The following is a 113535-nucleotide window of genomic DNA, read 5'->3' on the forward strand; positions in this document are numbered from 1 at the left end:
CTCCAAGCTCAAGCAGTTCCGCCGCGTCGCAACACGCTTCGAGAAGACCGCCCGCAACTACCTCGCCGTCGTCACACTCGCCGCCACCATCCTATGGCTCAGGTAACTGTCCACACGACCTAGGGTGGCGCCGGGGCGCTGTTCTTCGAACGGCACGGGCATCAGGCAGCAACGGTACACGCCTGAACGGGCTGTGGTGCCTTGCGAGGCGAGCCAGGGCCCAGCAGGCTTCCTGAGGCAATATTTCGAATGGGGGGCAGGGAAGGCGAGGCGCCCGGCACACGGCCGCGCGGACCGCCGAAGTGTCTGCGACACCGCGAATGCGTGGTTGTGCGCCCAGTCTCCGGCGAACCGGTCTCGACCATCCGGAGGCCCTGATTTCCCTGATCCGCCGGGAAAGAACAGGGAATTTGCGGGTCCAGCGACCATCCTGGGGCGAACAGCCATGCCGAACCCAGCAGAAAGCCTCACCTTCCCGGTCGAATTCCCTGAGTGGGATAACAGGGAAAATTGAATACGCTTCAGGAAAGCGCAGAGAGGCGGCGCGCGAGGAAGTACGATAGTGCGTGTCGTCGATTCGGGACTGCCGGGTAGCCACGTCCCGCCTGTGCATCGCCGATACTCGTCGCCCGTCCCGGGGGCTGCGTTCGTGGAGTTGCCCCCATCAAACCGGACATGCGGCTTGGGTTGCTGACTGCGCAGGGATGAACTCACGGGGCGAGCGCATGCGCGGAGATGGCGTCCTCTTTGGGTTCTGATGCCCTGACACACAAAGACAATCATCTTACGGTTGACCGCGTTTTGTGCTGTTGTACGGAGACGCTATTTGGGGTGGCTTTGCCGTTCATCATTCGAACGAAGCAGCCAACCTGACGTCAGCAGAACAGCTGCCTTTATTGGAAACACCATGTCCTCGAAGAAATCAGCTCTCGATCTCGCTCAGTTGCGAGCCCTTCTCGAACGGGACGAGGCAGAGATGAGTGTCGTGTTCTCGGATCCCTCGTTGCCAGACAACCCCATGATCTTTGTCAGCGATGAGTTCGAGAGACAAACGGGATACGCCTCTGCCGAGGCCGTCGGGAAAAACTGTCGCTTCCTGCAGGGACCCGACACAAGCCCGCATGCCATCGAGGCGATCCGCCACGCCCTGCGCGCACAAACCCGCTTCACGATCGACATCCTCAACTATCGCAAGGATGGGTCCGCGTTTGTGAACCGGCTTCGAATTAGACCGATTTACGATCCGCAGGGCCATTTGATGTTTTTCGCCGGAGCGCAGAACCCCGTCTAATCCGATAGCATGATCAGGGCAGGCCCAAATGGAGCTTGGCCGCCGCGCCTTGCCCACCGAGAAGGACGCAACCCGATGATTCGTCTCGCCAGCTTGGCGCCTGCCGGAATGCTCGCTTCGATGCCCGCGATGGCGCAGCCGGTCACCCTGATCAACGTCTTCGAAGTGCCAGAAGGCAAGCTGCCCGAGGCGATTACGTATTGGGAGGCTTCGCGCGCCTTTCTCGCGACCCAGCCGGGCTTCATCCGCACACGCCTGCACCAACCCATCGCGCCGAATGCGCGCTTCCAGTTGATCAACGTGGCTGAATGGGAGAGTCCCCAGGCCTTCCAGCCCGCGAGTGCGCGCATGCAGCAGGAAGTTTCGGGTAGCGCCACCTGAGAGCTTGCGGTTCGTGCCAGGGCTGTACCGCATCATCCGCGAGTAGCACGCCCTCAAACGTCGCCGGAGGGTTATTTCCGCGTCCGCCGCGCCCATCTCCGACACGTCTCGGGATAGGCGCTCGCCATGCAGCATTCGGCCATTGCCACCAAGCGACCCTTGGCACGCCTGGGGGACGCGACCCGCTTTGCCGCCTGGGCCTTCACGCCCTTCCAACGCTTGGCCGCGCGCGAACTCTACGGCTTGCTTGCGACACGCGCCTTCACCGAGAACGGTCTCTACCTCAACCTCGGCTATTGGAAGTCTGCACGGACCATCGACGAAGCCCGCGCCGCCCTCGCAATGCTGGTCGCCGAGGCGGCGGGAATGGGACCCGATGACGATGTGGTGGACGTCGGCTTCGGCTTTGCCGACCAGGACATGCTGTGGATGGAGCACTTCGCGCCACGCCACATCACCGGCCTGAACGTGACACCGATGCAGGTGCGCCTGGCCCGCCAGCGTGTGCAGCGTCGGGGCATGGCGGATCGCATCACGCTCACCGAAGGCTCCGCCACCGCGATGTCGCTGCCGGATGCATGCTGTGACATTGTGACCGCCGTGGAATGCGCCTTCCATTTCCACACCCGCGCCGATTTCCTCGCCGAGGCCTTACGCGTGCTGCGGCCGGGTGGGCGGCTGGTACTGGCCGACGTGATTCGTGCGGCGCCCGAACCCGCGGCGCTGCGCCGGCGGGTGCAGGATTTTACGTGGTCCCAGTTCGCGCAGAAGTTCGATGTGCCCGCGGCCAATGCCGACCAGCGAGCGCCTTATGCCGCGAAGCTACGCGTTGCCGGCTTCGCGGCGGTGGATGTGACGCCAATTGGAGAGCATGTCTTCCCCGGTTGGCACCGCGCGCTGGCTGAGGACCCTGCACTGTTCGCCAGACTACCGATGGCCGGCCGGTTGCCTTATCGGCTGCTGCTAAACCTCGATGCACGGACGGTCTACAGCGCCTTCGACTACGTGTTGGCAACCGCGCGCAAACCGACAGGAAAGGGCGTGCGCGATGGCGCTTTATGACCATACCGCCACGCTAGTCACGGGCGAGGAGCAGAGCCTCGCGGTGTATCGCGGCCAGGCGCTGCTAATCGTCAATGTGGCGTCGAAATGCGGCTTCACGTCCCAGTACAAAGGGCTCCAGGCGCTGCACGAGCAATATGCGCCACGCGGCTTCGCGGTGCTGGCTTTCCCCTGCGACCAGTTCGGCCATCAGGAGCCTGGGTCCGACCAGGAGATCGCCGCCTTCTGCGACCGCAACTATGGCGTGACCTTCCCGGTCTTCTCCAAGATCGAGGTCAATGGGCCGCGCGCGCATCCTTTGTATGTCTGGTTGAAGCAGCAACAGGGCGGGCTACTGGGTAGCGGCATCAAGTGGAACTTCATAAAATCCCTTGTCGACAAGGCAGGTGTTGTTCGCGCCCGCTTCGCGCCCACGACCACGCCGGAAGGGCTCTCGCGTGATGTTGCGGCGTTGGTGTGACGGCGAGGACATCGCCCCAACACCCCCCGACAGTGTCGGCCGAGGCGCCTGCCGATTTCGCCATCAGCGTTGAGCTGACGATTTAGCAGATCGGTGCATGGTTCATGAACCATCGCGCTAAAGACGCATGGCTGGCCTGCGATTGCATCCGCCAGCGCTGGTCACAGATGTACCGCGGTGACAGACGCCGGACATCATCAAGCCTCGACAGCGGCGCGGTGCAACAAGAAGGACACTCCCTATGACCACCCTGTTTGCGAGCTTTGCCGGCGCGCTACTCACGCTGCTGGTGTTATCCGGCCACGTCCTGGCACAGCGCATGCGCGGCGATTTAGCGGTTGATGCCAGCAGGCGGCGCATGCCTCCAGGCGGCGCTTCGGACGTTGCTTGACCAGCGTTCCCCTATTTCCGTCTTAGCTGACCTCCCGCGCGGCGATGATTGGCCAAGGTTTGGCGGTGATCATCGGCGCCAGTGGTGCCATCCGTGCTGCCCTGGTCGCAGCTCTCAGGGCTGGCGGCGGCTACAGCGACGTGTTGGCGTTTAGCGGCGCCAGCGCGCGCCGGGTCTCCTGCCCGCGCCCCGACCATCGCATTCATCCCCCCGACGGTCTGCGGATCATCGAGATCGACCTCCTGCGCCGCCCGTAGCATGTCGAGCCAGCGTTCGGGGGCGCGTCTCGATCGATCTCCCGGTCCGCAGAAAGCAACAAGATGATCGCGACCTTCGCTTGCTGGACGAGGGGAACTACGCGTCGATCACCGAGATGGCGGCGGCGGAGAAGATCGAGCGCGGCTATCTGGGCAGCCTGCTGAGGTTGACGCTGCTTGCGCCGGAAACTGTTGAGGGCGTCTTGGACGGTCGCGGATCGGCGAACCTTACCTTGCCGCGACTGCTTGAACCCTTTCCGGCACCGTGGCGCCAGCAGCGCGAGGCGCTTACGACATAGTCGGGGCGCATTCCTTTTGGCTCGGCTGACTTAAATGGGCGGGAAGCGGTCGCTGCGGGTGAAAAAGTCAAGGGCGCTCCCCCGCGCAGAGCAGGAGTTCGTTCGGTCCCGCCCACCCGAGAGGCGTCGTGAACTGATCAAGCTCGCGCGCCATCTCGTCCCAAGCCCGCTCCTGGATTTTGGGCGAAAGCGGCCGTAACAGGTTCATGATCGGCGAGCCTGCACAGCGAACGAAGTCGAGGTACTCCCCGCAGCTTGGCACGCGGAAAGGTGCCGTCAGCGATCGGACCGACACGCCCTGGAAGCCGGCTCTGGCGAGCAGGTCCGACACGAGCCCGTGCTCGCCGAGGCTCAGCAGCGATCCCGGCGGTGGCTGGTGGTCCGAAGGCAGGCCGGCATAGGTCCGGGCGATGCGGCTTGTGATGGCGATGCACGGATTGGCTTCGGCATGCGAAAATACCAATGCCGCGAAGCGTTTCCCCGGTGCCAACGCACGGAGGATGCCCTGCAATGCGAGGAGTGGCCGCTGGGAGAGCATGAGGCCGAGGCGGCAGATCGCCGCATCGAAGCCAGCGCCGTCCATATCCAGCGCTTCGGCGTCGGCAATCCGCGCCTCCGTCCAGTGTAGGCCCGCACGACGCAGGTTGTTCTCAGCCAGCGCCACCATGGCCGGCGCGACATCGGTGGCCAGCACCGCACCCGTGGGCCCGACGCGCCCGGCGATGTCGATGGTCTGGTCGCCGGCGCCGGCCGCGACGTCCAGCACACGCATCCCGGGTCCGATCCGCGCGGCGTCGAGCATCGCCTCGTTCGCCTCCGCCAGCCAAGCACGGATCAGGGTCGTGTTGCGGTCCCAGCCGGCGGCAGCCCGGTCCCAGGCCTTGGCGGCGTCCTGCACAACGGCGGCCATCAGTCGGCGCGGATGCCGCTGGCGGCGAGGAAGGCCTGCCAGGCCGGCCTCTCCTGCGCGATCCGCGCCGTCATCGCTGCGGGTGTGCCGGCGGCCGGCACCATCGCCATGGTGGCGAAGGCAGCGCGCAGCGCCGGCTTTGCCTCAGCCTCGCGGATCGCCTCCGCCGTGCTCTCCGCCAGGGCGGGCGACGCACCGCCCGGCAGAAAAAACCCGAACCATTCGCCCATGACGAGGCCAGGAAAGCCTTGCTCGGCCGCGCTCGGCACCTCCGGCAGGAAGGCGCTGCGCCCGGGACCGGACGTCGCAAGCACGCGCACGCGGCCGGCGGCGTGGTGCTCGCGCAGAAGCCCCTCGGGCAAGGCGAGCACGGCGATTCGCCCGGCCAGCAGGTCCGCCACCGCCGGCGGGCCACCGGGATAGGGCACGTGCGTTGCCTCCACGCCCGCCTCGGCGAAGAGCTTTGCGGGCAGCAGATGCGGCAGGCTTCCGACGCCCGGCGAGCCGAAGTTGGCGGCCGATGCATTGGCGCGCCCCCAGTCGCACAGGCCGATCAGGTCGCGCACCGTGCCCGGAACCGCCGGCCCGACCGCGAGGCCGAGGGTCGCCTCGGCGGCGATCGAGACAGGCCTGAGATCGGCGTCGGGCTCGTAGCCAAGCTCCCGGAACAGAAAGGGGTAGATGCTGGCGACCGCGCCGGCAGCGAGCAGCAGGGTCGAGCCATCGGCTGGCGCCTGCCTGAGCGCGCCGACGGCGACCCTGCCCGCTGCGCCGGCGCGATTCTCGACCACGACCGGTCGGCCGAGTTGGGCCGCGATCTGCTCCGCGTAACGGCGCGCAATGACGTCCGGGATGCTGCCCGGGGAGGCGCCCGTGAGGACTCTCGCCGGCGCGCCCTGGGCCAGGCCGCCGCGCGGCAGCCCGACCAACGTCAGCGAAGCCGCGCCTGTCGCGCGCATCCATTCGCGTCGCGACAGCCTTGTGATCGACATCCTGCGACTCCTTCCCGGCAGGCGGCATGGAGGCCGCCAACTCGACCAGCCTGTGCGCACCAGTCTTAGCGATGGGGTAGCGATTGGCCTCCCCAAGGTCAGAAGGCCGCCGCCTGGGCGATTCCGTTGGCGGCCCCGGCCAGGGTGGAGGCTGCCGCAGCGGCCAGCAGCACTGCGGTGCCGAGGCGGAACTGCGTCTGGCGCGTGGCCACCGCGCGCTGCACCGCCGGTCGCCCGAGCAGGAGCGCCCAGCCAAGGCAAACGCAGAGGGACAGCGCCGCGGCCCCCGCGGCGACCACCCAGCCGGCGCCCAATCCGGTACCGACGAGCGGGCCAGTGAAGGCTGTCGCGAAATAAGCGATCGTCACAGGATTGAGGACGGCCGTGCGAAAGCTTGTCAGAAAGCTGGCGCCGAGACCGCCTTGGCGCTGCCCAGGCCGGGACCGCGCGATCCTGAGCGCCGCGAGGAGCAGCAGGACACCGCTCGCCAGCGCGAAGACGTCGAGTGCCGGGCCGGAGCGCGGCAGGGCTCCCGAGGCCAGTTGCGCCACGCCGGCGATCAGGCCAACCGCGAGCGCATTCGCCCCGCACCGCGGCAGCGCCGCCCGCATGCCATGCCGCGCGGCCGCGTCCGCCACCAGGAGCACGTTCGGCCCTGGTGTCATCACGACCAGCGCGTAGCCTGCCAGGACCTGCCCCGCCATGCCTGCCCAGATCTCCATGACCGATCTCCCTCGTCGCTCCTGGCCGGGCGGGAGGGCCCGCCGCGGCGCGGGCAGAGAGATGGCAGGGGCGGTCTTAGAGACCGGGTAGCGGTTCGCGCAGCCGCGCCGCGGCTTCGCCGAGGCCGGCCCGGGTGAGCCGGTCGGCGGCAAGGCCGAGCCCGCGCTGGACGCGCCGAAGCAGCATCGCCCGGCGCTCCATGACGAGCGGCACGGCCTCGTCGGGCAGCAGCGGGGCCCGGTAGAGCGCCCGGATCGCGTCACCATGTCCGGCGATCTCTCCAGTCGGGCAGGTCTCGAGCCGAACGAGTAACCCCTCCAGCGCCCCGACATCGGTCCAGCAGCGCTGCGGGTTGAGCTGCAGCGCCCCCTGGCGCAGCAGGACGCGATCGTCGCCGCCGAGCATCTTCCGGAGCCGGTGCAGCGCGTTGTCAAGCGCGTTGCGCGCCGCGTCGCCATCCGAATCGGGCCAGAGCGCATCCGCCACGCGTTCCTGCGCTAGTGGGGCCGAGCCATGTGCCGCAAGAAGTCTTAGCAGCTCGAGCAGTCGCCGGCTTTCCTTGCGGGAGGAGGGCAGCGGGGCATCCGTACGCTCGATCTCAAACGGACCGAGAGCGCGGATGCGCAGCGCCCAGGGCCAGGCTGCGCCGGCCTCTGGCGGCGCCATCAGGTCGTTGCGCAGCACCACCTCGCGCGCCACCTCAGGCTCCACGCCGTGCTCGAGCGCCAGTGCCGCGAGCCGGGCCATCATGTCGCCGCAACAGAACAGCATTGGCCCGTGGCGGAACCCGCACTCGCGCGCGACGCTGTAGGTGGGGCAAAGATGATCGAGCGCTTCCGGCACGTCACCGCGACGCAGCGCCGCATAGGCCGCGACGCAGCCGGCCACCCAATGGTGCCATCGACAGATCGCGTGGAACGGATGAGCGAAGACCTCGGCCAGGCGCTCGCGCGCCTCGTCATGCGCATCGGCATGCGCCGCGGCGAGGGCATTGGCGATCAGGGCGATGTGCTCGCGCATGCGGAAGCCGCTGCTGCGGGCCGTCGCCACAGCGGCCCGCATCAGACGCAGCGCGGTGGGCCGGTCGTCCTCCAGCAGCGCCAGCATGCCGCGATGATGCTCGAACGCGGTGCGGTCGGGCGCATTGTCGGGGCTCAGCGCGGCGGCGGCGAGGTCCTGATGCCGCCGTGCCCGCGTGGCATCGACCGCGCCGAGGGCGGCGATGACCGCCATGTTCTCCGCCGCCGCGCGCTGGCCCGCGAGCGAAGGCTCTGCCTCGACCAGCGCCAGGGCCTGCCCGGCATCGGCGAGCGCCTCGGCGTTGCGGCCGAGCAGCGCCTTGACCCAGACACTGACGCCGAGCCAGCGCATCGCCGTCACCGGCGCGTTTCGGCCCTGCGCGGCAAGCGTGTCGATGCGCCGCAGCACGCGGTCGAGCCGGTCCACATGGCCGCGCCAGAGCAGGTGGAAGGCGAGCGAGCCGACCAGCAGGCGCTGGCCGAGCGCCGCGTCGAGGTGCAGCAGCCGCTCGGCGCGGTCCGCGAGGGGCTCGGCCAGTTCGTGCCAGGGCGCGTGGTAGACGACCGCGGCGAGCAGGCCGGGGACCAGGCGCATCTCCGCCGCGTCGTCACCTGGCGTCGCCGCCAGCGCGGCGTGGCGAGTTAGCGACGCTATCCATCGGTCGAGCTCCGGCAGCCGCCCCAGAGAAATGAGCGCATTTGCCGCCCCTGCGGCGGCGGCCAGCGCCGCCGCGCCATCGCCCGCCGCCTCTGCGGCATCATGGGCGAGAACGAGGCGAGGCAGTGCGTCCGTGGGGGCCAGGTCCAGAAGGCAGAGCCCATGCCAATAGGCGAGCCGTTCGCGCGATTCCGGCGGCAGCGCCTCGATCAGGCGCAGCAGCGCGCCGGTACGCCCCTCCGAGACGTAGCGCGGCGCGGCGTCGCGTAGCGCCGCCTCGGCCTCGGCCCAGGCGCCGGCCTCGGCGAGGAGACCGAGCGCGGCATCCGCCGCGCCGGTCTCGAGCAGCATGGAGGCCGCATGCCGGCGCAACGCCGCCACTTCCTCCGGCGCGGCCGTCTCCTCGAAGCGGCGGCGCAGCACCTCACTGAACAGGGCGTGGAAGGTGTAGCTAGGCTCAGGGCCATCGCGCCGGTCGGTGAACAGGCTCGATGCTGCGAGGCGCTCCAGCAGTGCCGGAGCGTCGGCATGGCCGCTGACCCGGCGCGCGAGGTCGGCTGTCGCACTCGGCAGGTAGGCGATGGCCGCAAGTGCGCGCTGTTCCTCATCGCTCATGCGGCGCAGCACCTCGCCCGCGAGGAAGTCGAAGAGACGCTGGCGCGCCCCGGGCGCTGGCAGTGCTGCGTCAGCGGGCGAGCCGAGCAGCATCAGCGTCAGCCCGGCGGCCCAGCCCTCGGCGGCCGCGAGCGCCGGGGCCATGGCCTCCGACCGGCCGTGCAGACGTACTAGCTCATGCGTCTCCGCCTCATCGAAACGGAGCGCGTCGGCGTCGACGATGGCGAGGTGCTGGCGCGCGAGCGCCAGCGCATAATCCGGCGGCGGCGGCTCGCGGCTAACGAAGATCCACTGGACGCTGGGCGGTAGCTCGCCGAGGGCGCGTGCAATCGCCTGGTGCAGAGGGTGGTCGCCCGGCAACTCCTGGTGGTTGTCGAGGACGAGTGTCCATTCGGAGGGCAGGCTGTCGAGCAGCAGGCGCAGTCGGCGGCTCAGGCTGCCGGACAGATCGGAGAGGTCGTCCGTGCCAAAGGCGGGAAGGTCGAGAGGCAAGGCCGCCGCCATGCCCGCCAGCCGATCGAGCGAGGCCACAAAGGTTGGCGGATCGGCATCTGCCGCGTCCACCTGGAACCACAGCGTTCGCCGACCGCGCGCCCTTAGCCAAGTCGCGACCAGCGTTGTCTTGCCCGCTCCGGGCTGAGCAGCGATCCAGACGCCGGGATAGTCCAACAAGGCATCGAGCGCGTCAAAGAGGCGCCCCCGGTCGAAGGCGCGCCCCAGACGCGGCGGCGATAGCTTCCCGAGCGCGGCCGAGGCGCGGCGTTCCGGAGACCCGCTACCGCCAAATTCCATCGGCCCGTTCCGTCTCCCAGCAGCTCCTTCGTATGAATGGTAGCAAAGAACAGGGCCGTTGCTGAAACCCTCGACGCAGAAGCCGATCGATAATGCCGACCCGGCTCAACGCTTCATCGCTGGGGCTCCCCGGTGCATCTCGCTGGCATGGGCCGACTGGTCCGCGCCAAGGCCGCTCGCGGGACGCTGGGAACCGGCTCTCGCTGTGATCAAGGCGAGTGATCGGCCAAGGCGTTGGGCCTATCGGCGCTCGCACGCGGCGGATGCGCCGGCAAGATCGACGGCGGTCGGTCAGGATGCGGGGGCCGGGGAGGCGGTGCGCCGCGCCGCGATGCGCGGGACGCGCGGCCTGTCTTCCTCGATCGGGGCTGAGGCGGCTGCCACCCGGCGCCCGGTGGCTCAGCGGGTCCGCAGCAGGATGATGCCCGTGGTCCTGTCGGAGGATGTGCGCCTCAATTGCCAACGGTGTTTAGGAGACCGAATCTCGCAGATCTTTCTTCGTCGATTGATACGCTTTCTGCTGCGCGGCCATGCGACGGCGATCGGCCTCCTGCAGCATTCGGTCTTTCGTCAGCCCCGACGTCGCCATTTCCCGACTCAGCTTCTGGAAATGCGTCCAGCGGTCGGCATCGAGGAGGCCCGCCTCCAGCGCGCTGCGCACGGCGCAGCCCGGTTCTGTATCGTGCCCGCAGTCGCGAAACCGGCAATTCTGGGCCAGCTGCTCTATGTCGTCGAAGACTGTGCTAAGACCCTCATCCGCATCGACCAGGCCCACTTCGCGTATGCCAGGCGTGTCCAGGAGCAGCCCTCCGCCAGGCAGCAGCACGAGTTGACGATGGCTGGTCGTGTGACGTCCCCGGGCATCTGCCGCGCGGATGTCCCGGGTCGCCATCCGCTCCTCGCCCAGCAGGGCATTCACCAGGGTCGACTTGCCGACGCCCGATGAGCCGATCAGCACACAGGTCTCGCCCTGCTTGACGTGATCCATCAGGCCGCCCAGGCCGAGGCCCTGGCGCACGGAAACGATCAGCACCGGGCATCCAGCTGCCAGGGTGGCGATCTCCGCGGCCTGGGCCTCGGGTTGCTCGCACAGGTCGGCCTTGGTCAGTATCACGACGGGCCGCGCACCGCTCTGCCAGGCAGCCGCGAGAAAGCGCTCAAGCCGCCGCGGATTGAGGTCGGCGTTCATCGAGGTGACCACCAAAACGACGTCGATGTTGGCGGCGATGACCTGCAGTGTCTGCACGCTGTCGGCTGCCCGACGCACGAAGGCCGTGCGGCGAGGCAGGACGGCGTGGATGGTGGCTGTCCCCTCGCCGTCATTCGCCGACAGAGCCACCCAGTCGCCGGCAGCCGGGTGGCCCGCCTCCCGAGCCTCGTGACGCATGCGTCCGGAGAGCTTGGCGCTCAACGTGCCGACATCCGTGGCCACCAGGTTCGCCAGCCGCTGCTGGACGATGATACGCCCAGGGATGTAGCCAGCTCGCGCATGCGGCTCGAATGCCAGCCGCAGCGCATCGGACCAGCCATATTGTTCGATCAAACGCGGCACTTTCACGTGGGATGGGCAGTCTAGCACCGACCGGGCGGTGAGCCGCGCCCTGGGTCGACCCCGATCAGACAAACGCGGGAGTGCCCGCCCGATCTACCCGCACTCTGAGCAAGTCAGCAGTCCGCGCTTTTCGCGCGTCGGTTCGATCGCATAGCCGCAGCGCATGCAGTTCGCGCCGTCGTCGGAGGGGTTAAACGGATCAGCCACGTGCCTTGCGGGCGGGGTCGCACGGACCTCCTTGCGCGGCCGCCCTCGGCCGCGGCGCGCGGTGGCATCGGGCGCTACTGCCGCCTTTTCCGACGCAGGAGCCGAGGATGCCTCCTTGGCCGCCGCAGGTTCCCAGGCAGGCATCACATGCGTCTTGGGCCTTGTTGCTGGGGCGGCGGGAGGCGCAGATGGCGCGGGCGTCGCAACCGGCCGCTGTGCCGAAAAGCCTTCGTCCCAGGATGCGGCGCGGAGCTGTGGGTCCATGCGTTGCGGGCGATCTCTGCTCGCCGTGCCGGATCGCACGTGCACGACTTCCACTGTCCGGCTGCCGCCGGCCCCGTTGCGACGTGGGATGTTCAGCGTTTCGCGGCGGTTCGTCGGCTCTGGCTTGTCGTCTTTGAAGCGGGCGAAGACGCGGTCGATGTCGTCCATGGACGTCCAGTATGGCGAGGTAAAGCGGCACTTCGGCGCCGCAGAGAAGCTTGGTGGTCGATCGACATTTCGCAAAACAGCGCGATTGCAGGAGCGATCGACTTACTAACTTTTGGCACCAGGGCTCGACAAACAATAGCGCAATTCAACGGCTTAAGCTTGAGGGAAAAGTCGCCCTACCCTCAAGGTTCGGAGACTCTCTGTTCTCTCCGGCCGAAATTCGGCGCTTGTTGCGCATTCGAACCATCAAGGTCCGCGCGCAAGCCCCGGCCAAACCTGCGCCTCAGCGCGGTCATCTGACCAGAAGAGACCGGTTGTGAGAGAGACGAATGGAGCAGGGGAGGGGATTCGAACTGTAGCCCCCAAGCCGCGATGGCCGGCCGAGAGCCGGCATCAGATGGTCACTGTCATGCATTGGCATCGTCGGTTGCGTGTCCCCGATTTGAACTTGTGGCGGGGGGGTACGGGGTTAAACGCGGCGTCCTGCCGTCGACGAGAATGGTCCACGCTGCCCCCGCCAGCGCGTCGGAGGTGCACCTGCACATTCCGCTCGACTTCCCGGCGACGGGAAGCATTGGTGCTGACGCGCCGCGGGAGAGGGAGCCCGCGAGGGCAAACCCGGCAAGTCCCGGGCTTCGGGTGGTGCGAGCGCCGCATGCGGCGGCGTCTCGGCAAGGAGCCATCCGATGTCCACCACCAAGACCCTCACCGTCGCCCAGCTTCTGATCCTCACCACCGCCGCGCAGCGGCCCGACCATATGGTCCTCCCCCTGCCGCCAATGGTCCGCGCCCGCGGGAGCGCCCAGCGCAACCTGCTCGGCGCCCTACTCAAGTTGCAGCTCGTCGCAGAGGTGCCCGTCGACGATGCGAGCATCGCCTGGCGAACCGATGCCGCCGGCCACCACCATGGCCTCCGCATGACCGCCGCCGGCCTCGCCGCTGCAGGTGCCCCTGCTGAGGCGGCGGCGGAGCCGGCGGATACTGATGCCGATAGCAACGAGGCCGTGAGTTCGGCGGGCAGCGACGCTGCCGCGGTCGACGAGTCCAACTCTGAGCAGGGTGGCCAGGATGCTCCGCCTCGGCGTCCGACCGGCAAACTGGGCGAGGTGCTGCAGGTGATCTCCGCCGAGGCGGGTGCAACGCTCGCCGAGATCACCACGCTGACCGGCTGGCTGCCGCACACCGCCCGCGCCGCGGTTACCGGCCTGCGCAAGCGCGGCTACGACGTGGCGCTCATCGAGCAAGACGGCCGCAAGGCCTATCGCCTCAACTCGGCGGGCTGACGAGGGGCGAATGCCCAGGCCACGCAAGGCGGGTTCCGGCCTGCCCGAGGGTGAATCGCCTGCCGCAGCGCTGCGGCAGGCATGGGAGCGCCTGCACGGCAGGCCGGCGCCGGCCGCGCTGAGCTTGGACTTCCTGCAGCGGGATATCGCCTATCGCCAGCAGGCAGACCAACACAGCGGCCTCAGCGCCGAGGCCCGACGCCGCCTGGCCGACTTGGCCTGCGGCGCCTCTTCCAGGGCACCGCAGGCGCGGACATCAACGCCGCGCCTCAAGCCCGGCTCGACCCTGCTGCGGGAGTGGCACGGCAGGACTTACACCGTGCTGGCCCTCGAGGAGGGCTTCGAGATGGCGGGGCAGCGGTTTGCCTCCCTCTCGCAGGTCGCCCGCCACATCACCGGCGTCCACTGGTCCGGGCCGAGGTTCTTCGGCCTCCGGCGGGGCGGGGCGACCGCTGGGGCGAGGCCTTCCGGCCGGCAGGCTGACGATGCGCGCGATGCGTAGCCGCCGGGGCTCGGGCCAGCCCGCCGCCAAGGCCGGCCTGCGCTGCGCCATCTACACGCGGAAGTCCTCCGAGGAGGGGCTGGAGCAGGAGTTCAACTCCCTCGATGCCCAACGGGAGGCCTGCGAGGCCTACATCCGCAGCCAGCGGCACGAAGGCTGGTCCCTGCTCCCCACCCGCTACGACGATGGCGGCCTGTCCGGTGGCAGCATGAACCGCCCGGCGCTGCAGCGCCTGCTCGCCGATGTCGCCTCAGGCCGGCTCGACCTGGTGGTCGTCTACAAGGTCGACCGCCTGACTCGCTCGCTTTCGGACTTCGCCAAGATCGTCGAGGTGCTCGATGGCCATGGCGCGTCCTTCGTCTCGGTCACCCAGCAGTTCAACACGACCACCAGCATGGGCCGGCTGACGTTGAACATGCTGCTGTCCTTTGCGCAGTTCGAGAGGGAGGTCACCGGCGAGCGGATCCGCGACAAGATCGCCGCGTCCAAGCGCAAGGGGATGTGGATGGGGGGATCTGTCCCCCTCGGCTACGAGGTGAAGGACCGCAAGCTGATGATCCACCTGGCCGAGGCGGAGCGCGTCCGGTCGATCTACCGGGCCTACCTCGACCTGGGCACGGTGCGGCTCGTCCAGCAGCACCTCGTCGAGAAGGGCATCACGGGCAAGGGCGGCCGTCCCCTCGCCCGTGGCGCCGTGTTCCATCTGCTGCAGAACCGGGTCTACCGGGGCGAGGTCGCCCATCGCGGCAACGTCTATCCCGGCGAGCACGAGGCGATCGTCGATGCCGAACTGTGGGACGCGGTGCAGCGTGGCTTAGCCGAGAGCCGGGCTGATCGGCGCCTGGGTGGCAATGCGAGCCACCCGAGCCTGTTGGCGGGGATGGTCACGGACGCCACTGGTGAGCCGATGATCCCGACCCATGCGAACAAGGGTGGGCGGCGCTATCGCTACTATGTCTCGAACGGCTTGGTGACCGGCACGCGAGAAGATCATGCCGAGGCGCTGCGGGTGCCGGCGGCGGCGCTGGAGCGGGTGGTTGTCGGGCGGATCGCCCGCCTCCTCTCCGATGGGTCGGAGGTGCTGAGCGTGATGCGATCCGTTGGGGCGCTGCCACAGGAAGCGGCGCGGCAGCGCAGTATCCTCGAGGCTGCAGACACGATAGCGCGACGTTGGCAGCAGCAGGACCACGCGGCGCAGCGGGCGATCCTGTTGGCCCTCGGCGCCGAAATCACCGTGCAGCGGCATGAGATCGCCATCGACCTCGTGCCGCACGGACTGCTCGCCGTTCTCACCAGCAAGAGCCAAACCCCTGCCCGTGTCGCGGTCAGCGGCAGCGGCAGCCAACATGGTCACGCGCACAGAGATGATCGGCGTCTCCCGTGCATAACCCTGACGGAGCCGGTGGCCCTCCGGCGCGCCGGCCGTGAGATGGCGCTGCTGGTGGGATCGACAGTTGCCGCGGATCGGTCAGACCCGTCGCTGGTCCGTTTGATCGCCAAGGCCTTGGCGCTGCGAGAGGCGTTGGTGTCGAGTACCGCGCCGAGCCTGACGGCGGTCGCGGCGGAGCAGGGCATCTCGCAATCCTATGCGACGCGGCTGGTTCGTCTGGCCTGGCTGGCGCCTGACATCGTCGAAGCGATCCTCGGTGGCTGCCAGCCCGCGAACCTGACGGCATCGCGGCTGATGCAGGACACCCGGATACCCACCGACTGGCAAGACCAGCGCAAGGCGCTCGGGTTCGTCTAAGCGGGGGTCGTGCAGGGGCTGCCGCGGCTCGGGAAGCATCTCACCTGCGTTCACTGCCCGCCAAGCACCTCCAAAACGCCCAGAGCCAGCGAGGGTCCGTGGCCTTACGCAGCTTCGCGGACCGGGGCGTCCGACCCCATCCGTACATGCCGAAATGGCCAGGAGAGACAGAACCGGCATTCGGCCCGGTGAACCCGCCGGGCCCGCGTCTCTCAGGTACGATTCGCCGGAGGCCCTTGCGTGTCTGGCCGGAAAGGCGGGGCATTCGCGGGCCAGGGTCGCGGACCCGGAAATCGTCTGCGACATGCCGACTGCATGGTTGGGGCGCCAGGATTCGAACCTGGGAATGGCGGTACCAAAAACCGCTGCCTTACCGCTTGGCGACGCCCCATCCGCGCGCCTCATAGCCCTCAGCCGGGTGGCGCGTGAAGCCCCCCACCCCAGCGCCACCACGCGGCGGGCAGGCGCCCCGCCGCCTCCGCGGCGCCGGCGGCCTGCGCGAACAGGCCGAAGCAGGTCGCGCCGGACCCGCTCATGCGCGCCAGCAGGCAGCCCGGCAGGGCGCGAAGCGCGTCCAGCACCTCGGCCACCGGCGGGCACAGCCCGATCGCCGGCGCCTCCAGGTCGTTGCGCAGCGCGCCCAGGTCCCGCGCCAACGCCGCGGCATCGGCCCAGCCGGCCGGCAGCGCGGCGGGTGCGGAGAAATCGCCGTCGCGCGCGCGGAATACCGCGGGCGTCGCCAGCGCGACGCGCGGATTGACCAGCACCAGGCCGAAGGCCGGCAGGCGCGGGGCCGGCGCCAATGCCTCCCCGATGCCGCCCATCCGGCAGGGGCGGCTCGCGACGCAGGCCGGCACATCGGCGCCGAGCGGCAGGGCGAGCGCGGCCAGCCTTTCCTCCGGCCAGCCCAGCCCCCACAGGCGATTCAGCAGCCGCAGCGCCGCGGCGGCATCCGCGCTGCCGCCGCCGATCCCGGATGCGACCGGCAGGTGCTTGTCGAGCGCAAGGCCGACCGGCGCGGACACGCCCGCGGCCTGAGCCAGCGCGCGGGCGGCGCGCAGGACAAGGTTGTCGCCCTCGGCCGCCAGCGCGCCCGCCTCTGGCCCCGCCACGGCGAATCCCTCCCCCGCGCGGGCCCGCACCACGTCGCCCACCCCGGCGAAGACCACCAGGCTGTCGAGCAGATGGTATCCGTCCGGCCGCCGGCCGGTGACGTGCAGGTGAAGGTTGACCTTGGCCGGGGCGGCCTCGGCAGCCCAGGCGCTCAGCGGCGGTTCTCCGCGACCGGGTTCTGCGGCAGGCCGTCGCGCAGCTTCGCTTCGATCTTCGGCCCCTCGTCGCCCTCGGGCCCGAGGGCGAGCGCGCGGCGCCACTGGAACTGCGCTTCGCGCCGCCGGCCCGCCGCCCAATAGGCGTCGCCCAGGTGGTCGTTGATGACGCTGCTGCGCGGTTCGAGTTCGACCGCGCGTTCCAGCCAGCGGATCGCGCCCGGCAGGTCGTTCAGCTTGAACAGCGCCCATCCCAGGCTGTCGGCGATGTTGCCGTCCTGCGGGCGGAGCGCCACGGCGCGCTCCAGCATCCGTCGCGCCTCGACGAGGTTCTCGCCGCGCTCGACCCAGGTGTAGCCCAGGTAGTTGAGCACATAGGGCTGCTCGGGGCTCAGCTCGAGCGCGCGGCGGAAATCCGCCTCGGCCTGCGGCCAGCGGCCGGCGCGCTCCAGCGCGATGCCGCGGCTGTAGAACAGCGGCCATTGCGCCGGGGCGGGGGTCGCGATGCGGCGCAGGGCCTCGTCATAGGCGGCGACCGCTTCTTCCCAGCGGCTGCGGGCACGGTACAGGTCGCCCAGGCGCATATGCGGCTGCGGGGCGGCCGGGCGGGCCTCGGCGATGCGGCGCAGCTGGGCCGCCGCCTCCTCCACCCGGTCCATCCGGTCGAGCACGGTGGCGCGCCGCAGCCCGGCCGTGGCGGCAAGGGGATCGTCGGCCGGCACCTGGTCCAGCATCGCGAGCGCCGCGGCGTATTGCCGTTCATCGAGCAGCGCGTCGGCGGCCAGGAGGATGGCGGGCGCGAAGCCCGGCCGCAGCCGCAGCGACAGGCGCGTGAGCGCCAGCGAGAATTCCGCCGCCCCCTGCCCGCGCAGCGCGCCTGCCAGGGCGAGATGCGCCTCGGCCATGCCCTCGACCGGGGAGGCGACGGGCCGCGTCGCGAAGAAGTCCCGCCGCGCGGCGGCGCCGGCGGGCAGCATCAGCTCGTCCTGCCCGCGGCCGAGCATCTCGAGCAGGCGCTGCGCCTCCTCCTCCTTGCCGCCGCGGGCAAGGATGCCGCCGGAGATCTGCACCAGCCGCAGCGTCGGCGGCGTGCCGTCGCCGATGGCGATGCGAACAAAGCGCTCGGCTTCGCGCGACCGGCCGGCGAGGTCGGCGATCAGCGCCGCGTGCATGGCATAGAGCGCCCGCAGCCGGCCGCTTTCGGCGAGCGGCCGCAGCAGGGCGAGCGCCGGATCGGTCTGCCCCTTGCCGTGCAGCGTCCAGGCAAGCAGCAGCGGCTGCAGCAACTGGGCGGCACCCTGGCGCGGGAGGGCGCGGATGCGCGTCTCGGCCCGGTCCCAGCGCCCGGCCTGCGCATCCGTGCCGGCGATCAGCATCGCGGCCAGCGGATTGTCGGGCAGCCGCCGCGCCAGCCGCACGGCTTCCGGCCGGCCGTCGAGCAGCGTCGCGATGAAGGCGCGCTGGATCACCTCCGGCTGGTCGGGGTCGGCGCGCAGCACGGCGAGCATGGCATCGGCGGCCACGCGCGTGTCGGTTTCGGATGTCGCGAAGCGTCCGGCCAGGTAGGCGCCGAAGGCATTGCTGGGCGAAGGGGCGAAGCCCGCATGGTCGGGCGTTCCCTCGGCCGCGGCGCAGGCGCCGAGCAGGGCAACGGCAAGGAAGGCAAGTCGGCGCGGCGCGAAGGGTCGGCTCATGAAGTCATCCTAGCCGCCGCCGCTGCGCCGCACCACGCCGGATCGTGAAGCCTGGTCAGGGCGGATCCGCGACGACCGCCCGCGGCACCTGCCCGATCGCCATGGGCGACGGCTTGCGGCCGAAGATCCGGTCCATCACGTCCCGCGCCAGGGCGCGCGGGGCGTCGGCCGGCAGGCGCGCCTCGACCACCGCGAGATGCAGGTCGGCGACCCCGCTCGGTTCGGAAACAATGCGCTGGCCGGACAGGCCGAGGCGCCGCGGGCCCGCCTCCATGGCCGCGAGGCGCGCGAGCATGGCCTCCGCGCCCGCCGCCGCGGCCTCCGGCGCCTCGAACAGCAGCACGAAGCGGGTGTGCACGACCGCACCCTCCCGCCGGTCGGCCAGCATGGCGAAGCTCCAGGCCGGCATGGGCGGCAGGTCGGCGGCGGTCAGCGCCGCCAGCCTCTCCCGCATCGCCGCCATCTCCCGCGCCGGATCATCCGCCGGGCGCGGCGGGTCGAAGCCGAGGACCGTCGAGCCGTCGGGCAGATACAGTTCGGGCGTCAGCATGATGGCCTGGCTGAGCCCGCGACCATCCTCCCCGCCACCGGCGCCGCGCAGCAGGGCCAAGACCTCGCGCGTGTCGGCCAGCGTCTGCTGCGTGGCGGCGGCGGCCAGGGCCTCGTCCATCTCCGCCCAGTCGCGGGTGGCCAGCAGCAGGCCCGGCGCCGGCGCGGCGATGCGGAGCGAAAGGCCCATGCCGCCGCCGAGCGCCTCCGGGTTCCGGCGCCGGGCGAAGTCCAGGGCGAGGTCCTCGCCGCGCGCCAGCATCGGCACGCCATCGCGAACGGCCTCGGCGAAGCCCATCGGCGCGATCGGCCGGCCGAGGGCCGGCAGCGCGGGAAGCCGCGCGCCCGCCAGCAGGCGGAAGGCGTTGGGCACCTCGCCCTCCACCAGCAGCACCGCCTCCACGGCGTCGAAGTCGAAGCCGCTCGCCTGCGGCCAATCCGCGGCGACCATGGCGTTGAGACCCGCGAGGTAGGCGTAGCCGCGGCCGGTCGTCAGGGCCGCGAGCCGGTCGTGTCCCGGCCCGGCTGTCGGGCCCGGCGTGCCGGCGACCAGGTCCGCCCGCGCATAGGCCAGCAGCACGCGCCCCGGCGCGAGCACGGCCGGCGCCGGCAGCGGCGCGTAGCGCAGCATGGCCAGCAACGAGGTCTCGGCCGCCCGCGCCGGCAAGGCCAGCAGGACGACCAGGGCGACGATCAGGCGCAGCATCGCTCGCTCCGAAGTGTTCCGGCGCCCAGCCTGCGGTATCCCGCGCGGCGGGGCGAGCGCGGAATCGCCCGCCCGCCGCTATTCGATGGTGATGCCCGCCGCGCGGATCACGGCGCCGAGCTCCGCCACTTCCCGGCGCGCGAGGGCATCGAGCTCCGCGAGCGTCATGGCGGCGGTGCTTGCACCGGCCTGCTCGGCGCGCTGGCGCACGGCAGGCTGCTCGGCGACGCCGCGGATGGCGGCGTTCAGCCTTTCCTGCACCGCCCGCGGCGTCCCCGCCGGCGCCGCGAAGGCGAACCAGGCATCGAGGGTGAAGCCGGGCAGCCCCGCTTCCGCCGTGGTCGGCACATCCGGCAGGCCCGACGCACGCCGCGCGCTTGCCATCGCCAGCGCCTTCACACGCCCGCCCTGGATCAGCGCCACGGCCGAGGACGGGGTGGTAATGAACATCTCGACCCGCCCGCCGGCCACGTCCTGAAGGGCCGGCGCGGCGCCGCGATAGGGCACGTGGACCATCTCCGCGCCGATGGCGCGGGAGAAGAGCACGCCGCCGATATGCTGGATCGAGCCATTGCCCGAGGAGGCGTAGTTTAGCTTCCCCGGATTGGCGCGCGCATGGGCGATGAATTCGGCAAGCGTGTTCGCCGGCACGTTCGGGGCGACGAGGATGACGTGCGGGGCCATCGTCGCCATGCCGACTATCGCAAGGTCGCGGATCGGATCCCAGGTAAGGTTCTGCATCATCGCCGGGTTGCCGGCGTGGTAGCCGTTGTACTGCAGCAGCAGGGTGTGGCCGTCGGGCTGCGCGCGCGCGACCGCGTTGATCGCGATGTTGCCATTGGCGCCGGGCCGGTTCTCGATCACGACGGGCTGGCCGAGCGCGGCCTGCATGCCTTCCTGGAACAGCCGCGCGGCGAAGTCGGTGCCGCCGCCGGGCGGGTTGGGCACGATCACCGTGATCGGGCGGGTCGGGAAGGCGCCCTGGGCACGCGGCGCGGCGGGCAGGGCAAGCGCGGCGCCCGCGCCGAGCGCGGCGCGGCGGGTGATGCGGGTCATGGCGGTTCCTCCGGTTCTTCCGGCCCTGCGGCCGTCTTGGCGCGAACCATCGGCCAGCCATGCGCAGGCGGCAAGGTGGCATGGCTGGCCCGGCGGCGGGCGCGCGGCTAGGTTGGGCACCAAGATCCGAACCGCTGGAGGAATCCGCCAATGGCCTATCCGAACGTCCTGCTGCACGTGAACGGGGAGTGGCGCGCCGCGCGCTCCGGCAAGACCATCAACGTGCTGAATCCCGCGACCGAGGAAGTGATCGGCACCGTCGCCCATGCCGAGAAGGCCGACCTGGACGAGGCGCTCGCCGCCGCCGACCGCGGCTTCGCCACCTGGAAGAAGGTCTCGGCCTTCGAGCGCTACAAGCTGATGCGCAAGGCCGCCGACATCTTCCGCGCCCGCGCCGACGAGACGGCGCGGCTGCTGACGCTCGAGCAGGGCAAGCCGCTCGCCGAGGCGAAGGTGGAGGTGATGGCCGCCGCCGACATCATCGACTGGTTCGCCGAGGAAGGCCGCCGCGCCTATGGCCGCGTCATCCCGGCGCGCGCCGACGGCGTCTACCAGCTGGTGATCAAGGAGCCGGTCGGCCCCGTCGCCGCCTTCACGCCCTGGAACTTCCCGATCAACCAGGTGGTGCGCAAGCTGTGCGGCGCCGTCGCGACCGGCTGCTCGATCATCGTCAAGGCGCCGGAGGAGACGCCCGCCTCCCCGGCCGAGCTGATCCGCGCCTTCGTCGATGCCGGCCTGCCGCCGGGCGTGGCTAACCTCGTCTACGGCGTGCCGGCCGAGATCAGCGAGTACCTCATCGCGCATCCCGTCATCCGCAAGGTGACCTTCACGGGCTCCACCCCTGTGGGCAAGCTGCTCGCGGGCCTCGCCGGGCAGCACATGAAGCGCGTGACGATGGAACTCGGCGGGCATGCCCCGGCGATCGTGTTCGACGACGCCGACCTCGACCTCGCGGCGAAGACGCTGGCCGGCGCCAAGTTCCGCAACGCCGGGCAGGTCTGCGTCAGCCCGACGCGCTTCCTGGTGCAGGAGAAGCTGTATGACGGCTTCGTCGAGAAGTTCGTCGAGCACGCCAAGGCGCTGAAGGTCGGCGACGGCATGGCGGAAGGCACCACCATGGGCCCGCTCGCGCACGACCGCCGCGTGCCCTGGGTCGAGACCCTGGTGCTCGACGCGCAGGCTAAGGGCGGCAAGGTCCATACCGGCGGCAAGCGCATCGGCAACAAGGGCTATTTCTACGAGCCGACGGTGATGACCGACGTGCCGAAGGACGCCCGCGCGATGAACGAGGAGCCGTTCGGGCCGATGGCCATGATCTCCCGCTTCCGCGACCTCGACGAGGTGGTGGAGGAGGCTAACCGCCTGCCCTACGGCCTCGCCGCCTATGCCTTCACGCGCAGCGCCAAGACCGCGAACGCGGTCGCGAGCCGCGTCGAGAGCGGGATGATGACGATCAACCATCTCGGCCTCGCCCTGCCGGAAGTGCCCTTCGGCGGCGTGAAGGACAGCGGCTATGGCAGCGAGGGCGGGTCGGAGGCGATCGAGGCCTACCTGAACACGAAGTTCGTGTCGCAGGCGGGGCTGTAAGTAGGCGGGGGAGAAGGGAACTTCTCCCCCCGGACCCCTCCCTTCGGTGTCAAGGACGGGAGGGGGTTCGGGGGAGGTTCCCCGCCCCCGACCTTTCTTCATGCCCGAACCCGCCTGGCGCACCCTTTTCCGCGACCGCGACTTCCTTCGGCTCTGGACCGCGGGCTTCTGCATCTTCGTCGTCCGCTGGGTCGAAACCCTCGCGGTCGGCGTCTTCGCCTACAACGCGACCGGCTCGGCCTTCATCGTCGCGCTGCTGACGATGCTGCGGCTGCTGCCCATGGGCCTGTTCGGCGCCTTCCTCGGCGCCGTGGCGGAGCGGATGGACCGCCGCCGCGCGCTGCTGCTGATCATCCTCTCGCAGATGGTGACCTCCGCCGCGATCGCAGCGCTCGCGCTGGCCGACGCGGTGGCGGTGTGGCACCTGGCTGTCGCCTCCTTCATGAACGGGATCGCCTGGGCGTCGGACAATCCGGTGCGACGCGCGATGATCGGCCAGGTGGCCGGCCCGGCCCGGATGGGCCCGGCGATGTCGGTCGATGTCGCGACCAGCAACGGCAGCCGGGTGCTCGGCCCGACGCTGGGCGGCGTGCTGCTCGCCTCGGTCGGGCTCGACGGGGCCTTCCTGCTCGGCGCGCTGCTCTATGCGCCGGCGGTGGTCGCGGTGCTTCGCCTGCCGCCCGCCCCCACCCGCATCGAAGCCGGCCGCGCCTCGGTGCTGGCCAGCATCGCCGAGGGCTTCGGCTTCGTACGCCGGGAACCCCGGCTGGTCGGCGCGCTGCTGGTGACGCTGCTGTTCAACCTTTTCGGCTGGCCCTTCACCTCGATGATCCCGGTGATCGGGCAGGACCGGCTCGGGCTCGGCCCGACGGGCATCGGCGTGCTGGCGAGCATCGACGGCATCGGCGCCTTCGCCGGCGCCGTCACCATCGCGCTGTTCGCGCAGCCGACGCAGTACAAGGCGATCTATCTCGGCGGGATCACGCTGTACTTCGCCATGCTCGCGGCCTTCGCGCTGGCGACGGATCCCGTGCTCGCCGGCCTCGCGCTGCTGCTGACGGGCGTGGGCGGTGCCGGCTTCGCCATCATGCAGCCGACGCTGGTCTTCCTCGCGACGCCGCCGGAGATGCGCAGCCGGGTGCTGGGCCTGCTGTCCGTCTGCATCGGGCTCGGGCCCATAGGCTTTCTTTCGCTTGGTCTGTTGGCGGAATGGTTCGGCGCGCCGGCGGCGACGGCGGCGACCGGGCTGGCCGGGCTTGCCGCGCTGGCGGCGACGCGGCGCTGGTGGCGCCATATCTGAACGCAATAGGGCTCTCGCCGCCGGGCGGTGATGCCCGCTAGTCTCGGCCCCAGACATCATGACGAATGGACTCGCCCCGCTCTCCGCAGACAGCCGCTCGGCGCTCGCCCTGCGGGTGGTACGCCGTGCGATGCCGTCCGGGCCGGCCTGGCGCGCCTTCGCGACAGGGCTGATCGTCGCGCTCTCGCTCGTGCTGATCTGGGCGGTCGCGGTCGCGCTGGTGCAGCGCGCCGGACGCGACGCGGCCGAGAAGGCGCGCGCGCAGGCGGAAGTCGGCGCCGCCGCGCTCGAACAGTTCATGCTGCGCACCATCGAGGGGATCGAATCGACCTTCGCCTTCGTCGAGATGCGACGCGTGCTCGAGACCGCGGGCGACCGCCAGTCGGCCGACCTGATCGCCGCGCACCTGGCCGACATCGCGGCGACCAACCGGCTCGGCCTGGTGCAGATCGCCGATATCGACACCAACGCAACGCTGCGCTGGTCCTCGGCCAGCGCCTTCCCGCGCGCGGATTTCTTCGACCGGCAGGCCTTCCTCGCGCATCTCGGCGGCACGCGCGGCCTGCTGGTCGGCGTCCCGCAGATCGAGCCGATCAACCGCCGCTGGTCGGTGCAGTTCAGCCGCCGCATGGAGGACCGCAACGGGCGCTTCCTCGGCATCGCCGTCATGTCGCTCGATCCGGTGGCGCTGTCGCGCGACCTCGCGGAGATGATGCCCAGGCCGAACGACGTGATGTTCGTCGTCCGCCGCGACGGCACCTATGTCGCGCGGTCCCGCGCCACGCTGCGCGCCCTGGCGGAGGAAGTGGCGCTGGCCGCCCCGCTGCCCGGCTCCGGCGCCGCGGACTCCGCGCCGCTGGTCCTGTCGGCGACGCAGCCCGACCAGCGCGAGCGCTTCACCTCCTTCCGCATGGTCGCGGGCACGCCGCTGGTCGTGGGCACCGGCATCGACGCGGCCGAGGCGCTGGCCCCGGTGCGCGACTTCGCGCGGCTCGCGGTCGTGACCGCGCTGCTGACCAGCGCGCTCGTTGTCCTGCTCGCGCTCTATGCGCGCCGGCGGCATGAACGGCTGCACGCCCGGACCGAGGTGCAGGAGGCGCGGCTGGCCGAACGCGCGGCCGGCGCCGCGCGGGCGGAAATCGAGGCGTTGCTCGCCGGCTTGCCGGTCGCCGTCTATCGCGCGCGGATCCGGCGCGGCCGGGGCATGGAGGTGACCTACGCCAGCGCCGGCATGGCCGCGCTGCCCGATGCCGGGAAAGCAAGGCCGGAGGAGGACGACGCGCGGCGGGACTTCATCGCGCGGCTGCTGTCGGGACGGGACGCTGCGGTCGAATACCCGGTCACGCGGGCCGATGGCAGCGCGGTGTGGCTGCGCGACGCGGCACGCGTGGTGCTCAGCACCGAGGATGGCTGCGAGGTGGTGGGCTACCGCGCCGACATCACCGCCGAGCGCCGCCTTGCGGCCCGCGCGACGGAGGCAGCCAAGCTGGCGACGCTCGGGGAGATGGCGACGGGCCTCGCGCACGAGCTGAACCAGCCGATCACCGCCATGTCGCTCGGCGCCGACAACGCCGCGGACGCGCTCGAGGCCGAAGGCACGCGAGGCATCCCCGAGGCGCTCGAGACGCTGCGTTCGGTGGCCGGCCAGGCGGCGCGCGCGCAGACCATCATCGACCATCTGCGCGTGTTCGGCCGGCGCGACGCCGGGCCGCTCGGCGCGATCGAGGTCCGCAGCGCGGTGGACGGCGCGGTGGTGCTGGCCGGTGCCGCGCTGCGCGCGGCCGGCGTCGAGGTGGTGCGGTCCCTGCCGGACGACCTGCCGCCGGTGCAGGGGCAGCTCGTCCTGATCGAGCAGGTGCTCGTGAACCTCTGCCTGAACGCGCGCGACGCGATGCTGAAGCAGCCGGAAGGCCAGCGCCGCCTGGCCTTCTCCGCGCGCCGGGCGCCGGCGGGCGATCGCGTCCTGCTCGCGGTGCGCGACACCGGCGGCGGCATGCCGGAGGAAGTCGTCGGCCGCGTCTTCGAGCCCTTCTTCACCACCAAGCCGGTCGGCCAGGGAACCGGGCTCGGGCTGGCGATCTGCCACGGCATCATGGCGGCGCAGGGTGGCGCCATCCGCGTCGCGAATGTCGAAGGCGGCGCCGAGTTCACGCTGGAGTTCGCGATCGCCGAGCGCGAGGCGCCGGCGCCGGAGTCAGGCCTGCGGGACGCCCCGGCGCAGGAAGCCACCCACGTCGCCTGAGGGCATCGGCGCGCCGAGCAGGTAGCCCTGGCAGGCGTCGCAGCCCGCCTCGCGCAGCGCCTGGAGCTGCGCCGGCGTCTCCACGCCCTCGGCCACCGTCGTCAGGCCCAGCGCCGCGGTCAGCTGGATCATGCCGCGGAAGAAGGCGCGGTCGCGCTCGGTCCCCGGCAGGCGCTCGATGAAGCGGCGGTCGAGCTTCACCAGCGTCGCCGGCAGGTCGCGCAGCCGCGCGAGCGAGGAATGGCCGACGCCGAAATCGTCGATGGCGAGGCCGAAGCCCGCTTCCCGCAGCGCGGTCAGCGTCGGCAGGGCCTGCTCGGACAGCGCCTCGGTCTCGGTGATCTCGAGGCAGAGCGCGGAGGCGGGCAGGCCGGCGGCCGAGACCATGCGGCAGAGATCGACCGCGAAGTCCGGCGCCCGCAGCTGGGTGGGGGAGACATTGACCGCGACGCGGCCGAAGGGGAGCCCTTCCTGCCGCCAGGCCGCGATCGAGGCCAGCGCGTCGCGCAGGATGCGGCGCCCCAGCGCGTCCATCAGCCCGTAATGCTCGGCGACCGGCACGAGTTCGTCCGGGTCACAGCGGCCGACGGCGGGGTCGCTGAAGCGCACCAGCGCCTCGAAGCCGAGCAGCTGGCCGTCCGAGCAGCGGAGGATCGGCTGGTAGGCGAGCCCGACCTCGTCGTTGCCGCGCAGCGCCGTGCGCAGCGCGCCGGCAAGCTCGATGCGGCGCAGCGAGCCGTCGGCGCGCGCCTCCTCGGAGCTGGCGACGCGGTCGCCGCCGCGGGTGCGCGCGTTGCGGATCGCGGCCTCGGCGCCACGCAGGCAGGCGGCGCCGTCGCCCACGGGGCTCGCGGCATGGCCGACGCTGGCCGTGAGGAAGATGCGCACGTCGCCGCCGCCCAACTGCTGCGCCACCGCGCCGTGCAGCCGCGCCGCGAGGGCCGGCAGCGTCATGGCGGCCTCGCCCTCGACGAGGACGGCGAATTCATCGTCGCCGAAGCGGGCGGTCAGCGCGCCGCGCCCGGCGGCCTGCTGGATGCGGCGCGCCGTCTCGATCAGCAGCGCGTCGGCCGCGCGGGGGCCGAAGGCCTCGTTCACGCGGCGGAAGCGGTCGAGGTCGATCAGCACCAGGCCGCAGGGGTCCCGCCGCGGGGTCAGCAGCCGCTCGATCAGCGCGGCGCGGTTGGCGATGCAGGTGAGAGGGTCTTCCCCGCGCTGGCGGCGGGCCTCTTCCTCGGCTTCCGCGATGCGGGCGAGGCGGTCGCTCTCGGCCTCGAAGCTGCGGCGGCGGGCCAGGACGCGTTCCATCGCCGCCTCGACGGCGCTGGCGATCTCCCCGCTGCGCAGCGGCTTGCGGATGAAGTCGGAGGCGCCGATCCGCACCGCTTCCGCGGCGTCGTCGACCGAGGCATGGCCGGTGATGAGCACGACCTCCGGACGCATCCGGCTGTCGGTGGCGTTGATGCGGCGGGCGAGGGCGAGCCCGTCCTCCCCCGGCATGCGGATGTCGCTGACGACGACGCCGAGGTTGCCGCGCTCGGCGATGATGCGCGCCGCGCTCTCGGCCGAGGGCGCGAGGCTCACCTCATGCCCGCGTCGGCGGAGCGCCTTGCCGATCTGTTCGAGGACCACCGGCTCGTCGTCGACGACGAGAACTCCGAGTCCGGAACGGTCGTCGGTCGTTGCGTTGAGGAAGGCGGACGACATGGCGGAGTCCTGCGGCAAGCCTGATCACGACACGGGACCCGCCCCGAGTCGTGTTAATTTATTAAGACTTCTCTCGTATCTCAACAACCCCTTTTGTTAGGAGATTTCGCCTTTTCCGCGCATTCGGCGGTCTGAGGCCACACGCATCGCGTGCAGAAGAGACCCTCCGCAGCGGCGGAAAGTCGGCGCATGATGGTCCTGCCGAGCCCCGCGAATGGCGGGCGGCCGCGCGATTCGGCCGGAATGACGCCTCGGTGGGAGGACACCATGGACAGCATCCTGCCAGCCGCGCGGCGCTTGGGCGAATGTCTCAGAAATCGTAAAGCCACGATTGCGGTAGCGGAGAGTTCCGTCGGCGGGCTGATGTCCGCCGCCCTTCTCTCCCAGCCCGGCGCGTCGGCCTATTTCCTGGGCGGGGCGGTGGTCTACACGGCGGCCGCACGGCAGGGCCTGCTCGGCATCGGGCCGGCGGAGATGGAGGGCATCCGATCCGCCTCCGAACCCTATGCGCTGCTGATGGCGCGGACGGTGCGCCAGCGGCTCGGCGCCGATTGGGGCCTGGCGGAGACCGGCGCGGCCGGGCCGGCGGGCAACCGTTATGGCGACCCGGCCGGGCATGCCTGCCTCGCGATCGCGGGGCCGGTGGAGCGCGTGATCACGCTGCGGACCGGCTCGGCGGACCGGGCGGGGAACATGCGGGCCTTCGCCCTGGCCCTGTTCGCCCTGGCCGAGGAGGCGATCGGCTGATCCGGGCTTGCGCGATCCCGCATACGACCTGACCTTCTCCCGGAACGGACGGAGGGACGGGCGTGGGGCGGTTCAAGGGCACCGAGAAATACGTCGCTTCGCGCGAGCTGGAAGTGGCGGTGAACGCCGCCGTCGCGCTGCAGCGCCCGCTGCTGGTGAAGGGCGAACCCGGCACGGGCAAGACCGTGCTGGCGCAGGAGATCGCCAAGGCGCTCGGCTACCCGCTGATCGAGTGGCACATCAAGTCCACCACCAAGGCGCAGCAGGGCCTCTATGAGTACGATGCGGTAAGCCGCCTGCGCGACGGCCAGCTGGGCGACCCGCGCGTGCACGACATCGCCAACTACATCGTGCGCGGCAAGCTCTGGGACGCCTTCGAGGCCGAGCAGCCGGTGGTGCTGCTGATCGACGAGATCGACAAGGCGGACATCGAGTTCCCGAACGACCTGCTGCTCGAGCTCGATCGCATGCAGTTCTTTGTCTACGAGACGCGCAAGACGGTCGCGGCGCGGCACCGGCCCGTGGTGATCATCACCTCGAACAACGAGAAGGAGCTGCCGGACGCCTTCCTGCGCCGCTGCTTCTTCCACTACATCCGCTTCCCGGATCGGGAGACGATGGAGCGCATCGTCGAGGCGCATTACCCCGACATCCGCCGCGACCTGCTGCGGGAGGCGCTGAACGTCTTCTTCGAGATCCGCGAGGTGAACGAGCTCAAGAAGAAGCCCGCGACCTCCGAGTTGCTGGACTGGCTGAAGCTGCTGACGATCGAGGACATGCCGGCCGAGGCGCTGCGGTCCTCCGACGCGAAGACCACGCTGCCGCCGCTCTATGGCGCGATGCTGAAGAACGAGCAGGACGTCCACCTGTTCGAGCGGCTGGCCTTCCTCGCGCGGAGGCGCGGCCAATGAACGCGCGGCGCCGCGGCGGGTAGGGCGGTGTTCGCGCCCTTCATCCTCGCGCTGCGCGCGGCCGGCGTACCGGCCTCGATCATGGAGTACCTCGCGCTGCTCCGCGCGATGAAGGAAGGCGTCGCGGGCTTCAGCGTCGATGACTTCTACCACCTGTCGCGCGCCGCGCTGGTGAAGGACGAGCGGCATCTCGACCGATTCGACCGCGTCTTCGGGGAGATCTTCAAGGGGCTGGAATCGCCGCAGGGCGAGGCGCCCCGCGAGCTCCCCGTCGAATGGCTCCGCAAGCTGGCCGAACGCGTGCTCACGCCCGAGGAGATGGAGCAGGTCAAGGCGCTCGGCGACTTCGACACGCTGATGGAGACGCTGAAGAAGCGGCTCGAGGAACAGAAGGGGCGGCACCAGGGCGGTTCGAAATGGATCGGCACGGCCGGCACCTCCCCCTTCGGCGCGCATGGCTACAATCCGGAAGGGGTGCGGATCGGGCAGGAGTCCAGCCGGCACCGGCGCGCGGTGAAGGTGTGGGACCAGCGGACCTTCAGGGACCTGGACGAGGACGAGGCGCTATCGTCGCGCAACATGAAGGTGGCGCTGCGCCGGCTGCGCCGCTTCGCGCGCACGGGTGCCGCGACCGAGCTCGACCTGCCGGGGACGATCGGTGCCACGGCGCGCAACGGCGGATCGCTCGACCTGCACATGGTCCCGGAGCGCCACAACGCCGTGAAGGTGCTGCTGCTGATGGATATCGGCGGGTCGATGGACGACCACATCCGCATCTGCCAGGAGCTGTTCACCGCCGCGCGGTCCGAGTTCAAGCACCTGGAATTCTGGTACTTCCACAACTGCCTCTACGAGCGCGTCTGGCGCACCAACCGCCGGCGGCGGGAGACGGAGCGCCCGACGATGGAGCTGCTCCGCACCTACGGCCCCGACTGGCGGCTGGTGATCGTGGGCGACGCGACGATGAGCCCCTACGAGATCATCCAGCCCGGCGGCAGCGTCGAGCATTGGAACGAGGAAGCCGGGCAGGTCTGGATGAGCCGGGCCACGCGCCACTTCCGCAAGGCGGCCTGGCTCAACCCGGTCGATCCTTCGCATTGGCGCTACACCCAGTCCATCGGCATCCTGCAGCGGCTGATGGACAACCGCATGTACCCGCTGACGCTGGCGGGGCTCGAGACGATGGCGCGCGAGCTGGCGCGCTGAGGGAAGGAAACGATCATGGATGTGAAGCCCCGCCTGCCGCGCGGCCGCCAGTTCTTCGCCAATCCGGGGCCCACCAATATCCCGGATTCCATCCTCCAGGCGGTCGCGCATGTGACGGTCGACTTCAACGACCCGGCCTTCATATCGGTCTATGACGGATGCGTCGCCGGGCTGAAGCGCGTCCTCAAGACGGAGCAGGAGGTGTTCCTCTACACCGGCTCCGGCCACGCGGCGTGGGAAGCGGCGCTGGTCAATCTGTTCTCCCCGGGCGACATGCTGCTGGTGCCCGAGACCGGCTACTTCTCCGAATCCTGGGCGAAGATGGCGCAGGATCTCGGCCTGCGCTTCCGCACGATCGAGGCCGATTGGCGCCGCGGCGTGGATTTCGGCGCGCTGCGCGCCGCACTCGCCGCCGATTCGGGCCATGAGATCAAGGCGATCTGCGCCGTGCACAACGAGACGGCGACGGGCATGGTCCTGCCGCTGGCCGAACTGCGCGCCGCGCTCGACGCCACGGGCCATCCGGCGCTGCTGCTGGCGGACACCATCTCCTCGCTCGGCTCGATGGATTTCCGCATGGATGGCTGGGGCGTCGACATCGCGGTGGGCGGAAGCCAGAAGGGGCTGATGCTGCCGACCGGCATGTCCTTCACCGGCGTCTCGGCCAAGGCGATGGAAGCGCACAAGACGTCGACGCTGCCGAAATCCTACTTCAACTGGACCAACATGCTGACGCGCCGGCACCGGTCCTTCGTCGGCACGGTCCCGACCTCCCTGTTCTACGGGCTGCGCGAATCCATCCGGCTGCTGGAGGAGGAAGGGCTCGACGAGGTCTTCGCCCGCCATGCGCGGCTGGGCGAGGCGGTGCGCCGCTGCGTGCGCCACTGGTCGGGCAACAACGGGCCGACGCTGTTCTGCCTGACGCCGGACCGCTTCTCGGATTCCGTCACCGCGGTGCTGATGCCGGAAGGGCATGATGCCGACGCGGTCCGCCGCATCGCGCTCGGCACCTTCAACGTCTCGCTCGGCGGCGGGCTCGGGCGGCTCGGCGGCAAGGTGTTCCGCATCGGACACCTGGGCGACCTGAACGAGCCGATGATCCTCGGTACGCTTGCGTCCGTGGAGATGGCGCTGCGGCTCGCCGGCGTGCCGCACGCGCCCGGCGGGGTAAACGCGGCGATCGAATACTTAGCCGAGGCCGCCCGCGCCTGACCCCGGCTTGCGCCCGCGCAAGGCGGCGCGGGCGCGGCCGGTGGCAGATGGGCGCATGACCGGGACACCGCCGAAGCGCGGCGCCTTGCCGCCGCCCGCCGCACCCGAGACCGCCGAGGCGCGTCTCGGCCCCACCTTCCACACCTTCGACCGCGCGCTACGCGCGGCCGAGGCCCGCATCACCCAGGGCATGTCGCCAACCGCGATCAGCGGCGCCCTGCTCGACTGGGCTGTGCACATCGCGCGCGCGCCGGGCAAGCGGATGGAACTCGGCGCCCGCGCCTGGATCCAGGGACTGCGCTATCTCCTGTGGCTGCGGCACGCGATGGGCAGCAAGGCGCCCCCGCCGCTCGTCGCGCCGACCAACGGCGATACGCGCTTCACCGGGCCGGCTTGGCAGGCCTTCCCCTTCAACGCGATGGCGCAGGCGCATCTGCTGGCCGAAGCCTGGTGGCTGGAGGCGACGCGCGGCGTGCCTGGCCTGTCGCGCCGCCACGCGCAGCAGGTCGCGTTCATGATGCGCCAGGCGACGGACGTGCTCGCGCCGTCGAACCTGCCCTGGCTCAACCCCACCATCGCGCAGCGGACGCTTGCCGATCGCGGGATGAATCTGGTGCGGGGGGCGGAGAACGCGCTCGACGACCTGGAGCGCACGCTCGCCGGCGCGCCGCCGGAAGGAACGGAAGCCTTCCGGCCGGGCCAGGAGGTCGCCGTCACGCCGGGCCGCGTCGTCTTCCGCAACGAGCTGATGGAGCTGATCCAGTACGCGCCGACCACCGCGCAGGTTCATGCGGAGCCGGTGCTGATCGTCCCCGCCTGGATCATGAAGTACTACGTGCTGGACCTGAGCCCGGAGAATTCGCTCGTGCGCTGGCTGGTGGCGCAGGGCTTCACGGTCTTCATGGTCTCCTGGAAGAACCCGGATGCGCGGGACAGGGAGACCGGGCTCGACGACTACCGCCGGCGCGGGGTGATGGCGGCGCTCGACGCGGTCTCCGCCATCGTGCCGGACCGGCGCATCCATGCCTGCGGCTACTGCCTGGGCGGCACCATCCTCGCCATCGCCGCGGCGACCATGGCGCGGGACGCCGATGCGCGCCTCGCCTCGATGACGCTGCTCGCCGCGCAGACGGATTTCGCCGAGGCGGGCGAGCTGATGCTCTTCGTGGACGAGAGCCAGCTCGCCTTCCTCGAGGACATGATGTGGGACCGCGGCTATCTCGACACCCACCAGATGTCCGGCGCCTTCCAGGCGCTGCGGTCGAACGACCTAGTCTGGTCTCGGCTGATCCGCGACTACGTGCTGGGCGAGCGCAACGCGGTGACCGACCTGCTCGCCTGGAACAGCGACCAGACGCGCATGCCGGCGCGGATGCATGGCGAATACCTGCGCGGGCTGTTCCTCGAGAACCGGCTCACGGCGGGGCGCTACGCGGTCGAAGGGCGCGTCATCGCACTGTCGGACATCGGCGTGCCGATCTTCGCCGTCGGCACGCTGAAGGACCACATCGCGCCCTGGCGGTCGGTCTACAAGGTGTCGCTCTTCAGCGACACGGACGTGACCTTCGTGCTCACCTCGGGTGGGCACAATGCCGGCATCGTCAGCCCGCCCGAGAAGGACGGGCGGCATTTCCGCATCATGACGCGGCGGCACGACGACACCTATCTCGACCCGGATTCCTGGGCCGCCCAGGCGCCAGACCGCGAAGGTTCATGGTGGCCAGCCTGGGCGGAATGGCTCGCCGGCGCCGGCGGCACGGGCATGGTCCCGCCGCCGGAGATGGGCGCGCCGGCGCGCGGCCTGCCGCCGATCGAGGACGCGCCCGGGACCTACGTGCTGATGAAGTAAGCCTCCCCCGGGGGTGACGAGCCGGGCGGGCGCCCCTACGCTTCGGTCAGCGCAAGCAAGACCAGGGGAAGCGTCCGCATGAGTGCCACCAGCCGCGCCGTCTATCGCCATGGCGATATGGGCCGACTGTTCGATCCTGCCGCCATCGCCGTGATCGGCGCGAGCCCGCGCGCGGGCTCCTTCGCCGACCGCACGATCCAGGCGCTGAAGGACTATACGGGCCGGCTGTATCTCGTGAACGCGCGCTACGAGAAGATCGGCGAGCGCGATTGCTTCCCCTCCGTCGCCGCGCTGCCCGAGGTGCCGGATTGCTGCATCGTCGTCGCCGCGAAGGACGCGGTGGAGGAGATCGCGTCGGACTGCGCGAAGGCCGGCGTCGGCGGCATCATGATCTACGCCTCCGGCTTCGCCGAGACGGGGCGGGATGCCGACATCGCGGCGCAGCAGCGCCTCGCGGCGATCGGGCGGGACGCAGGCATGCGGATCGTCGGGCCAAACTGCATCGGCATGCTGAACTTCCGGACCAAGGCCGGCGTGACCTTCATGATCCCGCCGCCGATGGAAGCCCCGCTTCCGCATGCGGTCGGGCTCGTCAGCCAGTCCGGCGCGCTCGGCTTCTCGCTGGCGCAATCAGTGATGCGGGGCGTGTCGGTCAGCCACCTGCTGACGACGGGCAATTCGTCGGACGTGGACGTGGCGGACTGCGTGTCCTTCCTCGCGGACGATCCGGGCTGCGCGGCGATCGCCTGCGTGTTCGAAGGCATGCCCGACCCGATGCGCTTCATCCAGGCGGCGGAAGTGGCCGATGCCGCCAACAAGCCGCTGGTGGTGTTCAAGCTCGGCACCGGCGAGGCCGGCGCGGCGGCGGCGATGTCGCACACCGGCTCGCTCGCCGGCGAGACCGCCGCCTATCTCGCCGCCTTCGAGCGCGCGGGCGCGGTGGTGGTGAAGGATTTCGAGGCGCTGGTCGAAACCGCGGCCTTCCTCGCCAAGGCGCCACGGCCGCAGGCGCGCGGCGTCGCGGTCGTCGCCGTCTCGGGCGGTGCGGCGATCATGTCCGCGGACAAGGCGGAAGCGAACGGCGTGCCGCTGCCGCAGCCGACGCCGCCGGTCCAGGCCATCCTGGAAAGCCGCATCCCGGATTTCGGGTCCGCGCGGAATCCCTGCGACGTCACGGCTCAGGTGGCGAACGACCCCGAGAGCCTGACCGCCTGCGCCGGCGCGATGCTGGGGGAAGAGCACTACGGCGCGCTGATCTACGCGCAGATCTACTCGACCGAACTCTCCGCCAAGCGGCCCGCCGAACTCGCGGCGATCGCCGAGAAGGCCGGCAAGCCGATCTGCGTGGTCTGGACCACGGAATGGCTCGAGGGCTTCGGCGCGAAGGAAGCGGAACAGAACCCGCGCATCGGCCTGTTCCGATCCATGGACCGCTGCTTCGCCGCGCTGTCGCACTGGCATGCCCGCGAGGCGCGCCGCGCCGCGGGGCCGCGCGCCTATACGCGGCTGTCGCGGCTCGAGGCGGCGGCGGAGGCGGCGGCGCTGATAGCCGCGTCGCAGGACCGCACGCTGACGGAGCGCGAGGCGAAGGCCGTGCTCGCCACCTATGGCGTGCCCGTGGTGCCGGAACGGCTGACGCAGACGGAGGATGAGGCCGTCGCGGCCGCCACGGCGCTCGGCTTTCCCGTTGCGATGAAGGTCGAAAGCCCCGACCTGCCGCACAAGACGGAAGCCGGCGTGATCCGCCTGAAGCTGAAGGACGCGGCCGAGGTGCGCGAGGCCTTCCGCGCCGTCATGGCCAATGCGAAGCGCCACGCGCCCGGCGCGCGCATCAACGGCGTGCTCGTGCAGCCCATGGCCAAGCCTGGGGTCGAGGTGATGGTTGGCGGGCGGGTCGATCCACTGATGGGGCCGCTGATCGTCGCGGGCCTTGGCGGCGTGCTGGTGGAACTCATGCGCGATTCCGCGCTCGCGCTCGCCCCGGTCACCGTGGCGGAAGCGCGCGCGATGTTCCAGCGCCTGCGCGGCCGCGCGGCGCTGGAAGGCTTCCGCGGCGCGCCGGCAGCCGATCTCGACCGTCTGGCCGACATCGTCGCGCGCCTGTCCGAATTCGTGGCGGACCAGCGCGGCCGCGTCGCGGAACTCGACGTGAACCCGATCATCGTCGCCGGCAGCGAGGCTGTCGCCGTCGACGCGCTGATCGTGAAGGCCTGATCAGCGGCCCAGCGTGGCGGCGAGCCCGGTGGCGAGCGGCGTCTCGGCACGGAAGCCGAGTTCCGCCGCCGCCTTGGCCGGGTCGCCTAGCGAATGCCGGATATCGCCGATGCGCGCCGGCCCATGCCCGATCGCCGGGGAGGTCCCGAGCAGGTCGGCGATCGTCTCGGCCAGCTGCATGATCGAGGTCTCGCGCCCCGTGCAGACATTGTAGACGGCCGCGCCTGGCTTAATGTCGGCCATCGCCGTGGTCAGCGCGCGCACGACGTCGGCGACGAAGACGAAGTCGCGCGTCTGGCGCCCATCCCCGTTCAGCGTGATGCCCTGGCCCGCACCGAGGCGGTTGCAGAAGATCGAGATCACGCCGGAATAGGGCGAGGAAGGATCCTGCCGCGGTCCGTACACGTTGAAGAAGCGCATGCCGCGGGTGGGCACGCCATGGACGCCGGCTGCGACGGCGGCGTGCAGCTCGCAGCCCAGCTTGTCGGCGCCATAGGCATTGAGCGGCTGCGGCCGCGCATCCTCCCGGATCGCGCCATGCCCCTGGTCGCCGTAGATGGCGGCGGAGGAAGCGTAGACGACCGGCACCGCGCCTTCGCGTCGCGCCGCGTCCAGCACATGGATCGTCGCGGTGAGGTTGGCGCGGTGCGTGCCCGCCCAGTCCTCGTTGGCGCGCGCGACCGAGGCGATCGCCGCCAGGTGGAAGCACCCCGCCACGCCGCGCATCGCATCCCGCACAACCTCGCCATCCGCCGCGTCGCCGACGATCAGCTCGGCGCGCGGATCGAGATTGGCGCGCCGACCCGTGGACAGATCGTCGAGCACGCGCACCGCATGCCCCGCAGCGAGCAGCGCGTCGGCAAGGTGGGAGCCGATGAAGCCGGCGCCTCCGGTCACGAGATAGGTCGCCATGTCCGCCATTCCCCGAATTGGTCGTCGCCGCCCGTCACCTGAGCCCGTGGTTGCTCACCACGAAGGTCATGTAGGGCAATTGCGTCAGCTGCTTGGCGGCCAGCGCGTAGGCCAGCGCCAGCGTCAGCAGCGAGGCCAGGAAGTAGCCATAGCCCGCATAGCCGACGCCGAGCCAGAGCGCGGCCCAGGTGAGTCCCGCATTCAGCACGAGGAAGGTCGCGCCCACCGCCAGCAGGCTGCGCCGCAGGTCGAAGTACGAAAGGATCGCCACGACGAACAGCATCAGGCCGTGGCAGAGCGCACCGAGCACGCCGAAGCGGAAGGTCGGCACGAGTTCCAGGCCGCCGCGCGCCATGCCGATCAGCCCCGGCGCGGCGAGCATCGCAAGGTAGCAGACCGCCGCCTGCAGCACCGCCACCTGGCGGAAACCGTTGGCGAGGATGCGCAGGATCTGGCCGTGGTTGCGTGCGATCTCCTGCGCCGTCGCGTGGTTGGCGATGCCGCGGTAGTAGCGGAGATAGCCCTCGAAGAAGCGCGTCTCCACCACCACCAGGAACATGGCCGCGCCCGGCGCCATGGTCAGGCAGGCCAGGAACATCGCGGAGTCATAGGCCGGATGCGTCGGCATCGCGCCCGCCAGCACGACATGGCCCGGCGCGAACCACATGATCCACTTGTCGACCCAGGTGGCGAGGCCGAACAGCAGCCCGACCAGCGCCAGCGCCCAGTAGCGCCGCATCTCCGGCAGGAAGGCGAAGGGCCGGATCGCCGGCGCGGGATATTCGGCCAGCACGCGGGCGACCAGCGAGAAGACCAGGACCGCGAGTCCGATCGTGAAGCCCGCCAGCAGCCCGACCGTGCCGTGCTCGGGCGCCAGGTGCAGCGCGAGCGCCGCACCGCCGCCCATGCCGAGCGCGAAGGACAGGCTGATGCTGCCGTAGCTCTTGAGAGCGGAGAGGAAGGCCGAGACGAGCCACACCGCACCGACCAGCAGGAAGCCGAGCAGCGCCAGCACGCGCTCCGCGGGCTCCATGTCCACCACGAACAGGTAGAAGGGCACGCCGACCGCGGCCTGCAGCGCGAAGACGACGGCGAGGGAACCTAGAAGCATCCCAGTCGCTTCCGTCACGTCGCGCGCGAAGAGCATGTCCGCCAACCGCCGCGTCACCACCATCACGACCGGCCCCGTCAGGACCAGCGAGAAGGCGAAATTGTAGACGACGACGGTGGAGAAAAGCCGGTGCCGGTCCTCCCCCAGCCATTCGGAGGCGAAGACCTCGACCAGGCCGAGCGCCAGCACGGTGAGCAGCCAGGGCCCCGAGGTGACCGCGACCGCATGCGCCTGGCTGCGCAGGCCCGCATTCAGCGAATCCTCGCGCGCCAGGCGGCGCAGGGCGAAGCCGATGCCGGCCATCAGGCCGCCTTCGCCCGCGGCGCGTCGGGCAGGCGCAGCAGGCTGTCGTAAAGGTCGCGGTAGATCCGGTCGACGACGCGCTTGTTGTAGTATTTCTCGGTCCGGCGGCGCATCGCCTCCCCGCAGCGGGCGCGCATGGCCGGATCGCCCAGCAGGGCCGCGAGCGCCTTCGCCGTCGCCTGCGGATCGGCAAGCGGCACGACGAAGCCGCCCGGGCCGATCGGCGGGCTTTCGTCGGCGCGGCCCTCGATCAGGTCGCGGCAGGATCCGACATCGGTCGCGACCGACGGCACACCGGCCGCCCCGGCTTCGAGCAGCACGAGAGGCTGCGCCTCGCTGATGCTGGTCAGCGCGATGGCGTCGAGCTTGCCGAGATAGTCGTGCAGCTTCACCCGCCCGGCGAACTCGAAGGTCCCTTCCAGACCGAGATGCGCGACCATCTGCTGGCATTCGCGGAAATAGGCGGGATCTTCGTCGGTCGGGCCGAGCAGCAGCGCCCGGCATCCCGGGACCATGTCGCGCAGCAGCGCGATCGCGCGGATATAGGTCTTCACATCCTTGATCGGCACCGCGCGGCCGATCAGCGCGACGGTCGGCGGGCGCGGGGTCGTGTCGCGCGGGATCGCCGAGAAGCCGTCATAGTCGATGCCGTTCGGGATGATCGCCATCCGCTCCGGCGGCGCGCCGTCCCTCGCCTGCAGCTCCTGGTTGCCGGTGTAGAGCGTGACGATCTTGGTACAGGCCTCGTAGCAGGACCGGGAATAGCCGACGAAGGCATCGATCCAGACGTTGCGCAGGTCCTGGCGGCGGCCCTCGAGGTCGAGCCAGGCCGGCGGCCCGTCGGTCAGCCATTCGGCCATCTCGATCTCGACGCGACGTTCGTTCGTGTAGATGCCGTGCTCGGTCAGAAGCCCCGGGCGTCCGGTCTCGATCACGGCGCGCGCCATGACGAGGCCCGCATAGCCCGTGGAGATCGCGTGATAGCAGCGCGCCTTCGGCAATTCCGCCAACAGCGTCGAGAACAGCCCGCCCGCCAGCACGCGCCAGCTCCAGAAGTAGTTCATGAAGGAGCTGCCGGGCACGCTCTGCTCATACATGCGTCGCACGAGCTCGAAGGCCGCGCCGCTGTTGAGCAGGGCCGCGCGCGTCGCCCGCTTCGGATGACGCCGGAGCGCGGCGATGACGCCGCGGAAATCGTCCAGCCCACCGCGCGAGAGCAGGCGTGTCAGCGGGCCTTCAAGCTCCGCGATCAGTCGCGCGGTGCCCCACCCATTGTCGATGCCGCTTTCCGCCTGCTGCAGCGGGATGACGGTGAGGCCCACGACGTTGGGCGGAAGCTCGTATCGCGGCGTCTGTCGCGTCTCGTCGGCCGCCAGCGTCACGATGCGGAAGCGCAGGTCCGAATGCGCCCGGATCAGGTCGTGCGTCCAGGAGGAGACGCCGCCCGCCACGAAGGGATAGGCCCCTTCGAGGATCAGGCAGACATCGGCCTGGTCGGCGCCGCCGGTCATGCCGCCTTCGCCGGCAGCATCGGCTGCGAGGCGTCCTCGGTCCAGAGCGACAGCGCTTCCTCCACCTGATCCGGCAGGCGTGCCGCGCCGGCCTCGCGCAGCCGGAGGCAGAATTCCCGCAGGTCGACGTAGCGGTGCAGCCGGAACAGCCCTTCGAGATAGGCGGCGACGAGGCTCGGACTCGCCTGGTCCTCCTCCGCGGCGGGCGCGAGCAGGCGCACCGCTTCTTCCGCGCGGCCAAGGCGCAACAGCAGCCGGCCGGCCGCGGCGGTCGCGTCGGTGCGGGCCGGCCCTGCCGGCGTGCGCGCTACGGCGTCGAGATAGAGCGCCAGCGCGTCCTCGGCGGATTCGCGCGCGCGGGTCTCGTCGATCAGCCCCGTCGCGGACAAGGCCTCATGGTGCCGTGCCGCTTCCATGATCAGGTCGCGGTTGTCGGGATCGGCCGACCGGCGCGCGTCGAGCGTCATGCTGCGCTGGAGGAATTGCTGCTCGATGCGCGCGACGGCGGCCGCCGCCTGGACGCGCACGGCCGCCTCCTGATCATTAAGCGCGGCGCGCAGCGCGTTGGCGAATTCCGGCCGGAAGCCCGAGGCGATGAGCGCGATCGCGGCCTGCTTCTCCTGCAGGCTGCCGAGCGCGATGACGTCGGCGAAGGGCGCGACCGTGCTGCGCTCCGCCGGCCCGTGTCCGCGCAGCACGACCCGTTCGTAGATCTCGCGCGTCCTGTCCTGCCGTTCTTCCGGGAACAGCGCCACGTACCATTCGGCGAAGGGGCGCGCGCGCAATACGAAAAGACGCCGCAGCAGGGCCGCGACCGCGGCGCCCGCGACGCCGAGCGGCCCGAGGAAGACGGCAGCGACGACGAAGAGCAGGAAGGCAGGATCGTCGCCACCGGCGCGGCGAAGGCCATAGGCGGCGAGCAGGGTGCCAAGGGCGATGAGGCCATGCAGCTGCAGCGCGGCCGGAATCGCCGTGGGGTCCGCCACGGCGCGCACCAGGATCCAGCCCTCGAGGATCGCGACGACGAGGACGAGCAGCGCCGCGAGCGCCTCGGTGATCGGCGAGGGAGCCTCTTCGTGCGCGCTCATCGCGCCGCCCGGGCTTCCGCCCGTTGCGGACGGTAGAGCGTCTCGACGCGGTGCCGGAGCCCGAAGCGCAGGCCGGCGACGCCGAATTCCTCCTCGACGCCCGCGGTCACGCGCGTCGCGAGGGATTGCGCGGCCTCATCGGCGACGCCTGGCAGGATGATGACGACGTCCCACCCGTCGCGCCGCCAGTCGAAAGCCTGCTCGGTCGGCCCCAGCAGCGCCTCGACGGCACGGGAGACGGCACGCGCCGCGGCGGGCTGCAGACTTGGGCCCGCGCCCTCCGGCTCATCGAAGCCCAGGCGAAGGACCGCGACGCCGAAGCCGAACCTGCGCGCCATGGCGATGGCGTGGTCGCGCGCCACCTCGAACAGCGGCGCCGGCAGCAGGCGCCGCACGGGGTCGAAGTAGCGCGTCGCCTGCGTCTCCTCCCAATGCTGGGCGTTCGCGTAGGCGGAGCCGATCCATTCGCAGAGGATGCGGAAGTTCTGGACGTTCGACGGCACGAGGTCGAGGAAGTCCATCTCCTCGATCTTCAGCATGCCGATTACTTCGCCGGTCTCCGTCGAGGTCAAGGGGCCGGCCAGCAGGCCCTCGGCTCCCAGGATGAGCCCATGCGACGGGCGTGTCGCGACGAGATGCCGCCGATGCGAGATGACCGCCTGGTACAGCGCCGTCGACTGGTCGAATTCGGTGGCGAAGGCATCGCCCTCGGTCCAGCCGTCGCTGAGCGCGGCTTCGAGGACGCGGTCGTTCAGCAGGTAGAGCGAGAATTTCCGCGGGTTCATCACCGCCGGGACAAGCTGCTGGATGCCAGCCAGCACCTGGCCCGTATCCTGCCGCTCGATGCTGCGCGACGCGGTGAAGATCGAATGGACCGTGCGCACCTGACCCGCGACGCGCGCCTCGAGATGATCCTTCAGCTGCGACAGCTGCTGATAGGCGGCGCCGATGCCATCCGCATGCTCGCGCGCCTCCCGCAACTCCTCGCGCAGCGTATCGCGGTCACGGCGCTGGGCGTCGCGGATCTCGCCGATAATGACCGCGGCGAAGATCCAGAGCAGAGGCTCCCGCGTGGCCCGGAGGAGCCAGGCGTACAGGTCCTCGCTGAAGCCCTGCTCCGGCAGGTTGTGCACGAGCAGCGCGGCGGAGGCGAGGAGCGCGGCCGCCAGCCCCTCCTTCGCGCCGTACTGGGCCGCGGCGAGCAGCACGATGATCCAGAAGGGATGCGGCGTGATGCCCGCGAGACGGTCGCGGTCCAGGAAGAAATGATCGACCGCCAGCGCGGCGAGGAGGAAGGCGACGATCTCGACGAGCGCCGTGACGCGCAGGCCCATCACCTGCCGTGGCTCATGCCACGACGGCAGGGAGGATTCGGCCCGTGCGTCGCGCGCTGCCATCAGAACAGGAACGCCATGGCGGCGCCCAGCACCGTCGTCTCGCCCTGCGACCGGCCGATGTTGCGCACATAGCCCGCGCGGAGCGAGATCTCGACCGGGCCGACCGCGTAGCCGATCGTGCCGTAGGCGACCGGGCCGGAGCGCCCATAGCGGTCGGCGCCGTAGCCCGCCTGGAACTGGTAGGTCAGCCGCCCGTCGCCGTTCACGCTGCCGCGGGTGCCGCCATAGCCGATCAGGCCCGCATGGACCTCGCGATCCACGATCGGCAGCGGCTGGAAGGATGCGCCGCTCGCGTCGATGCGGCGCGTCTCGTCCAGCACGTACTCGGCGTCGAGCGCATAGGCGATCGACAGGCCGGCGATGCCGCCGAGGTCGCCATAGCGCAGTTCCCCGCGCACCGTCGCGCTGCTGAGGATGTCCTCCTCGTCGCGCGGGATGCCGTAGCGGTTCAGGCCGACCTCGATGCGCCCGGTCAGCTGCGGCGTGAAGCGCTGGAAGCGCTCGGCGGCGACACGGTCGCGGACCGCGCCGTCGATGATCGCCTCGACGAAGTCCCAGACCGGCCGGCGATACTCGATGCGCGCACCGGTATATCCCCAGTCGTCGGGCAGGCGCCCGGAGAGTCCGAAGCCCGCGCTCCATTCATTGGCGAAGAGCGAAGCCTGGACCGTCGCGCCTTCCCGCCATTCGTGCTGGAGGAAGACCTCGGTGCGGATGCGGTCGCCCGAGAAGTCGCGCACCGCGCCCGAAGGGCGGCGGACATTCGTCGCGTCCACATGCGCGACGCCCTGTGTGGCGCCGATCCGCCAGGCCTCGCCGACGTTCCAGTGGCCACCGGCCTCGCCGATAGTGATGTCCGCCTTGTCGGACCCGATGCCGCCGCGCTGGATGCGTTGCTCGATATCGCCGCGCAGCCGGGGCGCGCGGTCGCGCTCGAGCGCCACGAGGCCGCTGGCGAGCGACGTGTTGCCCGGGTCGAGCAGCACCGCTTCGCGCTGAAGCTCGCGCGCAAGCCGCGGGCGCCCAGTCTCCCGCGCCACGGTGGCGAGCCCGGCCACGGGCTCCGCGCTCGTCGGCACGTCGGAGCGCAATCCGGCATAGGCTTCGCGCGCCGCGGTGAAGCGACCGGTCACGAGCAGCAGCTGCGCGTCGAGTAGCCGCAGCCGCATCTCGCCCTGCCGCGCGGCCTCGGCGGCCTGGTCATCGGGCGAAGCCTCCGCGGCGGGCGGCGCGGCGACGGGCACCACGGCCGCAGCCGCGGGCGCGCGCGCCGCCGCCGGCCGCGTCGCGAGCGTCGCCTCGTCGGCATGCGCCGCCGGCGCGGCGAGGCCGACGATGATCGCCATCGCCGGCAAGGCAAGCATGTCGTTGCGGAGTCGTTCGTATCGCTTCATCGGCCAGCCAGCACTGTCTGCGCTCTCCCATAGTCGCGCATCTCGATTAGCAGCGACACGAGATCGGCGCGAAGATGCCGATCGTCAGGACGCTCCACCAGAAGCGCCTCGTAGATCGGCAGCGCGCGGTCTCCCGCGCCGACCCGGCGCAGAAGGGTCGCCTGCATCTTTCGTGCATCCGCGGAACGTTCGGTGCCGTTGCCGAGACGCCGCAGCGCGGCCTCGTGCCAGCGCCGCGCCCCATCGGGATCGCGCTGGCGCAGCCGGATCTCGCCCAGGATGAAGAGGCTTTCGGCATCGCCGCCCGTGGCCTGCGCATGATCCGACAGCAGGCGTTCGGCCAGCGCGGCGTCGCCCTGCCGCCAGGCGGCGAAGGCGACGCGCCTGCGCATCGCGGCATCGCCGCCGCCGGCCAGGACCATGGCCCGCTGCACCTGGTCCTCCAGCGCCTCGCTGCCGGTCTGGCCGGCAAGGCCGGCAAGCATCTGCAGCCGGTCCTGCGCCGGCTGGCGCGCGAGTTCCTCGCGCAGCGCAGCGGCGAGCCCGGCGCGGTCGCCCGCGACCGAGAGTGCCGTGAGATAGGCGTCGCGCGCCGGTCCCGCCGCGCCACCGGCGTCCGGGGACGCGCGATAGGCCGCGATCGCGCCCCGTGCGCCGCCGCGTTCGGTCAGCAGGCGCATCCACGCCGCCTTCTCCGACCCCGAGGCCGCGCGGGCGCGCGACTCGAGCCAGGACATGGCCGCGGCGCTCGGCCGCTGTCCCCAGACGAACAGCAGCTGCCGGACCTCGGCGCTGTCCGCGCCGGCACTGGCGGCGAGCTCGCGGAAGACCGGCTCGGCCTCGCCCCGCGCGCCGCGTTCCAGCAGGCCGAAGGCAAGCTGCCGCCGCAGGGCGATCGGTAGCGCCTGGCGGCGCGCGAGCTCGACCCACAGCGCCGTGGCTTCCTGCCGCCGTCCGGCACGGTCGGCCGCCTCCGTATAGGACCAGAGCCACGCCTGGGGGTCGGCAAGCGCCATGCCGCGCAGCGCCGGCAGCATCTCGGCGCGCGCGCCGAGCTCGTTCAGCATCGCGAGCGCCGCGCCGCGCTCCGCCTCGGTCGATGCGGCGGAGAGCCGCGTGGTCCAGAGCGCGCGCAATTCAGCCGCGGCGCCGACATCGCCAGCGCGCCACGCGGCATGCCGGGCCGCCTCCAGCAGCGTCGCGTCGGCGGCGCCCTCGGCGGCGAGCTCACGCAGGATGGGCAGCGCCTGTCCGGGCTCCCCGGCATCGAGCAGCAGGCGGGCGAGGATCAGCCGCTCCGGCGCGGCGCCATGCGCGGCAAGGCGCCGCGCGGCGGCGATGGCGGTGCGACTGGCCCGCGCATCGGCCGCGACGTGCAGCGCATCGCGCAGCAGCGCGGGCGGCGCCGTGGCGCCGGCCTCCGACGCGATCCATGCGACCGCCGCATCCTGCCGGTCGGGCAGCGCCGCCGCGGTCAGCAGCCAGGCGGCGTCGAGCGCGGCGGAAGGTCGCTGCGCGCGCAGCGCCTCGAACAAGGCAGCGCCCTGCTCCGCCTGCTCCATCCGTACGAAGGACCGTGCGATCTCAGCCAGCAGCGCGGGTGGCAGCTCGGGGCGCGCGCTGATGCGCGCGAGGATGTCGGTCGCCGGATCCGGATGGCCGAGGGCCATCAGCACGCCGGCGAAGCCGAAGGCGCGGCGCGGATCGGCCGCATCCCGGCGCGACACGAGGGCAAGCTGCGCCCAGCGCCGCGCCGCGGCCCGATCACCGAGCTGAAGCGCCACCTCGGCCGCCAAGGCGGGATCGCCTTCGAGCACATCGGGCCCGCCCCAGGCGAGCAGGCGGCGCAGCACTTCGGTCTGCCCCGCATCAAGCGCGACGGCGGCGAGCGTCGACAGCATCGCGGCCGACGCCTGGCCCGTCGGCATCGCTTCCACTGCCGCGATCGCGCGGGTCGTCTCGCCAAGGGCGACCGACAGGCGCAGGCGCAGCGTCGCGGCTTCGACCGCGGCGCGGCCGCCAGCCTCGGCGGCCAGGGTCTCGAGACGCTCGAGGGCCGAGCGCTCCCGGCGTGCATCGATCTCGGCCTGCGCGAGCGCGAGCACCAGCGCGGGCGGCGCGGAGACACCCGCGAGCGGCTCGAGCACAAGGACGGCCAGGTCGGGCCGTCGCGCGGCGGCCAGAAAGCTTGCCAGCATCGGCGCGGCGGCCGCGGCGGCGCCGCGATCCTGCGCCGCGAGCCAGTCCCGCGCCACCGAGGCGGCCGCCTCGGCCTGGCCGGCTTCGACATGCAGCGACACGGCGAGCGCGGCTGCGTGCACGTCATAGGCTCGCGGATGCTGCCGCGCGAGGCGACGCAGCGCGGCCAGGCCTTCGGCCGGCGCGCCTGCCGACGCATCCAGCCGCGCTAGCGCGAGGAGGTCGGCCGGTTCGGCCGTCGCGTCGGCGGTCAGGCCGCGCAGCACCGCGCGCTGCTCATCGACCTGCCCGAGCGCGCCGTGCAGGCCGGCGATCTCGCGCAGCCGCGGCTGAGCCGGCGCGACCGCCTGCAGTGCGACCAGCGCCCGCAACAGGCCGGCGCGGTCCTCGCCCAGCTGGCGACGATAGGCGACCAGGGCCTCGAGCACCTGCCGGTCGCGCGGACGTTCGGCGGCCAGCGGTTCGAGGAGCGCGATGGCGGCGCGCATGTCGCCGGTCTCGGCCCGCGCACGCGCGAGCGCCGCAACGGTCGCGGGGGACCGCTCACCATCGGCGTAGCGCTGCTCCAGCAGGCTGCGCGCGCCCTCGGCATCGCCTGATTCGAGGCGCAGCAGTGCCATTTCCTGCCCGCGCGGGATCAGCGCGATGCTCGCGCCGATCACGCCCAGCACGGCGAGCGCGAGCGGCAGCCGGTAGCCGCGCGAGGGGCGCGGCGCGGTTTGCGCCTGGGGACGCGCGAGTTCGATGCGGATCCGCGGTTGGACGGGGACCGGCAGCGACGGAGCCTGGCTCATGATGCCTCCCTCGGCGGCGGGACGATGCGCGTGAGATCCGGCGTGGCGACATAGGGCACGAAGCCGTTGCGGCGCTGCTCGGCGTAGATCCGCGCGATGCCGTCGCGGTCGGCGGGATCCCAGTAGTCGAGCGAGTACAGCCGCAGCGAGGGGAAGCGGCGCCGCGCTTCCCACATCAGGTCGCGCTGCCAGGCGTAGTCGTTCTCCGGCAGGCGTCGATAGGTCGTGCCGTCGGCCTCGTGCGTCGTGCGCACCGATTCGCCGAGCAGCATGTCGAACTGTCCGACCAGGTTCGGAAGCAGGGCGTAGCCGCGATTGACCATGATGCCGGCGGCAGGGAAGCGGCGCCGCATGCGCCGCACGAGCCCCGCGGCCGCGTCGATCATGCCGGCATGGCGCCGGGGTTCGCGCTGCTCCAGATATTCGGCATCGTCGAGCGTATCGAGGAAGACGCCGTCGAAGCCGCGCGCGAGCACGGCCGGGACGATGCGGTCGAGCACGAGCCGTTCCCACAGCGGTGCCCGCATGTCGACGAACCAGGCGTCGGGCCAGCTCGGGTTCCGCCCGAGCAGGATGCCCCCCGCCTCGGCCTCGGCGAAGTAGGCGCGGCTCGCATGCACCTCGCCCATGCTGACATAGCCGAGCATCCGCGCGCCCGGGGCGCGCCGCGCGAGCAGGGCAGCCGGTGCCTCGGCATCCAGCACGACGAGGTCGTAGTCGCCGATGGGCGCGGCCTCGTCGCGGCCGTAGTAGACGAGAAAGCGGCACTCCACGCCCGGGCAGGCCCGCGCCGCGAAGCCGCCGACCGCGCCGGCGCCGAGGATGGCGGCCGCGAGCCGGCGCCCGATGCCCGCCGCCCCGCGCCCCGTCACGCCGCCATTCCCCTTCATCACGCGCCCTGCTCCGCTATTCGACGGTCACGCTCTTGGCGAGGTTCCGGGGTTGGTCCACCTCGGTGCCGCGCCGCGTCCCGGCATGATAGGCGAGCAGCTGCATGGGGACGGAGTAGAGGATCGGCGTCGAGATCGCCGGCGCCTCCGGCATGGCGATCGAGGCCGCCACGCCGTTCGCGAAACGGTCCGTCTGCTCACGGTCGGAGATGAGGATCGCCTGGCCGCCGCGCGCCATCACCTCGTACATGTTCGAGGCCGTCTTCTCGAACAGCTCGTCCGGGGGGGCGATCATCACGATCGGCACCTCCTTGTCCACGAGCGCGATGGGGCCGTGCTTCATCTCGCCGGCCGCATAGCCCTCGGCGTGGACGTAGGAGACTTCCTTGAGCTTGAGCGCGCCTTCGAGCGCGAGTGGATAGGCCGTGCCGCGGCCGAGATAGAGCACGTCCCGCGCCCCGGCGAGCAGCGCGGCGACGCCGCCCGCATGGGCATCGCCGGCCAGCGCTTCGGTGATCAGGTCCGGCGTATCGGCCAGGGCCGCGACCAGCGCCCGTTCCGCCTTGCAGTCGAGTTCGCCGCGCGCCCGCCCGAAGGCGATGGCGAGGCAGGCGAGGACGACGAGCTGGGTCGTGAAGGCCTTGGTGGAAGCGACGCCGATCTCGGCCCCGGCAAGCGTCGGAAGCACGGCGTCGGCTTCCCGCGCGATCGTGCTTTCGGCCACGTTGACGACGGCGACGGTGCGCGCGCCGCGCGACTTCGCGTAGCGCATCGCGGCCAGCGTGTCGGCCGTCTCGCCGGACTGGGAGATGGCGATGACGAGCGCGCCGCGGCCGAGCGGGGGGCGGCGGTAGCGGAATTCGGATGCGATCTCGCAATGCACGGGCAGGCCCGCGATCGATTCGAGCCAGTACTTCGCGACCATGCCGGCATGGAAGGAGGTGCCGCAGGCCAGGATCGTCACGGTCTCGAGCCCCGCGGCGTCGAAGCCGTAGCGACCGAGGTCGATGCGGCGTGTCGCCGGGTTGATCATCGAGTGCAGCGTCGCGCCGACGACGGCGGGCTGCTCGAAGATCTCCTTGTGCATGTAGTGGGCGTGGCCGCCCTTGCCGACGCCGTCGCCCATGGCGGGGATTCGGCGCTCGGCGCGGGACACGCGATGCCCCGATGCGTCGTGGATCCAGGCGCCGTCGCGCGTGACGACGGCCCAGTCGCCTTCCTCGAGATAGGCGATGCGGTCGGTGAAGGCGCCGAGCGCGAGCGCGTCGCTGCCGACGCTCATCTCGCCGTCGCCGAAGCCGATCGCGAGCGGGCTGCCGCGCCGCGCGCAGATCAGCATCCCGTCATGCCCGGTGAACAGGATCGCGACCGCGAGTGCGCCCTGCAGGCGGGAAAGCGTGGCCATCACGGCCTCAGCGGGCGTCATGCCGCCGCGCAGGTGCCGCGTGAGCAGCACGGCGATGACCTCGGTGTCGGTCTGGCTGTGGAACGCCTCGCCGGCGGACTCGAGTTCCTCGCGCAGTTCGCGGTGGTTCTCGATGATGCCGTTGTGCACGACGGCGACGCGGTCGGTGGCGATCGGATGGGCGTTCATCTCGCAGGGCGCGCCATGCGTCGCCCAGCGGGTATGGCCGATGCCGGTCTCGCCGGCCAGCGGCTCGGCCGCGATCCGCTCGGCCAGCCGGTCGACCTTGCCTGCGGCGCGCCGGCGACGGATTTCGCCGCCCATGAGCGTTGCGATGCCCGCGCTGTCGTAGCCGCGGTATTCAAGACGGCGCAGAGCACCGAGAAGCCGCGGCGCGACGGCGCCACGACCCACAAGACCCACGATTCCGCACATGCCGCAGTCTCCTTGCCGGGCGCCCCGAGGGACACCTCACCTGGTCAAACTGCCCCCGCAGTCCATCCTAGTGACCGGCGCCGAAGTGACGCCGCACAAGGGTCTCCAATCCGTCGCGCGCGACGGGCTTGCGCAGCGTCACGGCGTCGCCGCCCGTGTTGCGCGCAACTTCCTGCATCGTCTCCAGTTCCCGCGCGGCCGCGACGAGGAACAGCGGCCGGGCCTGGCTCATCTCGCCCGGCTCGTCGTCCTGCTCCCAGCGCGGCGCGGTGTCGATGGTCTCGAGCATCGCGGTGGACTGGAGCGCGCCGGCGAGTCGTGCCGCCTCCGCCGCACTGCTCGCCACCAGCACGCGGCAGTCGAGCGGCGCGAGGATGGCCTTGTAGAGCCGCGCCGAGAGGACGTTGTCGTCGACGATGATCACCGTCTGAGTCATTGAGGCGGTTCCCCCTGTCGGCGAAGGGATGGTTGAGGGATGCGCTTCGGTCAGCATGTCGCGCACCACGTCAGGCAATGATGATGATGTCGGAGGCGGAGAGCGCCGGTAGGCCGGTGAAGTCGGCGACCGCGACGCGGCCGATCAGGCCGATCCCGTCCGCATCCCACCAGAGCCGGCCGAGGTCGCTTTCGTAGACGAACTGTCCGACGCCGGCGGAGTTGGCGTCCCCCGTGGTGTTCGTGATGAAGCGACCGGTCGCGCCGACATCCATCCCCGCGGCCAGGAACCCGCCAAAGCCGGCGGCGGAGATCGCGATCTTGTCCACGCCCGTGGCGTAGTCCGTGATCCGGTCGACGTTGTGCTGGCTGCTGTTGAAGCGGAACACGTCCGCCTCGGAGCCGCCCGTGAGCAGGTCGTTGCCGGCGCCGCCGATCAGCGTGTCGGCCCCGGCGCCACCGGTGATCGTGTCGTTCTCGGTGGATCCGTCCAGCCAGTCATTACCACCATTGCCGACCATGCTGTCGGCACCGCCGCCACCGAGCAGGGTATCCGCGTTGTTCACGCCCAGCAGCGTGTCATTGCCACCGAGGCCGGACAGCACGTTGGAGACAGCGGCATTGCCCTCGATGCGGTTGGCGGAGGCGTTGCCCGTGCCGGTGCCGGCGGTGCCGGTCAGCACGAGGTGCTCGATCGCGGTGCCGAGCGTGTAGTTGATGCTCGACTGCACCGTGTCGGCGGCGCCGGCGGCATCGACGACGACATCGCCGGTGTTGTCGATCGAGTACCAGTCGTTGCCGTTGCCGCCGACGAGGGAGTCGGCACCCGTGCCACCGTCCAGCGAGTCATTGCCGTCGCCGGCGGAGAGCGTGTCGTTGCCGCCGGCGCCCACGAGCCGGTTTACGCCCGTATTGCCCGTGATGAGGTTTGCGAGTGCGTTGCCGGTGCCGTCGATGGAGGCGGTACCGGTCAGGACGAGGCGTTCGATATCCGCGCCCAGGGTGAAGGTGGCGGATGCGCGCACCTCGTCGGTCCCCTGGCCGGCGCCCTCGACGACGGTGTCGGACGAGGAGTCGACGATGAAGATGTCGTTCCCCGCGCCGCCGGCCATCGAGTCGTTACCGGCGCCGCCATCGATCGTGTCGTTGCCCGAGCCGCCACCGAGCGTGTTCGCGCCCGAATTGCCGAGGATCCGGTTGGCGAGGACGTTTCCGAAGCCGGAGATCGAGTCAGTACCGGTCAGCACCAGATGTTCGACATTGTCGGACAGCGTGTGGGTTGCCGAGGCGTGAACCGTATCCACGCCCGAGGTGGCGAGTTCGACCACCACGTCGCCCACATTGTCGACCTTGTAGAGGTCACTGCCGCCGCCGCCCTTCATGGTGTCGGCGGCAGACCCGCCATCGAGCGTATCGTTGCCCGCCGCGCCAAGGATAAGGTCGCCGTTCAGCGTACCGAACAGCGCCTCGCTGTTCGTCGTCCCGATCCGGGCGATGCCACCCTCCCGCACGATGCCGCCGGCGCCGATCGCGACCACGTTCAGCGTGTGCACCGCGTTCGACAGCGGCGCGACGGAAAGCGACCAGGCGCCGGCGCCGTCCGCCACCACCGTGCCGAGCGTCGCGGCACCCTCCGTCACGGTCACGGTCGCGCCGGCCGATGCCGTGCCGGTGATCAGCGAGCGGGTGAGGTTGGTGGAGACGTCGGCGATGGCCGGTGCGGCGATGACGCCCGTCGGCGGCACGAGGTTCACCGCCACGTTGTGCAGGCCGAGGCTCGGCAGCAGCAGCTCCAGCATCCCGTCCTGCATCTTGGTGACGGTTGCGCCCGTGACCGACACGGCGAACTCGTTCGCCGCGAAGGTCTTCAGGTCGACCAGCACCTTGCCTTCGCCGTTCAGGACGAAGGAGATGTTGGACCCGTCGCCGGTCACGGAGATGAGCTTGCCGCGCGCGGGCAGCTGGACGATGTGCGTCACGTCCGCCGGCGCGGTGCCGAGCGCGATCGTGAAGTTGCTGTCGCCCGCGGGCAGGAAGACGCTGTCGCCATCATAGGCGTACCAGGCGCTGCCGCCGGTGATCGAGACGCTGGCGATCGCGGTGTCGAGGTCGAGCTGGAAGGTGTTGAGCGCGCCCCGGACCTCGGCGGAGATGGTGTTCGTGCCCGCGTTGAAGGTGTAGTTCAGCGTCGCCTGCTCGAAGGCCGCGAGCCGCGCGGCGAGGTCGGCGAGGGTGACGAATTCGGCGCCGTAGTTGTAGGCGGCCTCGATCAGCGGCTTGAAGGTCGCCTCGTTGCCGTAGACCTTGTTGTCGCCGGTGTTCCAGCCGGTCAGCCCGTAGTCGTGCCAGGGGAAGACCACCACAGGCAGGTCGGCGAGGCGAACGGCGTCGTTCCATTCCTGGAGCCATCCGGCCGCGGCCTGCTCGAGCGTCAGGTTCTTCCAGCCGGTCTGCGTGAAGTCGGAGGAGATGTTGGGCGCGATGTAGATGCCCTTGCTCGTATCCGGCGTCAGGTAGCCGAAGGCGCCAGGATACCCGGCGCCGACCATCGCGTTACCGCCGGTGAGGTAGTTGTAATAGTCGAGGACCTTCAGCGAGACGGCGGTGCTCTGCGGCATGCCGGGGATGGCCGCGCCTTCGATGGTCAGGCCAGGAATGTTGGCCTGGAGCGCCAGCTTCGACCATTCGAACTCCTGCTGCAGTTCGGCGTTGGTCAGCAGGTTCGTGTCGAACGGGTGGGAGTAGGAGTGCGAGCCGAGCTCGTTTCCGAGCGCGATGAGCCGCTGGTAGTAGGGCAGCGAAGCGGCCCAGTCGACGCCCGCCCCGTCGGTCAGGTCGTTGTCGCCGGTGGTCGTGAAGTCGTCGCCGAGATTGAGGTAGTAGGAGCCGACGAAGTTGTACTGCGTCTTCCAGCGCTCCAGGATCTCCATCATCACGTCGTAGATGCCGGGCTCGTTGCCCGGTGGATTGACGGCGCCGACCTCCTGCGACTGGTCCATGTCGTTGCGGGAGGCGAAGATCGCCGTGTGGCGGCTCATCTCCAGCCGCACCTCCGGCGCGACGAGGTTCGAGACCACCCAGTCGAGCGCGCGGGACAGGAGGTTGTTGTCCGCGAGCATGCCCTCGGTCGCGAAGTGCACGTTCCGACCGCCGGTGACGGTCGTGTAGATCGCGTTCGTGGTCGTCTGCGTGCCGGTCTCGAGGTCCGTCAGCGTCTGGGTGGCGAGGACCTCGTGGGAGACGCCGTTGAGGACGCCGAAGGTCTGCGTGCCGATCGGGCCGAAGACGTTGGTGTAGGTGCGGATGGTCTCGCCCGTCGCGAGGTCGTCGACGATCGGATTGGTCGAGGCGGTCGCCTTGACGTCGATCTGCGTCAGCGTGCCGTCGGAGGAAACGAGCTGCAGCCCCATCAGCTGCTTGAGGCGGCCGTAGGAGTCGCCTGCGATCGCACTGCCCGTCTGGTCGTTCGTCATGAAGTTGCCGGCCGTGATCAGGCCGACGCCGTAGTCGTAGACGGCGCTCGTCAGCGCGGTGGTGATGGCGCCGACCTTGGCGCTGTCCACATGCGAGAAGGAGGGGAAGATGATGCTGTCGTACTGCGACAGCTTCGAGATGTCGGTGAGGTCCGCCTCGGTGAGGATGTCGTAGGGGACACCGGCCATCGCCGCCTGGTTCTGGGCGGAGGCGAAGAGCTGGGTGTAGGCGGTGGAGGGGGTCGAGGTCGCTGCGTCGCCGCCGAAGAACTTGTAGGCGGTGGTCTCGGAGTAGACGATCGCGACCTTCATCGCCGAACCGTTCGAGCCACTGGGGGCGACGGTGTAGGGCGTGCCGGAATAGTTGCCCGGGACGAAGGTCGTGTTGTTGACGTCGATCAGAACGTCCATCGCCGGATTGACGGCGTCGTTCAGCGATGCCAGCGAAACGGCGAGTTCGACGGTCTTGCCGTCGGCGCTCCGCGCGTACTGCACGCTTGCACCAACCACCGGAATGAGGCCGGCGCCGCCGGAGTAAAGGAACGGCACGCCGCTCGCGCCGAAGTCGATGTTGTACTCGGCACCCCCGGTGTTCCCGAAAATCTGGAAGCCGGTCGAGGCGTTCTGATCCGTATTCAGCCAAATCGTCGTATTCGCACCGATCTGTACCGGCGCGACGATCGCCATATAGAGCGTTACGCCGTCGATCCTGCCATAGACGTCGTAGCCGCTGACCCAATTCGTCGGATAGCCGAGGCGGTCCGCGAAGGTCCAATCAGTCGTAAGGCCGTCGACGAGGATCGATGATCCGGACATAGGCTCTCCCCTCCGTCTTCAAACGGCAACGCACGACATGATGACGACTTGCACTCAGCCGGTGAGACGGGGGTACGGGCTGAGCATTTCTTCGGTCTGTATCGGCAATTGGAGCGCGCAAAATCGTGATCGCGCCACCGACGGTCCGGCGCCTCACGAAAATGTGATAAGCCTTTTTGTCGCCCGCCTCTTGACGATTACAGCCTTGGGGCGAGTGGCCTCACGCGATTGTGCAACTGCACACGAGTTCCGGGCGGCATCCACTACATCTGGGGCGCAAAATCACGGGCCTACACCACATGCGGCGCGCGCGAGTCCGCGATACACGCGCGCGCATTCTCACAATTTGGCCAGATCGTGTTCTTTGCGACGTCATGGCGCCGGAAATCTCCCACCGCGCGGGCGATTCGCGTCGAATCGACTCGACCCCACCACGCAACATGTCGCCTCGTCACGATGGGATCACTACGGAGTTGAGCAGGACGGCCGCGTAATCGCCGCACGGTCGCACGCAGGCGCAGGTGCCGCACGGGCGTGTCCGCAACCGGGCCGCGAGTGTCCCTGGCGCGGTGCCTCCGGACGCGCCTCCGGACGCGCCTCCGCCACCGCGGACGCCGTCAGGCGGCCGGGCGCGGCGGGCCGCCGCACCCCATCATCGGCTCAGTTCCACTCCGCCCGCGCGCGGTCGAGCGCCCCGGTCCCCGCCGCGCCAATCAGCGGGCAGGCGCGCAGCAACGCCCAGCTCTTCACCGCCAGGCGCAACCCGGCCTCGGAGTCGCTCGGGAAATGCACGCCGATCACCTCCCGATTGCGGGCGATCCGCTCGGCGATCCGCCAATGCGGCGACAGGTCCATCCGCGCCGCAACGCCGGGCAGGCCCGCGACCTTCGTCAGGATCGACCCCGCGACGCTGTCCACCTCCGCCACGCTGACCGGCGCGCGCGCGCCGCCCAGGCCTTCGCCGGTCGCGACGTTCGGCAGCACCTCCCCCAGCGCGAGCGCGAGGAGATAGGCCTGGGTCGCATGCCCGCTCGGATAGGCGGGATGCCCGGGCGGATCGACGGGGGGCATCAGCGCCGGCATCAGGCGCGACGGGCGGGCGCGCATGTAGGTCGCCTTCTGGCCCATCACCATGAACTGGCCCACGCGGATCGCCGCGTGGCACAGCCGCACGGTCCAGGGGTGCGTGCCGCCCTTGAAGGTCAGCAGGCCGCGGAAATAGCCCAGGACGTTCTCGCGCTGCTCCATTGCCTCGGCCAGCACGCCGGCGCGGAATTCGGCGATCTCGAGAAGCTCCCGCAGTTCCGCGTCGATGTCGGCCTGTGCGGCGGGCGGCGGGGGCAGCGCGATGGTCCGCCAGTCGCCGCCGGCACCGGAGGCGAATTCGGTCTGCGCCGCGACGGCGAAATGCGCGAAGGACCAGTCCTCCGGCCGGAAGGCGGGCGGCGCCGCGCTCAGCGACCAGGTCTTGAGGACCGGCTCGACATCCTGCGGCGGCCAGCGATTGCCGCGGAACCAATCCTCGCCGGCCTCCCGGCGAAGGTCGGGGGATATGCCGACGGGGCGGGCCGCCGCACGGGCCCGGCCCCCGCCCGCCGCGGAGGAATCGCTGCTGTCGGACGAGTCGCTGCTGTCCGAGGAGTCGCTGCTGTCGGATGAATCGGAAGGGCCTATGCCGCTCATCGGCTGCTCCTGCAAACAGGTGTGTTCATTCCGGCAGACCCGCCGCGCGCAAGTCAGCGAGGACGCGCGCGCGGATCTTCGGGTCGCGATAGGGCATCCGGGTCAGCTCGTACTCGGCAAGGGAGAATCCGGGCTCCAGCTGCATCAGGCGCTGCGCGGCGTGACGTGCGTCACTTTCCTGTCCCGCCGCGACCAGCGCGGCGATCAGCACCCGCAGGTTCGAGGTGAAGCGAGGCGTCTCGGCATCGGACAGGCGACACCAGCGCAACGCCTCGGCGATGTTGCCATGGCAGTAATGCGCGATCGCGAGCAGGTTGTAGTAGGAGAACAGGTTCTGGTCGAAGGGCGACAGCCGCAGGCCGTGCTCCGCGTGCCGGATCGCTTCCTCGGTCCGGCCGACATAGGACAGCGTGGCGGAAGACAGCAGCCAGGCCAGCGCGTTGTTCGGGCCGACCGACAGCGCCCGCTCGAAGAAGACCAGCGCCGCGTCGTAGTCGTGCATCAGGAAGGACCGCACATGCGCGCAGGTCGCGAGCGCCAGCGCGTTCTGCCGGTCGAGCTCGATCGCGCGGGCCGACAGCGTCGCCGCTTCCTCCATGTCGGCACGCGGATTGGCCGACCAGCCCTGGCCCACATGGATGCTGTGCCACCGCGCGGCCCAGGCGGTCGGCAGCGCGAAGCCTGGGTCATGCGCCATGGCGCGGGCGAACAGCGCGCGCGCCTCGGTGAAGCGCTCGCGATCCAGGTCGTGGATCAGCGACAGCCCGCGCAGCGTCAGGTCATAGGCGGTGAAGCTCTCCGGCCGCTTGCGCATCGCGCGCTGCAGTTCCGCCGCGCGCACATGCGGCGCGACGCCGGCGACGATGCGCTCGACGATCCGGTCCTGCAGGACGAAGAGCTCGCCGCCCGTCGCCTCCGCCCGGTCGCCCCAGAGCCGCGTGCCCGTCTGCGCATCGGACAGCTCGATCTGCACGCGCAGGTCGCGCCCGGCGCGGCGCACGCTGCCGCTGACGACGTAGCGCACGCCTAGCGCGCGGCTAACCTCCCGCGGGTCGGCATCCCGCCCGCGCCAGGCCAGGGTGGAGGACCGGGAGACCACCATCAGTTCCCGCAGGTTGCCCAGCGAGACGACGATGTCCTCCACCACGCCATCGGCGAAGTAGTCGTCCTGCGGATCCCCGCCGAGGTTGCGCAGCGGCAGCACCGCGAGGGAGGGCAGCGGCGAGACGTCGGGCGGGCTCGGCAGCCGCGCCGGCGGCACCTCCGGGTCGAGCACGAAGGCGCGCTCGGGGTCCGCCAGGTGCTTCAGCACGATCAGCCCGAGGTCGCGCGCCGGCCGCGGCAGGCGCGCGGCGACCGCCGCATGGACCTCCGTGCTCAGCAGCACGCCGCCGGCCGGCGCGTGTTCCTGCAGCCGCGCGGCGAGGTTCACGCCGGCGCCATAGATGTCGTGCTCGGTCGCCGTGATCTCGCCCATGTGCAGCGCGATGCGCAGCGCGAGCGTCGGCGCCTCGGGTTCCGCCCCGTCGGCGGCGGCCAGGCGCTTCTGCACCTCCAACCCCCAGGCGAGCGCGCCCGCCGGCGTCGGGAATTCGGCCAGCACGCCATCCCCGGTCGACTTCACGATGCGGCCGTCATGCGCGCCGGCAAGGGGGCGGAGGATACCGTCCAGCGCCGCCATCCAGCGGCGATGGGTGCGGCCTTCCTCAGTCGCCATCAGGATCGTGTAGCCGACCACGTCGGCGAAGGCGAAGGCGGCGAAGCGCCGGACGCCCGTCGCGGCGTCCAGGTCCAGACTGCGCGCGAGATGGTCGGCCGACATCGCCCGCTGGGTCCCCGATCCTGCCCCTTGCGAAGGGCCCGACATTTCCTGAAACACGGCGACAGTGCAAGGATAGGGTCGCAATCGGCGCAGGAGGGACGGCGCATGGAAGGCTATCCGGAGGAGCGGCGGCGGCCCTTGCCGGTGCGGCGCAACTTCGTCTTCCGCGACCCGCCCTTCCTCAAGGCGGACAAACCCGCGCTGCGGAACGCCTACCTCGCCCGCAGGCTGGATGCGATCGACGCGATCATTGGCGGCCCGGACGGCATTCCCGCCCTGGGCCGGCTGGCGACCAAGGACGGGCCGGCCTTCGCCGTCACACACCTGCCGCTGGCCGATTGGGGCCTGGCGCTCGGCGGCGAGAAGGAGCTGGCGGCCCGCCTGGCCGCGGCGCGGGCCGCGCCGGAGGAAGCCGCCTTCGCCCTCGCCTTCGCCGACGAGAAGGCCGCCGCCATCTTCCGCGAGGGCGCCGAGCGCATCTTCGGCCGCTTCGACAAGGTGGTGAGCGACCTCCGCATCTCTCCTGCCCTGCACTGGACCCCGGGCCGGGGGGAGGGCGACGATTTCGCGACCTTCGAGGACGCGCGCGCGCTGGTGCGGGCCGATGCGCTGGCGGCCAAGGGCCTCGACGGCAAGGGCGTGAAGGTGGTGGTCATCGACCAGGGCGTGGCGGCCGGCCGCCTCCTCGACCCCTCCCGCTTCGCCGGCGGCTGGTCCAAGGCGGGCGGGCCGCAGCCGGGGACGGCGACCGGCACCAACACGCACGGCACCATGATCGCGCGCACCATCCAGGCGCTGGCGCCGCGGGCGCTGATCTTCGACTGCCCGCTGATCCCGCCGCGCATCCTGGGCAACCTGCCCGCCTTCCTCAGCGACGCCTTCGGCGCCATCGGCGCGATTGCCCGCGACATCCGCCTGCTCGGGATGCTCGACCCGCGCTTCGCCGGCCGGTGGGTGCTGGTGAACGCCTGGAGCATCTACGATGCGCGGGGGGAGACGGTGCCCGGCGAATACACGAAGAACCCCTATCACTGGGTCGCCTGCGCCATCGATGCCGCGGCGCCGCACGCGGCCATCGTCTTCGCCGCCGGCAATTGCGGGGAATTCGGGCCGGATCCCCGCTGCGCGCCGCGGGTGATCGGGCCGGGGCGCAGCATCCTCGGCGCCAATTCGCTCGACAGCGTGCTGACCGTGGGCGCGGTCCGCGCGGATGGCATCTGGGCAGGCTATTCCTCCCAGGGGCCGGGGCAGTTCGCGCAATATCTCGGCCATCCGCAGCAGAAGCCGGACCTGGTCGCGCCGAGCCATTTCCGCACGCCGGAAGCACCCTATCCGCGCGCCGGGGGGTCCTCAGCTGCATGCGCCGTCGCCGCGGGCGCGGTCGCGGCGCTGCGCACGGGCTGGCACGATTCCGTCGTGCCCAACGATGCCCTGTTCGGGCACCTGCGGAAGGCCGCGCGACAGATGGATGGCAGCGCGGGCTGGAACCTCCGCACCGGCCATGGCGTGCTCGACTGCGCCGCGACCATCGCGGGGCTTCCCTGATCGTGACCCGCGTCACTCGCCTCGCGACGCGCCCTGTCGCACCTTGCGGTCGCTGGCGCCACGCGGGCGCCGCGCCGGAGGCAGACCATGCGCGCGATCCAGGATCCCGCCCTTCCCCACCTCGTCTGGCTGCACCCCGCCATGACTGAGCCGGCGCGTCCGCCCTCCCTCACCGACCTGCCCTTCTTCCGTGGCGCCGATGCCGCCGCGCTCGAGAAACTCTCCGCCGCCGCGCGCTGGCGAACGGTGGAGCCGGGCCAGGTCGTCGTGGACGAGGACGAGCCCTCGACCGACATCTTCTTCGTCGCGACCGGCGCGGTGCGGGTGCAGCTGCGCGCCGCCTCCGGCCGCGAGGTGCTGCTGAACGAATTCGGCGCCGGCGAGTTCTTCGGCGAACTTTCGGCCATCGACGGCGCGCCGCGTGCGGCCAACGTCACCGCCATCGCGCGGTCGCGGCTCTGCATCATCCCGGCGCAGGCCTTCCTCGCCTTCGTCTTCGCCACGCCCACCGCCTGCCACGCGCTGCTGCGCACGCTCGCGGCGAAGCTGCGGCTGCAGACGGAACGGACGCTGGAGCGGGAGGCGCTGCCGGTGCGGCTGCGCCTGTTCTCCGAGCTGCTGCGCCTGTCCCGCCCGCGCGCCGGCGTGCCGAGCGAACGCGTCGTCTCCCCGCCGCCGCCGCATCATGAGCTCGCGGCGCGCATCGGCGCGCGGCGCGAGGTGGTCTCCCGCGAATTGTCCGAGATGACGCGGGAAGGCTGGCTGGCGCGCGACCGGCGCGCCATCCGCATCCTGCGCGTCGCCGAGATGCAGGCGCTGGTCGCCGCCGAGCTGCGCGCGCCCGCCGCCTGATCTGGACGCGGCCCGCCACCTGCCGCAGGCTTCGCGGCAGGACGGAGGCCAGGCCATGACGAAACCGCTGCTGCTGCTCTGGATCGACGGCGCCGAACCCTATGCGCGCGCCATCGCGGCGGCGGGCCTGGCCGACCGGCTGCGCATCGAGACCGTGCCGCGCGCCGCGACGCCCGATCCGGCGCTGCTGGCGGAGGCCGAGGCGCTGCTGTCCTGGGGGCCGCCAGCCGGCGTGCTCGACCGGATGCCGAAGCTGCGCTTCATCCAGTCGCTCACTGCCGGCGTGGAGCACTGGCTCGGCCGGGCGGACCTGCGGGAGGACATCGCGCTGTCCTGCGCGCGCGGCACGCACCGCGTGCAGATGCCGGAGAACATCCTCGGCGCGCTGTTCCACATCACCAAGCCCTACGCCGCGATCGTCGCGGACAATGCGGCGAAGCGCTGGACGAGGCGCGTCTCCACGACGCTGGCGGGCAGCACGCTCGGCATCCTTGGCCTCGGCGCGATCGGGGCGGAGCTGGCGCGCAAGGCCGCGGCGCTGGAGATGCGCGTGATCGGCACGAAGCGCGACGGCGCCGCGGTGCCGCATGTGGAGAAGGTGTTCGCGCCGGACGGCACCGATGCGGTCCTGGCGCAGAGCGACTTCGTCGTCCTGCTGCTGCCCGCCACGCCCGAGACCGACAACTTCATCGACGCCGCGCGGCTCGCCCGCATGAAGAAGACCGCCTGGCTGCTGAATTTCGGCCGCGGCGCGCTCATCAAGGACGATGACCTGGTGGCCGCGGTGCGCGCGGGCACCATCACCGGCGCGGTGCTGGACGTGTTCCGCACGGAACCCCTACCGGCCGAGAGCCCCTATTGGGGGGAGGACGGCATCCTGGTGCTGCCGCATATCGGCGGGCTGCATCCCGAACGCGACGGCATGGTCGCCGCGCTGATGGTCGAGAACCTCCGCCGCTTCCTCGACGGCGCGGCGCCGTCGCAGCTCGTCGATCGCCGGGCGGGGTACTGATGCCCTACCGGCCCTTCGACCTGGCGGGCAAGGTCGCGTTCGTCACCGGCGGCAATTCCGGGATCGGCCTCGGCATGGCCCGGGCGCTGGCGGAAGCCGGCGCCGATGTCGCGATCTGGGGCACCAACGCGGCGAGGAACGCGGAGGCCCGCGCCCTGCTCGCCGCGACCGGCGTGCGCGTGCATGCCGAGGTCTGCGACGTCGGCGACGAGGCGGCGGTCGATCGCGCCATGGCGGGCACGATCGCAGCACTCGGCCGCGTCGATGCCTGCTTCGCCAATGCCGGCACCTATGGGCGGAAGGTGAAGTTCACCGAGTTGGACAGCGCCGAATGGCACCGCGTCACGCGGGTGAACCTGGATGGCGCCTTCCACACGCTGCGCGCCGCCGCGCGGCACATGGTCGATCGGGGCGGCGGCGGTGCGCTGGTCGGCACGGCGTCGCTGGCCGCCATCGAGGGCGCGGCGCGCAACACCCAATACGCGGCGACGAAGGGCGCGATGGTGGCGATGATCCGCGCGCTGGCGGTGGAACTCGCCCGCCACGGCATCCGGGCGAATGCCATACTGCCCGGCTGGATCGAGACGGCGATGACGGCGGGCAGCGTGGCCGACGAACGCTTCGCCGCCGCGGTCCTGCCGCGCATCCCGGCCCGCCGCTGGGGGACGGGCGCGGATTTCGGCGGGCTCGCCGTGTACCTGGCAAGCGATGCCTCCGCCTACCACACCGGCGATTGCCTAGTGGTGGACGGGGGCTATTCGCTGTTCTAGAGCACTATCCGATCACACTGAAGCAGTGTGACCGGATTTCGTGCTCTTGGGATCAATGGCTTCTAGAGCAAGAAATCCGATCAGCCGATTCCGGCTGATCGGATATTGCTCTAGGCGGGCGCCGGCGCCGCGCGCGATCGCATCCAGTTCAGCGCCAGCAGCGGCGCCGCCAGCGAGAAGCCCGCGATGGTCAGCGGCCCGTTGGGTGAGATCATCAACAGCGCCGCGAGCACGAGCAGCGCCTGGCTGCCCCGGCCCATATGGGTGAAGGCATAGCCCGTCGTGCCGATGCCCAGGACGAGCACGCCGATCGCGCAGGTCACCGTGGTGAACAGGAAGTCGCCGAAGTTGAAGTTGTCCACCATGATGAGCATGACCGGCGAATAGGCGAAGACGAAGGGCACCGTCGCCTTCGCAAGGCCCAGCCGGAACGCCGTGTTGCCGGTCTTGAACGGATCCGCCCCGGCGATCCCGGCCGCCGCATAGGCTGCGATGCAGACCGGCGGCGTCAGGTCGGCGAGCACGCCGTAGTACAGGATGAAGAGATGCGCCGCGAGCGGCGGCACGCCGAGCTGCACGACCGCGGGCGCGGCGATTGCCGCCAGCACGATGTAAAGCGCCGTGGTCGGGATGCCCGTGCCCATCGCGATGCAGACCAGCGCGACGAAGAGCAGCGTCATGAACAGGGCGAGCGACTGCGCATCCACGATGCTCGAGGGCAGGAAGGCCAGCACCGGCTCGAGCGCAGCGACGGTCGAGGCCGCCGCCTGCGTCACCATGAAGGAAATGCGGAAGCCCGCGCCCGTCAGCGTGATGACGCCGACGACGACGCCGACCGCCGCGGCGGCCGAGCCGACCGCGATCGCGTAGCGCGCGCCGATGTCGAAGGAGTCCCACAGATCCTTCACCGTCAGCCGGTGCCGCGGGTTGAGGAAGCCGACCACGATGCAGGCGGTGATGGCATAGAAGGCCGCGAGATAGGGCGTGGTGCCGTCGATGATGGCGCCCAGCAGCAGCACGAGCGGGATCGTCGTCGGCCAGCCATTGCGCAGCGTCGGCCAGAAGCGGGGGATCTCGTCCTCCGGCAGGCCCTTCAGGCCGAACTTCTTGGCCTCGAAATGCACCTGCACGAAGACGCCCCAGAAATGCATGAAGGCCGGCACGGCGGCGGCGATCAGCAGCGTCGTCAGCGGGATGTTGAGGAACTCGATCATCACGAAGGCCGCGGCCCCCATGATGGGCGGGGTGATCTGCCCGCCGGCGCTCGCCGCCGCTTCCACCGCCGCGGCGAATTGCGGCCGGTAGCCCACGCGCTTCATCGCCGGGATGGTCAGCGTGCCGACGGTGACGGTGTTGGCGATGGCCGAGCCGCTGATCATGCCGAACAGCGCCGAGCCGAAGACCGCGACCTTGGCGGGCCCGCCGGCGAAGCGGCCCGCCGCGATGGACGCCATGTCGATGAAGAACTGGCCGAGGCCCATCCGCGTCGCCAGCACGCCGAACAGCACGAAGTGGAAGACGTATGTCGCCACGACCATGACCGGAATGCCGAAGATGCCTTCCTGCGTTAGGTACACATGGCTGATGAAGCCTTCCCAGCTCGAGCCGGGATGGGCCAGCACGCCGGGGATGTGGTTGCCCCACAGCCCGTAGGCGACGCAGATCAGCACGATGATGGGCAGCGCCCAGCCCATCGAGCGCCGCGCCGTCTCGAGCGTGAGGATCAGCATCAGCGTGCCCATCACGATGTCGGTCGTGTCGGGCATGCCGATGCGGAAGGTCAGTTCCTCGAAGACCAGCGGCAGGTACATGGTCGCCGCGACCATCGCCGCGGCGAGCAGCCAGTCGAACCAGGGCACGCCGCCGAAGGTCGGGCCGGGCAGGCGGCGCCGCGTCGCCGGGAACATCAGGAAGATCAGCCCGAGCACGGCCGACAGGTGGATCGCCTTGTGCCAATGCTCGGTCAGGATGCCGAAGCCGGCGGTGTAGTAGTGGAACACCGACAGCGAGACGAGCAGGAAGGGAATGGCACGGGCGGCGAAGCCCGTCAGTTCCCGGAAGCGCATCTCGGAGTCGAACTGGCGCTCAAGCTCCTCCGCCCGCGCGATGTCGACCTTCGCGGCGGGCGGCAACCCCGTTGTCATGCGATGCGGCTCAGCGGATCAGGCCGGCTTCGCGGTAGAACCGCTCGGCGCCAGGATGGAAGGGCACCACGCCGCGGCCGGACAACGCGTTCTCCCGCACGATCTCGCGGCCCTTCGCATGGCCGCGCTCGAGCAGGCCGCGCGTCGTCTCGGACCAGAGCGCGCGGGCGATGTTGTACACGAGGTCGTCCGGCAGGCTGTCGCGGACGACCAGCACCGCGCCGACGGTCAGCGTCGGCACGTCCTCCGTCAGGCCCTCATACGCGGTGCGGGGAATGACGCCGCGGCCGTAGAACGGCGCGCGCTCGATCACGCGCTCGGCCTCGCTGTCGGTCACCGGCAGGAAGCGGCAGCCGGTGCGGCTACAGAATTCGGTGAAGCCAGCGGCGGGGAAGCCCACGACGGTCAGAGTCGCATCCAGCGCGCGGTCCTGCATGCGCTCCGCACCCTGCGCCTGGTTCAGGTATTCCGCGGTGTAGTCGCGGCCCGGTTGGAAGCCGTAGGCCGACAGGATGAGTTCAGAGCCGATGCGCGCGCCGGACGCCTGCAGCCCCACCGCGATGCGCCGGCCGCGCAGGTCGTTGAAGCTGCGGATCGGGCTGTCGCGGCGGACCGCGGCGTGGATGTGCTCGGGGAACAGGTGCCCGACGAAGCGGATGCGGTTCTGCGCGGGCCGGCCCTGGAACAGGCCCGTCGCGGTGTAGGCCCAGTGCGCCACGTCCGATTGCGTGAAGCCGCTCTCGGAATTGCCCGAATGCACGAGCGCGACGTTCTGCACGCTGCCCTGCGTCGCCTGCGCGACGGCCACCATGCCGGGGATGCCGTCGGTCGCGCCGGCCGTGTTGCACGCAGCGCCCGGCGGGCAGGACAGGGCGTTCGCGATGATGCCGCCGATCGGATAGTAGGTGCCGCCCGCGCTGCCGGTGCCGATGCGGAAGAAGGTCGGCGCCTGCGCCGATGCGGCGCCCGGAAGGGCCAGCGCGGCCGCGGTCGCGGCGGCCAGGATGCTGCGGCGGAATGTCATGGCGCGTCTCCCCCGGTGATGCGTCGCGTCAAAGCCTAGACCGGTTCGACGGGTGCGCAACCCCGGGAAAGATCAGACCGATCCGCCGGTGCGGAAGCCCCCGCCGCTGTCGCTGCGCCCACCGGTCGAGAAGCCGCCGCCGGAGTCACCCCAGCTGCCGCCCGACGATCCGCCGCTCGATCCGCCGCCCCAGTCGCTGCCGCCCTTCCCGCCGCCGCCGCGCGGCTGCTTGCCGGGCCGGCCCCAATAGGGCGCCGCGTCGTCCTCGAACCCGCCGCCACCGCCCCATGGCCCGGGCGCGGACTTGCCCCAGGGTCCGGGCATCGGCTTGTTCCACGGGCCCGGCTGCGACGTGCCCGTACCGCCCCAGGACCCACCGCCCGGCGCGCGCTGGCGCTCCATCCGGTCCCAGAACCCGTCGCGGGAGAGCGCGCCGCGCAGCACCTCCCCGATCAGCACGCCGACCATGGCACCGGAGGCGAAGCCCCATTCGCTGCGCTCCACGCCGCGGCCGCGCATCTCGTGCCGCAGTGCCTGCATCTCCTGCAGCCGGGCACGCGCCGTGCCGGCCTGCGCCTGCGCCTCGGTCAGCGCGCGCTCCACCTGCGCGCGCTCGGCCGCCGCGATCTCGAGCCGCGCGACGATCGCGTCATCCTCCCGCGTCGGGGTGCGCGCAGCCTCGTCCCGCAGGGCGCGGAGTGAGCGTTCGCCGATCGCGGCCTCCAGCGCGCGCATCGCCTGCTGCGATGCTGCATCCTCTCCGGACGCCACGGCGGCGCGGCGGCGCTCGGCCTCGGCCAGCGCGGCCTGCGCCGCTTCCACCGCATCCTCGGCGGCATCCATCGCCTCGGCCGAAGGGCGGCCCGCCTCGGCCGGCAGGCCGGCGAGGGCGCGGCGCCGTTCCATCATCGCGCGCACCGCCGCATCCGCATCCGCGCGCATCCGCGCGGCGTGGGACTGCATGTGGCCGGGCAGTTCGGACAGCAGCTGATAGGCCGCGCGCGCCGGCTCGAAGCCGATCAGCCGCGCCACCCAGTCGTCGATCATGCGCGCGAGCGGAAAGGCGCGGTAGCGCGACGTGCCGTAGCCGCGGTCCCACAGATAGGCGAAGAGCGGATCGGCGCGGTAGGGCCGGCCCTTCTCCTCGAAGTCGCGCGTTGCGAAGCCGACCTTCTGCTCGGCATGCTGGGCGATACGCTCCGCTTCCTCCGCCGTCGCCGACAGGCGCTGGAACTCCGCATCCTGCGCGGCGCGCGCATCGGCTTCGCGCAGCGCCGCCGCTTCCGCTTCCTGCGCCGCGCGATGGCGCGACGCCTCGGCATCCCGCTTTGCCTCGGCCGCGAGCAGCGCGTCGCGCGCGTCGAGCACCGCCTTCTGCGCGGCGTCGAGTTCCACCGCGCGGCGCGCGAGGCTCTCGCGCACCTGGGCGCCGGCGGAATCGAGCGCGTCGAGCGCCGCCTTCCCGTCCTGCAGCTCAGTAAGGCGCAGCCGCGCCAGCTCGCGCAGCGCCGCCGCTTCCTCCGCGCGCAGCCCTTCGCGCCGCGCGGCGAGCCGATCGGCCTCCCCCTGCGCGGCGGAGGCCTCGCGCTGCGCATCCGCGAGGCGCGCATCCATCTCCTGCAGGACGGCGACGCCGTTCACCATGACAGGATCGCCCCCCCGCTCGTCTGGATGGTCCAGCGCGTGTCCATGGTGCCGGCCGCCTTCTCGCCGATCACCGGCTGGTCGATGATGCCGTCGGCGAGCTTGTCGCGACGGACGCGTTCGAACTCGGCTTCCGGCACGCGCTGCCCCCAGCGGGAGACGCGCGCGACGCGGCCATCCTCCTCGCTCGTGACCGGCACCTGCACGGGGCGACCGTCGCGGTCCACCGCCTCGACCACCAGGTAGTAGTTGCGCGCGCGCGGGTTCGCCGCCGGCACGCGCCAGACGGCGGAAGGCTCGCCCGGCCGGTTCACGATGCGCACGGTGTAGGCTGCGGCGAGCCGCGCGGTCAGGTCGGCCAGCGCCTGGCGGCGGGCGCGTGCGTCGGCAAGGCTTCCGGCGCGGGCCGCGGCTTCGCCCTCGGCCAGCAGGCGCGCGGCTTCGGCACGCGGCCCGGGTTCCTGCGTGCCGGCCACCACGCGGTCATGCTCGGCGCGCAGCGCGCGCGGCAGGTCCTGCTGCAATTCGCGCGCGATCGCGGCCGCTTCGCGCTGGCGCGGCGCCACGACAGTGAACCAGTAGGCGCCGAGGCCCACCACCAGCAAGCCGATGCCCGCGAGCGCGAGGCGCCCCCAGCGGGCGCGCGTCGCCCAGGCGGTGGCGAGGCTGCGCTGCCAGCCTTCCCCCTTGGGCGTGTAGGCGAAGCGCTTTTCCTCCAGCGCGGCGATGCCCTGGTCGAGGACATGGTCCGCGACCTCGATCCCCTGGCTGGCGTAGATCTCGCGCAGGCGCTCGCGCAGCCGGGCCTGGCGGTCGGTGCCGCCCAGTTCCCGCTCCACCAGGCGATCGGCGTGGCGGATCGTGTCCACCACGTCCATCGCCAGCATGGTCTCGTCGAGCGCGGGCGCCCGCGCCGTCGTATCAGGCATTTGCGCCGGCGACCGCGCTGGCGCGGTTGGCGAGCCGCGCCATGCGCTGCTTCGCTTCCTCGACCGAACGGCGGATCTCGTCGCTGTTCTGGGTCGCGGCGGTGCGCATCTCGTCGATGATCTCGATCGAGCGTTCCTGGTAGTTCACCACCGACTCCACCAGCTTCTTCACCGCATCCGCCTGGATGGTCGGGCCGTAGCCGGCGCGCAGCGCGGCTTCCTGCACCTTGCCGCCGATCTCGGCCAGCACTTCCAGCGACTGGTTCACGCCGGCCTTCATGCCTTCCAGCGTGCGGGTGCTCTCGTGCAGCCCGTGCATGCCGGTGAAGGAGGCCGTGAGCGCCGTCAGCACCGCCTCGTTGGTCGAGAAGAAGGAGACGGATTGCTTGTAGACGCGTTCCTTCGCCGTGGTGATCTGGACGAGACGCGCCATGATCACTTCCGACGTGTTGTAGGAGACGGTCAGGTTGTCCGCGAGGTCCTTGGCGATCTGGTACTTGCCGTCCTCGGCCTGCAGGTGGCGCAGCGCCTCGTCGCGGGCCAGTTCCAGCCGCGCGCGCTCGGCCGGCTCGGCGGCCGCGGCGGCCTCGGCAGCCTTCACGGCGGCGTCGGTCGCGGCCTTGGCGGCGGCGAGCCGCCCTTCGGCCGACTTCAGCACCTCGAGCGCCAGGACCTCGCCCTGCTTCAGCGCGCCGCGGAAGTCGCGATAGGCTTCCAGGATCGCGTGCTCGCGGTCGATGTTCTCCTTCGTGTCCTTCGACACTTCCAGGTAGGTGTCGCGGATCTTGTTGAAGCGGGAAGCGATGTCGCCGCGCGTCGCCTTCTGCCAGATGTTGGACAGGCGCTCCATCGTGGAGATCTTGCCGTCCTCCATCTGCGCGACCATGCCGCGGGCGTCGTCGCGGATGGAGTTGAAGGCGGTGGTGATCGTCTCGTAGCGCTGGCCGACCTCCATCGCCTTGATCTGCTCGCGGACCACCTCGTTGAAGGTGGAGGCCTGGTTGAGCACGCGGGCGATCAGGGTGACGCGGTCGGCATCCACCTCCATGATCTTGGACAGCAGCCCGGTGATCGGCGATTCCTCGGCCGATGCGGTCGGCATCGGCAGGCCGAGGTCGCGCAGCGCGCCCATCGCCTTGTCGAGGTAGCGCATCGGCTGCACGGTGAGGGTGGTCTCGCTCATCCTGTCCGGTCTCCTGGCGTGGGTCGCGGCGCAGTCATAGCGCGGGCGGCGGGCGGGAGTCAGCCGGTCATCTCGCCCCTGGCACGGCGGGACCGTCATCGGGCCGCCATGCGCGCCGGGCTTGGAAGGCCGGCTCCGGCGCGGCACTCTCGCCCCGGAGGTGCCATGCACGACCCGCGCCGAAGGGACGCATGACCGACAACGCCGCGCCCGGCCATGAGAGCCGCTTCTTCCGCGACTTCCTCCGCCTCGCGGGGCCCTTCTGGCTGGCCGGGCGGCAGCGCTGGCGCGCCCGCTTCTGGACGCTCGCCATGGCGCTGCTGGGGGCGGCGCAGGTTGGGCTCGCGATCCGGCTCAACCTGTGGAACGCGGATTTCTTCGATGCGCTCGAACGGCGCTCGATGGACCGCTTCCTGACGCAGATCGGCATCTTCGCGGCCATCGTCGGCACGGCCGTCCTCGCCAATGCCTTCCACATGGTCGCGCGGCGGCACCTTTGCCTCGCCTGGCGGGACTGGCTGACGCGCCGCGTGGTCGGTGACTGGATGGAGGAGGCGCGGCACTACCAGGTCGCGCAGATCCCCGGCGACCACGACAATCCGGACGGGCGGATCGCCGAGGACATCCGCATCGCGACGGAGCACGCGGTCGACCTCGCCCATTCGCTGCTCTACGCGACGCTGCTGCTCGGAACCTTCATCGGCCTGCTCTGGAGCCTGTCAGGCCGGATCTCCGTGCTTGGCCTCGACATGCCGGGGCACATGGTCGCGCTGTCGGTCGCCTATGCGGGCATCGGCTCGGTGGTCGCCTTCCTGCTCGGCCGGCCCTTGGTTCGCGCGACCGACCTTCGCCAGACGCGGGAGGCCGATTTCCGCTTCGGCCTGGTCCGCGCGCGGGAGACTGCCGAGCCCATCGCGCTGGCCCGCGGGGAAGGGCGGGAGAGGACACGGCTCGGCGCGCTGTTCGACGCCATCGGGCCGGCCTGGGCGGCGCAGACCCAGGGCCTGTCCCGCCTGACGGGCTTCTCGGCGGGCTACCTGACCCTTGCCCCGGTCTTTCCCATCCTGGTCGCGACGCCGCGCTACATCGCGGGGACCATCTCGCTCGGCACGCTGATGCAGACGGCGCAGGCCTTCCAGCAGGTGACGGCCGCGCTGTCCTGGCCGGTCGATAACCTCGCCCGGATCGCCGAATGGCGCGCCTCGGTCGAGCGCGTGCTCGCGCTCGAGGAAGGGGTGCGCATCGTCGCGGCCGAGGCGGCGCGCGTGGGCCCGGATGCGATTGTGCTCGACCGCAGCGAGGGGCGCATCGGCGCACGCGGCCTCTGCGTCGCGACGCCCGACGGCACGGCGCTGCTGTCCGACATCACGCTGGAGCTGACGCCGGGCGAAAGGGCGCTGGTGGATGGCGACAACGAGGCGGCGCAGGCGCTGTTCCGCGTGCTGGCGGGCATCTGGCCCTGGGGCCAGGGAATCGTCGACCTGCCGCCGGACGACGGTGTGACGACGATCGGGGAGCGCCCGCACCTGCCCGAAGGGCCGCTGCACGAAGCGCTCGTCTTCCCCGAGGCGGCGGCGGCGCACCCGACCGAGGCGGTGATGCGCGCGCTCGCCGCGACGGGACTCGATTCTCTGTCGGAACGGATGGACGAGGCGCGCGACTGGGACCGTGACCTCGGCATCGCGGAGCTGCAGCGCATCGCCTTCGCACGGATCCTGCTGCACCGGCCGCGCTGGATCCTGCTCGGCGACACGACGACGGCGCTGGAGGCGTCCGATGCGGATGCGATGATCGACCTGCTGGCGCGCGAATTGCCGCAGGCCGGGCTGCTGGTGATGGGGCGGCATCCCGGCGCGGCGGACCGCTTCACGCGGCGCCTGACGCTGACACGCCGCCCGGATGGCGAAGTGCTGCTGCGTGAGATCCGCGCGCGCCGCGAGGCCGCCGCGCAGCCGCGCCGCCGCCCGCTGCCCGTGGTGGACTGGCTGCGCGGCGGCTACGGGCACCGCGACGGGCGTTAGCTCAGAGCGGGCTCTTCACCCCGAGCCGCGTCGCGGTCGCGAGGATGTTCGACCAGGTCTCCTGCGGCAACGGCACGCCATGCGCGGTGCGGTCGACGCGGCGCTGCGCCTCGGGCTCGCCGGGCAGCAGGACCGGCGCGGCCGCATCGGCCGGGCGGCAGGCGGAGATCCAGTCGGCATAGACGAGGCCCATGCGCTCGAATTCCGCCTGGGTGCCGAAATGCTTCGGCGAGAGGAAGATCGAGAGCAGCCCGTTGGCAATCCGCCCGCGCTCGTTGATCGGCCCGCTGGTGCCGCCGGCGGTCAGGCAGCCGGCCAGCATCTCGCACATGAAGGCAAGGCCCGAGCCCTTGTGTTCCCCGAAGGCGCGGATCGCGCCGAGGCCGTTCGACGGGTTGCGCGGGCCGACCGCGTCATAGGGGCCGTAGAGCGTGTGCGGGTCGGTCGAGAGCCGCCCGTCGGGCTCGATCAGCGCGCCCTCCGGCAGCTTCTTTCCGCCCGAGGAGGCGACCAGCACCTTGCCTTCCGCGACCAGCGAGGTGGCGAAGTCGAGCACGAGCGGCCGGCCGGGCAGCGGCACGCCGATCGCGACGGGATTGGTCGAGAAGCGCCGCTCCACGCCGCCGAAGGGGGCGACGAGCACGCTGCCCGCGACGTTGACGAAGTGGATGGAGATCAGGCCCGCGGCGATCGCCTGTTCCGCGTAGTCGCCCACGCGGCCGATGTGGCCCGCGTTGCGCAGCGCGGTGACAGCGACGCCGTGCTGCTGCGCGCGCGCGATGCCAAGAGCGACGGCCTGCGGCGCGACGGTCTGGCCGAAGCCCCACTTGCCGTCGAGCAGCGCGAAGGCGCCGCCATCGGTGACGATCTCGGCATCCTGGCCCTTCACGACGAAGCCGGCCTCGAGCCATTCGACGTAGCGCGGCACGCGCACCACGCCGTGGCTGTCGTGGCCGGCCAGGTTGGCGCCGACGAGATGCGTCGCGATGCGGTTCGATTCCGCGGTGTCGCAGCCCGCGGCGACGAAGACGTCGCGCACGAGGGCGGTCAGGGCCTCGACGGGAATGCGGAGCGTGTCCGCGGGCAGTTGGTCCATGGTCGGCGTTTCCTCCTGGCCGCGGAGAGTGGCCCCGATGCGGCAGGCGGTCCAGGCGGGGCGCGCGCATCGGCCGCGGCGGCTGGGCGGCCGCAACCGCTTCGCGATTCCGCCGAGCGGAGCTAAGCCGTTACGGACCCTGTACTTTGTGGCGCGAGGCCTCCGACCGGATGGATCCATCCGGTCGGGTATGGCCCTACGGCATGCCGGCGATGCGCTGCGCCTCCGGCGCCAGCGACCGCATCCAGGTCGGCGTCACCAGCATTTCCGAGATGCAGACATGCGCCGGCATCGTCGCGACGAACAGCGCCATGGCGGCGATGTCCTCGGGCTTCAGCAGGCGCTTCAGTTCCTCGTCCGGCACGGGGACGGGGCGGTTGCGCAGGATCGGCGTGTCCACCTCGCCCGGGCAGATGCAGGTCGAACGGATGTTGTGGATGCCGTTCTCCTGGTTGATGGCCTGGGAGAGCGCCACGAAGCCGTGCTTCGCCGCGGTGTAGCCGGGCCCCGACAGGAAGGAGATGCGCTTGCCCGCCATGGAGGCGATCTGGATGATCAGCCCGCCGCCGCGCGCCTTCATCGCCGGCAGCGCGGCGACCGAGGTGAGGAAGGGCGCCGTCAGGTTGCCGTCCACCAGCGCGCGGATGCTCTCCGGGTTCAGCTGGTGCAGGTAGCGGCGCGGCAGGTTCACGCCCGCATTGTTGACGAGGATGTCCGGGCCGCCGAGTTCGCCCGCGACGCGCTTCGCCGCGGCCTCGACCTGCGCCGCGTCGGTCAGGTCGGCGGGGACGACAAGGGCGCTGCCGGCGGGTAGCATCGCCGCCGTCTCCTCGAGCGGCGCCGTGCGGCGGCCGGTCAGCGCGACCTTTGCCCCTTCGGCGGCGAAGGCGATGGCGACGGCGCGGCCGATCCCGGTGCCAGCGCCGGTGACCCAGGCGGTCTTGCCCGACAGACGCTGCATGGTCAGATCACCTTGTCCGTGGCGGGGTCGATGAGGTGCATCTGCCCCATATGCGCGAGCAGGGCGAGTGGCTTGCCGACCTCGGCCGGGGTGGACGGGTCCAGGCGCGCGGAGATCTCGGTGCCCTCGAGCTTGAAGTGCGCGAGCGTCTCCATGCCCATCGGCTCGATGACCTCGGGCGTCAGGCTGAGCGGCTCGAGATTGTGCTTGTCCGTCGTCTTGTCGTCGGTGAGGTGTTCGGGACGGATCCCGAACAGGACCTGCTTGCCCGCATAGGAGCGATAGCGGTCGACGCGGGCGGGCGGCACCGGCAGGGACGCTCCGCCGGCGATGACGACATTCAGCCCGCCGGAGGATTCTTCGAGCCGCGCGGGCAGGAAGTTCATCGCCGGGCTGCCGATGAAGCCGGCGACGAACTTCGTCGCCGGGTGGTGGTAGAGCTCCTGCGGCGGGCCGACCTGCTCGATGATGCCGTGGTTCATCACCACGACCCGGTCCGCGAGCGTCATCGCCTCCACCTGGTCATGCGTGACGTAGACGGTGGTGGTGCGGACCGTCTGGTGCACCTTCTTGATCTCGGTGCGCATCTGCACGCGCAGCTTGGCGTCGAGGTTCGACAGCGGCTCGTCGAACAGGAACACCTTCGGGTCGCGCACGATGGCGCGGCCCATCGCGACGCGCTGGCGCTGGCCGCCCGAAAGCGCCTTCGGCTTGCGTTCCAGCAGCGGGGTGATGTCGAGGATGCGCGCGGCTTCCTTCACCCGCTTGTCGATCTCGGCCTTGGGGAACTTCCGCAGCGTCAGGCCGAAGGCCATGTTCTCGTAGACGCTCATGTGCGGATAGAGCGCGTAGTTCTGGAACACCATGGCGATGTCGCGGTCGCGCGGGGGGATGTCGTTCACCACCGTGCCGCCGATCGCGATCTCCCCGCCCGTGATCTCCTCCAGCCCCGCGATCATGCGCAGCGTGGTGGACTTGCCGCAGCCGGACGGTCCGACGAGCACGACGAACTCGTGGTCCGCGATCTCGAGGTCGATGCCCTTGACCGCCTGGACGCCGCCTTCATAGGCCTTGACGATCTTGCGAAGCGAAACCTGAGCCATCGTGCGTTCAGCCTTTCGTCGCGCCGGCGGTCAGCCCGGCGATGTAGTAGTCCATGAGGAAGGCGTAGATCACCACCGGCGGAAGCGCTGCCATCAGCGCGCCAGCCATGATCTGGCCCCAGGCGAAGGTGTCGGCGCGGACCAGCTGGCTGACGACGCCGATCGTCAGCGGCATCTGGTCCGGCGTGGTGACGAAGGCCGTCGGGTAGACGAAGGCGGCCCAGGAGACGGTGAAGGCGAAGATCGTCGCCGCGATGATCCCCGGCAGGGCGACGGGGATGAAGATCTTGATCAGCATCTGCGGCCACGACGCGCCGTCGATCAGCGCCGCCTCGTCCAGTTCCTTCGGGATGGAGGCGAAGTAGCCGATCATGATCCAGGTGCAGAAGGGCACCGTCAGCGTCGGATAGACGAGGATGAGCCCCCAGATGGAGTTGAGCAGGCCGAGCCCGCCCACGATCTGGTACAGCGGGATGAACAGCAGCGTGTCCGGCACGAGGTAGGTGAGGAACACGCCGGTCGCCAGCACCTGGCTGCCCCAGAAGCGCATCCGCGCCAGTGCGAAGGCGGCGAGGATCGAGATCACCATCGTCAGCGCCACGACGGACGCGGTGATGATGATGCTGTTCAGCATGAAGCGCTGGAACATCGGGTTGAAGACGATCGCCTCGTAGTTCTCGAGCGTCGGATCGCGCACGAGCCACGGATTACCGGTCATGTTGGCGATCTCGCCGCTCGTCTTCAGGCTGGTGATCAGCATGTAGAAGGGCGGCGCGAGGAAGATGATCGCGGCGACGCCGAGCGACGCATAGGCGGTCCAGAGAGCCCAGCGCCGCTCGGCGCGCAGGCTGCCTGCCTTGTGGTAGATGCCGGGCGCGTCCCGGTTCGCGGCCGTCGCCGACATCACATCTGCTCCTTGTTGCGCCGGGTGACGCTGCGCAGCACGAAGAAGGCGCAGATCGCGAGGATCGGGAACATGAAGAGCGACACCGCCGCCCCGCGCGGGATGTTCCCCGACAGGATGCCCACCTGGAAGGCGTAGGAGGCGAAGACATGCGTCAGGTCGCGCGGCCCGCCATTGGTCAGCACGCGGACGATGTCGTAGTTCGCGAAGGTGACGATCAGGCTGAACAGCACGGTGATCGAGATGATGTTCGCCATCATCGGCAACGTCACGTAGCGCAGCCTCTGCCAGGACGAGGCGCCGTCGATCGCGGCGGCTTCATAGAGCTGTTCCGGCACGCTCTTGAGCGCGGCCAGGTACATGATCATGAAGAAGGGCGCGCCGATCCACACGTTCACCATGATGATCGCGATGCGCGCCCACCAATGGTGGCCGAGCCACGGCACCTCGGGCACCGACACGATCGCGAGCAGCCAGTTGATCGAGGAATAGGAGGGATCGAACATCCACCACCAGCCGAGCGTGGACAGCGCCGGCGGGATGACCCAGGGGACCAGCAGCATGCCGCGCCACTTGCGCTGCCCCTTGTCGGGGATGTGGTGCAGCATGTGCGCCAGCCAGAAGCCCAGCAGCGCCTTCAGCAGCACGGCGGTGATGGCGAAGAAGCAGGACTGGAACGCGACCGCCCAGAAGGTGTCGCTTTCGAACAGCAGTTCGAAGTTCAGCGTGCCGGCGAATTCCGTCATGCGCCGGTTGAGGGTGGAGAGATAGATCGCGTAGGCCGCCGGATAGGCGACCAGGCCGACGATGATGGCCAGCAAGGGCAGCGTCATCACGAAGGCTATGGTCGAGCGGCGACGCGCGAAGCGCTGCATGCTGTTCGCGCGGCCGGACCTCATGCCCGTGCCGCCATTCATGGCAAGGCTGCCGTCGGCTGCCATCCGTCTCTCCCCCGGTTATGCCGGCCTGGGCGGGCAGCCTTCGGCCACCCGCCCGCAACCGGGTCTTGGCCTTGGCGTCAGCCGCCGCGGCGGATGTTGGTCAACTCGCGCTCGAGCCAGGTCAGCGCCTGGTCGATCGTCTCGCCGCCCTGCACCACGCGCGCGACCACCTTGGTGTTCAGCGCCTGCGTATAGGCCTGCACCGCGAATTCCGCCGGCGCGGGCGCCATCGCGACGCTGGTGCGCGCGTTGTGGTGCGCCTTCAGCGGGTAGTTGAACACCGTGCCGGTCGGCGGGCCTTCCGTCGCCCAGATCGAGAAGTCCGACATGCTCGCGAAGGGCGGGATGTCGTAGCCGTTCGACGTGGTGGTCTGGCGTTCGGCCTGCGGGCGCTCCGAAAGGAATTCCAGCAGCCCCTTCGCCGCCGGCTTCTGCCGGCTGAACGACCAGATGCCCCAGAAATAGGGCAGGTAGGGCACGAAGCGGCCCTCCGGCCCCGCGGGCATCGGCACCGTCCAGCAGTTCTGCGAGACCTGCGGCGCGTCGCGCTTGGCCACCGCCCAGGCGGAAGGCGGGTTGAAGATCAGCGCCGAGCGGCCGGAGATCAGCGCGCGGTTGTTCGACGCGTCGTCCCAGGCCCAGACATCGTTCGGCAGGAAGCGCGACAGGCGGACCATGTACTCCACCGCCGTGCGCAGCTTGGCGTTGCCGCGCACGGTCGGGTTGCCGCGCTCATCCATCATGAAGGCGCCGAAGGAGGCGAAGATGGCGCCGACCGTGTCGACCGCGTCGGTGAAGGACCCCATCGGCATGCCGAAGGGGAAGCCGGCGGCGTGGCACTTCTCGGCAGCCGTCAGGAAGGTGTTCCAGTTCCAGGTGTCCGCACCCGGGCCCTGGCGGTTCTCGGCCGGCCACATGGCGCGGATGTCGATGCCGGCATGCTGCTGCATGAGGTCGAAGCGCACGCAGGCGGGCTTCATCTGCGTGCCCGAAACCGCAGGGATCGCGACCCACTTGCCGCGGATCTTGCCGAGGTATTCGGCCGCCGGCGTCACCGCGCCGTACTTCTGGATCAGTCGGCCCATCACGTCATCGACCGGCTCGAGCAGCTCGGCCTTCGACGCCGGCTCCCAGGTCGGGAAGGACAGCAGGTCGTGGCCCGACCGCGACTGCGCCTGCGCCGCGATGGTCAGCAGGTTCTGGTTGCCGACCGAGGTGATGAAATCGATGTTCACCTCGACGCGGTTGCGCTGGCCCCATTCGGCGCAGAGCTCGCGCAGGATGCCGTTGCCGGCCGGGACCCAGTGGTCCCAGAAGCCGCAGCGGATCGTTCCGCCCGTCCCCTGCGCATGCACCATGGGCGCACCGACCGCGGTCGCCGCCAGTACGCCAGCCCCGTTGCGCATCACGTTGCGCCGGGTGATCCCGTGTTTGGACATGCTTTCCCTTCCGTTCTCTCCCCGGGGCGGGCCTCGGTGCCGGGCCCGCTTGTCGGTAACCGGAAGGTTAGTCAGGGAAATTCCCGCGTGGCAACCTCCGGAGAACGTAACGGGCGGCGCATGCGCCTCGCGCTTGCGTGCGGGGCGCGCCCGCAGCACGCTCCGGCCATGGACCACCACGCCTTCGATGCCCTCGTCATCGGCGCCGGAATCGCCGGCGCCACCGCCGCCGCGCATCTTTCCGCCACGCGCCGGGTCGCCCTGCTGGAAGCTGAGGAAAGCGCCGGCTACCACGCCACCGGCCGCTCCGCCGCCATCTGGATCCGCAACTACGGCAGCCCGGATGCGCGCATCCTGACGGCCGCGTCGCGCCGCTTCTTCGAAAGCCCGCCGCCCGGCTTCGCCGAGGCGCCGCTGATGCGCCCGCGGCCCGTCATCCACCTCGCCCCGCCCGACCAGGTGGACCATCTGCGGGAGATGATCGCCGAGGGCGACGACATGCGCGAGATCGCGCTCGAGCAGGTCCGCGCCATGGTGCCGGCGCTGCGCCCCGGCTACGCAGCGCTCGCGGCAGTCGAGGAGGATTGCTTCGACATCGACGTCGCCGCCATGCACCAGGGATTCCTGCGCCAGGCGCGCGGCGCGGGCGGCGTGCTGGCGCTGCGCAGCCGCGCCGGGCGCATCTGGCGCAAGGACGGCGCCTGGCATGCCGAAACGGCGACCGGCGACGTCTTCTCCGCCCCCGTCATCGTCAACGCCGCCGGCGCCTGGGGCGACGAGGTCGCGCGCATCGCGGGCGAACCCGCCATCGGCCTGCAACCCAAGCGCCGCACCGCCTGCATCGTCGATCCGGGCGACTACGACTGCGCCGACTGGCCGCTGCTCGGCGATGCGGGCCATTCCTGGTACGTGCGCGCGGAAGCGCGGCGCAAGCTCATGGTCAGCCCGGCCGACGAGACGGACAGCGACCCCTGCGACGCGCAGCCGGACGAGTTCGACGTCGCCGTCGCGGTGGACCGCATGCAGCAGGCGCTCGACATCCCGGTCAGCCGCATCGAGCATCGCTGGGCCGGCCTGCGCAGCTTCACGCCGGACCGCGGCCTGGCGATCGGGGAAGGGGTCGAGCGCGGCTTCTTCTGGATGGTCGGCCAGGGTGGCTACGGCATGCAGACCGCACCCGCGGCCGGGCGGCTGCTGGCAGCGCTGGCGGCAGGGCAGGATCCGGGCGACCTCGCCGGTGCCGTGCCGCTCTGCGATCCCCGTCGCTTCAGCCGGAGGCAGGCGGCATGAGCGCGCCGCTGCCGAGCTTCGACGACGTCCGCGCGGCCGCCGCGCGGCTGGCCGGGCGCATCGTGCGCACGCCCCTGCTGCGCCACCGCCACCTGGACGAAGTGACGGGTGCGACGGTGCTGGTGAAGCCCGAACCGCTGCAGCGCACCGGTTCCTTCAAGCTGCGCGGCGCGACCAATGCCGTGCTGCTGATGGACCCCGAGGCGCGGCGCGGCGGCATCGTCACCCATTCCTCGGGCAATCACGGCCAGGCCTGCGCCGCGGCCGCCCACATGCTCGGGATGCGCGCGACCATCGCCATGCCCGCCGACGCGCCCGCCATCAAGGTGGAGGCGACGCGGCGCTGGGGCGCGGAGATCGTGCCCTTCGACCGCCATGGGGTGGACCGGGACACGCTGGCGGGCGTGCTCGCCGCCGAGCGCAGCGCGACCATCATCCCGCCCTTCGACCATCCGGACGTCATCGCCGGCCAGGGCACCGCCGCGCTCGAGCTGCTCGAGGATGCCGGCGCGCTCGGCCTGGTGCCGGACGCCTTCGCGGTCTGCACCGGCGGCGGCGGGCTGACCGCGGGCTGCGTGCTGGCGCTGGAAGCGCTCGCACCGCGCGCCGAGGTCTATGCCGTCGAGCCCGAGGGCTGGGACGACACCAAGCGCTCGCTCGAAGCCGGGCGACGCGTACCGAACACCGTGACCGGCAGCGGGCTGTGCGACGCGCTGCTCTCGAAGCAGCCCGGCGCGCTGACCTTCGCGATCAACCACCGGCATCTCGCCGGCGGCGTCGTGGTGACGGAAGCCGAGGTGTTCCGCGCCATGCGCTTCGCCTTCGAGCACCTGAAGATCGTCGCCGAGCCCGGCGGCGCCGTCGCGCTGGCGGCGGTGCTGGCAGGCAAGGTTGCGGCGAAGGGCGGCGTCGTCGGCGTCGTCGTCAGCGGCGGCAACGTCGATCCCGCCGTCTTTGCCCGGGCGCTCGCGGCCTGAGCCGGCCCTTGCCGCCCGCGCCGTTCGGCGCTTCCCTGCCGGCACAAGCACGAACCGCCAGGGAAACGCCCATGAACCGCCGCAGCCTGTTCGCCGCCACCTCAGTCCTTGCCCTGCCCGGGATCGCCCGCGCGCAATCCTTCCCCGACCGGACCATCACGCTGGTCAGCGGCTTCGCGCCCGGCGGGTCGACCGACATCACGGCACGGCTGCTGGCCGACCGGATGCAGGGCTTCCTCGGGCCCAATGCGCGCATCGTGGTGGAAAACCGGCCCGGCGCCTCTGGCACCGTCGCCGCGGACTGGCTGCGCCGCCAGCCGGCCGACGGCCATGTGCTGATGCTGAACGAGGCGTCGTCCCACGTGCTGATCCCGAACGCGATGCAGGGCGGCACGCGCTACAACCCGATGGAGGACTTCACCCATGTCGCGATGGTCGCGAACGGGCCGCTGATCCTCGTCGCCAAGCCGAACTTCCCGGCGGCCAACGCGGCGGAGGCGGTTCAGCGCCTGCGCGCCGGCCCGCAGGACGACATGCCCTATGCCTCCTCCGGCGTCGGCTCCATCCCCCATTTCGCGGGGGAGGCGATCGCCGTCTCGCTCAATCTCGGCGGCCGCTTCGCCCATGTGCCCTACCGCTCCGGCGGGCTGATGGTGGAAAGCATCGCGCGCGGGGAGACGGCCTGGGGCGTCGCGGTGCTGGCCTCCGCCGCCGCGCAGGTGCGCGACAACCGGGTGCGCGGCATCGCGCTGACGGGGCTCGAGCGCTTCCCCGCCTTCCCGGACATCCCGACGCTGGCCGAATCCGGCATCCCGGGCTTCGACCTCGGCAACTGGTTCGCCGTGGTCGGGCCGCCGCGCATGCCGGCGCCGGTGACCGAGGCGCTGAACCGCGCCATCAACAGCGCGCTGCGCGACGCGCAGCTGCGGGACCGCTTCCTCGTCGCCGGCATCACGCCCTGGACGCGCCCCAACGCGCCGGCCGACACGCGCGCCTTCTTCCAGAGCGAGCTCGAGAAGTTCAAGGGCGTCGTCGAGCGGACCGGCGTGCGGATGGAACCGTGACCGATACCGCGGCCGACATCGTCATCGTCGGCGGCGGCAGCGCCGGCTGCATCCTGGCGGCACGGCTGAGCGAGGATCCCGGCTGCCGCGTCCTGCTGCTCGAAGCCGGGCCGCCGGACAAGGACGTCTGGATCTCGCTGCCGGCCGGCTACGCGAAGCTCTACGGCAGCGGGAAATACGACTGGCGCTACGAGACCGAGCCGGAGCCGAACCTGAAGGACCGCCGCATCCACTGGCCGCGCGGCAGGGTGCTCGGCGGCTCGGGCAGCGTGAACGGGCTCGTGTTCCTGCGCGGCAGCCCGCACGACTATGACCGCTGGGTGCAGGCGGGCGCGGCCGGCTGGTCCTACGAGGAAGCCGCGCCGGTCTTCCGCCGCATCGAGCATTGGGACGGCGCGCCCGACCCCACGCGCGGCGGCGACGGCGCGATCCATGTGCGGGAACCGCGCCGCCTGGCCCCGGCGGCGGCGGCCTTCGTCGAGGCCTGCCTCGCCGCCGGGATGCCGCGCAACCGAGACTGGAACGACGGCACCGCCATCGACGGCGCGGGGCCCGTGCAGCTCAACGTCAATGGCGGGCGGCGCTCCTCCACCGCGAAGGAGTATCTCCGCCCGGCCATGGCGCGCGGCAACCTGCGCGTCGAGACCGGCGTGCTGGCCACGCGCATCGTCGTCGAGGGCGGCCGCGCCGTGGCGGTCGAGGCGCTGCAGGATGGCCGCCCCGCCACCTTCCGCGCGGCGCGGGAGATCATCTGCTCCGCCGGCGCGCTGGAGACGCCGAAGCTGCTGATGCTGTCGGGCATCGGCGACGGCGACGCGCTGCGCGCGCTCGGCATCCCGGTCGCGCATCACAGCCCCGGCGTCGGGCGGAACCTGCAGGACCACCTGATCGCCAAGTGCATCTACCGCGCCAGGCCCTGCGGCACGCTGAACGAGATCATGCGCTCGCCTCTCCGGCAGGCGAAGATGGGGTTCGACTACCTGCTCTCCCGCACCGGGCCGCTGTCGATCGGGGCGGGGGAGGCGAATGCCTTCGCCCGCGTCACGCCCGGCGCCGAGGAAGCGGAGGTGCAGTTCCTCTTCGTCAACTTCTCCACCTTCGCCTACGAGAAGGGCCTGCACGACTTCCCGGGCTTCATGTTCAACTACGGCGTCTGCCGCCCCGACAGCCGCGGGGAAGTTTTTCTCCGTTCCCCCGATGTGCGGGAGAAGCCGGGCATCCGCGCCAACTACCTCGACCATCCGAACGATGTGCGCGTGATGATCGCCGCCGCCCGTCTCGGCCGGCGGATCGCGGCGCAGGCGCCGCTTGCCGCGCTGATCGAGGAGGAGCTTCGCCCCGGTCCGGCCGCGACCAGCGACGAGGCCATCCTGGACAACATCCGCGCCACCGCCGGCACCGTCTTCCATCCCTGCGGCACGGCCCGTATGGGCGGTGCCAACGACCCGATGGCGGTGCTCGACCCGCAGCTGCGGCTGCGCGGCGTCGCGGGGCTGCGCGTGGCCGATGCCTCCGCCTTCCCGCTGATCCCCTCCCCCAACATCCAGCCCGCGGTGATGCTGGTCGCGGAGCGCTGCGCGGACTTCATCCGGGCGGGTTCGTGAGCGCATCCGGCGCGGCGCGGCGGGGCATGCCCCTCCATGTCGATGCGATCGCGATGCGCGCCGCGGGGCCTCTCCCGCCCGGCGAGCGCATCGCCAGCGCGGGCCGCGCCGGCGCGGCGGCGTGACGCGGATGCCTCAGCCATCTTCCGGCATGGCCGCCATCGGCGCGGCGGTCTTCGCCATCGGCTTCTCCACCACCCTCGCCATGCCGCTCTTCACCGCCTATGCGGACCGCGATGGCGGCGGGGCGGGCGGGCTCGCGGCCGCCTTCATCGCCTATGCCGGCACGCTGATCGTCACCGCGCCGCTGCTCGGCGGGCTGTCCGACCGGATCGGGCGCAAGCCCTGCGTCCTGGCGGGGCTGGTGCTGGCGGGAGTGTCCACCCTCGCCCTCGTGGTCGCCCCTGGCCTCGCCGCGCTCGCCGTCGCGCGCGCCCTGCAGGGCCTGGCCATCGGCCTCGTCGCCGGCGGCGCCACCGCCTGGGCGGCGGAACTGGCTGGCGGGCCGGAAGCGGGGCGCCGCGCCGCGCGCGTCATGGCCTTCGGCACCGCCGGATCCTACGGCGCCGGCGGGCTCGCCACGCTGATCGCCTTCTGGCTTCTCGGGCAGGCTGAACCGCCCGTCACCTTCTGGCTGCACATGGCGGCGGTCGCGCTGCTGATCCCCGTCGTCGCCCGCCTGCCCGACCGCCGGCCGACCGAGCGCGTCGCCTGGCTGCGCGTGCCGGCCTTCCCGCGCGGCACCGTCGCTTCCTCCTTCGGCATGTTCGCGGCCTGGGGCGTGACGGGCGTGACCATCACCTCGGTGCCGAGCGCGCTCGCCGCCGCCGGCTATCCGCGGCTCGGGCCGCTCGCGGTCTGCTTCATGATCGTCGCCGGCACCGCCGTGCAGCAGGCGATCGGGCGCTGGCCGGCGCGGCGGCTCTCGCTCACGGGCCTGCCGGTGCTCGCGGCGGGGGCGGGGCTCGTCATCCTAGGCACGCTCGGCGCCTCCTTGCCGCTGCTGCTGGCGGGCGGCGGGCTGGTGGGCAGCGCGGCCTACGGGTTCCTCTATGTCGGGGCGCTAGCGGCGGCGTCGGAGGCCGCCTCGGGGGCGGACAGGGCGCGTGCCGCGGCGGGCGTCTTCCTCATCGCCCATGCGGGTTTCTGCGTCCCGCCGCTGCTCACGGGCCTCGCGGTCGATGCCTTCGGCGCCCCGGTGGCGCTCGCCGGCTTCTGGGCGGGGCTCGCGGGGCTGTGCACGCTGCTCGCGCTGCTGCTGTTGCGCCGGCAGGGCTGAGGCGCGCAGATTCGGCACCATGGAACGCGTCGTGGTCTTCGACATCGAGACGGTGCCGTACCTCGCGGCCGGCCGCACCCTGCTGGGCGAGGCGGCGGAGGGGCTGGACGAGGCCGCGCTGCGCAGCCGCCTCGGCGCCCGCTATGCGCGGGACGGGCAGGACCCGGCGACGGCCTTCCTCAAGCCGCCGCTGCACGCCATCGCCTGCGTCGCGCTGCTGGTCGCCGAGCGCGTCGAGCCCGGCGATCCATGGAAGCCGGTGCGCTTCGCCTCCCGCCACATCGGCGCGACGCCGGAACGCGAGATCCTGGCGCTGTTCGAGAAGACGCTCGCGGTGCGCCCCGCACCGATGCTCGTGGGCTTCAACACCTCCGGCTTCGACATCCCGGTGCTGCGCTACCGCGCCATTGCGCTCGGCGTGCCCATGCCGGCGCTGAACGGCGCCAATGGGCGGGACTACGGCTACCGCTTCGGCAAGGACCATCTGGACCTCGCCGACCGGCTTTCGGGCTTCCGTGCCTCGCCCATGCCGTCGCTGGCGGAAGCCTCGGCGCTGATCGGCCTGACCGCGAAGGCCGGCATGGACGGCACCGAGGTGGAGCCGGCGATGCGGGCCGGGCGCGGGGATGACGTCGCGGCCTATTGCGAGACGGATGTCGCGGCGACCTGGCTGCTGGCCTTGCGCTTCTGGCAGGCGACGGGGTTGCTCGGCCCCGACGCGGCGCGGTCGAGCTTCCGCGCCTTCGCCACCTTCCTCGAGGAACACCACGCCGAGCCGCACCTGGCCGACCATGCCGAATGCGCGGAGCGCCTGGCGGCCGGCTGAACGCGCGCAGGGCGCAAGGGTGGGCGCGCCGGGTTCGCCGCGCGCAAGCAAGGCCGCCGGACAGCGGCGCCGGCGACCGAGGCAAACGAACACCACGGATCGAGGCCCCGCCTCGATCCGCGAGGGCGAAGCCCGACCGCGCCCAGGCCATCAGTCCCGCCCGGCGCGCCAGTGCACGGCGCGCAAGCCAAGCCGCCGCATGGCGGCGCCGGCGCTTGAGGCACAAAAAAAGAAAACGGATCGAGGCCCCGCCTCGATCCGGGAGGGCGAAGCCCGACCGCGCCCAGGCCATCCGTCGGCCCCGGTACGTCAGTGCTCGGCGCGCAAGCCAAGCCGGCGGACGGCGGCGCCGGCGATTGAGGTCAGGAAGACTTCCTCACCGCTCGCAGCGGATGAACACGGTCGAGGGATGCGCCTGCTCGCCCACCTCGGCCGCGCCGCGCTCGCCGCTCGGGCTTTCGCGCATCACCGGCTGCACGCCGTTGCGGCGGAGGAAATCCACCGCCTCGGTCCCCTTCACCGCGAAGTTCACGTTCTGCGGGATGTCGCCCGTCCGCGCCGCGATGCGCTGCGCGTTGAGCTTGGAGACGACGACGCCCACGACATTGCCCTGGCGGTCGAGCAGCGGCCCGCCGGAATTGCCCTGCTGCACCGGCGCGCTGATCTGGAACTGCGTCTGGTTGTCGCCGAGGCCGGCGAGCGCGCTGACCTCCCCCGTCGTCAGGGTGGGGCCGGAGGAGAGCAGGCCGGACAGCGGAAACCCATAGGTCACCACGCTTTCCCCGCGCCGCACGGCGTTCGACCGGAAGGCGAGCGTGGGGCCGGGATTGCCCGGGACGCGCAGGAGCGCGAGGTCGCGCCGCGCATCCGCGACGGGCGCCTGCGGCACGGTCAGGGTGCGGTTGTCCGAGGTGCGAACGAAAAGCCGTGTGCAGCCTTCGATGACGTGCTGGTTCGTCATCACCAGGTCGGGGCCGACGACGAAGCCGGTGCCTGTGGACGCCCGCGCCTGCGGGTTCGGCCGGGCGCCGGGCGGCGTGCCGGGCGCCGGTGCGGGCGCGGCGCCGGGGGCGACCGGTGCCAGCGGCGGCGGCTTCGCCCCGGGCAGGCCCGCCCCGGCAACCGAGGCGCCGGGACGCGGCTGGGCGGGCCGCGGCGCCGGCCCCATGGCCACGGTGCGCTCGACGCAGATGTCGTGGTTGCGGCGGACGATCTCCTCCCCGTCCTGCAGGACGAGGCGGATGTCGAAGCGGCAGCCCGCCCCTTCGGCCGGTCGCAGGGAAAACTGCCCGCCCGACGCGAGTGGCCCGCGGTTGAGCAGGTTGCCGCCCCAGTCGGGGCGGCCGCTGCGCACGGCATGCAGCGCCGTCGCCGGCAGCGGCGCGCCGTTCACGATTCGGAACGGCTCGCTCTGCGCCGCCGCCGGAGCGGCGGGAAGCACCAGGGCGGCGGCGAGCAGCAGCGGGGGGAGAATGCGCCTCATGGCACCGATGATGTCGGCAGCGACCCGATGGGAGTCAATCGCGGACCACCGGTCAGGGTCGCGCGCCCCCGACCGTGGGCAGCAACCGGTCGCCGCCGCCCACCTGCGGGAGCGGCGCTTCCGCACGCGGCGGCGCGGCGGGCATGCCCGGCGCCATGGTCTGCAGGCGCTCGGCGCAGACATCGGCGTCCCGGCGGATGACCTCCTGCCCGTCCTGCAGCACGAGGCGGATGTCGAAGCGGCAACCGGCTCCCTCTGGCATGCGCATCGCGAAGAAGGCGCCGGGCCGGACCGGGCCCTGGTTGAGCAGGTTGCGGCCCCAATCCTCGGCGCCGCTGCGGGCAAGGTGAAGGGCCACCGCCGGCAGCGCCGCGGCGTTGACGATGCGGAATGGTTCGTTCTGCGCCTGGGCGGGATCCGGAAGGGCCAGCAGGAACAGGGCGGAAAGGCGGATCGGCAAGCGCCACATGGCTGGGATGTCGGCGTCGCGGGCACGCCAGTCAAGCAGGGACCCTTGACCTTCCCATATTGGTAAGGCCCAGATCGGACAGCGGAGGATCGACATGCCCGACGCCGCTCTCACCACCCCGCGCCTTTTCCTGCCGGTCGACGGGATGACCTGCGTCGCCTGCGCCGGCCGTGTGCGCCGCGCGCTGCTCGCCGTGCCCGGCGTCCTGGGCGCGGAGGTCAACGCGGCCTCCGGCCAGGCCGAGGTGGCCGGCACCGCCGCGGTCGCGGACCTTGTCGCCGCCGTCCGCCGCGCCGGCTACGCGGTGCCGGAGACGGTGTTCGACCTCGGCATCGGCGGCATGACCTGCGCCTCCTGCGCGCAGCGGGTCGAACGCGCGCTGCGGCGCGTGCCGGGCGTGGTCGAGGCGGGCGTGAACCTCGCGACGGAGCGCGCGCATGTCCGCGCCATCCGCGGCACGGAGGAAACCGCCCTCGGCGCCGCCGTCGCGCGGGCAGGCTACCGGCTGCTCGCGGCCAGCGCCGAGGAGGACGCCGACCCAGGCGCGGCGCGGGAGGCGCGCGACCTCATCCTCGCCACGCTGCTGACCCTGCCATTCCTGGCCGGCATGGCGGGGCTGGTGGCGGGGCAGGACTGGATGCCCGGCGGCTGGTGGCAGTTCGCCCTGGCGACGCCGGTCACCTTCTGGCTCGGTGCGCGCTTCTGGCGCGCGGGCTTCGCGGCGCTGCGCGCCGGCACGGGCAACATGGACCAGCTCGTCGCGATCGGCACCGGCGCCGCCTGGGGACTGTCCTCCTGGCTGCTGCTGCGCCACGGGCCGGACCACGCGCATGGCCTGTATTTCGAGGCCGCGGCGGTCGTCATCCTGTTCATCCTGCTCGGCAAGTGGCTGGAGGCGCGGGCGAAGCGCGCCACGGGCGCGGCGATCCGCGCCCTGCTCGGCCTCGCCCCGCGCACCGCCCGGCGGATCGAGGACGGGGAGGAGCGCGAGGTGCCGGCGGCGGCGCTCGCGGTGGGCGACCTCGTGGTCGTGCGGCCCGGGGAGCGCATTCCCGCCGACGGCGCGGTGCGCGACGGCCGCGCCGGGGTGGACGAAAGCGCGCTGACCGGCGAAAGCCGCCCGGTCGAGAAGGAGCCCGGCGCGCGCGTCGCGACCGGCACCGTGGCGCTCGACGGCCGGCTCGTCATCGCCGTCACGGCTGTGGGGGGCGAGACGATGCTGGCGCGCGTCGCCGCCCTGGTCGCCGCAGCGCAGGCGAGCCGCGCGCCGGTGCAGAAGCTGGTGGACCGCGTCTCGGCGGTCTTCGTGCCGGTGGTGCTCGCGATCGCCGCCGCCACCTTCGCGGGCTGGCTGCTGGCCGGCGCGGGGGCGGAGCAGGCGATCATCACCGCGGTCTCCGTACTGGTCATCGCCTGCCCCTGCGCGCTCGGGCTCGCAACCCCCGCGGCCATCATGGCCGGCACGGGCGCGGCGGCGCGGGCGGGCATCCTGGTGCGTGACGTCGAGGCGATCGAGCATGCGCAGGCAATCACCCTCGTCGCCTTCGACAAGACGGGCACGCTGACCGAGGGCCGGCCGCGGCTTGCCGCGCTGCACGCCGCGCCGGGCACGACGGAGGCCGAGGCGTTGCGGCTCGCCGCCGCCTTGCAGGCGGGCAGCGAGCATCCGCTCGCCCGCGCCGTGCTCGCCGCCGCGGCAGGGAAGCCGCCACCGGTCGAGGATTTCCGCGCCCTGCCCGGGCGCGGCGTGGAAGGGCGGGTGGAAGGGCGCGCGATCGTGCTCGGCAGCCCGCGGCTGATGGAGGAACGCGGCGCGGATGCGGGCACGCTCGCCGACGCGGTGGCGGAGGAGGCCGCGCAGGGTCGCAGCCTCGCCTGGCTCGTCGAGGGCGGCCGTGCGCTGGCGCTGCTGGCCTTCGAGGATGCGGCCAAGCCCGGCGCGGCGCGGGCGGTCGGCGCGCTGAAGGCGATGGGCCTGAAGGTCGCGATGCTCAGCGGCGACCATCCGGCGGCGGCGCAGGCGGCGGCGCGCAGCCTCGGGCTCGACATCGTCGCGGCCGGCGTGCTGCCGGAGGGCAAGGCGGAGCGCATCGCCGCGTGGCAGGCGGAAGGCCACCGCGTCGCCATGGTGGGCGACGGGGTGAACGACGCGCCGGCGCTGGCGCGCGCCGATCTCGGCATCGCCATGGGGACGGGCACCGACGTGGCGATCGCCGCCGCGGGCATGACGCTGCTGCGCGGCGACCCGGCGCTGGTGCCGGCGGCGCTGGCGGTGGCGCGACGGACGCGGCGGAAGATCCGCCACAACCTCGCCTGGGCCTTCGGCTACAATCTGGTCGGGCTGCCGCTGGCGGCGCTCGGGCTTCTCTCGCCGGTGGTCGCGGGGGCGGCGATGGCGGCCTCCTCGCTCAGCGTGCTGGGCAGCGCGCTGCTGCTGGCACGCTGGCATCCGGCGGAGGATCCGCGGTGAACATCGGCGAAGCGGCCGCACGCTCCGGCGTCTCGGCGAAGATGATCCGGCACTACGAGTCGATCGGCCTGCTCGCCGCCGCACGCGGCGCGAACGGTTACCGCGTCTATGCCGAGCGTGACGTCGCCGTGCTGCGCTTCATCCGGCATGCGCGCGACCTCGGCTTTCCGCTCGAGGATGTGCGCCGCCTGCTCGCCTTGTGGCAGGATCGCGGACGCGCGAGCGCGGAGGTAAAGCAGCTTGCGCTTGCGCATGTGTCCGCGCTCGAGACCAAGGCAGACTCCCTGCAGCGCATGGCGGCGAGCCTGCGGCACCTGGCCGCGCATTGCCACGGCGACGACCGCCCCGACTGCCCGATCATCGACGACCTCGCACGGAAGGAGTGAGACCATGGACAAGACCAAGGGACCGGAGATCACGCTGAAGGTCGAAGGCCTCAGCTGCAGCCATTGCGCGCAGGCGGTGACCGCCGCGATCCAGTCGAAGGACCCGACGGCGAAGGTCGTCGTCGACGTCGCCGGCGGCACGGTGAAGACCGAGACCGTCCTGCCGCGCCACGTGATCAGCATGGCCGTCGAGGAGGAAGGCTACGCGGTGAAGCCCGAGTGACGGGCCGTTGATCTGAATCAATCACCCCGCGCGGCTTCGCTGCGAGGATGACGGCATGCGGAAACACCTGCCATGCCTGGGATCCGGTCGCCGCTCGGCGTGAAGGTCACGGGGCCGCTGCTCACGGCAGCGTCCCCGGAGACCCGCGCGCAGCTTCTCGGCGCGGCCGTCGCCTTGTCGGTGCCGCGCGGCGCGCCGATCCTCGCGCAGGAGGCTGAGGCCGACCGCCTTTTCCTGCTGCTGCAGGGTTCGGTCGGGCTCAGCACGGCCGAGGAAGGCGGCGCGGCCACGATGGTCGAGATCCTCTCGCCCGGCGAAGCCTTCCCGATCTCGGCGGTTCTGTTGCGCACGGCGCATCCGGTCGCCGCGGTGGCCCTGGCGCCCTGCCGCCTGCTCGCGATCCCCGCCGAGGAGGTGCGCGCGGCGGCGATGGGGGACAGCGGGTTGATGCAGGCGGCGCTCGAGCAGATGACACGCCAGTGGCGGCTGCTGGTCGACCAGGTGGTGGATCTCAAGACACGCGACGCGACGCAGCGCGCGGCGCGCTTCCTCGCGCGGCGCCTCGGCACGGCGCGCGGCGCGGTGGACATCCCCGAGCCTCGGGGCGCGATCGCCGCGCGGCTCGGCATGACGCCGGAGAGCCTTTCGCGCGCCCTGCACGGGCTGGAAGCGGCCGGCCTGCTGCGCCTGCACGGGCGCAGGGTGGACGTGCCGGACCGCGCGGCGCTGCTGCGCGTCAGCGCGCCGCGCGCCGGCGGGGCTTCGCAGGCGGCGCGACGCGTGTAGCCTTGGACCCCTCATCAAGGGGGGAACGCCGCATGGCCCGCGTGCCGGACATGACCGTCGAGACACTGAAGCCCGAGGACCGCGACCTGCTGAAGCGGAACATCGCGCTGCACCGCGCGCTGACCAACAGCCCGGGCGGGGCGCGCGCCTTCTCCGGGCTCGGCCAGTACATCCGCTACGGTTCGAAGCTGGACCCGAGGCTGCGGGAACTCGCCATCCTGCAGGTCGGCTGGCTCGCGCGGTCGCCCTATGAATGGTCGCACCACGTGAAGATCGGCTTCGACTTCGGCGTCAGCGAGGACGACATCCGTGCGCTGATCGCCGAGACCGAGGGGCGCGCCAGCGCCCTGGAACCGCTGGCGAAGCTGGTGCTGCTCGCGGCGCGGGAGGCCTATGCCGGCCCGGGCGTGAGCGCGGCCACCTACGCCGCCCTCGCCGCGCAGCTGGACCATGAGTTGATGGTCGACCTGGTGCTGGTCATCGCCTTCTACTGCGCCGTGGTGCGGGTGCTGGCCTCGCTCGAGATCCAGGTCGAGCCCGACTACCAGCCCTATCTCGACCGCTTCCCGCTGCCGGGCTGAGGCTTGCGCCGGCGGCGGCGCGCCCCACCTCGCGCGCATGACCGTCACCGCCGCCATCGCGCTTGTCTGCATCGCCATGCTGTTCGGCGGCATGGCCTTCTTCGCGGCCTGCATCGCGCCGCTGGTGTTCACGCGCCTGCCGCCCGAATGGGCGGGGCGGTTCATCCGCGGGGTGTTCCCGGTCTACTACCTGTGGGTGCTGGGCACGGCGGCGGCGGGCGCGGTGGCGCTCATGCCGGTCCGTCCCGCCGATGCGGGGGCGCTGGCGCTGGTCGCCGGCGCGACCGTGTGGCTGCGCCAGTCGCTGATGCCGCGCATCAACGCGCTGTCGGACGCGGCGCAGGCCGGCGACGCGGCGGCGAAGGCGGGCTTCGACCGTGCGCACAGGCTGTCGGTCGCGGTGAACCTGGCGCAGATGCTCGTCGCCGCGGTCGTATTGGTGCGCTTCGCCTGACCCATGCATGGCGCGCCGCGCGCCGCGCATGGGTCCGTCCTCGACGCGGCCGGCGGCGCGGGCGAGCATGGCCGCATGAGAGCAGCCCTGCCCATCCTGATCGGCGCCTCCGTCATGCTCTCCCTCGCCATGGGGCTGCGCCAGAGCCTCGGCCTGTTCATGGCGCCGTCGACGCAGGACCTCGGCATCGCGGTGGCCGAGTTCACGCTGGCGATCGCGGTGCAGAACCTGGGCTGGGGCTTCCTGCAGCCCTTTGCGGGCGCGGCCGCGGCGCGCTGGGGCTTCCGCCCGGTACTGGCGGCTGGCGTGGTCGCCTACCTGGCGGGGCTCGCGGTGATGGCGCTGGCGCAGGGGGCGCTCGCGCTGATGGTCGGCGCCGGGCTGCTGATCGGGCTGGCGCTGGCCTGCACGGGCAGCGGCATGGCGCTCGCCGTCGCATCGCGGCCGGTCTCGGCGGCGGCGCGGTCGAGCGCCCTGGGCATGGTCTCGGCGGCGGGGTCGGTCGGCGCGCTGCTCGCCGCGCCGATCGGGCAGGTGCTGTCGGAAGGCTGGGGCTGGCGCGCGGGCGTCTGGGGCTTCCTGATCCTCGGCCTCGCCATGCTGCCCGCCGCCTGGGTGGCCGGGCGGGTGGACCGCGTGCCGGTGCCGCCGCTGGCGCGGGGGGAGACGCCGCGGATGGGCGTGGCCCTTGCCCGCGCCATGTCGCACCCGCCCTTCCTGGTCATGTCCGCGGCCTATTTCGTCTGCGGGCTGCAGCTCGTCTTCCTGACGACGCACCTGCCCTCCTACCTCGCGCTGTGCGGGCAGGACCCGATGCTGTCGGCCAAGGCGCTCGGGCTGATCGGCGGGTTCAACGTGCTGGGATCGCTGTTCTTCGGCTGGGCCGGCGGGCGGTGGAACAAGGGGGCGCTGCTGGGCGCCATCTACCTGGTGCGCTCGCTCGTGCTCGGGCTGTACTTCGCCTGGCCGCCGAGCGAGGCCTCGACGCTCGTCTTCGCCGCCATCATGGGGTTCCTGTGGCTCGGCGTCGCGCCGCTGGTGTCGGGGATGGTGGCGGAGATGTTCGGGCTGCGTTTCCAGGCGCTGATCCAGGGCATCGCCTTCATGTCCCACCAGCTCGGCTCCTTCCTCGGGGCCTTCGGGGGCGGGCTGCTGTTCGACCTGAACGGGGACTATGTCCTGGCCTGGCAGCTGGGGGTGGGCATGGGGCTCTTCGCCGGTGCGGTTCAGGTCGCCTTCGCGCTGCGCGGGCGCCCGCCCGGGGCGCCGGAGCCGCGCCCGGCTCCCGCCTGATCCTTTTCCCGACCGTCCCAATCCCCTATGTGGCTGCCACCGTTCCACCCTGGGAGGAAACCCGCATGAACCGTCGTGCCCTGATGGGGGCCGCGGCCGCCGCCGCGCCCGCCGCCCTCGCCACGCCCGCCCTGGCCCAGACCCAGATGCCGGAGGTGCGCTGGCGCGTGCAGTCCTCCTTCCCCCGGGTGTTCGACGTGCTGTACGGCACGCTGGAGCGCATCGCCGCGCGCGTCGGCCAGCTGACCGAAGGCCGCTTCCGTATCCAGACCTTCCCGGCGGGCGAGATCGTGGGCGGCCTGCAGGTGCTGGACGCGGTGCAGGCCGGCACGCTGGAGGGCGGGCACACCGCCTCCTACTACTACATCGGCAAGGACACGGCCTTCGCCCCCTTCACCGCGATGTGCTTCGGCCTGAACACGCGGCAGATGACCTCGTGGTTCCGCTTCGGCGGCGGCAACGAGCTCGCGGCCGAGTTCTTCCGCGAATACAGCATCGTCGCCCATCCGGCGGGCGACACCGGCGCGCAGATGGGCGGCTGGTTCCGCAACGAGATCACGGGCGTCGACAGCCTGCGCGGGCTGAAGTTCCGCATCACGGGCCTGGCCGGCCAGCTCTTCACCCGCCTCGGCGCCGCGCCGACGCTGATCGCGCCGGCCGACATCTATCCGTCGCTGGAACGCGGCGTGATCGACGCGGCGGAGTTCGTGGGCCCGCATGACGACGAACGGGCGAACTACGTCCGTGTGGCGCGCTTCTACTACGCGCCGGGCTTCTGGGAGCCGGGCGCGCGGCTGCACTTCATGATGAACCAGCGCGCCCATGCCGCGCTGCCGGACCTCTACAAGCACGCGCTGGAAGTCGCCTGCGCCGAGGCCGATTCCGACATGACCGCGCGCTACGACCACCTTAACCCGCAGGCGCTGCGCCGCCTTGTCGCCGCAGGGGCGCAGCTGCGCTTCTGGCCGCGCCCGGTGCTCGAAGCCGCCTGGCGCGCGAATGAGGAGATGAACGCCGACCTCGCGCGGCAGAATCCGAAGCTCGCCCGCATCATGGAAAGCTACCTCCGCTTCCGCGGCGACCAGTTCCAGTGGTTCCGCGTGGCCGAGAATTCCTACGACAACTTCGCCTTCGCCGCGCCGCAGACGGTGCGCTGAAGCCGGACGGGCGGCGGCGTGTCGCAGGTGGCCGCCGCGGCCCGAGACCTGGGGGCCGCCGCCGGTTGGGCGGCGGTCCTCCTCCTCGCCGCGTCGCTCCGCCTCGCAATGCTCGGCGATGCGGAACTCTGGTACGACGAGGTGGCGACGGCGTTGTTCGCCGCCCTTCCACTGCACGACATCTTCGGCTGGCTTACGCGGGTCGAAACCAACCCGCCCGTCTACTTCGCGGCTTTGCATCTTTGGGTAAACGTCGCGGGCGAGGCGGAGGTCGCGTTGCGGCTCCCCTCGGCGCTGGCCGGCATCGCTGCCGTGGCCGCGACCATGCTGCTCGCCACCCGCTGCTTCGGCCCGCGCGCCGGCATTTGGGCGGGACTCGTGATCGCCGTCGCAGCGTGGCATGTCATGCAATCGCGCGATGCCCGCGCATATGCCTTCCTGGTTCTGTTCTTCGCGCTCGCGCTGCTCGCGGCGCGGCGGCTGGCGGAGGTTGCGCCAAGGCAGCGGATACGGGCTGCCTGGCTGGCGGTGCTGCTCGGCTGCCTCGGCGCCACGATGCCCGCCATGCACCATACCGGGTTGATCGCCGCGGCGACCGCGCACGCCTATGGGCTGTGGCACATGGCCGCGCGCCGGGAGGCGCACGTGCCGACCATCGCGTGGTTCGGCGCGGCAGGCCTCGTCTGCGTGTTGCTTTCGATGCCGATGCTGGTGATCGCTGTCGACCTCGCCGCCGATCCCTCGAACGCGACATCCTGGATGCACGAGCAGCGCTGGGTGCGCATCGGCCATAGCCTACAGGCCCATTTGACCGCCGCGCCCATCATGCTGGTACGGGACGGCCTACTGCGCGCGGTGGTGGCAGCGGCAGGCGGTGCGTTCACCCTGTTCATCCTCGCGCGCCTCGTGCGCGCTCACGGCAGCAGGACCGAGATACTGGCATTCGCCGGCACAGTCGCGACGGCGGTACTGCTGTTCCTCGCCGCGGAAGCGATCACGCCCGTGATGCTGGACAGGACCTTGTCGTTCCTGATGGTTCCCGTCGCGATCCTTATCGGCGCGGCGATCGCCGAGGACACGTCGGCGCGGTCGCGCGCCGGCGTTTTCGTCGCCTTCTCGGCGATCCAGGCGCCGATGCTCCTCGCCTGCTTCGATCCGCCATGGCATCGGCAGGCGTCGCGCCTTGCCGCGCTGGTTGCGGCCGGGCCGGGGACTATCGTCATGACGAACATCTTCGATGTCGCATCGGTCGAACGCTACGGCCGGGGCACTACGGCCGACATGCTTGTGCCGACGGCGGTCGGCATCGGCCTCCAGCACCGGATGGTGGAGGTGCTGGGGCGCCCACGCATCATCGACGCCGAGGCGCTCGCAAGACGCGCCTGCGGTGCGGATCGCGTCGCGCCGCCACTGCGGATCGTCGAAAGCCTGCGGGGCCCCGGGCTTCGCGATGCGCTGGATCGTGCCGGCTGGACCCTCGTCGCCGCCGATACGGCCGGCGTATACGGCGTGGATATATGGGAGCCGCCGGAATGCGAACTCCCCGCCGGCAGCACCCGATGAACGCCCTTCAGCCACCTGGACCAGCGACATGCACCTGAACGACCTGTTCGCCGCCCTGCTCATGGGCATCGTCGAGGGGCTGACCGAGTTCCTCCCCATCTCCTCCACCGGCCACCTGATCCTGCTCGGCGAGCTGATCGGCTTCCGCGGGCCGCCGGGGAAGACCTTCGAGATCTCGATCCAGCTCGGCGCCATCCTCGCCGTGGTGGTGATCTACCGGAAGCTGATCCTCGACCTGATGCTGCACATGTGGCGCCCGGGGTTGCAGCGCTTCTACGTGGTGAACCTGCTGCTCGCCTTCCTGCCGGCCGCGGTCATCGGCGCGACGCTGCATTCCACGATCACGGGGCTGCTGTTCAACCCCTGGGTGGTCTGCGTGGCGCTGATCCTGGGCGGCATCGCCATCATCGCGATCGAGCGGGCGCGGCCGGAACCCTCGATCCGCTCGGTGCCGGAGATCGGGCCGCTCGCCGCGCTGCTGATCGGCTTCGGCCAGGCGCTGGCGATGATCCCGGGCACGTCGCGGTCCGGCGCGACCATCATCACCGCGCTGCTGATCGGCGTGGATCGCAAGACGGCGGCCGAATTCTCCTTCGTCCTCGCCATCCCGACCATGCTCGCGGCGACGGTCTACTCGCTCTACAAGGCGCGCGCGGACATCGACGTCTCGGCCTTCGGGCAGATCGGCGTCGGCTTCGCCGCGGCCTTCATCGTCGCCTTCCTGACCGTGCGCGCGGTGCTCGCCGTGATCGGCCGGATCGGCTTCACGCCCTTCGGGTGGTACCGCATCGGCCTTGGGGTGCTCATGCTCGCGGTGCTGTCATTCCGATAACGGAAGATCGCCCGGCGTCAGCGAATTCGTGACATCCGGCATGTAGCCTCCGCCGCCATTCGCGATCCTTCAAGCATGCCGATAGCCCTCCTCATCGCCGCCGCCCTTGCCGTTGTCTGCATGCCGGTGCTGGCGGTGCCGGTTCCCCCGCTACTCGACTACCCGAACCATCTCGCACGGCTCTGGCTGCTGGCGGGCGGGCTCGAACGCCCGGCGCTTGCCGCCTTCTACGAAGCGGACTGGCGCAACGCCTTCACCAATGGCGGCATGGACACGCTGGTGGTGTTGCTGGCGCCGCTCCTGGGCGGAGCGGAGCCTGCGATGCGCCTCATGCTGGCGCTGGCGCTGGTGTTGCCGCCGCTCGGCGCCGCGGCGCTGAACCGCGCGCTCTTCGGCGGCTGGCGCGCCTGGCAGGTCGGCTTCGCGGTCCTCGCCTTCAACGGCATTCTCCTGGCGGGCTTCCTGAGCTTCATGATCGGCCTCGGCCTCGCGCTGCTGGCCGCCGCGGCGGAACCCGCGCTCGTGCGCCGCGCCTGGCTGCCGCGGCTTGTGGTGCGCGCGGCCTTCGGGGTGCTGCTGATCTGGATGCATGCGCTCGGGCTCGCCTTCTACCTGGCGTTGCTGGTGGGTCTCGCGATCGGGCCCTCGATGCGCGCCGCGCTGGCGGGGCCGCGCGCCATCGCGGCGGCGGCCGGGCGGGCGGCGCTCGCCGTCGCGTCGGCGGCGCTGCCCGCCTTCCTCATGCTGCACCTGTCCGGGACGCCGGGGCCGTGGGACGGCGCGGCGGAGGACGACACGCTGCTGCGACCCTGGTCCGGCTATGCCTTCTTCGAGAAGGTCCGCGCCCTGACCACCGCCTTCGGCACCTATGAGGTTCCGGTCGACCTCGCGATGCTGCTGGCCGTGCTTGCGGTCGCACGCTGGGCGCTGGCGAAGGACCGCCTGCGGGTGCATGGCGGGCTGCTGGCCGCCGCGGGCGGATTGCTGGTGCTGGCGATCATCATGCCGAACACGCTCGGCGGGACGGGCTGGATGGACCGGCGTTTCCCGATCATGGCGCTGCTCACCTTCCTCGCGGCGATGTTGCCACGCGTGCCGGCCGGACGGCACCTGGCGGTCGCCGCCGGCCTGCTGCTCATCGTCGCGCTGCGCGCGGCCTGGATGGGCTGGGTGTGGGATGCGCGCCAGGCCGACATCGCCGCGGTGGAGCGCGCGATCGCCCCGATGCCGCCCGGCGCCGCGCTGCTCGTCGCCTATGAGTTCCCCGGCGACCGCTTCGCCTCCCCGGTCGGCCGCTATTTCCCGCGCGGCCAGATGCCGACCTACGAGCATCTCGGCGCCCTGGCCGTGACGCGGCGCGAAGCCTTCGTCCCGACGCTCTTCGCGCTGCGAGGGCGGCACGTGCTGCGCGTGCTCCCGCCCTGGGACGAGCTGGCGCTGGCCAATGGGCTCGGGGTTGCGGTCACCCAGCTGGACGACGCGACGGCGGGCGATGCGCGGCCCTATCTGCGCGACTGGCGCCGACGCTTCGACTACCTGCTGGTGCTCGACGGGGACCATCCCGGCGGCGGCGTGCGCGCCGCGCCGACCCAGGGCCTCGCGCGCGTCGCCATGGAGGGCTTCGCGCGGCTCTACCGGATCGAACGCCCCGGCGAGGCAGCCGCGCGATAGGGCCGGGTCAGGCCGCCCGACGCGCCTCCGACCCGCCGCGCAGCTCCTGCACGCCGATCACCTGGGACAGGTTGCCCGCGACAAGGTGCACCATGCCGGCCGGCATGGCCTCGAGCGCGATCTCGACGCGCATCGCATCGCCCTCGCGCCGGGCGAGCAGCAGGTCCGGCACCAGGTCGCGCTTCGCGAGCGGCTGGAGCAGGCGCGGGAGCAGCCCCGGCGAGGGTTCCGCGAGCAGCACGAAGCGCGCGGGAACAAGATGTTCGGGATCGGTCATGGCGTGGGACTCTGACAAGGGCGGGACGGGCGGAATTCAGGACGGCCGATGGTGCGCCCGGGACGGGCGCGGCCTCATTCGGCCGTGCCGGTAATTCGCCCTGCGATGCGCCGCCGCAATGTCATGGCGCGAACCTAGCAGCCGCGCGGCGGTCGCGCCAGCGCGGAGGTTCGAGCGGCGCCGGGCGATCGGATTTCGTGCCGTGGGATCAATGCGTTCCGGAGCAGGAAATCCGATCGGCCGTGTCCGGCCGGCCGGATATTGCTCTAGCCTTCGTTCCGTCCACGCCGGAGAACGCCGTCATGCAGCGCCGCAACCTCCTCCTCCTCGCCCCAGCGCTGCTCGCCGCGCCGGCACTCGCGCAATCCTATCCGGGGCCGGTGCGCCTCATCGTGCCCTTCGCCACCGGCGGGACCACGGACATCATCGCGCGGCTGATCGCCGAGGAGATGGGGCGGCGGCTCGGCACCACCGTGATCGTGGAGAACCGGCCGGGCGCCGGCGCCACGCTCGGCACAGGCCTCGTCGCGCGCGCCGCGCCGGACGGGACGACGCTGCTGATCTCCACCATCTCCGGCATGGCGGTGGGGCACACGCTGTATCGCGACCGCATCCAGTGGGACGCGGACCGGGATTTCGCACATATCGCGACGATCCTCGGCACGCCCTACCTGCTGCTGGTCAATCCGCAGACACCGATGCGCACGGTGGCGGACTTCGTGGCGGCGGCGAAGCGGCCGAACGGCGTCGCCTACGCCACCAGCGGCATCGGATCCGTGCCGCATCTGGTCGGTCTCAGGCTGGCGCAGGCGGCGGGGTTCGAGTTGCAGCACATTCCCTATCGCGGCGGGTCGCAGGCGGCGACGGACGCGATCGCGGGCACCGTGCCGTCCGTGATGGACAGCCTGACCGCGGCCTCGGCCTATATCCGCGCGGGCAGCCTGCGCGCGCTCGCCTTCACGACGCGGGAGAGGATCGCCGACTTCCCCGACATCCCGACCTTCGTCGAGAGCGGCTTCCCCGACATCATCGCCGATGGCTGGGCCGGCATCGCCGCGCCCGCGGGTACCCCGCGCGCCTTGCAGGAGCGGCTGGCCGCCGCGATCCGAGAGGCGATGGCGGCACCCCAGGTGGCACGGCGCTATGCGGAAACGGCGACGCTGCCGGGGCGCCTGTTCCTCGACGACGCGCAGGCCTTCGTGCGGGCGGAGATCGCGGCCTGGGCGCCGGTGGTGCGCGCTTCCGGCGCCACGCCAGGGTGAGGGCGCATTTCCCACTGGCGCCGCCGGCGCCGCCGGGTTTTGATCGGCGTCAAGGACCGCGCCGCGTCGATGGCGAATGAGGCACGGACCGCCATACGCACAGGGAGAGAACCATGGCACGCGTCGCACTCGTCACCGGAGGCCAGCGCGGCATCGGCGCCGCGATCAGCGAGGCCTTGCAGGCCTCGGGCCGCAAGGTCGTCGCCTCCTTCGCCGGCAACGAGCAGGCGGCGGAGGCCTTCACCAAGCGCACCGGTATCCCCTGCTACAAGTTCGACGTGGCGGACTACGAATCCTGCGCGACCGCGCTGAAGCAGATCGAGCAGGAGGTCGGGCCGGTCGAGGTGCTGGTCAACAATGCCGGCATCACGCGCGACGCCACGATGAAGCGCATGTCCCGCGACATGTGGGACGCGGTGATCGATACCAACCTCGGCTCCTGCTACAACATGTGCAAGCTGGTGTGGGACGGCATGACGGCCCGCAAGTTCGGCCGCATCGTCAACATCGGTTCCATCAACGGCCAGGCCGGGCAGTACGGCCAGGTGAACTACGCCGCCGCCAAGTCCGGCATCCATGGCTTCACCAAGGCGCTGGCCCAGGAAGGCGCGCGCAGCCAGATCACGGTGAACGCCATCGCGCCGGGCTATGTGGACACCGAGATGGTGCGCGCCGTGCCGCCGGACGTGCTCGAGAAGATCGTCGCGCGCATCCCGATGGGCCGCCTCGGCCGCGCCTACGACATCGCGCGCGGCGTGCTGTTCCTTACCGCCGACGACGCGGATTTCATCACCGGATCGACGCTGTCGATCAACGGCGGCCAGCACATGTACTGACGCGATGGAGGCGGTCGCCGTCATCGGTCGCGACGGGCCGGACCCGTCGCGGCGAACCGGGGCGCGCGACCGCCACATCGCCTTCATCGAGGGCGCGGCGGCCGAAGGCCTGTTGCTGCTCGGCCTGCCGATCCATACGGAGGAAGGGCGCTCCGCCGGGTCCCTAATGGTGGTGCCGGCTGATCGGGTCACGGACTATCTCGCCCGCGAACCCTTCGCGCAGGCCGGGGTCTGGGCGGTGGTCGACCGCCGCCCGATGCGCATTCCGCGCCTGCCCTGGCGCCCATGGCCAGGCGATGCGCCGGCGGAAGGGCGCATGTCGATCCTGTTCGCCGATGGCGCGGCGCCGGTCGAAGCGCTCGCGGTCGCCGCGCGCGACGGCTGGCTGCTCTTCGCCGCCGCCACGCGCGACCGGGAGGGCGCCGTGCTCGTCACCACCCATGCCGCGCCCACGGATGCCCAGGCCTGGGCGGCGACGGCGCTGCCGGGATGCCGCCTCGCGGCCGTGCATCCGACGCGCTGGCGGCCGTTGCCTTATCCGCCGCTGCCCTCGGGCTGACGCGGCGGACGTCGCGTGGCAGGCTGCGCCCCGCAGCAAGGGAACGTCGCCATGGGCTACGCCATCATCGCCTGGGACGGGCCGGATCCGTCGCGCCGCGCCGCGGCGCGCGACCGCCACCTGTCCGTCATCACGCGCTGGGCGGAGGAAGGGCGCCTCGCGCTCGGCGTGCCGCTGTTCACGCCGGACTGGCAGCCGGCGGGGTCGCTGATGGTGCTGGAGGTGCCCGACCGCGCCGGGCTCGACGCCTATCTCGGCGAGGAACCCTTTGCCGCCGAGGGTGTCTGGGCGCGCTGGACCGTGCATCCGTTCCGCATCGCGCCCCTGCGCTACCGGCCCCTGCCCCAGCCTGGCGAGCCGATCTCGGCTACCCGGACGCACACCGTCATCGTCGCCATGGATGGCACCGATGCCGCGGCGCCCGCGCGACGCGCGGCGGTGCGGGAAGCGCATCTGGCGCGCGTCGTGCCGATGGCGGCGGACGGCACGCTGGCGATGGGCGGCGCCATCCTGGACGAGGCCGGCGCGATGCGCGGGTCGATCGCCGTGACGCGCCACGCGAGCGACGATGCCGCGCGCGCCTGGTTGGCGGAGGATCCGTATGTGACCGATGGCGTCTGGAACGACATCGCGCTGCATGGGACGCGGTTTGCACCGCTGCCGTACCGGGCGTTGCCAGGGGCGTGACAAGCCTGGACGCGCGACGCTTCCCGCCGCAAGACGCATTCACGCGCCCTGCGCGCGGACCGGGGCGGCGATGACGCGACATCCGTACGTCGTCATTCTCGCCCTCGGGCTGATGGTCGCCGGGTACGCGATACTCCTGCTCGGTCTCCGCGGCGCGGGCATATGGCTGCTGGACAGGGAAGGACTGCCTGCGCGGAACGACTTCCTCGCGATATGGACGGCGGGCCGGCTTGCACTGGGCGGGATGGCGGCGGATGTCTACGACTGGGTCGCGCTCGAGGCCGAGATGCGCCGCGCCGGGGTGCCGACGCCCGAGGGCCTGCCGCCCCTGGGCTGGATGTATCCGCCGGGCTTTCTTCTCGTCGCCGCCATCCTGGCTATAGCACCCTGGACTTGGTCCTTTCTCGCATGGCAGGGGATGACCATCGCAATGCTCTGTGCGACGCAGGCGATGATAGCGCGAGATCAGCGCGGGTTGGCGATCCTGTTGGGGGTCGCAACGCCATGCGCGTTGCTCTGCGTCGTCCAGGGGCAGACCGGTTTCCTGAGCGCCGCGCTCCTGGGCTCCGGGCTTTTCTGGCTCGACCGGAAGCCGGCGCTTGCAGGCGCGTTGCTTGGACTTGCGACGTTCAAGCCGCATATCGGTTTCGTCGTCCCGCTACTGCTCGTGGCGACGGGGCGTTGGAAGGTGCTGCTGTTCGGCGGATTGGCCGCCTGCGCGTTCGCTGCGGCCGCGGCGTTGATTCTGGGGATGCCCGCCTGGGTGGCGTTTCTTGGCTCCCTTCATGGCTCGTCCGTTCGCTTCCTGATGGCCGACGGGTTTCGGGTGCCGTTGCAGTCGATCCACAGCACCATGCTCGACATCGGTGCAGATCGTTCGGTTGCGGGATTGGCGCATGGCGGCGTTGCGCTTGCCGCTCTGCTGGGCGCCCTGAAGATCTGGCGCGATCCTGGCAGCGACGAGGGGCTTCGTGGCGCCTCTGCGCTCGGTGCGGCCTACCTTGCGACGCCCTACGCCCTGCCGCATGACAGTGTCGCGCTTGCGGTCGCGGCCGGGTTCCTCCTGCGCCATGCCAGATGGGATGTCCTTACACCGACGGATCGGAGCCTCCTGCTGCTGGCGGTGATTGTCGTACCGGCGGGCAGCCTCCTGTCGCGTGCGAGCTTCCCGACGCCAGCGGCGTGGCTCACGATGCTCGGGCTTACGCTTTGGCTTTACCTGCGGCTGCGTAGGTTTCCTGGCGCCTGGCCATCGCGCCCCTGAACGCCAGGACCAGGAGGAGGATCGCCGCGAACGGGCCGAGCAGTGTGGGGCCCACGAACAGGCCAACACCGGGGAGGATAGGCGCGGCAATGATCAGGACGACCTCGGGCGTCCGCAGATGGCCTGAGAGCGCGGCACGGCTGAGAAAGGCCGCGGCAACAACGAGGATCGCCGCATCGTGGCCGAAGGCGTAGGGAGTCACGAGGTAGCACGCAGCAATGAGGGCGGGCGCCTGGAACGCGAGCGGCGCGTCGATGCGCCACAGGCATGCGGCGGCCAGGATGCCCGCGGCCGCGACGGCGACATGCAGTGCGATGGCGAGCGACGGGTAGCCGGAAGTGCTGAGCGCCGCATAGACGGTCAGCATGCGTGCCCTCTCGTCGGATGCGCCGAGGAAGCGATCGGCTGTACCGCCAACGGACTGGATGAAGGCCCCCCAGCTGTCGAAGCCGAGGATTGCGGCCGAGAGGGCTGCCGTCGCGGCCGCGCCGATCGTGAAGCCCATGAGGGAGTCCCGGCGACCGGCGAGGACGAACACCACCGGGATCGCGGCAGAAAGATGCGGCTTGTAGGTGAGAAGGCCGAGCAGCGCACCGCCCAGCATCGGTCGCCTGTCGATCAGCGCAAGCCCGATCCCGAACAGCCCGGCCGAGACATAGCCGTTCTGCCCGTTCAGCACGTTCGAGATGGTCGGAGGTGCGGCGAAGCCGAGCGCCATGGCCCCGGATCTGGGAAGGGCGAGGCGCATCGCCATCGCGAACATCGCGCCGGTCGCGGCCAGCCAGACGGACAGGGCGGGCACATAGGGCAGCGTCGCCATAGGCGCGAGCACCAACAGCAGGATCGGCGGATTCAGCCAGCGAAGGCCGACATGCGACGTCGTGTCGAGGAAGGCCGCGAGCGCGGCCTCGAACGCGTCCGGCCGGTAGGCGGTCGCCGCTTCGCCCGCCAGCGCCATCAGGCCGGCGACGTAGAGCGCCGAGAAATCCAGCGGCACGAACGTCCCGGTCGATGAAAGGAACCAGGGATGCCCGTTCGCCTGCCAGGCAGCCGCGACGGTGCCGGCGTAGAGACAGCAGACAGCCCAGGCCGCGAGGCGGAGCGCCGGCCACATCGCGAGCCTAGCCGAGCTGCAGTGCGGCCCGGCCGGATGCGCCTGTCGCCACCCACATCGGAGCGAGTTCCGTCACGCCGCCGCCTTCAGCCCCACCTCGAACACCGCCTCGGTCTTCTCCCGCATCTCCTCGAGGCTCACGCCCGGTGCGAGTTCCGTCAGCACCAGCCGCTCAGGCCCCTTGCGCGCAATCTCGAAGACGCCGAGGTCGCTGATCACCATGTCGACCACCCGCGCGCCGGTCAGCGGCAGGGTGCAGGACTGCAGCAGCTTGGGCTTGCCGCCGGCGGTGTGCTCCATCAGCACGATCACGCGCTTCACGCCGGCGACGAGGTCCATCGCGCCGCCCATCCCCTTCACCATCTTGCCGGGGATCATCCAGTTGGCGAGGTCGCCATTCGCCGCGACCTGCAGCGCGCCGAGGATCGACAGGTCGATATGCCCGCCGCGGATCATCCCGAAGGATTGCGCGGAATCGAAGAAGGCGCTGGTCGGCAGCTGCGTGATGGTCTGCTTGCCGGCGTTGATGAGGTCTGCATCCTCCTCCCCCTCATAGGGGAAGGGGCCGAGACCGAGCATGCCGTTCTCGCTCTGCAGCTGCACGTTGAAGCCGGCGGGAACGTGGTTGGCCACCAGCGTCGGGATGCCGATGCCGAGGTTGACGTAGAAGCCGTCCTTGAGTTCGCGGGCGGCGCGGGCCGCCATCTCGTCGCGGGTCCAGGGCATGTCCGTCTCTCCTCGATCAGCGCGGCAGATGGTCGGGGCCGGCGGCGGCGGCGGGGTGCTTGCGCACCGTGCGCTGCTCGATCCGCTTCTCGTAGCCCGCCGGGCAGGTGACGATGCGCTTCACGAAGATGCCCGGCGTGTGGATGTGGTCGGCGTCGATCTCGCCCGGCCGGACCAGGTGCTCGACCTGCGCGACCGTGACCTTTGCCGCGGTGGCCATCATCGGATTGAAGTTCCGCGCGGTCTTCCGATAGACGAGGTTGCCCTCGGTATCGCCCATATAGGCGTGGACGATGGCGAGGTCGGCGAAGATGCCGCGCTCCATCACATAGGTCTCGCCGTCGAACTCCCGCGTCTCCTTGCCCTTCGCCACTTCCGTACCGACGCCGGTCTTGGTGAAGAAGGCGGGGATGCCGGCGCCGCCGGCGCGGATGCGCTCGGCCAGCGTGCCCTGCGGGTTGAACTCGATCTCGAGCTCCCCGGCCAGGTATTGCCGGGCGAATTCCGCGTTCTCGCCGACATAGCTGCTGACCATCTTGCGGATCTGCCGCGTCTTCAGCAGCAGGCCGAGCCCGGCATCGTCGATGCCCGCATTGTTCGAGACGACGGTGAGGTCCTTCACGCCGCTCTCGCGGATCGCCTCGATCAGCAGCGACGGCACGCCGCACAGCCCGAAGCCGCCGGAATGGATCACCATGCCGTCGCGCAGGACGCCGGCGAGGGCCGCCTTTGCGTCTGGATAGACCTTGCCCATGGGCTCTCCCCGAGTTCTGGCTGAACGGCTTCTCCCTACCGTTCCGCGCGTCGCGCCGGAAGGGGTCGCAGCCCCCCTTGCGGGGGTGGCGAGCGGAGGCTATACCGCGCGCCTCTTCCCGGGGGGCCATAGCTCAGTTGGGAGAGCGCTTGAATGGCATTCAAGAGGTCGTCGGTTCGATTCCGATTGGCTCCACCAGGTTTACCGCCGGTTTCCGAGTGATCGGGACCGGCGGTTTGCTTTTCGGGGCACCCCTTCCGGAAGACGCCGCCGGATGCCCGAACGGGCCGGCGCCCCGCCCAGGTCAGGCGATGCCGACGACGCGATAGGCGAAGGCAGCCCCGCCCGGCTCGGTGACCGTCACATGTTCTCCGGGCCGCAGGGGGTCCACGCCGCAGTCGAACCGCGTCTCGGGCGCGTCCGGGCCTTCCGTCGCGCGGCCGAAGAAGCGGATGGACCAGCCATGGTCCGGATCGTACTGCACGTCGCCCTGCTCGGGCGCCGCCTCGGGCAGGATGCGCCGCGCCCGCCACGGCACGGGGTCCGCGGCCCAGGCCTCGGCATCGGGACGCCCCGCGGCGTCCAGCGCGAGGTCGATCTCGTAGCGATGGTCCGGGCTGCCGTCCGGGAAGCCCGGGCCGGCGGCGAGCGCCAGGATGACCGTGACGGTCGGCATCGTCAGATCGCCACCCGCACGCCGAGCTCGACCACGCGGTCGGACGGGATGCGGAAGAACTCGGTCGCCGGCACGGCGTTGCGCGACATGATGGTGAACAGCCACTGGCGCCACCTCGACATCTTCGGCACCGCCGCCGCGACCACCGTCTCCCGCCCCAGGAAGTAGGAGGTCTGCATCGGCTCGAAGGGGATGCCTACCTCCTTCAGCGCCTGGAGTTCCTTGGGGATATTCGGGCTTTCCTGGAAGCCGTAGCGCAGCGCGATGCGGTGGATGTCGGGGGCCAGCTGCTCCACGACCCGGCGCTGGTCGGCCGGCACGTAGGGGACGGCTTCGTTCGCCACGGTGACGAACAGCACCCGTTCATGCAGCACCTTGTTGTGCTTCAGGTTGTGCAGCAGCGCGCCGGGCAGGAAATCCGCCTGGCTCGTCATGAACACCGCTGTGCCCGGCACGCGCACGGTGCGGGACTGCGGCAGGCGCGCGATGAAGGACTTCAGCGGCAGCCCGTCCTGGCGGAAGCGGGCGAACAGCAGCTCGCGTCCGCGATGCCAGGTCGTCATCATCACGAACAGCGCGGCGCCGAGCACCAGCGGCACGTAGCCACCTTGCGGGATCTTCAGCACGTTGGAGAAGAAGAACAGCAGGTCGAGCAGCAGCAGCGGCACGAAGACGGCGGCCACCAGCGGCCAGGACCAGCCGAACTGCCGGCGGAAGACGATGAAGGCCAGGATCGTCGTGCAGACGAAGGTGCCCGTCACCGCGATGCCATAGGCCGCGGCGAGGTTGTCGGAGGTGTGGAACTCCATCACCAGGATGACGACGCCGATCAGCAACAGCGCATTGACCTGGGGCATGTAGATCTGCCCTTCCTCGGTCGCGCTGGTGTGGTTGACCGCGAGCCGCGGGATGAAGCCGAGCTGCACGCACTGCCGGGCAATGGTGTAGGCGCCCGAGATCATCGCCTGGCTCGCGATGATCGTCGCCGCGGTGGCGAGGAACACCAGCGGCAGGCGGAACCATTCGGGCGCGAGCAGGAAGAAGGGGTTCTCGATCGCCTCGGGGTCGCGCAGCAGCAGCGCGCCCTGGCCGAGATAGTTCAGCGCGAGCGCGGGCAGCACCAGCCACAGCCAGGCCCAGCGGATCGGACGGCGGCCGAAATGGCCCATGTCGGCGTAGAGCGCTTCCGCCCCCGTCACCGCCAGCACGACCGACCCGAAGGCGATGAAGGCGGCGATGCGGTACTCGATGCAGAAGATCACCGCGTAGTGCGGCGACAGGGCGAGCAGCACGATCGGGTTGTGGACCATCTCCCACACGCCGAGCGCCCCGAGCACGCCGAACCAGGCCGCGCAGATCGGCCCGAACACCGCGCCCATCAGCCCGGTGCCGCGATACTGCACGAGGAACAGCGCCAGCAGGATCGCGAGCGCGATCGGGATCACCGCCTCCTCGAAATGCGGGGAGACGACCTTGAGGCCCTCCACCGCCGAGAGCACGGAGATCGCCGGGGTGATGATGCCGTCGCCGAAGAACAGGCAGGCGCCGGTGATGCCGACCAGCGCCAGGGCCCAGCGCGCACGGTCGGACACCACCGTCCGCTGCGCCAGCGCCATCAGCGCGAGGATGCCGCCCTCCCCGCGGTTGTCCGCGCGGAGGACGAAGACGACGTACTTCACCGTCACGGTCAGGATCAGCGCCCAGATGATCAGGCTGAGGATCCCGAGGATCTCCCAGCGCTCGAGCCCGCCTTCCGTGAAATGGACGAGCGAGGCGCGCAGCGCGTAGAGCGGCGAGGTGCCGATGTCGCCGTACACCACCCCGAGCACGCCGAGGACCAGCGCAGGCGTCAGCAGTTGGGACTTGTCAGGGGCGGGAGCGGTCACGGAACCTCGCTGCACTGCGGCAAGGCGCGAAGGCATAGGCCCGTGGGGACCCTTGCCGCAATCCTGCCGTATTGCGTTCGCTGCATGGCCGGGCCGAAGGCGGCGGGGATGGTGCCCGCCGCGCCCCTTCCGTCAGTGCCCGCGCAGAATCTGGCTGAGGAACAGCTGCAGCCGGTCCGTCTTGGGGTCGTTGAAGACCTGTTCGGGCGTTCCGACCTCGACCACCTCGCCCCGGTCCATGAACACGACGCGGTCCGCGACCTGGCGGGCGAAGCCCATCTCGTGCGTCACGCAGATCATGGTCATGCCCTCGGCGGCGAGCATGACCATGGTGTCGAGCACCTCCTTGATCATCTCGGGGTCGAGCGCGCTGGTCGGCTCGTCGAACAGCATGATCTTGGGCTTCATGCACAGCGCGCGGGCGATGGCCACGCGCTGCTGCTGGCCGCCCGACAGCTGGCCGGGATACTTCATCGCCTGCTCCGGGATCTTCACCCGGGTCAGGTACTCCATGGCCAGTTCCTCGGCCTGCTTCTTCGGCATCTTGCGCACCCAGATCGGCGCAAGGGTGCAGTTCTCGAGCACCGTCAGGTGCGGGAACAGGTTGAAGGACTGGAACACCATGCCGACCTCGCGGCGGATGGCGTCGAGCGCGCGGACATCGTCCGACAGCTCGATCCCGTCCACCAGGATGCGGCCTTCCTGGTGCGTCTCCAGCCGGTTGATGCAGCGGATCATGGTGGACTTGCCGGACCCGGAGGGCCCGCAGACCACCACGCGCTCCCCGGTCGCCACCTGCAGGTCCACGTCGCGCAGCACGTGTAGCGCGCCGAACCACTTGTTCACCTTGTCGAGCACGATCGCCGGCGGGGCGTCCGTGCGGACGGCCGAGGCGACGTGGCCCGGGCTCGTATCGATCGCAGCACTCATGTCCGTTCTCGTTCCCTGTTGCGATTCAGCGGCGACGGTGTCGGTTGAGGTCCGACTCCAGCCCCGCGCTGTACTTCGACATGGCGAAGCAGAAGACCAGGTAGATGCCGCCTACGAAGACATAGACCTCGATGCCGAAGCCCTGCCAGGAAGGCTCGACGATCGCGGTCTTGCCCGCCGTCAGCAGGTCGAAGATGCCGATGATCAGCACCAGCGACGTGTCCTTGAAGAAGCCAATGAAGGTGTTCACCAGCGGCGGGATCACCGTGCGCAGCGCCTGCGGCAGGATGATCAGGCCGGTCTTCTGCCAGTAGGACAGGCCCATGGCGTCGGCGGCCTCGTACTGCCCCTTGGGCAGCGCCTGCAGCCCGGCGCGCACCACTTCCGCGAGATACGCCCCGGCGAAGAGAATGATGGCGATCTGCGCGCGCAGCAGCTTGTCGATGTTCATCCCTTCCGGCAGGAACAGCGGGAACATCACGCTGGCCATGAACAGCAGCGAGATGAGCGGCACGCCGCGGATCAGCTCCACGTACAGCACGCAGAGCACCTTGATCGCCGGCAGGTTCGACCGACGCCCGAGCGCCACCAGGATCGACAGCGGGAAGGCGAAGGCGAGCCCGAAGGTCGCGAGGATCAGCGTGATCGGCAGCCCGCCCCAGCGTTCCTGCGGCACGTAGGGCAGGCCGAACACGCCGCCCCACATCAGCACGCCGATCGCGGTCAGCGTGCCGATCCAGATCGGCACCAGCGTCCAGTTCCAGAAGCGCTTCAGCGCCGAGACGATGTACAGCGCGACGAACAGGATGCAGACCAGCCCCGGGCGCCAATGCTGTTCGTACGGATAGGTGCCGAACAGCATGAAGCGGTGCTTTTCGGTCACCACCGCCCAGCAGGCGCCGCTGCCCTGCAATTCGCGGCAGGCCTGGGTCTGCGCCTGCCCGTTCGGCGCGATGGGCACCGACCAGATGGCGTTGATGAACGCCCAGTCGACGAAGCCCATGACGGCCCGGACGACGAGGTAGCCCAGCACCAGCGTCACGGCGGTGGACAGCCAGCCGGAGAACAGGTTCGTCCGCAGCCACGCGATCGGCCCGACCGCGGTGATGGGCGCGCTGCGCGGCGGGCCGCCGGCCGCGACGGGCGGGGAATTGGCGGTGATGTCGCTCATGGCCGGCTCCTCACCGTTCCACCAACGCGATCTTCGCGTTGTACCAGTTCATGAAAAGGCTGATGGACAGGCTGATGGACAGGTAGACCGCCATGATGATGGCGATGCCCTCGATCGCCTGGCCGGTCTGGTTCAGCGTGGTGTTCGCGATCGACACGATGTCCTGGTAGCCGATCGCGACCGCGAGCGAGGAGTTCTTCGTCAGGTTCAGGTAGTTCGACGTCATCGGCGGGATGATGACGCGCAGCGCCTGGGGCATGACGATCAGCCGCAGCACCGACCCGTGCCGCAGGCCGAGCGCCTGCGCCGCTTCCCACTGCCCCTGGTTCACCGAGATGATGCCCGCCCGGACCACTTCCGCGATGAAGCCGGCCGTGTAGGTGACGAGGCCGATCAGCAGCGCGGCGTATTCCGGGCTGATGTTCATGCCGCCGCGGAAGTTGAAGCCGCGCAGCGCCGGCCAGTCGATCTCCCACGGCGCGCCCATCACCTGCCAGGTCAGCACCGGCAGGCCGGCGATCAGCGCGACCGCGGCCGGCCAGACCTTGCGCGGCTGCCCGTCGGCCATCTGCTTGGCGCGGGCCTGGCGGGCGTACAGCCAGGTCAGCACGATGCCGGCGACGAAGGCGACCATGGCGGCGGTGTGCGCGTTCTCCCACACCAGCGCCGGCATCTTCATGCCGCGGTTGGACAGGAACACGCCCTCGATCGGCTGCAGCGCCTGCCGCGGGCCGGGCAGCCCCTGCAGGATCGTGTACCAGAACAGCAGCTGCAGCAGCAGCGGCAGGTCGCGGATCACCTCGACATAGAAGGCCGACAGCTTCGCGACGAGGTAGTTCTTCGACAGCCGCGCGATGCCGATCAGCGTGCCGAGGATGGTCGCCAGCACGATGCCGACCACCGCGACCTTGAGCGTGTTCAGCACGCCCACCAGCAGGGCGCGGAAATAGGTGTGCGTCGGGTCGTAGTCGATCAGGCTCTCGGCGATCGGCAGCCCCGCCTCGCGGTTCAGGAAGCCGAAGCCGGTCGCGATGCGGCGTACTTCCAGGTTGTGGACGGTGTTCGACCACAGCCACCAGATGACCGAGCCGATCGCGCCGACGACAAGGACCTGCCAGACGATCCCGCGCACCCGCTCATCCGCCCAGGACAGGCGCATCGGTCGTTTGGGCGGCTTACGCCGGTAGCGTGGGTCGACGGTCGCGTCCGACATTCTTCTGTTGCCTCACCTGTTCCTGGTCCGGGCCCGGCCCGGGAAAACCGCGCGGGGCGGAGGATGCCCCCCGCCCCGCGTCACGTCACGTCAACGGAAGGGCGGTGCGTATTGCAGCCCGCCCGCCGTCGTCCAAAGCGCATTCGGGCCGCGCTGGATGCCGATCGGCACCAGGTTGCGCTCGAAGATCTGCCCGTAGTTCCCAAGGCGCGAGACGATGTTCACCATGAACGCGTTGTCGACGCCCAGCATGCGCCCGAGGTCGCCGCTGCGCCCGATCAGCCGCTGCACGTCCGGGCGCGCATCGCCCGACGCCTGGCCGACGTTCTGGCTGGTGATGGCGAGTTCCTCGGCGGTGACCAGACCGAAATGCACCCAGCGCACGAGGTCGGCGAAGCGCTGGTCGCCATGGCGCACCAGCGGGCCGAGCGGCTCCTTGCTGATCACCTCGGGCAGAATCACGTGGTCGGCGGGGCGGGCCTGCACGGCGCGCGTGGCGGCAAGCCCGGACACGTCCGTCGTGTAGGCGTCGCAACGGCCGGACAAGTAGGCGTTCACGACCTCCTCCAGCCGCTCGATCACGACGGGCTGGAACTGGATGCGGTTGGCGCGCGCCCAGTCGGTCAGGTTCTGCTCGGTGGTGGTCCCCGGCTGGACGCAGATGGTGGCGCCGTTGAGTTCCCGCGCGCTGCGAACGCCGAGGTTCGCCTTCACCATGAAGCCCTGGCCGTCATAGAAGTTGATGCCGGCGAAGTCGAAGCCGAGCGACGTGTCGCGCGACAGCGTCCAGGTCGTGTTCCGCGACAGCATGTCGACTTCGCCCGACTGCAGCGCGGTGAACCGGTTCTGCGCCGTGGTCGGCACGAAGCGGACCTTGTCCGGGTCGTTGAACAGGGCGATGGCGACGGCGCGGCAGTAATCCACGTCGAAGCCGCGCCACACGCCCTGGCTGTCGGGCTGGGCGAAGCCGGCCAGGCCGGTGTTCACGCCGCAGATCAGCGTGCCGCGGGCACGGATGGCATCCACCGTGGGCGAGCCCCCGCCCGCCGCCGGCTGCTGCGCGAGCGCCGGCGCGGACAGGACGCCGGCCACCACGGCCGCGCCGATCGCACGCAGGAAATTGGACCGCGAGGTCTGGGTCACTCCATATCTCCCCAATTCGGGGCCCCGCCCTTCAGGCGGCGAGGCCGTTTCGCTCTCCCGTCGGCCATGCTGCGCCACGCCAGGGCGCGGATCAACGCAAGACGTCGCCCCCCCAGCGCCGGCCATCCGGGACGGGGGGCCTAGCAAAGGCCGGGCCGGGAAGGCAAACCTCCCCCCCCGAAGGCCAGAGGGGGCGCCGCGATGCTGCAACTCGATCGGGACGCGCTGCGCGCCGCCCTGCCCTGGGACGCGCTGGTCGAGGCGCTGGCCGCCATGTTCCGCGAAGGCTGCGAGGCACCCCTGCGCCACCGCCACACCATGCCCGGCCCGGCGGGCGCCGAGACGACCCTGCTGCTGATGCCCGCCTGGCGCGCCTTCGGGCACACCGGCGTCAAGATCGTGCACGTCGCGCCCGCGAACGCGGCACGGGGGGAACCCGCGGTGCATGCCGCCTACCTGCTGTCCGACGCCGCGACGGGCGCCCCGCTCGCCCTGATGGATGGGGGCGAGCTGACCGACCGCCGGACGGCCGCGGCCAGCCTGCTCGCCGCGCGCCACCTGGCCCGGCCGGACAGCCGGCGCCTGCTGCTGCTGGGCAGCGGCAAGGTCGCCCGGGCGCTGGCGGAGGGCTACGCGGCGCGCTTCCCGCTGGCCGACATCGCCGTCTGGTCCCCCACCGCGGCCAATGCCGCCCGGCTGGCCCGCATCCTGGCCGAGGAAGGGCTGCCCGCCCGCGCCGTGGACCGCCCCGACCCCGGCGCGGCGGACATCGTCTCCGCCGCCACGCTCTCGACCACCCCGCTGCTGCGCGGCGCCGACATCCGGCCCGGCACGCATGTCGACCTGGTCGGCGCCTATCGCCGGGACATGCGGGAATCCGACGCCGCGCTGGTCGCGCGCGCGACGCTGGTGGTCGATACGCGCGCCGGCGCGCTCGCCGAGGCCGGCGACATCCTGCAGGCGATCGCCGAGGGCGCCATCGCCGAGGGCCACATCGCCGCCGACCTCGCCGGGCTGTGCCGCGGCGAGCATCCCGGCCGGCGCGGCGCCGAGGAAATCACCCTGTTCAAGTCGGTCGGCTGGGCGGGGGAGGACCTCGCCGCCGCCATCCTCGCGCATGAGAGGGTCCGCGGCGCGGCCTAGCCGCCCGGCTTGCCTCCCCGACCGCCCGGCGCCATACCCGCCCCGTTCCAAGACACTGGAGTGCGCCCGATGCGCGTGAAGGACGTGAAGAAGGTCGTGCTCGCCTATTCCGGCGGGCTCGACACCAGCGTGATCCTGAAGTGGCTGCAGACCACCTATGGCTGCGAGGTGGTGACCTTCACCGCCGACCTCGGCCAGGGGGAGGAGCTCGGCCCGGCCCGCGACAAGGCGCTGCTGCTCGGCATCAAGCCCGAGAACATCTTCATGGACGACCTGCGCGAGACCTTCGTGAAGGACTTCGTCTTCCCGATGTTCCGCGCCAACGCGCTGTACGAAGGGATGTACCTGCTCGGCACCTCGATCGCCCGGCCGCTGATCGCCCAGCGCCAGATCGAGATCGCCGAAGCCGTCGGCGCCGACGCCGTCGCC

The 113535-nt window shown here is 71.1% G+C and carries 95 protein-coding genes, 2 tRNA genes and 1 pseudogene (1 of these 98 only partly in view); 50 read left to right on the forward strand and 48 right to left on the reverse strand.

Going from position 1 to position 113535, the window contains the following annotated elements; genetic code table 11:
- The 8 genes and pseudogenes from J5Y09_RS14825 to J5Y09_RS14860 all read left to right on the forward strand — a co-directional run.
- A pseudogene (locus J5Y09_RS14825) lies at nt 1-106 on the forward strand (IS5/IS1182 family transposase); the annotation flags it as partial.
- Between the two features lie 801 nt (nt 107-907).
- Nucleotides 908-1291, forward strand: a complete 384-nt coding sequence (locus tag J5Y09_RS14830; RefSeq protein WP_209352590.1) for a PAS domain-containing protein — start codon at nt 908-910, stop codon at nt 1289-1291.
- A 75-nt stretch (nt 1292-1366) separates the two neighbouring features.
- Nucleotides 1367-1672, forward strand: a complete 306-nt coding sequence (locus tag J5Y09_RS14835) for an antibiotic biosynthesis monooxygenase family protein (RefSeq protein WP_209352591.1) — start codon at nt 1367-1369, stop codon at nt 1670-1672.
- 126 nt (nt 1673-1798) lie between these two features.
- On the forward strand, nt 1799-2734 hold the full coding sequence (locus J5Y09_RS14840; protein WP_209352592.1) for a class I SAM-dependent methyltransferase: 936 nt from the start codon (nt 1799-1801) through the stop codon (nt 2732-2734).
- Nucleotides 2721-3194 (forward strand): glutathione peroxidase, encoded by a 474-nt coding sequence (locus tag J5Y09_RS14845; protein WP_209352593.1) that lies wholly within the window; start codon nt 2721-2723, stop codon nt 3192-3194. The genes J5Y09_RS14840 and J5Y09_RS14845 overlap by 14 nt, the downstream gene beginning before the upstream one ends.
- 241 nt (nt 3195-3435) lie before the next feature.
- Complete coding sequence (locus J5Y09_RS14850) at nt 3436-3585, forward strand: hypothetical protein (protein ID WP_209352594.1); 150 nt, start codon at nt 3436-3438, stop codon at nt 3583-3585.
- A gap of 59 nt (nt 3586-3644) precedes the next feature.
- Nucleotides 3645-3842, forward strand: coding sequence for a hypothetical protein (locus J5Y09_RS14855; RefSeq protein WP_209352595.1), 198 nt, complete (start codon nt 3645-3647; stop codon nt 3840-3842).
- An 80-nt stretch (nt 3843-3922) separates the two neighbouring features.
- Nucleotides 3923-4141: a hypothetical protein gene (locus tag J5Y09_RS14860; RefSeq protein WP_209352596.1), complete on the forward strand. Its 219-nt coding sequence runs from the start codon at nt 3923-3925 to the stop codon at nt 4139-4141.
- A gap of 67 nt (nt 4142-4208) precedes the next feature.
- Here the strand turns inward: J5Y09_RS14860 and J5Y09_RS14865 are convergent, their stop codons facing one another.
- The 6 genes from J5Y09_RS14865 to J5Y09_RS14890 all read right to left on the reverse strand — a co-directional run bounded on the left by J5Y09_RS14865 (nt 4209) and on the right by J5Y09_RS14890 (nt 12041).
- The gene (locus tag J5Y09_RS14865; protein ID WP_209352597.1) at nt 4209-5051 is read right to left on the reverse strand and encodes a class I SAM-dependent methyltransferase; all 843 of its coding nucleotides are present in this window, start codon (nt 5049-5051) and stop codon (nt 4209-4211) included.
- Nucleotides 5051-5980: a tripartite tricarboxylate transporter substrate-binding protein gene (locus tag J5Y09_RS14870; RefSeq protein ID WP_209352598.1), complete on the reverse strand. Its 930-nt coding sequence runs from the start codon at nt 5978-5980 to the stop codon at nt 5051-5053. The genes J5Y09_RS14865 and J5Y09_RS14870 overlap by 1 nt, the downstream gene beginning before the upstream one ends.
- 161 nt (nt 5981-6141) lie before the next feature.
- On the reverse strand, nt 6142-6765 hold the full coding sequence (locus tag J5Y09_RS14875; protein ID WP_209352599.1) for a LysE family transporter: 624 nt from the start codon (nt 6763-6765) through the stop codon (nt 6142-6144).
- 76 nt (nt 6766-6841) lie between these two features.
- A complete protein-coding gene (locus J5Y09_RS14880) occupies nt 6842-9850 on the reverse strand; it encodes an AfsR/SARP family transcriptional regulator (RefSeq protein WP_209352600.1) in 3009 nt (1002 codons plus the stop codon).
- A gap of 469 nt (nt 9851-10319) precedes the next feature.
- Nucleotides 10320-11393 (reverse strand): ribosome small subunit-dependent GTPase A, encoded by a 1074-nt coding sequence (gene rsgA / locus J5Y09_RS14885; RefSeq protein WP_209352601.1) that lies wholly within the window; start codon nt 11391-11393, stop codon nt 10320-10322.
- A 102-nt stretch (nt 11394-11495) separates the two neighbouring features.
- Nucleotides 11496-12041, reverse strand: coding sequence for a hypothetical protein (locus J5Y09_RS14890; protein ID WP_209352602.1), 546 nt, complete (start codon nt 12039-12041; stop codon nt 11496-11498).
- 686 nt (nt 12042-12727) lie between these two features.
- Between J5Y09_RS14890 and J5Y09_RS14895 the strand changes: the two genes are divergently transcribed.
- Genes J5Y09_RS14895 through J5Y09_RS14905 form a run of 3 tightly spaced genes read left to right on the forward strand, consistent with a single transcriptional unit; the run spans nt 12728 to nt 15573 of the window.
- Nucleotides 12728-13324 carry a DUF3489 domain-containing protein gene (locus J5Y09_RS14895; protein WP_245217148.1) on the forward strand — a complete coding sequence of 199 codons (597 nt, stop codon included), beginning with the start codon at nt 12728-12730 and terminating at the stop codon, nt 13322-13324.
- A gap of 10 nt (nt 13325-13334) precedes the next feature.
- On the forward strand, nt 13335-13826 hold the full coding sequence (locus J5Y09_RS14900; protein WP_209352603.1) for a DUF2924 domain-containing protein: 492 nt from the start codon (nt 13335-13337) through the stop codon (nt 13824-13826).
- Complete coding sequence (locus J5Y09_RS14905; RefSeq protein ID WP_245217149.1) at nt 13810-15573, forward strand: recombinase family protein; 1764 nt, start codon at nt 13810-13812, stop codon at nt 15571-15573. The genes J5Y09_RS14900 and J5Y09_RS14905 overlap by 17 nt, the downstream gene beginning before the upstream one ends.
- A gap of 316 nt (nt 15574-15889) precedes the next feature.
- On the opposite strand, the gene J5Y09_RS14910 is transcribed toward J5Y09_RS14905, so the two are convergent.
- The 5 genes from J5Y09_RS14910 to J5Y09_RS14930 form a co-directional block, all read right to left on the reverse strand.
- Nucleotides 15890-15964 (reverse strand) — tRNA-Gln (locus J5Y09_RS14910).
- A gap of 19 nt (nt 15965-15983) precedes the next feature.
- Entirely contained in the window at nt 15984-16841 is an 858-nt protein-coding gene (locus J5Y09_RS14915) for a 4-(cytidine 5'-diphospho)-2-C-methyl-D-erythritol kinase (protein WP_209352717.1), read from the reverse strand.
- Nucleotides 16838-18535: a tetratricopeptide repeat protein gene (locus J5Y09_RS14920; protein WP_209352604.1), complete on the reverse strand. Its 1698-nt coding sequence runs from the start codon at nt 18533-18535 to the stop codon at nt 16838-16840. Before J5Y09_RS14920 ends, J5Y09_RS14915 begins: the two co-directional genes overlap by 4 nt.
- 55 nt (nt 18536-18590) lie before the next feature.
- Entirely contained in the window at nt 18591-19790 is a 1200-nt protein-coding gene (locus tag J5Y09_RS14925; protein WP_209352605.1) for a hypothetical protein, read from the reverse strand.
- Between the two features lie 78 nt (nt 19791-19868).
- Nucleotides 19869-20846, reverse strand: coding sequence for a Bug family tripartite tricarboxylate transporter substrate binding protein (locus J5Y09_RS14930; protein WP_209352606.1), 978 nt, complete (start codon nt 20844-20846; stop codon nt 19869-19871).
- Between the two features lie 150 nt (nt 20847-20996).
- On the opposite strand from J5Y09_RS14930, the gene J5Y09_RS14935 reads away from it, so the two are divergent.
- The 3 genes from J5Y09_RS14935 (at nt 20997) to J5Y09_RS14945 (ending at nt 25975) form a co-directional block, all read left to right on the forward strand.
- The gene (locus J5Y09_RS14935; protein ID WP_209352607.1) at nt 20997-22433 is read left to right on the forward strand and encodes an NAD-dependent succinate-semialdehyde dehydrogenase; all 1437 of its coding nucleotides are present in this window, start codon (nt 20997-20999) and stop codon (nt 22431-22433) included.
- Nucleotides 22434-22533: 100 nt separating this feature from the next.
- A complete protein-coding gene (locus J5Y09_RS14940; protein WP_209352608.1) occupies nt 22534-23733 on the forward strand; it encodes an MFS transporter in 1200 nt (399 codons plus the stop codon).
- Nucleotides 23734-23791: 58 nt separating this feature from the next.
- A complete protein-coding gene (locus J5Y09_RS14945) occupies nt 23792-25975 on the forward strand; it encodes an ATP-binding protein (RefSeq protein WP_209352609.1) in 2184 nt (727 codons plus the stop codon).
- Here J5Y09_RS14945 and J5Y09_RS14950 read toward each other — a convergent pair.
- A complete protein-coding gene (locus tag J5Y09_RS14950; protein ID WP_209352610.1) occupies nt 25928-27682 on the reverse strand; it encodes a putative bifunctional diguanylate cyclase/phosphodiesterase in 1755 nt (584 codons plus the stop codon). The two genes, J5Y09_RS14945 and J5Y09_RS14950, sit on opposite strands and share 48 nt — an antisense overlap.
- Before the next feature lie 267 nt (nt 27683-27949).
- Between J5Y09_RS14950 and J5Y09_RS14955 the strand changes: the two genes are divergently transcribed.
- The 6 genes from J5Y09_RS14955 to J5Y09_RS14980 all read left to right on the forward strand — a co-directional run bounded on the left by J5Y09_RS14955 (nt 27950) and on the right by J5Y09_RS14980 (nt 35821).
- Nucleotides 27950-28429: a CinA family protein gene (locus J5Y09_RS14955; protein ID WP_209352611.1), complete on the forward strand. Its 480-nt coding sequence runs from the start codon at nt 27950-27952 to the stop codon at nt 28427-28429.
- Nucleotides 28430-28491: 62 nt separating this feature from the next.
- Entirely contained in the window at nt 28492-29340 is an 849-nt protein-coding gene (locus J5Y09_RS14960) for an AAA family ATPase (RefSeq protein WP_209352612.1), read from the forward strand.
- Nucleotides 29341-29367: 27 nt separating this feature from the next.
- Nucleotides 29368-30546 (forward strand): vWA domain-containing protein, encoded by a 1179-nt coding sequence (locus J5Y09_RS14965; protein ID WP_342451487.1) that lies wholly within the window; start codon nt 29368-29370, stop codon nt 30544-30546.
- Nucleotides 30547-30561: 15 nt separating this feature from the next.
- Nucleotides 30562-31758, forward strand: a complete 1197-nt coding sequence (locus J5Y09_RS14970; RefSeq protein ID WP_209352613.1) for a pyridoxal-phosphate-dependent aminotransferase family protein — start codon at nt 30562-30564, stop codon at nt 31756-31758.
- A gap of 55 nt (nt 31759-31813) precedes the next feature.
- On the forward strand, nt 31814-33607 hold the full coding sequence (locus J5Y09_RS14975; protein ID WP_209352614.1) for a PHA/PHB synthase family protein: 1794 nt from the start codon (nt 31814-31816) through the stop codon (nt 33605-33607).
- A 78-nt stretch (nt 33608-33685) separates the two neighbouring features.
- Entirely contained in the window at nt 33686-35821 is a 2136-nt protein-coding gene (locus tag J5Y09_RS14980; protein ID WP_209352615.1) for an acetate--CoA ligase family protein, read from the forward strand.
- On the opposite strand, the gene J5Y09_RS14985 is transcribed toward J5Y09_RS14980, so the two are convergent.
- The 13 genes from J5Y09_RS14985 to J5Y09_RS15045 form a co-directional block, all read right to left on the reverse strand.
- Complete coding sequence (locus J5Y09_RS14985; protein WP_209352616.1) at nt 35822-36733, reverse strand: NAD-dependent epimerase/dehydratase family protein; 912 nt, start codon at nt 36731-36733, stop codon at nt 35822-35824.
- A 34-nt stretch (nt 36734-36767) separates the two neighbouring features.
- Nucleotides 36768-38147 (reverse strand): exopolysaccharide Pel transporter PelG, encoded by a 1380-nt coding sequence (pelG, locus tag J5Y09_RS14990; RefSeq protein ID WP_209352617.1) that lies wholly within the window; start codon nt 38145-38147, stop codon nt 36768-36770.
- A complete protein-coding gene (gene pelF, locus J5Y09_RS14995; protein ID WP_209352618.1) occupies nt 38147-39658 on the reverse strand; it encodes a GT4 family glycosyltransferase PelF in 1512 nt (503 codons plus the stop codon). The genes pelG and pelF overlap by 1 nt, the downstream gene beginning before the upstream one ends.
- Nucleotides 39655-40746 carry a tetratricopeptide repeat protein gene (locus J5Y09_RS15000; RefSeq protein ID WP_209352619.1) on the reverse strand — a complete coding sequence of 364 codons (1092 nt, stop codon included), beginning with the start codon at nt 40744-40746 and terminating at the stop codon, nt 39655-39657. The genes pelF and J5Y09_RS15000 overlap by 4 nt, the downstream gene beginning before the upstream one ends.
- Complete coding sequence (locus J5Y09_RS15005) at nt 40743-42143, reverse strand: GAF domain-containing protein (RefSeq protein ID WP_209352620.1); 1401 nt, start codon at nt 42141-42143, stop codon at nt 40743-40745. Before J5Y09_RS15005 ends, J5Y09_RS15000 begins: the two co-directional genes overlap by 4 nt.
- On the reverse strand, nt 42143-43537 hold the full coding sequence (locus J5Y09_RS15010) for a tetratricopeptide repeat protein (protein ID WP_209352621.1): 1395 nt from the start codon (nt 43535-43537) through the stop codon (nt 42143-42145). Before J5Y09_RS15010 ends, J5Y09_RS15005 begins: the two co-directional genes overlap by 1 nt.
- Nucleotides 43534-46530 (reverse strand): tetratricopeptide repeat protein, encoded by a 2997-nt coding sequence (locus J5Y09_RS15015; RefSeq protein WP_209352622.1) that lies wholly within the window; start codon nt 46528-46530, stop codon nt 43534-43536. The genes J5Y09_RS15010 and J5Y09_RS15015 overlap by 4 nt, the downstream gene beginning before the upstream one ends.
- The gene (locus tag J5Y09_RS15020; protein ID WP_209352623.1) at nt 46527-47420 is read right to left on the reverse strand and encodes a glycoside hydrolase family 191 protein; all 894 of its coding nucleotides are present in this window, start codon (nt 47418-47420) and stop codon (nt 46527-46529) included. Before J5Y09_RS15020 ends, J5Y09_RS15015 begins: the two co-directional genes overlap by 4 nt.
- A gap of 16 nt (nt 47421-47436) precedes the next feature.
- Complete coding sequence (glmS, locus tag J5Y09_RS15025; RefSeq protein ID WP_209352624.1) at nt 47437-49260, reverse strand: glutamine--fructose-6-phosphate transaminase (isomerizing); 1824 nt, start codon at nt 49258-49260, stop codon at nt 47437-47439.
- Between the two features lie 67 nt (nt 49261-49327).
- Nucleotides 49328-49696 carry a hypothetical protein gene (locus J5Y09_RS15030; protein ID WP_209352625.1) on the reverse strand — a complete coding sequence of 123 codons (369 nt, stop codon included), beginning with the start codon at nt 49694-49696 and terminating at the stop codon, nt 49328-49330.
- A 70-nt stretch (nt 49697-49766) separates the two neighbouring features.
- Nucleotides 49767-53984: an Ig-like domain-containing protein gene (locus J5Y09_RS15035; RefSeq protein ID WP_209352626.1), complete on the reverse strand. Its 4218-nt coding sequence runs from the start codon at nt 53982-53984 to the stop codon at nt 49767-49769.
- 660 nt (nt 53985-54644) lie between these two features.
- Entirely contained in the window at nt 54645-55667 is a 1023-nt protein-coding gene (locus J5Y09_RS15040; RefSeq protein WP_209352627.1) for a phosphatase PAP2 family protein, read from the reverse strand.
- Nucleotides 55668-55692: 25 nt separating this feature from the next.
- Entirely contained in the window at nt 55693-57489 is a 1797-nt protein-coding gene (locus J5Y09_RS15045) for an adenylate/guanylate cyclase domain-containing protein (RefSeq protein WP_209352628.1), read from the reverse strand.
- Between the two features lie 105 nt (nt 57490-57594).
- Between J5Y09_RS15045 and J5Y09_RS15050 the strand changes: the two genes are divergently transcribed.
- The 4 genes from J5Y09_RS15050 to J5Y09_RS15065 all read left to right on the forward strand — a co-directional run bounded on the left by J5Y09_RS15050 (nt 57595) and on the right by J5Y09_RS15065 (nt 61668).
- The gene (locus J5Y09_RS15050; RefSeq protein WP_209352629.1) at nt 57595-59034 is read left to right on the forward strand and encodes a S8 family serine peptidase; all 1440 of its coding nucleotides are present in this window, start codon (nt 57595-57597) and stop codon (nt 59032-59034) included.
- An 87-nt stretch (nt 59035-59121) separates the two neighbouring features.
- A complete protein-coding gene (locus J5Y09_RS15055; RefSeq protein WP_209352630.1) occupies nt 59122-59886 on the forward strand; it encodes a Crp/Fnr family transcriptional regulator in 765 nt (254 codons plus the stop codon).
- A 55-nt stretch (nt 59887-59941) separates the two neighbouring features.
- Nucleotides 59942-60898, forward strand: coding sequence for a D-2-hydroxyacid dehydrogenase (locus tag J5Y09_RS15060; protein ID WP_209352631.1), 957 nt, complete (start codon nt 59942-59944; stop codon nt 60896-60898).
- Nucleotides 60898-61668 (forward strand): SDR family NAD(P)-dependent oxidoreductase, encoded by a 771-nt coding sequence (locus tag J5Y09_RS15065; protein ID WP_209352632.1) that lies wholly within the window; start codon nt 60898-60900, stop codon nt 61666-61668. The genes J5Y09_RS15060 and J5Y09_RS15065 overlap by 1 nt, the downstream gene beginning before the upstream one ends.
- 110 nt (nt 61669-61778) lie before the next feature.
- On the opposite strand, the gene J5Y09_RS15070 is transcribed toward J5Y09_RS15065, so the two are convergent.
- The 5 genes from J5Y09_RS15070 to J5Y09_RS15090 all read right to left on the reverse strand — a co-directional run bounded on the left by J5Y09_RS15070 (nt 61779) and on the right by J5Y09_RS15090 (nt 68592).
- Nucleotides 61779-63812, reverse strand: coding sequence for a TRAP transporter permease (locus J5Y09_RS15070; RefSeq protein ID WP_209352633.1), 2034 nt, complete (start codon nt 63810-63812; stop codon nt 61779-61781).
- A gap of 10 nt (nt 63813-63822) precedes the next feature.
- Nucleotides 63823-64836 (reverse strand): TAXI family TRAP transporter solute-binding subunit, encoded by a 1014-nt coding sequence (locus J5Y09_RS15075; RefSeq protein WP_209352634.1) that lies wholly within the window; start codon nt 64834-64836, stop codon nt 63823-63825.
- Nucleotides 64837-64908: 72 nt separating this feature from the next.
- A complete protein-coding gene (locus J5Y09_RS15080; RefSeq protein WP_209352635.1) occupies nt 64909-66480 on the reverse strand; it encodes a coiled-coil domain-containing protein in 1572 nt (523 codons plus the stop codon).
- Nucleotides 66474-67409, reverse strand: coding sequence for a DUF6384 family protein (locus J5Y09_RS15085; protein WP_209352636.1), 936 nt, complete (start codon nt 67407-67409; stop codon nt 66474-66476). Before J5Y09_RS15085 ends, J5Y09_RS15080 begins: the two co-directional genes overlap by 7 nt.
- Nucleotides 67402-68592 carry a hypothetical protein gene (locus J5Y09_RS15090; protein WP_209352637.1) on the reverse strand — a complete coding sequence of 397 codons (1191 nt, stop codon included), beginning with the start codon at nt 68590-68592 and terminating at the stop codon, nt 67402-67404. Before J5Y09_RS15090 ends, J5Y09_RS15085 begins: the two co-directional genes overlap by 8 nt.
- Before the next feature lie 191 nt (nt 68593-68783).
- On the opposite strand from J5Y09_RS15090, the gene J5Y09_RS15095 reads away from it, so the two are divergent.
- Nucleotides 68784-70613, forward strand: a complete 1830-nt coding sequence (locus tag J5Y09_RS15095; protein WP_209352638.1) for an ABC transporter ATP-binding protein/permease — start codon at nt 68784-68786, stop codon at nt 70611-70613.
- Nucleotide 70614: 1 nt separating this feature from the next.
- Here the strand turns inward: J5Y09_RS15095 and J5Y09_RS15100 are convergent, their stop codons facing one another.
- The 6 genes from J5Y09_RS15100 to J5Y09_RS15125 all read right to left on the reverse strand — a co-directional run bounded on the left by J5Y09_RS15100 (nt 70615) and on the right by J5Y09_RS15125 (nt 77057).
- On the reverse strand, nt 70615-71709 hold the full coding sequence (locus tag J5Y09_RS15100; protein WP_209352639.1) for a malate/lactate/ureidoglycolate dehydrogenase: 1095 nt from the start codon (nt 71707-71709) through the stop codon (nt 70615-70617).
- Nucleotides 71710-71905: 196 nt separating this feature from the next.
- Entirely contained in the window at nt 71906-72670 is a 765-nt protein-coding gene (locus tag J5Y09_RS15105) for an SDR family oxidoreductase (protein WP_209352640.1), read from the reverse strand.
- Nucleotides 72671-72672: 2 nt separating this feature from the next.
- A complete protein-coding gene (locus J5Y09_RS15110) occupies nt 72673-73773 on the reverse strand; it encodes an ABC transporter ATP-binding protein (RefSeq protein WP_209352641.1) in 1101 nt (366 codons plus the stop codon).
- 7 nt (nt 73774-73780) lie between these two features.
- Nucleotides 73781-74677, reverse strand: a complete 897-nt coding sequence (locus tag J5Y09_RS15115) for a carbohydrate ABC transporter permease (protein WP_209352642.1) — start codon at nt 74675-74677, stop codon at nt 73781-73783.
- Nucleotides 74677-75618 (reverse strand): carbohydrate ABC transporter permease, encoded by a 942-nt coding sequence (locus J5Y09_RS15120; protein WP_209352643.1) that lies wholly within the window; start codon nt 75616-75618, stop codon nt 74677-74679. The genes J5Y09_RS15115 and J5Y09_RS15120 overlap by 1 nt, the downstream gene beginning before the upstream one ends.
- A 77-nt stretch (nt 75619-75695) precedes the next feature.
- On the reverse strand, nt 75696-77057 hold the full coding sequence (locus J5Y09_RS15125) for an ABC transporter substrate-binding protein (RefSeq protein ID WP_209352644.1): 1362 nt from the start codon (nt 77055-77057) through the stop codon (nt 75696-75698).
- Nucleotides 77058-77225: 168 nt separating this feature from the next.
- Here J5Y09_RS15125 and J5Y09_RS15130 point away from each other — a divergent pair, with 168 nt between their 5' ends.
- The 6 genes from J5Y09_RS15130 to J5Y09_RS15155 all read left to right on the forward strand — a co-directional run bounded on the left by J5Y09_RS15130 (nt 77226) and on the right by J5Y09_RS15155 (nt 84097).
- On the forward strand, nt 77226-78347 hold the full coding sequence (locus tag J5Y09_RS15130) for an NAD(P)/FAD-dependent oxidoreductase (protein ID WP_209352645.1): 1122 nt from the start codon (nt 77226-77228) through the stop codon (nt 78345-78347).
- On the forward strand, nt 78344-79324 hold the full coding sequence (locus tag J5Y09_RS15135; protein WP_209352646.1) for a threonine ammonia-lyase: 981 nt from the start codon (nt 78344-78346) through the stop codon (nt 79322-79324). The genes J5Y09_RS15130 and J5Y09_RS15135 overlap by 4 nt, the downstream gene beginning before the upstream one ends.
- 71 nt (nt 79325-79395) lie before the next feature.
- Nucleotides 79396-80388, forward strand: a complete 993-nt coding sequence (locus tag J5Y09_RS15140; protein WP_209352647.1) for a Bug family tripartite tricarboxylate transporter substrate binding protein — start codon at nt 79396-79398, stop codon at nt 80386-80388.
- Entirely contained in the window at nt 80385-81992 is a 1608-nt protein-coding gene (locus J5Y09_RS15145) for a GMC family oxidoreductase (RefSeq protein WP_209352648.1), read from the forward strand. The genes J5Y09_RS15140 and J5Y09_RS15145 overlap by 4 nt, the downstream gene beginning before the upstream one ends.
- Before the next feature lie 151 nt (nt 81993-82143).
- Nucleotides 82144-83271 carry an MFS transporter gene (locus tag J5Y09_RS15150; RefSeq protein WP_209352649.1) on the forward strand — a complete coding sequence of 376 codons (1128 nt, stop codon included), beginning with the start codon at nt 82144-82146 and terminating at the stop codon, nt 83269-83271.
- 19 nt (nt 83272-83290) lie between these two features.
- On the forward strand, nt 83291-84097 hold the full coding sequence (locus tag J5Y09_RS15155; protein WP_209352650.1) for a 3'-5' exonuclease: 807 nt from the start codon (nt 83291-83293) through the stop codon (nt 84095-84097).
- A gap of 376 nt (nt 84098-84473) precedes the next feature.
- On the opposite strand, the gene J5Y09_RS15160 is transcribed toward J5Y09_RS15155, so the two are convergent.
- Nucleotides 84474-85580 carry a S1C family serine protease gene (locus J5Y09_RS15160; protein WP_209352651.1) on the reverse strand — a complete coding sequence of 369 codons (1107 nt, stop codon included), beginning with the start codon at nt 85578-85580 and terminating at the stop codon, nt 84474-84476.
- A 52-nt stretch (nt 85581-85632) separates the two neighbouring features.
- The gene (locus tag J5Y09_RS15165) at nt 85633-86049 is read right to left on the reverse strand and encodes a hypothetical protein (protein ID WP_209352652.1); all 417 of its coding nucleotides are present in this window, start codon (nt 86047-86049) and stop codon (nt 85633-85635) included.
- 94 nt (nt 86050-86143) lie between these two features.
- On the opposite strand from J5Y09_RS15165, the gene J5Y09_RS15170 reads away from it, so the two are divergent.
- The 11 genes from J5Y09_RS15170 to J5Y09_RS15220 all read left to right on the forward strand — a co-directional run bounded on the left by J5Y09_RS15170 (nt 86144) and on the right by J5Y09_RS15220 (nt 97465).
- Nucleotides 86144-88519, forward strand: a complete 2376-nt coding sequence (locus J5Y09_RS15170; protein ID WP_209352653.1) for a heavy metal translocating P-type ATPase — start codon at nt 86144-86146, stop codon at nt 88517-88519.
- Nucleotides 88516-88905 carry a Cu(I)-responsive transcriptional regulator gene (cueR, locus tag J5Y09_RS15175; protein WP_209352654.1) on the forward strand — a complete coding sequence of 130 codons (390 nt, stop codon included), beginning with the start codon at nt 88516-88518 and terminating at the stop codon, nt 88903-88905. Before J5Y09_RS15170 ends, cueR begins: the two co-directional genes overlap by 4 nt.
- A gap of 4 nt (nt 88906-88909) precedes the next feature.
- Nucleotides 88910-89128, forward strand: coding sequence for a heavy-metal-associated domain-containing protein (locus J5Y09_RS15180; RefSeq protein WP_209352655.1), 219 nt, complete (start codon nt 88910-88912; stop codon nt 89126-89128).
- A 72-nt stretch (nt 89129-89200) separates the two neighbouring features.
- Nucleotides 89201-89914 carry a Crp/Fnr family transcriptional regulator gene (locus tag J5Y09_RS15185; protein WP_209352656.1) on the forward strand — a complete coding sequence of 238 codons (714 nt, stop codon included), beginning with the start codon at nt 89201-89203 and terminating at the stop codon, nt 89912-89914.
- A 32-nt stretch (nt 89915-89946) separates the two neighbouring features.
- Nucleotides 89947-90495, forward strand: a complete 549-nt coding sequence (locus J5Y09_RS15190) for a carboxymuconolactone decarboxylase family protein (RefSeq protein WP_209352657.1) — start codon at nt 89947-89949, stop codon at nt 90493-90495.
- A gap of 37 nt (nt 90496-90532) precedes the next feature.
- Complete coding sequence (locus J5Y09_RS15195) at nt 90533-90949, forward strand: DUF4149 domain-containing protein (protein WP_209352658.1); 417 nt, start codon at nt 90533-90535, stop codon at nt 90947-90949.
- 75 nt (nt 90950-91024) lie between these two features.
- Nucleotides 91025-92242 (forward strand): MFS transporter, encoded by a 1218-nt coding sequence (locus tag J5Y09_RS15200; RefSeq protein ID WP_209352659.1) that lies wholly within the window; start codon nt 91025-91027, stop codon nt 92240-92242.
- A 65-nt stretch (nt 92243-92307) separates the two neighbouring features.
- Nucleotides 92308-93399 carry a TRAP transporter substrate-binding protein gene (locus J5Y09_RS15205; protein WP_209352660.1) on the forward strand — a complete coding sequence of 364 codons (1092 nt, stop codon included), beginning with the start codon at nt 92308-92310 and terminating at the stop codon, nt 93397-93399.
- Between the two features lie 18 nt (nt 93400-93417).
- Entirely contained in the window at nt 93418-94962 is a 1545-nt protein-coding gene (locus J5Y09_RS15210; RefSeq protein ID WP_209352661.1) for a glycosyltransferase family 39 protein, read from the forward strand.
- Between the two features lie 28 nt (nt 94963-94990).
- On the forward strand, nt 94991-95794 hold the full coding sequence (locus tag J5Y09_RS15215; protein ID WP_209352662.1) for an undecaprenyl-diphosphate phosphatase: 804 nt from the start codon (nt 94991-94993) through the stop codon (nt 95792-95794).
- 75 nt (nt 95795-95869) lie between these two features.
- Nucleotides 95870-97465, forward strand: a complete 1596-nt coding sequence (locus J5Y09_RS15220) for a hypothetical protein (protein ID WP_209352663.1) — start codon at nt 95870-95872, stop codon at nt 97463-97465.
- 7 nt (nt 97466-97472) lie between these two features.
- Here J5Y09_RS15220 and J5Y09_RS15225 read toward each other — a convergent pair whose 3' ends face one another.
- Nucleotides 97473-97742: an ACT-like domain-containing protein gene (locus J5Y09_RS15225; RefSeq protein ID WP_209352664.1), complete on the reverse strand. Its 270-nt coding sequence runs from the start codon at nt 97740-97742 to the stop codon at nt 97473-97475.
- A gap of 302 nt (nt 97743-98044) precedes the next feature.
- Here J5Y09_RS15225 and J5Y09_RS15230 point away from each other — a divergent pair, with 302 nt between their 5' ends.
- From J5Y09_RS15230 to J5Y09_RS15250, 5 genes are all read left to right on the forward strand, one after another.
- Nucleotides 98045-99004, forward strand: coding sequence for a Bug family tripartite tricarboxylate transporter substrate binding protein (locus J5Y09_RS15230; protein ID WP_209352665.1), 960 nt, complete (start codon nt 98045-98047; stop codon nt 99002-99004).
- Nucleotides 99005-99117: 113 nt separating this feature from the next.
- Nucleotides 99118-99840 (forward strand): acetoacetyl-CoA reductase, encoded by a 723-nt coding sequence (gene phbB / locus J5Y09_RS15235; RefSeq protein ID WP_209352666.1) that lies wholly within the window; start codon nt 99118-99120, stop codon nt 99838-99840.
- Nucleotides 99841-99844: 4 nt separating this feature from the next.
- Nucleotides 99845-100399 (forward strand): YciI family protein, encoded by a 555-nt coding sequence (locus tag J5Y09_RS15240; RefSeq protein WP_209352667.1) that lies wholly within the window; start codon nt 99845-99847, stop codon nt 100397-100399.
- 51 nt (nt 100400-100450) lie between these two features.
- On the forward strand, nt 100451-101086 hold the full coding sequence (locus J5Y09_RS15245) for a YciI family protein (protein ID WP_209352668.1): 636 nt from the start codon (nt 100451-100453) through the stop codon (nt 101084-101086).
- A gap of 70 nt (nt 101087-101156) precedes the next feature.
- The gene (locus tag J5Y09_RS15250; protein WP_209352669.1) at nt 101157-102350 is read left to right on the forward strand and encodes a glycosyltransferase family 87 protein; all 1194 of its coding nucleotides are present in this window, start codon (nt 101157-101159) and stop codon (nt 102348-102350) included.
- On the opposite strand, the gene J5Y09_RS15255 is transcribed toward J5Y09_RS15250, so the two are convergent.
- The 3 genes from J5Y09_RS15255 to J5Y09_RS15265 form a co-directional block, all read right to left on the reverse strand.
- Nucleotides 102289-103464, reverse strand: a complete 1176-nt coding sequence (locus J5Y09_RS15255) for a glycosyltransferase family 87 protein (RefSeq protein WP_209352670.1) — start codon at nt 103462-103464, stop codon at nt 102289-102291. The two genes, J5Y09_RS15250 and J5Y09_RS15255, sit on opposite strands and share 62 nt — an antisense overlap.
- 72 nt (nt 103465-103536) lie before the next feature.
- Nucleotides 103537-104190, reverse strand: coding sequence for a CoA transferase subunit B (locus tag J5Y09_RS15260; protein ID WP_209352671.1), 654 nt, complete (start codon nt 104188-104190; stop codon nt 103537-103539).
- Nucleotides 104191-104206: 16 nt separating this feature from the next.
- Nucleotides 104207-104944, reverse strand: coding sequence for a CoA transferase subunit A (locus J5Y09_RS15265; RefSeq protein ID WP_209352672.1), 738 nt, complete (start codon nt 104942-104944; stop codon nt 104207-104209).
- 122 nt (nt 104945-105066) lie between these two features.
- Here J5Y09_RS15265 and J5Y09_RS15270 point away from each other — a divergent pair.
- Nucleotides 105067-105142 (forward strand) — tRNA-Ala (locus J5Y09_RS15270).
- A 106-nt stretch (nt 105143-105248) separates the two neighbouring features.
- Here the strand turns inward: J5Y09_RS15270 and J5Y09_RS15275 are convergent.
- The 6 genes from J5Y09_RS15275 to J5Y09_RS15300 all read right to left on the reverse strand — a co-directional run bounded on the left by J5Y09_RS15275 (nt 105249) and on the right by J5Y09_RS15300 (nt 111963).
- On the reverse strand, nt 105249-105620 hold the full coding sequence (locus tag J5Y09_RS15275; protein ID WP_209352673.1) for a hypothetical protein: 372 nt from the start codon (nt 105618-105620) through the stop codon (nt 105249-105251).
- A gap of 2 nt (nt 105621-105622) precedes the next feature.
- Nucleotides 105623-107542: a potassium transporter Kup gene (locus tag J5Y09_RS15280; protein ID WP_209352674.1), complete on the reverse strand. Its 1920-nt coding sequence runs from the start codon at nt 107540-107542 to the stop codon at nt 105623-105625.
- Nucleotides 107543-107638: 96 nt separating this feature from the next.
- Nucleotides 107639-108436, reverse strand: coding sequence for an amino acid ABC transporter ATP-binding protein (locus tag J5Y09_RS15285; RefSeq protein ID WP_209352675.1), 798 nt, complete (start codon nt 108434-108436; stop codon nt 107639-107641).
- Nucleotides 108437-108461: 25 nt separating this feature from the next.
- On the reverse strand, nt 108462-109607 hold the full coding sequence (locus tag J5Y09_RS15290) for an amino acid ABC transporter permease (protein WP_209352676.1): 1146 nt from the start codon (nt 109605-109607) through the stop codon (nt 108462-108464).
- A 10-nt stretch (nt 109608-109617) separates the two neighbouring features.
- Nucleotides 109618-110820 carry an amino acid ABC transporter permease gene (locus tag J5Y09_RS15295; RefSeq protein ID WP_245217150.1) on the reverse strand — a complete coding sequence of 401 codons (1203 nt, stop codon included), beginning with the start codon at nt 110818-110820 and terminating at the stop codon, nt 109618-109620.
- A 90-nt stretch (nt 110821-110910) separates the two neighbouring features.
- Nucleotides 110911-111963, reverse strand: coding sequence for an amino acid ABC transporter substrate-binding protein (locus J5Y09_RS15300; protein WP_342451488.1), 1053 nt, complete (start codon nt 111961-111963; stop codon nt 110911-110913).
- Nucleotides 111964-112164: 201 nt separating this feature from the next.
- On the opposite strand from J5Y09_RS15300, the gene lhpI reads away from it, so the two are divergent.
- Together lhpI and J5Y09_RS15310 are read left to right on the forward strand one after the other, a co-directional pair.
- The gene (lhpI, locus tag J5Y09_RS15305) at nt 112165-113106 is read left to right on the forward strand and encodes a bifunctional Delta(1)-pyrroline-2-carboxylate/Delta(1)-piperideine-2-carboxylate reductase (RefSeq protein WP_209352678.1); all 942 of its coding nucleotides are present in this window, start codon (nt 112165-112167) and stop codon (nt 113104-113106) included.
- A gap of 69 nt (nt 113107-113175) precedes the next feature.
- On the forward strand, nt 113176-113535 hold the 5' end (the start) of the coding sequence (locus J5Y09_RS15310; RefSeq protein ID WP_209352679.1) for an argininosuccinate synthase. 876 nt of this gene lie beyond the right edge of the window; only the first 360 of its 1236 coding nucleotides appear in the window; its start codon is at nt 113176-113178; its stop codon lies off the right edge, out of view.

The organism is Roseomonas nitratireducens, assembly GCF_017813355.1.
Lineage (GTDB): Bacteria > Pseudomonadota > Alphaproteobacteria > Acetobacterales > Acetobacteraceae > Neoroseomonas > Neoroseomonas nitratireducens.

Bases quoted from the DNA above. Each gene is read 5' to 3' on its own strand.
- J5Y09_RS14830 (WP_209352590.1), top strand. From the start codon at position 908: ATGTCCTCGAAGAAATCAGCTCTCGATCTCGCTCAGTTGCGAGCCCTT.
- J5Y09_RS14835 (WP_209352591.1), top strand. From the start codon at position 1,367: ATGATTCGTCTCGCCAGCTTGGCGCCTGCCGGAATGCTCGCTTCGATG.
- J5Y09_RS14840 (WP_209352592.1), top strand. From the start codon at position 1,799: ATGCAGCATTCGGCCATTGCCACCAAGCGACCCTTGGCACGCCTGGGG.
- J5Y09_RS14845 (WP_209352593.1), top strand. From the start codon at position 2,721: ATGGCGCTTTATGACCATACCGCCACGCTAGTCACGGGCGAGGAGCAG.
- J5Y09_RS14850 (WP_209352594.1), top strand. From the start codon at position 3,436: ATGACCACCCTGTTTGCGAGCTTTGCCGGCGCGCTACTCACGCTGCTG.
- J5Y09_RS14865 (WP_209352597.1), bottom strand. From the start codon at position 5,051: ATGGCCGCCGTTGTGCAGGACGCCGCCAAGGCCTGGGACCGGGCTGCC.
- J5Y09_RS14875 (WP_209352599.1), bottom strand. From the start codon at position 6,765: ATGGAGATCTGGGCAGGCATGGCGGGGCAGGTCCTGGCAGGCTACGCG.
- J5Y09_RS14880 (WP_209352600.1), bottom strand. From the start codon at position 9,850: ATGGAATTTGGCGGTAGCGGGTCTCCGGAACGCCGCGCCTCGGCCGCG.
- J5Y09_RS14890 (WP_209352602.1), bottom strand. From the start codon at position 12,041: ATGGACGACATCGACCGCGTCTTCGCCCGCTTCAAAGACGACAAGCCA.
- J5Y09_RS14895 (WP_245217148.1), top strand. From the start codon at position 12,728: ATGTCCACCACCAAGACCCTCACCGTCGCCCAGCTTCTGATCCTCACC.
- J5Y09_RS14900 (WP_209352603.1), top strand. From the start codon at position 13,335: ATGCCCAGGCCACGCAAGGCGGGTTCCGGCCTGCCCGAGGGTGAATCG.
- J5Y09_RS14905 (WP_245217149.1), top strand. From the start codon at position 13,810: ATGCGCGCGATGCGTAGCCGCCGGGGCTCGGGCCAGCCCGCCGCCAAG.
- J5Y09_RS14920 (WP_209352604.1), bottom strand. From the start codon at position 18,535: ATGAGCCGACCCTTCGCGCCGCGCCGACTTGCCTTCCTTGCCGTTGCC.
- J5Y09_RS14925 (WP_209352605.1), bottom strand. From the start codon at position 19,790: ATGCTGCGCCTGATCGTCGCCCTGGTCGTCCTGCTGGCCTTGCCGGCG.
- J5Y09_RS14930 (WP_209352606.1), bottom strand. From the start codon at position 20,846: ATGACCCGCATCACCCGCCGCGCCGCGCTCGGCGCGGGCGCCGCGCTT.
- J5Y09_RS14935 (WP_209352607.1), top strand. From the start codon at position 20,997: ATGGCCTATCCGAACGTCCTGCTGCACGTGAACGGGGAGTGGCGCGCC.
- J5Y09_RS14940 (WP_209352608.1), top strand. From the start codon at position 22,534: ATGCCCGAACCCGCCTGGCGCACCCTTTTCCGCGACCGCGACTTCCTT.
- J5Y09_RS14945 (WP_209352609.1), top strand. From the start codon at position 23,792: ATGACGAATGGACTCGCCCCGCTCTCCGCAGACAGCCGCTCGGCGCTC.
- J5Y09_RS14950 (WP_209352610.1), bottom strand. From the start codon at position 27,682: ATGTCGTCCGCCTTCCTCAACGCAACGACCGACGACCGTTCCGGACTC.
- J5Y09_RS14955 (WP_209352611.1), top strand. From the start codon at position 27,950: ATGGACAGCATCCTGCCAGCCGCGCGGCGCTTGGGCGAATGTCTCAGA.
- J5Y09_RS14970 (WP_209352613.1), top strand. From the start codon at position 30,562: ATGGATGTGAAGCCCCGCCTGCCGCGCGGCCGCCAGTTCTTCGCCAAT.
- J5Y09_RS14975 (WP_209352614.1), top strand. From the start codon at position 31,814: ATGACCGGGACACCGCCGAAGCGCGGCGCCTTGCCGCCGCCCGCCGCA.
- J5Y09_RS14980 (WP_209352615.1), top strand. From the start codon at position 33,686: ATGAGTGCCACCAGCCGCGCCGTCTATCGCCATGGCGATATGGGCCGA.
- J5Y09_RS14985 (WP_209352616.1), bottom strand. From the start codon at position 36,733: ATGGCGACCTATCTCGTGACCGGAGGCGCCGGCTTCATCGGCTCCCAC.
- pelG (WP_209352617.1), bottom strand. From the start codon at position 38,147: ATGGCCGGCATCGGCTTCGCCCTGCGCCGCCTGGCGCGCGAGGATTCG.
- pelF (WP_209352618.1), bottom strand. From the start codon at position 39,658: ATGACCGGCGGCGCCGACCAGGCCGATGTCTGCCTGATCCTCGAAGGG.
- J5Y09_RS15000 (WP_209352619.1), bottom strand. From the start codon at position 40,746: ATGAGCGCGCACGAAGAGGCTCCCTCGCCGATCACCGAGGCGCTCGCG.
- J5Y09_RS15005 (WP_209352620.1), bottom strand. From the start codon at position 42,143: ATGGCAGCGCGCGACGCACGGGCCGAATCCTCCCTGCCGTCGTGGCAT.
- J5Y09_RS15010 (WP_209352621.1), bottom strand. From the start codon at position 43,537: ATGAAGCGATACGAACGACTCCGCAACGACATGCTTGCCTTGCCGGCG.
- J5Y09_RS15015 (WP_209352622.1), bottom strand. From the start codon at position 46,530: ATGAGCCAGGCTCCGTCGCTGCCGGTCCCCGTCCAACCGCGGATCCGC.
- J5Y09_RS15020 (WP_209352623.1), bottom strand. From the start codon at position 47,420: ATGAAGGGGAATGGCGGCGTGACGGGGCGCGGGGCGGCGGGCATCGGG.
- glmS (WP_209352624.1), bottom strand. From the start codon at position 49,260: ATGTGCGGAATCGTGGGTCTTGTGGGTCGTGGCGCCGTCGCGCCGCGG.
- J5Y09_RS15030 (WP_209352625.1), bottom strand. From the start codon at position 49,696: ATGACTCAGACGGTGATCATCGTCGACGACAACGTCCTCTCGGCGCGG.
- J5Y09_RS15035 (WP_209352626.1), bottom strand. From the start codon at position 53,984: ATGTCCGGATCATCGATCCTCGTCGACGGCCTTACGACTGATTGGACC.
- J5Y09_RS15040 (WP_209352627.1), bottom strand. From the start codon at position 55,667: ATGAGCGGCATAGGCCCTTCCGATTCATCCGACAGCAGCGACTCCTCG.
- J5Y09_RS15045 (WP_209352628.1), bottom strand. From the start codon at position 57,489: ATGTCGGCCGACCATCTCGCGCGCAGTCTGGACCTGGACGCCGCGACG.
- J5Y09_RS15050 (WP_209352629.1), top strand. From the start codon at position 57,595: ATGGAAGGCTATCCGGAGGAGCGGCGGCGGCCCTTGCCGGTGCGGCGC.
- J5Y09_RS15055 (WP_209352630.1), top strand. From the start codon at position 59,122: ATGCGCGCGATCCAGGATCCCGCCCTTCCCCACCTCGTCTGGCTGCAC.
- J5Y09_RS15060 (WP_209352631.1), top strand. From the start codon at position 59,942: ATGACGAAACCGCTGCTGCTGCTCTGGATCGACGGCGCCGAACCCTAT.
- J5Y09_RS15065 (WP_209352632.1), top strand. From the start codon at position 60,898: ATGCCCTACCGGCCCTTCGACCTGGCGGGCAAGGTCGCGTTCGTCACC.
- J5Y09_RS15070 (WP_209352633.1), bottom strand. From the start codon at position 63,812: ATGACAACGGGGTTGCCGCCCGCCGCGAAGGTCGACATCGCGCGGGCG.
- J5Y09_RS15075 (WP_209352634.1), bottom strand. From the start codon at position 64,836: ATGACATTCCGCCGCAGCATCCTGGCCGCCGCGACCGCGGCCGCGCTG.
- J5Y09_RS15080 (WP_209352635.1), bottom strand. From the start codon at position 66,480: ATGGTGAACGGCGTCGCCGTCCTGCAGGAGATGGATGCGCGCCTCGCG.
- J5Y09_RS15085 (WP_209352636.1), bottom strand. From the start codon at position 67,409: ATGCCTGATACGACGGCGCGGGCGCCCGCGCTCGACGAGACCATGCTG.
- J5Y09_RS15090 (WP_209352637.1), bottom strand. From the start codon at position 68,592: ATGAGCGAGACCACCCTCACCGTGCAGCCGATGCGCTACCTCGACAAG.
- J5Y09_RS15095 (WP_209352638.1), top strand. From the start codon at position 68,784: ATGACCGACAACGCCGCGCCCGGCCATGAGAGCCGCTTCTTCCGCGAC.
- J5Y09_RS15100 (WP_209352639.1), bottom strand. From the start codon at position 71,709: ATGGACCAACTGCCCGCGGACACGCTCCGCATTCCCGTCGAGGCCCTG.
- J5Y09_RS15105 (WP_209352640.1), bottom strand. From the start codon at position 72,670: ATGCAGCGTCTGTCGGGCAAGACCGCCTGGGTCACCGGCGCTGGCACC.
- J5Y09_RS15110 (WP_209352641.1), bottom strand. From the start codon at position 73,773: ATGGCTCAGGTTTCGCTTCGCAAGATCGTCAAGGCCTATGAAGGCGGC.
- J5Y09_RS15115 (WP_209352642.1), bottom strand. From the start codon at position 74,677: ATGTCGGCGACGGCCGCGAACCGGGACGCGCCCGGCATCTACCACAAG.
- J5Y09_RS15120 (WP_209352643.1), bottom strand. From the start codon at position 75,618: ATGGCAGCCGACGGCAGCCTTGCCATGAATGGCGGCACGGGCATGAGG.
- J5Y09_RS15125 (WP_209352644.1), bottom strand. From the start codon at position 77,057: ATGTCCAAACACGGGATCACCCGGCGCAACGTGATGCGCAACGGGGCT.
- J5Y09_RS15130 (WP_209352645.1), top strand. From the start codon at position 77,226: ATGGACCACCACGCCTTCGATGCCCTCGTCATCGGCGCCGGAATCGCC.
- J5Y09_RS15135 (WP_209352646.1), top strand. From the start codon at position 78,344: ATGAGCGCGCCGCTGCCGAGCTTCGACGACGTCCGCGCGGCCGCCGCG.
- J5Y09_RS15140 (WP_209352647.1), top strand. From the start codon at position 79,396: ATGAACCGCCGCAGCCTGTTCGCCGCCACCTCAGTCCTTGCCCTGCCC.
- J5Y09_RS15150 (WP_209352649.1), top strand. From the start codon at position 82,144: ATGGCCGCCATCGGCGCGGCGGTCTTCGCCATCGGCTTCTCCACCACC.
- J5Y09_RS15155 (WP_209352650.1), top strand. From the start codon at position 83,291: ATGGAACGCGTCGTGGTCTTCGACATCGAGACGGTGCCGTACCTCGCG.
- J5Y09_RS15160 (WP_209352651.1), bottom strand. From the start codon at position 85,580: ATGAGGCGCATTCTCCCCCCGCTGCTGCTCGCCGCCGCCCTGGTGCTT.
- J5Y09_RS15165 (WP_209352652.1), bottom strand. From the start codon at position 86,049: ATGTGGCGCTTGCCGATCCGCCTTTCCGCCCTGTTCCTGCTGGCCCTT.
- J5Y09_RS15170 (WP_209352653.1), top strand. From the start codon at position 86,144: ATGCCCGACGCCGCTCTCACCACCCCGCGCCTTTTCCTGCCGGTCGAC.
- J5Y09_RS15180 (WP_209352655.1), top strand. From the start codon at position 88,910: ATGGACAAGACCAAGGGACCGGAGATCACGCTGAAGGTCGAAGGCCTC.
- J5Y09_RS15185 (WP_209352656.1), top strand. From the start codon at position 89,201: ATGCCTGGGATCCGGTCGCCGCTCGGCGTGAAGGTCACGGGGCCGCTG.
- J5Y09_RS15190 (WP_209352657.1), top strand. From the start codon at position 89,947: ATGGCCCGCGTGCCGGACATGACCGTCGAGACACTGAAGCCCGAGGAC.
- J5Y09_RS15195 (WP_209352658.1), top strand. From the start codon at position 90,533: ATGACCGTCACCGCCGCCATCGCGCTTGTCTGCATCGCCATGCTGTTC.
- J5Y09_RS15200 (WP_209352659.1), top strand. From the start codon at position 91,025: ATGAGAGCAGCCCTGCCCATCCTGATCGGCGCCTCCGTCATGCTCTCC.
- J5Y09_RS15205 (WP_209352660.1), top strand. From the start codon at position 92,308: ATGAACCGTCGTGCCCTGATGGGGGCCGCGGCCGCCGCCGCGCCCGCC.
- J5Y09_RS15215 (WP_209352662.1), top strand. From the start codon at position 94,991: ATGCACCTGAACGACCTGTTCGCCGCCCTGCTCATGGGCATCGTCGAG.
- J5Y09_RS15220 (WP_209352663.1), top strand. From the start codon at position 95,870: ATGCCGATAGCCCTCCTCATCGCCGCCGCCCTTGCCGTTGTCTGCATG.
- J5Y09_RS15225 (WP_209352664.1), bottom strand. From the start codon at position 97,742: ATGACCGATCCCGAACATCTTGTTCCCGCGCGCTTCGTGCTGCTCGCG.
- J5Y09_RS15230 (WP_209352665.1), top strand. From the start codon at position 98,045: ATGCAGCGCCGCAACCTCCTCCTCCTCGCCCCAGCGCTGCTCGCCGCG.
- phbB (WP_209352666.1), top strand. From the start codon at position 99,118: ATGGCACGCGTCGCACTCGTCACCGGAGGCCAGCGCGGCATCGGCGCC.
- J5Y09_RS15240 (WP_209352667.1), top strand. From the start codon at position 99,845: ATGGAGGCGGTCGCCGTCATCGGTCGCGACGGGCCGGACCCGTCGCGG.
- J5Y09_RS15245 (WP_209352668.1), top strand. From the start codon at position 100,451: ATGGGCTACGCCATCATCGCCTGGGACGGGCCGGATCCGTCGCGCCGC.
- J5Y09_RS15250 (WP_209352669.1), top strand. From the start codon at position 101,157: ATGACGCGACATCCGTACGTCGTCATTCTCGCCCTCGGGCTGATGGTC.
- J5Y09_RS15255 (WP_209352670.1), bottom strand. From the start codon at position 103,464: ATGTGGCCGGCGCTCCGCCTCGCGGCCTGGGCTGTCTGCTGTCTCTAC.
- J5Y09_RS15260 (WP_209352671.1), bottom strand. From the start codon at position 104,190: ATGCCCTGGACCCGCGACGAGATGGCGGCCCGCGCCGCCCGCGAACTC.
- J5Y09_RS15265 (WP_209352672.1), bottom strand. From the start codon at position 104,944: ATGGGCAAGGTCTATCCAGACGCAAAGGCGGCCCTCGCCGGCGTCCTG.
- J5Y09_RS15275 (WP_209352673.1), bottom strand. From the start codon at position 105,620: ATGCCGACCGTCACGGTCATCCTGGCGCTCGCCGCCGGCCCGGGCTTC.
- J5Y09_RS15280 (WP_209352674.1), bottom strand. From the start codon at position 107,542: ATGCCTTCGCGCCTTGCCGCAGTGCAGCGAGGTTCCGTGACCGCTCCC.
- J5Y09_RS15285 (WP_209352675.1), bottom strand. From the start codon at position 108,436: ATGAGTGCTGCGATCGATACGAGCCCGGGCCACGTCGCCTCGGCCGTC.
- J5Y09_RS15290 (WP_209352676.1), bottom strand. From the start codon at position 109,607: ATGAGCGACATCACCGCCAATTCCCCGCCCGTCGCGGCCGGCGGCCCG.
- J5Y09_RS15295 (WP_245217150.1), bottom strand. From the start codon at position 110,820: ATGTCGGACGCGACCGTCGACCCACGCTACCGGCGTAAGCCGCCCAAA.
- lhpI (WP_209352678.1), top strand. From the start codon at position 112,165: ATGCTGCAACTCGATCGGGACGCGCTGCGCGCCGCCCTGCCCTGGGAC.